Origin of the sequence: Streptomyces sp. NPDC050528 (genome assembly GCF_044457795.1) — a bacterium.
Taxonomy (GTDB): Bacteria; Actinomycetota; Actinomycetes; order Streptomycetales; family Streptomycetaceae; genus Streptomyces.
In genome coordinates this window covers 344526-459868 of record NZ_JBITHH010000006.1, presented here as the reverse complement: position 1 = coordinate 459868, position 115343 = coordinate 344526, and the positions used below count along the sequence as shown (strand labels likewise).

The 115343-nt window shown below is 71.6% G+C and carries 65 protein-coding genes (2 of these 65 cut by a window edge); 36 read left to right on the top strand and 29 right to left on the bottom strand.

What is annotated here, in order from left to right; all coding sequences use genetic code 11:
• On the top strand, positions 1-659 hold the 3' portion of the coding sequence (locus ACIBK4_RS23260; protein ID WP_398997053.1) for a helix-turn-helix transcriptional regulator. The gene continues 217 nt to the left of window position 1, outside the view; the window shows 659 of its 876 coding nt (coding positions 218-876); the start codon falls outside the window, past its left edge; the stop codon is at positions 657-659.
• Here the strand turns inward: ACIBK4_RS23260 and ACIBK4_RS23255 are convergent, their stop codons facing one another.
• Both ACIBK4_RS23255 and nac read right to left on the bottom strand, forming a co-directional pair.
• Positions 660-1652, bottom strand: coding sequence for a 2-hydroxyacid dehydrogenase (locus tag ACIBK4_RS23255; protein ID WP_398997051.1), 993 nt, complete (start codon positions 1650-1652; stop codon positions 660-662).
• 111 nt (positions 1653-1763) lie between these two features.
• Complete coding sequence (gene nac / locus ACIBK4_RS23250; RefSeq protein WP_398997049.1) at positions 1764-2678, bottom strand: nitrogen assimilation transcriptional regulator NAC; 915 nt, start codon at positions 2676-2678, stop codon at positions 1764-1766.
• Between the two features lie 355 nt (positions 2679-3033).
• On the opposite strand from nac, the gene ACIBK4_RS23245 reads away from it, so the two are divergent.
• The 9 genes from ACIBK4_RS23245 (at position 3034) to ACIBK4_RS23205 (ending at position 11308) form a co-directional block, all read left to right on the top strand.
• Complete coding sequence (locus tag ACIBK4_RS23245) at positions 3034-3813, top strand: LamB/YcsF family protein (protein WP_398997047.1); 780 nt, start codon at positions 3034-3036, stop codon at positions 3811-3813.
• 5 nt (positions 3814-3818) lie between these two features.
• Positions 3819-4622, top strand: a complete 804-nt coding sequence (locus tag ACIBK4_RS23240; RefSeq protein ID WP_398997045.1) for an allophanate hydrolase subunit 1 — start codon at positions 3819-3821, stop codon at positions 4620-4622.
• The gene (locus ACIBK4_RS23235; protein WP_398997043.1) at positions 4615-5601 is read left to right on the top strand and encodes a biotin-dependent carboxyltransferase family protein; all 987 of its coding nucleotides are present in this window, start codon (positions 4615-4617) and stop codon (positions 5599-5601) included. Before ACIBK4_RS23240 ends, ACIBK4_RS23235 begins: the two co-directional genes overlap by 8 nt.
• Before the next feature lie 214 nt (positions 5602-5815).
• On the top strand, positions 5816-7126 hold the full coding sequence (locus tag ACIBK4_RS23230) for an MFS transporter (protein WP_398997041.1): 1311 nt from the start codon (positions 5816-5818) through the stop codon (positions 7124-7126).
• Positions 7127-7215: 89 nt separating this feature from the next.
• A complete protein-coding gene (locus tag ACIBK4_RS23225; protein ID WP_398997039.1) occupies positions 7216-7959 on the top strand; it encodes an SDR family oxidoreductase in 744 nt (247 codons plus the stop codon).
• 5 nt (positions 7960-7964) lie between these two features.
• On the top strand, positions 7965-9182 hold the full coding sequence (locus ACIBK4_RS23220; protein WP_398997037.1) for an aspartate transaminase: 1218 nt from the start codon (positions 7965-7967) through the stop codon (positions 9180-9182).
• A 9-nt stretch (positions 9183-9191) separates the two neighbouring features.
• Positions 9192-9866, top strand: a complete 675-nt coding sequence (locus tag ACIBK4_RS23215) for a 4-carboxy-4-hydroxy-2-oxoadipate aldolase/oxaloacetate decarboxylase (RefSeq protein WP_366429241.1) — start codon at positions 9192-9194, stop codon at positions 9864-9866.
• 94 nt (positions 9867-9960) lie between these two features.
• Positions 9961-10584 carry a hypothetical protein gene (locus tag ACIBK4_RS23210; protein WP_398997034.1) on the top strand — a complete coding sequence of 208 codons (624 nt, stop codon included), beginning with the start codon at positions 9961-9963 and terminating at the stop codon, positions 10582-10584.
• A gap of 124 nt (positions 10585-10708) precedes the next feature.
• Complete coding sequence (locus tag ACIBK4_RS23205; RefSeq protein ID WP_398997032.1) at positions 10709-11308, top strand: sigma-70 family RNA polymerase sigma factor; 600 nt, start codon at positions 10709-10711, stop codon at positions 11306-11308.
• A 9-nt stretch (positions 11309-11317) separates the two neighbouring features.
• Here the strand turns inward: ACIBK4_RS23205 and ACIBK4_RS23200 are convergent, their stop codons facing one another.
• The 5 genes from ACIBK4_RS23200 to ACIBK4_RS23180 all read right to left on the bottom strand — a co-directional run bounded on the left by ACIBK4_RS23200 (position 11318) and on the right by ACIBK4_RS23180 (position 18145).
• Positions 11318-13054, bottom strand: coding sequence for an RICIN domain-containing protein (locus ACIBK4_RS23200; protein ID WP_398997030.1), 1737 nt, complete (start codon positions 13052-13054; stop codon positions 11318-11320).
• 70 nt (positions 13055-13124) lie between these two features.
• Positions 13125-13961: a carbohydrate ABC transporter permease gene (locus ACIBK4_RS23195; RefSeq protein WP_398997028.1), complete on the bottom strand. Its 837-nt coding sequence runs from the start codon at positions 13959-13961 to the stop codon at positions 13125-13127.
• The gene (locus ACIBK4_RS23190) at positions 13958-14857 is read right to left on the bottom strand and encodes a carbohydrate ABC transporter permease (RefSeq protein ID WP_398997309.1); all 900 of its coding nucleotides are present in this window, start codon (positions 14855-14857) and stop codon (positions 13958-13960) included. Before ACIBK4_RS23190 ends, ACIBK4_RS23195 begins: the two co-directional genes overlap by 4 nt.
• A gap of 60 nt (positions 14858-14917) precedes the next feature.
• Positions 14918-16174 carry an extracellular solute-binding protein gene (locus ACIBK4_RS23185; RefSeq protein WP_398997026.1) on the bottom strand — a complete coding sequence of 419 codons (1257 nt, stop codon included), beginning with the start codon at positions 16172-16174 and terminating at the stop codon, positions 14918-14920.
• A 48-nt stretch (positions 16175-16222) separates the two neighbouring features.
• Complete coding sequence (locus ACIBK4_RS23180) at positions 16223-18145, bottom strand: glycoside hydrolase family 127 protein (protein ID WP_398997024.1); 1923 nt, start codon at positions 18143-18145, stop codon at positions 16223-16225.
• Positions 18146-18361: 216 nt separating this feature from the next.
• Here ACIBK4_RS23180 and ACIBK4_RS23175 point away from each other — a divergent pair, with 216 nt between their 5' ends.
• Positions 18362-19381: a LacI family DNA-binding transcriptional regulator gene (locus ACIBK4_RS23175; protein WP_398997022.1), complete on the top strand. Its 1020-nt coding sequence runs from the start codon at positions 18362-18364 to the stop codon at positions 19379-19381.
• A 21-nt stretch (positions 19382-19402) separates the two neighbouring features.
• Here the strand turns inward: ACIBK4_RS23175 and ACIBK4_RS23170 are convergent, their stop codons facing one another.
• Entirely contained in the window at positions 19403-19894 is a 492-nt protein-coding gene (locus tag ACIBK4_RS23170; protein WP_398997020.1) for a MarR family winged helix-turn-helix transcriptional regulator, read from the bottom strand.
• Positions 19895-20015: 121 nt separating this feature from the next.
• Between ACIBK4_RS23170 and ACIBK4_RS23165 the strand changes: the two genes are divergently transcribed.
• Complete coding sequence (locus ACIBK4_RS23165) at positions 20016-20531, top strand: YceI family protein (RefSeq protein ID WP_398997018.1); 516 nt, start codon at positions 20016-20018, stop codon at positions 20529-20531.
• 19 nt (positions 20532-20550) lie between these two features.
• Here the strand turns inward: ACIBK4_RS23165 and ACIBK4_RS23160 are convergent, their stop codons facing one another.
• A complete protein-coding gene (locus tag ACIBK4_RS23160; protein ID WP_398997016.1) occupies positions 20551-22227 on the bottom strand; it encodes a hypothetical protein in 1677 nt (558 codons plus the stop codon).
• Between the two features lie 198 nt (positions 22228-22425).
• The gene (locus tag ACIBK4_RS23155) at positions 22426-26472 is read right to left on the bottom strand and encodes a molybdopterin-dependent oxidoreductase (protein WP_398997014.1); all 4047 of its coding nucleotides are present in this window, start codon (positions 26470-26472) and stop codon (positions 22426-22428) included.
• Between the two features lie 198 nt (positions 26473-26670).
• Between ACIBK4_RS23155 and ACIBK4_RS23150 the strand changes: the two genes are divergently transcribed.
• From ACIBK4_RS23150 to ACIBK4_RS23135, 4 genes are all read left to right on the top strand, one after another.
• On the top strand, positions 26671-27066 hold the full coding sequence (locus ACIBK4_RS23150; RefSeq protein WP_398997012.1) for a cell division protein SepF: 396 nt from the start codon (positions 26671-26673) through the stop codon (positions 27064-27066).
• A gap of 98 nt (positions 27067-27164) precedes the next feature.
• Positions 27165-28490, top strand: coding sequence for an AAA family ATPase (locus ACIBK4_RS23145; protein ID WP_398997010.1), 1326 nt, complete (start codon positions 27165-27167; stop codon positions 28488-28490).
• Positions 28487-28813 carry a nucleotide pyrophosphohydrolase gene (locus ACIBK4_RS23140; protein ID WP_398997008.1) on the top strand — a complete coding sequence of 109 codons (327 nt, stop codon included), beginning with the start codon at positions 28487-28489 and terminating at the stop codon, positions 28811-28813. The genes ACIBK4_RS23145 and ACIBK4_RS23140 overlap by 4 nt, the downstream gene beginning before the upstream one ends.
• A gap of 222 nt (positions 28814-29035) precedes the next feature.
• Positions 29036-29509 carry a DUF6099 family protein gene (locus ACIBK4_RS23135; protein WP_398997006.1) on the top strand — a complete coding sequence of 158 codons (474 nt, stop codon included), beginning with the start codon at positions 29036-29038 and terminating at the stop codon, positions 29507-29509.
• Between the two features lie 165 nt (positions 29510-29674).
• Here ACIBK4_RS23135 and ACIBK4_RS23130 read toward each other — a convergent pair whose 3' ends face one another.
• Positions 29675-29842 carry a hypothetical protein gene (locus ACIBK4_RS23130; RefSeq protein ID WP_398997004.1) on the bottom strand — a complete coding sequence of 56 codons (168 nt, stop codon included), beginning with the start codon at positions 29840-29842 and terminating at the stop codon, positions 29675-29677.
• A gap of 211 nt (positions 29843-30053) precedes the next feature.
• Here ACIBK4_RS23130 and ACIBK4_RS23125 point away from each other — a divergent pair, with 211 nt between their 5' ends.
• Positions 30054-30977 (top strand): LLM class F420-dependent oxidoreductase, encoded by a 924-nt coding sequence (locus ACIBK4_RS23125; RefSeq protein ID WP_398997002.1) that lies wholly within the window; start codon positions 30054-30056, stop codon positions 30975-30977.
• A gap of 78 nt (positions 30978-31055) precedes the next feature.
• On the opposite strand, the gene ACIBK4_RS23120 is transcribed toward ACIBK4_RS23125, so the two are convergent.
• Positions 31056-32540, bottom strand: coding sequence for an MFS transporter (locus ACIBK4_RS23120; protein WP_398997307.1), 1485 nt, complete (start codon positions 32538-32540; stop codon positions 31056-31058).
• A 194-nt stretch (positions 32541-32734) separates the two neighbouring features.
• On the opposite strand from ACIBK4_RS23120, the gene ACIBK4_RS23115 reads away from it, so the two are divergent.
• The 3 genes from ACIBK4_RS23115 to ACIBK4_RS23105 all read left to right on the top strand — a co-directional run bounded on the left by ACIBK4_RS23115 (position 32735) and on the right by ACIBK4_RS23105 (position 35398).
• A complete protein-coding gene (locus tag ACIBK4_RS23115; protein ID WP_398997000.1) occupies positions 32735-33400 on the top strand; it encodes a TetR/AcrR family transcriptional regulator in 666 nt (221 codons plus the stop codon).
• 202 nt (positions 33401-33602) lie between these two features.
• Positions 33603-34274, top strand: a complete 672-nt coding sequence (locus ACIBK4_RS23110) for an ABC transporter ATP-binding protein (RefSeq protein WP_398997305.1) — start codon at positions 33603-33605, stop codon at positions 34272-34274.
• Between the two features lie 155 nt (positions 34275-34429).
• Complete coding sequence (locus ACIBK4_RS23105) at positions 34430-35398, top strand: ABC transporter ATP-binding protein (protein WP_398997303.1); 969 nt, start codon at positions 34430-34432, stop codon at positions 35396-35398.
• Positions 35399-35420: 22 nt separating this feature from the next.
• On the opposite strand, the gene ACIBK4_RS23100 is transcribed toward ACIBK4_RS23105, so the two are convergent.
• The 7 genes from ACIBK4_RS23100 to ACIBK4_RS23070 all read right to left on the bottom strand — a co-directional run bounded on the left by ACIBK4_RS23100 (position 35421) and on the right by ACIBK4_RS23070 (position 47398).
• Complete coding sequence (locus ACIBK4_RS23100; protein WP_398996998.1) at positions 35421-38381, bottom strand: hypothetical protein; 2961 nt, start codon at positions 38379-38381, stop codon at positions 35421-35423.
• An 88-nt stretch (positions 38382-38469) separates the two neighbouring features.
• Positions 38470-41709, bottom strand: a complete 3240-nt coding sequence (locus ACIBK4_RS23095; protein WP_398996996.1) for an FtsX-like permease family protein — start codon at positions 41707-41709, stop codon at positions 38470-38472.
• Between the two features lie 198 nt (positions 41710-41907).
• Positions 41908-43611: a carboxylesterase/lipase family protein gene (locus ACIBK4_RS23090; RefSeq protein ID WP_398996994.1), complete on the bottom strand. Its 1704-nt coding sequence runs from the start codon at positions 43609-43611 to the stop codon at positions 41908-41910.
• A gap of 16 nt (positions 43612-43627) precedes the next feature.
• The gene (locus tag ACIBK4_RS23085) at positions 43628-44266 is read right to left on the bottom strand and encodes a GPP34 family phosphoprotein (RefSeq protein WP_398996992.1); all 639 of its coding nucleotides are present in this window, start codon (positions 44264-44266) and stop codon (positions 43628-43630) included.
• A 138-nt stretch (positions 44267-44404) separates the two neighbouring features.
• On the bottom strand, positions 44405-45064 hold the full coding sequence (locus ACIBK4_RS23080; protein WP_398996990.1) for a response regulator: 660 nt from the start codon (positions 45062-45064) through the stop codon (positions 44405-44407).
• Positions 45061-46230, bottom strand: coding sequence for a sensor histidine kinase (locus ACIBK4_RS23075; RefSeq protein ID WP_398996988.1), 1170 nt, complete (start codon positions 46228-46230; stop codon positions 45061-45063). Before ACIBK4_RS23075 ends, ACIBK4_RS23080 begins: the two co-directional genes overlap by 4 nt.
• 94 nt (positions 46231-46324) lie before the next feature.
• The gene (locus tag ACIBK4_RS23070) at positions 46325-47398 is read right to left on the bottom strand and encodes a M28 family peptidase (protein ID WP_398996986.1); all 1074 of its coding nucleotides are present in this window, start codon (positions 47396-47398) and stop codon (positions 46325-46327) included.
• A 310-nt stretch (positions 47399-47708) separates the two neighbouring features.
• Here ACIBK4_RS23070 and ACIBK4_RS23065 point away from each other — a divergent pair, with 310 nt between their 5' ends.
• Both ACIBK4_RS23065 and ACIBK4_RS23060 read left to right on the top strand, forming a co-directional pair.
• Entirely contained in the window at positions 47709-49190 is a 1482-nt protein-coding gene (locus ACIBK4_RS23065) for a 3' terminal RNA ribose 2'-O-methyltransferase Hen1 (RefSeq protein WP_398996984.1), read from the top strand.
• Positions 49187-51751, top strand: a complete 2565-nt coding sequence (locus tag ACIBK4_RS23060; protein WP_398996982.1) for a polynucleotide kinase-phosphatase — start codon at positions 49187-49189, stop codon at positions 51749-51751. The genes ACIBK4_RS23065 and ACIBK4_RS23060 overlap by 4 nt, the downstream gene beginning before the upstream one ends.
• 169 nt (positions 51752-51920) lie before the next feature.
• On the opposite strand, the gene ACIBK4_RS23055 is transcribed toward ACIBK4_RS23060, so the two are convergent.
• Positions 51921-52820, bottom strand: coding sequence for a hypothetical protein (locus tag ACIBK4_RS23055; protein WP_398996980.1), 900 nt, complete (start codon positions 52818-52820; stop codon positions 51921-51923).
• Positions 52817-53869 (bottom strand): SPFH domain-containing protein, encoded by a 1053-nt coding sequence (locus ACIBK4_RS23050; RefSeq protein WP_398996978.1) that lies wholly within the window; start codon positions 53867-53869, stop codon positions 52817-52819. The genes ACIBK4_RS23055 and ACIBK4_RS23050 overlap by 4 nt, the downstream gene beginning before the upstream one ends.
• Positions 53870-54055: 186 nt before the next feature.
• On the opposite strand from ACIBK4_RS23050, the gene ACIBK4_RS23045 reads away from it, so the two are divergent.
• Both ACIBK4_RS23045 and argF read left to right on the top strand, forming a co-directional pair.
• The gene (locus ACIBK4_RS23045; RefSeq protein WP_398996976.1) at positions 54056-55279 is read left to right on the top strand and encodes an arginine deiminase; all 1224 of its coding nucleotides are present in this window, start codon (positions 54056-54058) and stop codon (positions 55277-55279) included.
• 137 nt (positions 55280-55416) lie between these two features.
• A complete protein-coding gene (gene argF, locus ACIBK4_RS23040; RefSeq protein ID WP_398996974.1) occupies positions 55417-56424 on the top strand; it encodes an ornithine carbamoyltransferase in 1008 nt (335 codons plus the stop codon).
• A 23-nt stretch (positions 56425-56447) separates the two neighbouring features.
• Here argF and ACIBK4_RS23035 read toward each other — a convergent pair whose 3' ends face one another.
• From ACIBK4_RS23035 to ACIBK4_RS23010, 6 genes are all read right to left on the bottom strand, one after another.
• Complete coding sequence (locus ACIBK4_RS23035; protein WP_398996972.1) at positions 56448-56903, bottom strand: ATP-binding protein; 456 nt, start codon at positions 56901-56903, stop codon at positions 56448-56450.
• A gap of 286 nt (positions 56904-57189) precedes the next feature.
• Complete coding sequence (locus tag ACIBK4_RS23030; RefSeq protein WP_398996970.1) at positions 57190-58401, bottom strand: sulfate adenylyltransferase subunit 1; 1212 nt, start codon at positions 58399-58401, stop codon at positions 57190-57192.
• Between the two features lie 2 nt (positions 58402-58403).
• Entirely contained in the window at positions 58404-59312 is a 909-nt protein-coding gene (gene cysD / locus ACIBK4_RS23025; RefSeq protein WP_398996968.1) for a sulfate adenylyltransferase subunit CysD, read from the bottom strand.
• A complete protein-coding gene (gene cysC / locus ACIBK4_RS23020; protein ID WP_393754397.1) occupies positions 59309-59860 on the bottom strand; it encodes an adenylyl-sulfate kinase in 552 nt (183 codons plus the stop codon). Before cysC ends, cysD begins: the two co-directional genes overlap by 4 nt.
• A gap of 185 nt (positions 59861-60045) precedes the next feature.
• Positions 60046-60858, bottom strand: a complete 813-nt coding sequence (locus tag ACIBK4_RS23015) for a PaaX family transcriptional regulator C-terminal domain-containing protein (protein ID WP_398996965.1) — start codon at positions 60856-60858, stop codon at positions 60046-60048.
• Between the two features lie 86 nt (positions 60859-60944).
• Positions 60945-61145: a DUF5999 family protein gene (locus ACIBK4_RS23010; protein ID WP_366429269.1), complete on the bottom strand. Its 201-nt coding sequence runs from the start codon at positions 61143-61145 to the stop codon at positions 60945-60947.
• Between the two features lie 283 nt (positions 61146-61428).
• Between ACIBK4_RS23010 and ACIBK4_RS23005 the strand changes: the two genes are divergently transcribed.
• Entirely contained in the window at positions 61429-61860 is a 432-nt protein-coding gene (locus tag ACIBK4_RS23005; RefSeq protein ID WP_398996963.1) for a DUF6299 family protein, read from the top strand.
• 76 nt (positions 61861-61936) lie between these two features.
• Here the strand turns inward: ACIBK4_RS23005 and ACIBK4_RS23000 are convergent, their stop codons facing one another.
• On the bottom strand, positions 61937-63133 hold the full coding sequence (locus ACIBK4_RS23000) for a hypothetical protein (protein ID WP_398996961.1): 1197 nt from the start codon (positions 63131-63133) through the stop codon (positions 61937-61939).
• Between the two features lie 310 nt (positions 63134-63443).
• Between ACIBK4_RS23000 and ACIBK4_RS22995 the strand changes: the two genes are divergently transcribed.
• A complete protein-coding gene (locus ACIBK4_RS22995; RefSeq protein WP_398996959.1) occupies positions 63444-66788 on the top strand; it encodes a right-handed parallel beta-helix repeat-containing protein in 3345 nt (1114 codons plus the stop codon).
• Positions 66785-68059, top strand: coding sequence for a S8 family serine peptidase (locus ACIBK4_RS22990; RefSeq protein ID WP_398996957.1), 1275 nt, complete (start codon positions 66785-66787; stop codon positions 68057-68059). Before ACIBK4_RS22995 ends, ACIBK4_RS22990 begins: the two co-directional genes overlap by 4 nt.
• A 288-nt stretch (positions 68060-68347) precedes the next feature.
• Here the strand turns inward: ACIBK4_RS22990 and eccCa are convergent, their stop codons facing one another.
• Complete coding sequence (eccCa, locus tag ACIBK4_RS22985) at positions 68348-72283, bottom strand: type VII secretion protein EccCa (protein WP_398996955.1); 3936 nt, start codon at positions 72281-72283, stop codon at positions 68348-68350.
• Positions 72284-72612: 329 nt separating this feature from the next.
• On the opposite strand from eccCa, the gene eccD reads away from it, so the two are divergent.
• The 9 genes from eccD to ACIBK4_RS22940 all read left to right on the top strand — a co-directional run.
• On the top strand, positions 72613-74013 hold the full coding sequence (gene eccD / locus ACIBK4_RS22980; RefSeq protein WP_398996953.1) for a type VII secretion integral membrane protein EccD: 1401 nt from the start codon (positions 72613-72615) through the stop codon (positions 74011-74013).
• A gap of 211 nt (positions 74014-74224) precedes the next feature.
• A complete protein-coding gene (eccB, locus tag ACIBK4_RS22975) occupies positions 74225-75799 on the top strand; it encodes a type VII secretion protein EccB (protein ID WP_398996951.1) in 1575 nt (524 codons plus the stop codon).
• A gap of 221 nt (positions 75800-76020) precedes the next feature.
• A complete protein-coding gene (locus tag ACIBK4_RS22970) occupies positions 76021-76359 on the top strand; it encodes a hypothetical protein (protein WP_033285066.1) in 339 nt (112 codons plus the stop codon).
• A gap of 67 nt (positions 76360-76426) precedes the next feature.
• Positions 76427-76750 carry a WXG100 family type VII secretion target gene (locus ACIBK4_RS22965; protein ID WP_366429277.1) on the top strand — a complete coding sequence of 108 codons (324 nt, stop codon included), beginning with the start codon at positions 76427-76429 and terminating at the stop codon, positions 76748-76750.
• 118 nt (positions 76751-76868) lie between these two features.
• Positions 76869-77318, top strand: a complete 450-nt coding sequence (locus tag ACIBK4_RS22960) for a type VII secretion system-associated protein (RefSeq protein WP_398996948.1) — start codon at positions 76869-76871, stop codon at positions 77316-77318.
• A 100-nt stretch (positions 77319-77418) separates the two neighbouring features.
• Positions 77419-80553, top strand: a complete 3135-nt coding sequence (locus ACIBK4_RS22955) for an AAWKG family protein (protein WP_398996946.1) — start codon at positions 77419-77421, stop codon at positions 80551-80553.
• Positions 80550-80999: a YbaB/EbfC family nucleoid-associated protein gene (locus ACIBK4_RS22950; protein WP_366429280.1), complete on the top strand. Its 450-nt coding sequence runs from the start codon at positions 80550-80552 to the stop codon at positions 80997-80999. The genes ACIBK4_RS22955 and ACIBK4_RS22950 overlap by 4 nt, the downstream gene beginning before the upstream one ends.
• 7 nt (positions 81000-81006) lie before the next feature.
• A complete protein-coding gene (locus ACIBK4_RS22945; protein WP_398996943.1) occupies positions 81007-81372 on the top strand; it encodes a hypothetical protein in 366 nt (121 codons plus the stop codon).
• Between the two features lie 18 nt (positions 81373-81390).
• On the top strand, positions 81391-115343 hold the 5' portion of the coding sequence (locus ACIBK4_RS22940; RefSeq protein ID WP_398996941.1) for a hypothetical protein. The gene runs 2470 nt beyond the window's last position; only the first 33953 of its 36423 coding nucleotides appear in the window; the start codon lies at positions 81391-81393; its stop codon lies off the right edge, out of view.

Genomic DNA, 115343 nt, shown 5'->3' with positions numbered 1-115343 from the left:
GTGCCGTCCTGGACGCCCTGGCCGACGCGCTGCACCTCGCCGAGGACGAGCGCACCTACCTCTTCACGCTCGCCGAGGTCGCGCCGGGAGCATCCACCCGGCGCCCCGGCCGCTCCGAAGTCGCCCCTCGGCTACGGCAGTTGCTGGACACCATGCACGACGTCCCCGCGATGGTGCTGCACCGGGGCATGGACGTCCTCGCCTGGAACCGCGCGGCCACGGCGCTGCTGGCCGACTTCGGCGCCGTGCCCCCGGCCGAGCGCAACCTGATCCGGCTCACTTTCCTGGACGCCGACTTCCGGGCGCTGTACGCCGATTGGCCCCGGGCCGCCCGCGAGTGCGTCGCCGTGCTGCGCATGGAGGCGGGACGCACCCCGCACGACCCGGCACTTGACACCCTGATCGCCGAACTCACCGCCCGCGACCCGGACTTCCGCACCTGGTGGGCCGAGCACCAGGTGCGGGGGCCGCGGCAGCTCACCAAGACGTACATCCATCCGGTCGCCGGTGAACTCACCCTGGACGTGCAGCAGTTCACCGTGGACACGCACCCGGACCAGTTCCTCGTCGTGTACACGGCCCCACCGGACTCGGCCTCCCACGAGGCGCTGCGCTTCCTGTTGCAGTGGGCCGGCCTCACCGGCGCCCAAAAGGGGTGATCAGCCGCCGACCGGCGCGCCCGCCACCGCCGAACTGCCGGGCAGCGGCGTACGAGCGGGCCGTTCGGCCAGCACGTCCAGGATGTTGTCCACCGCCAGGTCGACCATCGCGGCCCGGGTCGCCTCGGTCGCCGACCCGATGTGCGGCAGCGTGATCACGTTCGGCTCGGCGACCAGCGGGGACAACTCCGTTCCCATCGGCTCCCGTTCGAAGACATCCAGCCCGGCGGAGTGCAGCCGCCCCTCACGAATGGCGTCCAGCAAGGCCTCTTCATCCACGACCCCGCCGCGCGAGGTGCTGACCAGCGTGGCCGTGGGCTTCATCGCGGCGAGTTCGCGGGCCGAGATCAAGTGGCGGGTCTCGTCGGTGAGCGGCACGTGCAGCGACACGACGTCGGAGTCGGCGAGCAGGGCGGCCAGGCCGACCGAGGTCGACAGGTCGTCGTCGGGCGCGTACGGGTCGTGGTGGATCACGCGCATCCCGAAACCGTGGGCGCGGCGGGCCACCGCGCGGCCGATCTGGCCGTAGCCGACCAGGCCGAGGGTTGCTCCGTGGACGTCCAGGCCGAGATAGTCGTGCATCCGGAACAGTCCCCAGGAGCCCTCCGCGAGGCTCGCTCCGGCCGCGCCGAGGCGCCGGCGGGCGGCGAGGATCAGCGCGAAGGTGAGGTCGGCGGTGGTCTCCGCGAGCACGCGGGGCGTGTGGGTGACGACGATGCCGCGCTCGGCGGCGGCAGCGCGGTCGACGTTGTCGAAGCCCATGCTGGCCAGCGCGATGACGCGGAGCGAGGGGCCCGCCGCGTCCATGAGGGCGGCGTCCACGGGGTCGTTGCCGAGGGCCAGCACACCGCTCACGCCGGGGGCGATGGCGGCGAGGTCGGCGGGATCGGGCTTGCCCGCGCCGGGCCAGGCCACCAACTCGGCGCTCTCGGAGAGGCGTTGCAGACCTTCGCCGGGCAGGTTTTCACGGGTGGCGAGGACACGATTCTTCATGTTCTTCTCCAGTGACGAGCCATGGACAGCCATGCATTACCGGCCGGGCGGATTATTCGGAAAACGCTAGCCGCGGCGGTCACCGGAAACAAATAGCGGATTCGTGTGACGCTATTGGTCGTCCTTATTCTTGTCGGTGTCGATCAGTTCCAGGAACAGATCGTGCACGGCCAGCGCGGGCTCCGAGAGCGGCTGGTTGTCCGAGGTGACCACGGAGAGTTTCACCTGGATGACGGGCTCCACGATCCGGCGCACCGACAGGGCACGGACGTCGAGGATGGCTCGCGCCGCAGACCACGGCAGGACCGTGGCGCCGAGGCCCGCGTCCACGGCGTTGACGAGTGTCAACGCGGACTCCACCTCGCCCACCACGTTCAGCCGCAGCGAGGCCTGCTGGAAGGCGGCGTCCACGACCTGCCGGATCGTGTGGATCCGGCTGGGCAGCAGCAGGGGCAGGCTCGCCAGCTCCTCCAGGTTCACCTCGCCCTTCCCGGACGGCGCGGTGTCGCCGGGCGCGCCGATCAGGTACAGGTCCTCGGTGCGGACGGGCTCGAACTGGACACCCCGGAGCGGCCCGGCGCCGTAGATGAAGGCCATGTCCATGCGGCCCGTCATGATGGCCTCGCTGATCACGCCGCCGAAGTTCTCGTTGATGTGCAGCAGGATGTCCGGGTAGCGCTCGCGGACGCTCTTCAGGAGCGGCAGCGCGAGGGCCGCGCCCAGGCTGTACGGCGCGAGGCCCACCGAGACGCTGCCGGCGGGGGCCCGGCCGGAGACGTCGACGGCGGCCTGCGCGAGGTCCACCTGGCGGAGGATGAGCTGGGCGTGCAGGTACAGGGCGCGGCCCGCCTCGGTCGGGGCGACCCCGCGCTTGCTGCGGATCAGCAGCTGCTGCCCGAACTGCGCCTCCAGCGCGGACAGTTGCTGGCTCAGGGCCGGCTGGGCGATGTGCAGGATGTCGGCCGCGCGCGTGATGCTCCCCGCGTCGATGATCTTGATGAACGAGTAGAGACGCCTGGTGTCCATTGCGCGGGGCCTTCCAGATGGAGCGAAGCCTCATCGTAGGGAGGGTTCACCCCGAAGCACAGCCCCGGTGGGTGGAGGCTGTGAGGGGAGTCATAGCGGTTCGCGATAACGCCAGACCGAACGCATATTGGCGATCACGCGACCGGCGGAATAAGTTGAGCGGAACATCCACACCGGAACGGCCCGACGAAGTCCTCGACGAATCGCCGAGAAACTCATGGTCCGGGTCCGATGTGTGCGGATCATTTTCCGGATGTCACGAAGACGTGATGACTTCGCTTTCCCGGTCACTTCCCGCCCCGGTTCCGCCTTCCCCGGATTTTCCCCTTTCCGGCATTCCCTCCCGGAGGACGTCATGACTCCCATGGTTGATCTCGTCGCCGATCTCGGCGAGGGATTCGGCGCGTACACAATGGGTGACGACGCGGCCCTTCTGGAGTTGCTGACCTCCGCCAACGTGGCCTGCGGGTTCCACGCCGGTGATCCCCGGATCATGGACGCGACCGTGCGGACCTGCGTGGAGAAGCAGGTCGCCGTGGGCGCCCACCCGAGCTTCCCCGACCTGGTCGGCTTCGGCCGCCGCGCGATGGACCTCACGCCGGACGAGGTCCGCACGGACGTGCTCTACCAGATCGGCGCCCTCCAGGCCTTCGCCGTCGCCCACGGCACCCGCGTCCACCACGTCGCCCCGCACGGCCGCCTCGGCAACCTGGTCGCCGTCCGCGCCGACTACGCCCGCGCCGTCGTGGACGCCGTAGCCTCCCTGGACGAGTCGCTGATCGTGCTCGCGCAGGACGGCGAGCTGGCCGACGCGGCCCGCGCCCGCGGCCTGCGCGTGGGCATCGTCGGCATCGCCGACCGCGCCTACCGAGCCGACGGAACCCTCGTCCCGCGCTCCGAACCCGGCGCCGTGATCCACGACCCCGACGAGGTCGCCCGCCGCACCCTGCGCATGGTCACCGAGGGCGTCATCCGCAGCGTCGACGACACGGACATCCAAGTCGCCTGCGACACCGTCCTGTTGCACGGCGACAGCCCCGGCGCGATCGCCCTCGCCGGCCGCATCCGCGAGCAACTCCTCACCGCCGGCGTCGAGATCACCTCCCTCGACAAAGTCCTGAGCGGCAAGGGGTGACCGACATGAACAGCGTGCTTGCGGACGGCCCGGTCGTGAACGACCCAACGGTGAACGGCGGTTGCGCCAACGTGACCATCGCGGACTGCGGCGACTCCGCCCTGGTCGCCAAGGCCGTAGGGCTGGAGGCCGAGCCGGCCTGGCAACTCGTCCACGCCCTCGCCGACGCCCTGAACGAAGTCCGACTGACCGGCGTCCACGACGTGGTGCCCACCTACGACGCCCTGCTCGTCGAGTTCGACTGCGCGATCACCGACCACGACACGGTCCGCCGAGTCCTGGCCCACGAGGCGGCCCGCCTCGGACCCCACCCGGCACCCACCACACCCCCGCGCCGCTTCGTCGTCCCCGTGGTCTACGGCGGCGAGTACGGCCCCGACCTCCCCGAGGTCGCCGCCCAACTCGGCCTGACCGAGGACGAGATCATCGCCCTGCACTCCGGCTCCGACCTCACCGTGCGCTGCCTCGGCGCCCCCGCCGGAGCCCCGATGACGGACGGCCCGCCCTTCCCGAAGCCGGTACCGCGCCTGGCCTCGCCCCGCACCAAGGTCGACCCCGGCTCGGTGGCGGTCGCCGGCCGCCAGGCGGTCATCTGCCCGATGCCGTCCCCCGGCGGCTGGCCCCTCCTCGGCCGTACCCCGGTACGCGTCCTGGACCTGCACAGCGACCCGATCACCGCGTACCGCCCAGGCGACACCTTCCGCTTCCGTCCCATCGAGCCCCAACAGTGGGCCGAATACGCCGACTTGAGCCTCGCGGACTGCACGGACCCGGCGGAGCCGGTCGCCCGGGGAGGCGGCCATGGCTGACACCCTCACCATCCGCACCCCCGGCATCGTCACCGTCCAGGACCTAGGCCGCGTAGGCCGCTCCCGCTACGGTCTGCCCGCCAACGGAGCCGCCGACCAGCACTCGGCGCGCGTGGCCAACGTCCTGTGCGGCAACGACGACCGCGCCCCGCTGCTGGAGATCACCGCGCTCGACTTCGCGTGCGTGTCGTCCGGCGACATCCTCGTCGCGGTGACGGGCGCCCCCGCCGAGGTAACGGTGGACGGAGTCATCCGCCCGCAGTGGGAACCGATCCCGGTCCAGGCCGGCGAGACCATCCGCATCACCGGCATCCACCGGGGCCTGCGCGTCTACCTGGCCGTCCTCGGCTCGTTCGAGGCCGACTACCTCCAGGGCAGCTGCGCCCCCGACACGATCCTCGGCTTCGGCCCCAAGCTGAGCGCCGGCGACGAACTGGTCCTGCGCACGACCTGCCCGCCCATCGACCACCCCTTCTCCCGGATCCCCCTGTTCCGCCTGAAGGCACCGGTCCCGGCCTTCCCCACCACCTGGACCATCGACGTCACCGACGGCCCCGACCGGGCCGAGTTCGGCGACACGGGCCGGCGCCTGTTCGACGCCCCCTTCACGGTCACCCCGCGAAGCAACCACATCGGCCTGCGCCTTCAGGGCGCGGTACCCCGCCGCGTCACCCAGGGCGAGGTCCTCTCCCGAGGCGTCCCCATCGGCGCCGTAGAAGTCCCCGCAGGCGACGAACTCCTCGTCCTCCACCGAGGCCGCGGCGTAACAGCCGGCTACCCCGTCCTGGCGGTGGTCACCGCCACCGGCCTCTCAGCCCTGGCCCAGGTCCGCCCCGGCCAGACCATCACCTTCCGCCACCGCACCCTGGACCAGGCGATCACGTCCCACCGCACACAACGCCAAGCGATAAACGCCCTGAGAACCAGGGTCCACACAGCCTTCGAGGCGCTGCGCATCCGCGCCCCTGCGGAGGTCTGACTCCCGGCACCTCTCCAACACAGGCCGGCTCACGAAGGGGCGCGGGGAACTGCGCGACAAGCCCCCACCGGCCCGCACAAAAACCACAACCGCTCCCCACCCACACCTAACCCACCCGCACCCGCTCACCCCGCTCCCCGCCACCCCGCTGGAAGCACCCGCACGGAGCCGCACAACCCCCTCATCCCACGCCCCTGCCCAGACAGGAGACGCCATGAGTACCGTGGCCGCTCAGCCAGTCCCCAACACGGTCGACCCCAGAACAGCCCGCAAGGTAACCCTCGCCGGCTGCGTAGGAATCTTCGCCGAGCTCTACGACAACGGCATCTTCGGCTTCATGGCCGGATCCCTCGCCGCCGTCTTCTTCCCCGGCTCCGACAACGCCGTCCAGCTCGTCTTCCTCGGCTACGCCGTCTCCTTCTTCTTCCGCCCCCTCGGCGCCGTCATCTGCGGCCACCTCGGCGACCGCATCGGCCGCCAGCGCATGCTGGTCTTCGTCATCCTGCTGATCAGCGCCGCGACCGCGGCCATCGGCGTCCTGCCCAGTTACGCCAGCATCGGCATCGCCGCACCCGCCCTGCTGATCCTGCTCCGCGTGGCCCAGGGCTTCTCCGTCGGCGGCGAGGCCTCCGGCGCGATGAGCTTCCTCGCCGAGCACGCCCCGGAGGGCAAGCGCGGCCTGTACACGAGCTACGCGCAGATCGCCTCCTTCCTCGCGCTGCTCACCGGCACCCTGGTCGCCGCCGCGATGACCAGCGGCCTCGGCTCCGCGCGCATGGAGTCCTGGGGCTGGCGCATCCCGTTCCTGCTCGCCGTACCGCTCGGCATCGCCGGTATCTACATCCGCAAGCGCATCAGCGACACCCCGAACTTCACGCGCCTGAAAGAAGAGGACGGCCTCTCCAAGAACCCGCTCAAGGAGGCCTTCGCCTCCGCCGAGCACCGGCGCGCGATGCTGCTGGCCCTCTTCATCCCGCTGATGAACGGCTCCGGCTACTACGTCCTGTTCAGCTACATGCCCACCTTCATGAGCACCGAGCTGCATTTCGGCAAGGTCCAGGGCCTCCTCGTCACCGCCTCCAGCCTGGTCGCGATCTGTATCGCCATCCCCTACATGGGCCGCCTCTCCGACCGCATCGGCCGCAAGAAGGTCCTCGCCGGATCGGCCATCGCGATGGCCATCGTCGGCATCCCGTGTTACCTGCTGATCGGCACCGGCAACGTGGCCCTCGCGGTCATCGGCGCCTGCGTCATGGCGGTGGTGTTCGCCGGCCACACGGGCGTCATCCACATCCTGCTCGTCGAACTCTTCCCGACCCGCGTCCGCTACTCCGCCTACGGCCTCGGCTACAACGTCTCCTCCGCCCTCTTCGGCGGCACGGCCCCCCTGCTGATGACCTACCTCATCGACCGCACGGGCAACGTCAACATGCCGGCCTTCTACGCCGTCATCACCGCACTCGGCACGCTCATCGCCGTCTCCCGAGTGACGGACCGGGCACACCTGCCCCTGCGCGACGCCTGACACGCGCCCCCGAAAACCCGCACCCCCGAAAAACCCCGCACCCGCACGTCCGTACACCCCCACACCCCGCACAGCAAGGAGCCCTCAGCATGCCCATCTCCGACTACAGGACGGCCCTCGTCACCGGAGCGTCGACCGGCATCGGAGCCGTGGTCGTCGAACGGCTCGCCAAGCGCGGCCTCGAAGTCCACGCCGTGGCCCGCAACGCCGACCGGCTCAACACCCTTGCCGACGAGACCGGTTGCATCCCGCACGCCGTCGACATCACCGACACCGAGGCGCTCACCGCCGTCCTCGAAGGCCTGCAGATCGACGTCCTCGTCAACAACGCGGGCGTCTCCCGCACCGGCAACATCCTCACCGCCGACGAGTTCGCGATCGACGAGCAGATCGCCGTCAACATCCAGGCGGTCCTGCACCTGGTCCGCCTGCTCATGCCCGGCATGGTCGAGCGCGACCTCGGCCACATCGTCAACATCAGCTCCATCGCCGGCGTCTACAACTTCGGCGGCAACACGATCTACCACGCCACCAAGGCCGCCGTGCACACCCTCTCCCGCCAGCTCCGCGTCGACGGCTACGGCCGCCGCGTCCGCGTCAGCGAGATCTGCCCCGGCCGCGTCGAGACCGAGATCTTCGGCCGCCTGCTGGGCGACATGGAGGCCGCCCAGCGCGAGTTCTACGACGGCTACGAGTCCCTGAAGCCCGAGGACATCGCCGACGCCATCGAGTTCGCCGTCGACTCGCCCCGGCACGTCAACATCGGCCACATCGAGATCCTGCCGACCTTCCAGGTGCCCGGCGGCCTCAACTTCGAGCGCAGGGAGGGCTGATCACCGTGAAGACGGCAGCACGGCTCGGCCGTATCAAGCCCTCGCCGAGCACGGCGGCGGCCCAGCGCGTACGGGAGTTGAAGAGCCAGGGGCTCACCATCCTCGACCTGACCGTGGGCGAGCCCGACTTCGACACCCCGGACCACGTCAAGGCCGCCGCGATCAAGGCCATCGAGGCGGGCGAGACCAAGTACACGCCGGTGAACGGCACTTCGGCCCTGCGCGCAGCGATCGCCGGCAAACTCCGCGAGCGCCACGGCCTCGACGTCACCGACGCGAACATCACCGTCGGCGGCGGCGCGAAGCAGGTCATCTTCCTCGCCCTGATGGCGACTTTGGACGAGGGCGACGAGGTCGTCATCCCCGCCCCGTACTGGGTGTCGTACCCGGACATGGTCGGCGCCAACGACGGCACCCCGGTCATCGTCGACTGCCCCGAGGCGGAGGGCTTCAAGCTCACCCCGGAACGCCTCACCGCGGCGATCACCGAACGCACCCGCTGGGTCGTCCTCAACACCCCGGGAAACCCCACCGGATCGGCCTACACCACCGCCGAACTCCACGCCCTCGCCGAGGTGTTGCTGGCGAACCCGCACGTCGGCGTCCTCACCGACGAGATCTACGACGAGATCTGGTACGGCGACGAGAGCGCCGGGTCCCTCGCGGCCGTCGAACCCCGCCTGGCCGACCGGGTGTTCCTCACCAACGGTGTCTCCAAGACGTACGCGATGACGGGCTGGCGTATCGGATACGGGGTCGGTCCTGCCGACCTGGTGACGGCGATCAACACCCTTCAGTCCCAGACCTCTTCGTGCCCGTCCTCCGTGAGCCAGGCCGCCGCGGCCGTCGCGCTCACCGGACCGCAGGACTTCGTGCAGGACACCGTGCGCGTCTACCGCGCCCGCCGCGACGAGACGGTGAAGCTCGTCAACGACGTCCCGCAGCTCAGCTGTACGGTTCCGGACGGCGGCTTCTACCTCCTCGTCAACTGCCGGGAAGCCATAGGGCAGTTCACCCCGGCCGGCACCCGCATCGAGAACGACGAGGACTTCGCCCGCTACCTCCTCGACGACCAGCAGGTGGCGGTGATCCACGGAGCCGCGTACGGCGCCCCGGGCTACTTCCGTATCTCCTTCGCCACCTCGACGGACATCCTCACCGAGGCCTGCGAGCGCATAGCGACGGCCTGCGCCGCACTGACGTCCTCCGCCCCTTCCGTCTGAAAGGTCACCATGATCCGCGTCAGCACCAAGTTCGAGCGTCCGGACGAGGCCCTGGTCAAGCAGTTGAGCGAGTTCTCCTCGGCGACCATCCACGAGGCGCAGGGCCGTCTCGGGGCGCTGGACTCGGCCATCAAGCCGGTCGACCACACCATGTCCCTGTGCGGCCCCGCCTTCACCGTGCAGTGCGCCCCGCGCGACAACCTCATGCTCCAGACCGCCATCGCCTACGCCCGCCCCGGCGACGTCGTGGTCGTCTCGGCCGGCAACTACGAGGAGGCCGGCTCCTTCGGCGACGTCCTCGCCAACGCCTGCCAGTCCAAGGGCCTCGCCGGTCTGATCACCGACACGGGCGTCCGCGACACCGAGGACCTGCGCGCCCTGGGCTTCCCGGTCTTCTCCCGCAGCGTCTGCATCAAGGGCACGGTCAAGGAGACCGTCGGCCCGATGTGCGAGCCGATCACCGTCGGCGGCGTACTCGTCCGCCCCGGCGACGTGATGCGCGCCGACGCCGACGGCGTGGTCGTCGTCCGCCGCGAGGACGCCGCCGAGGCGATCACCCTCTCGCAGGAACGGATCGACGCCGAGGCCGGGTTCATCGCCGCGTACCGCGCGGGCAGGACGGTCGTCGAGATGTGCAACCTCGCGCCGGTGCTCGCGGCGAAGGGCCTCGTGATCGAGGAGTAGGACGGGCCCGAGGCGACCACCACGACTGAGCACCGAGCCCGGAATTACCGTACCCACGGCTGAGACCCAGGTTCGGATGCCAGGATGAGGCGCCATGACGGCAGGGTGGGGTGCGCGCACGGTACGGGCCGCGATGTTCGCGGCCGTCTGTGTGGTGCTCGCCGCCCTGGGCCACGTCCTCATGTCCGGCCGCCACGTCCCCGCCTGGGCGCTGGCCGCCGGACTCGCCGCGACCGCCGTGACGGGCTGGTCCCTGGCGGGCCGTGAACGCGGCCTCCCGCTGATCGTGACCCTTGTCGTCGCCACCCAGGCCGCCCTCCACTCGGCGTTCTCGCTGGCACAGCCGGCGACGGTTCAGCCGGCGTCCATGGACATGGGCTCCATGCGCATGAGCGCCACGGACTCCATGGACATGACTCACATGTCGGCCGGCCCCACCGGCGGCACGTCCTCGCCCGGCATGCTCACCGCCCACCTCCTCGCCGCCCTGCTCTGCGGCCTGTGGCTGGCCCACGGCGAGCGCGCCGCGTTCCGCGTCCTGCGCGCCGTGGCCACCCGACTCGCGGCTCCGCTACGACTGCTGCTCGCACTCCCCGCCCCACCGCACCGCCCACGCCTGCGCCCGAGCCACCCCCGTTCCGACCGGGCGCCGCGGCTGCTCCTTCTCGTCCACGCGATCACCTCGCGGGGTCCGCCGCCGGGGACGGCTGTCGTCTGACGACAGCTGGCACCCCGGGGCAGCGCCTACGCGCCCCGGGCCTCGGCCGTACCCCCGCGCCCCGCCTCTTCCAAGCGCCGCGGGACGGCCGATCCCCTTTCACGGTGACCGAGAAGGACCTCAGGTGATCACTCCTACCCTGCCCGCCTCGCCCGACGTGACGGAGTCGAGCGACGAGTCGCTGACCAACTGGGCGCTCGCCGCCCGCCACGGCGACCCCGCGGCCGTCGACCATCTCGTGCGCGCGCTGCACCGGGACGTCCTGCGCTACGTCTCCCACCTCTGCGCCGACCCGCAGGCGGTCGACGACCTCGCCCAGGACACGTTCCTCCGGGCACTCGGCAGCCTGCACGGCTTCGAGGGCCGTTCCTCCGCCCGCACCTGGCTGCTGTCCATCGCCCGCCGCGCGGTGATCGACAGCTACCGCCGAGCCGCCACCCGCCCCCGCCTCTCCGACGTCCAGGACTGGCAGCTCGCCGTGGAACGCGCCCAGCCCCGCGGCCTCCCCGGCTTCGACGACGGCGTGGCCCTCCTCGACCTGCTCGCCCTCCTCCCGGACGAACGCCGCGAGGCGTTCCTCCTCACCCAACTCCTCGGCCTGCCCTACGCCGAGGCGGCGGAACTCACCAACTGCCCCGTAGGGACGGTCCGTTCGAGGGTCGCCCGAGCCCGGGCGACCCTCGTGGACCTGCTGGCAGAAGGGGGCGCCGTGCGCACCCTCTAGCCGGGGTCGCTAGCGGGCGGTCAGGCTCCACAGATGGTCGGCCGTCCCGTTGTCGTCCCACTGCAGGACCTGCGCACCGGAGGCGGTACTCATGTTCGTCACACCGAGCAGCAGCCCGCTGTTGTAGTTGGCGATCTTGTACGTGCCGTCCCCGGCCGGGATCAGCTGCCACAGGTGGTCGGCGGTGCCGTTGTCGCCCCAGATCAGGGCGGTACCGCCGTCCGCCGTACCGGCGTTGGTGATGCCCAGCAGCAGCCCGCTCGCCTTGTTGGCGATCTTGTAGAGCCCGGACCCGGCGGCGGTCAGCGTCCACGACTGACTGCCGCCGGTGCCCGACGTCGCCTGAACGACCGCCGTCCCCTGGGCAGTTGCGGCCCCCTGCGTGTCCAGCGCCAGCCCGCTGTTCTTGTTCTTGATCTGGTATGTCCCCGCCAGCGAGGCCGAGGTCCCGGTGGGCGTGACGACCAGGTGATAACCGTCGGAGGCGTTCATCGCGACGGGCACGGTGATCGACCCGTTCGACACGGTGTAGGTGGCGTCGGAGATGGTGACCGGCGCCGATACGGCCGTGGTCCGCCCCTTCGAGGGCGTGTACTCCAGCTTGACGTGCACGGTACTGCCGAAGCCGGAGAGCGACCCAAGCCCGTTGACCTGCACGGCAGTTGACCCGACCCCACCCCCGAAGACGACACTGACCTGCTTCCCGTCGCCGGTCAGCGCGGCGGCGCCGTCGATGCCGGTCTGGGCCGGGGGAGTGGTGGTGAGCATGGTGCCCGACATGTCGCCGTACCACTTGTAGAGCCAGTACGACCCGTTGGGCGAGCCGCCCGTGTCGGTCAGGGTGTCGCCGAGGGTGCCGTAGTGGTTCCAGAAGGCGAGCTCGGCGTCATGGATGCCCGCCCGCTCGAACTTGGCGACATAGCCCACCAGTTGGCCGGGCACACCGACCTCGCTCGTCGTGCCGTACTCCTCGATCGAGATCGGGCGCGGGCTGATGCCCAGGCTCGATTCGAGCGACCGGTACGCGGCCACGTGCGCGGCGATACCCGACGACCCCTGCAACTCGTGCCAGCTGACGATGTCGGGGAGCGTGCCGCTCGCCTTGGCGTCGGTGAGGAAGGTACTCATCCAGCTCTGGTTCCACGCCGAGTAACTCGGCCCCTGGACCGCCGTGTTGGCGTCCTTCGCCCGGACCTCCCTGTACGTCGTCGCCCAGCCGGCGTCGAAGGCGCCGGCCGCCGAGGTGTTCCAGGTCCAGTCGGGCTCGTTCCACAGCTCGTAGGCGGCGATGTTGGTGGCGCCGGAGGACTTCACGGACGCGACCTGCTTGTCCACGGCGGACAGCCAGTCGCTCCAACTCACCCACTGGTAGGGGAAGTTCGGATACCAGTCGGGCATCCGCACCACCACCTTGGCCCCGGCGCGGGCAGCCTTGGACGCTACGACGAGCGCGTCACCGGCGGGCTTCGGCTCACCGTTCGGCAACTGGGCGCCGCCCGGCGCCATCTGCACGAAGGTGTTCGGCTTGAGCGGGGTGACCAGGCTGTCGGCGGGGGTGCTCGCGTCGGCCAGGCCGTAGAGGCTGCCGGTCGCCACATGGGTGACCGACCGCAGGGAGGAGGCCGCGTTGACGATCAGGGTGGTCGCGGCGGTGGGGGCGGCCTGGGCGGGGGCGGCACTGCCGAGTGCGGCGGCGGCCGTGAGGATCGTGGCACCGAGGATGGCTCTGAGGGATGTGCGGCTCATGACATGGATCTCCTCAGGAAGGTGGTTGTGCCGGTGGGGAGTTGAAAGTCGAGGTCAGTTGGAGATGTGGTCAGTCCTTCACCGCGCCCGCGGTGACACCCGCGGCCACGTAGCGCTGGGCGAGGACCAGGAGGGCGGCTGCCGGGATCGACGCGACGACGGCGGTGGCCATGATCGCGTTCCACTCCTGGTTGTTGTTGCCGATGTACTTGTAGATGCCGAGGGTGATCGGCCGCCAAGTACCGCCGCCGTCCAGGGTGTTGGCGAAGACGAAGTCGGACCAGGCCCACAGGAAGCCGAACAGCGAGACCGTGACGATCGCGTTGCGGCTCAGCGGGAGAACGACCGACCGGAACGTGCGCCAGGTGCCGGCGCCGTCGATCAGGGCGGCCGAGATCAGCTCGCCGGGGATGCCCGACATGAACGCGGTGAAGATCATGACGCCGAACGGCACGGCGATGGTGGAGTCCGCGACGATCAGTCCCCACCAGGAGTTGAGCAGACCGAGGTCGAGGAAGATGCCGTAGAAGCCCATCGCCATGACGATGCCCGGGATCATCTGGGCGATCAGCAGGGCCAGGCCCAGGGCGCCCCCGGCGCGCGGTCGCAGCTTCGCCAGTGCGTAGCCGGCCGGGGCGGCGATCACGAGCGTCAGGGCGACCGTGCCGATCCCGATCAGCAAACTGGTGCCCAGGTAGGGGAGTTGGTCGTCGAGCACCGCCCGGTAGCCCTCGAACGTGGGGTGCAGCGGGAACAGGTCGGGCGGGGACTTGCGCATGTCCTGCTGCGGGGTGAGGGACACGTTCAGCATCCAGTACACCGGGAACAGCATGAGCGCGGTGAGCAGCAGCCCGACGACGGTGTAACGCCGTTTGCCCGTAAGGGACTTCAGACCTCCCGGCTTCATGTCTCCTGCCTCCTCTGCACGCGGATGTACAGCAGCCCGAAGACGAGCGCGATGAGGATGAGGATGTTGCCGACGGCCGCCCCCGGCCCGAACTTCGGCAGCAGCGTGCCGAATCCGAGCTGATACGACCAGGTGGCGAGCGTGGACGAGGAATCACCCGGCCCACCCTTGGTCATGATCCAGATCAGGTCGAACACCTTGAGCGTGTAGACCAGCCCGAGCAACAGCGTGATCGCGGACACCGGCCGCAACAACGGAAAGGTGATCCGCCGAAACTGCTGCCAGGCACCGGCCCCGTCCAGGGCGGCGGCCTCGTACAACTCCGCCGGAATGTTCTGCAGGCCGCTGTAGAGGATCACCAGATTGAACGGGATCCCGATCCAGATGTTCGCCACGATCACCGACGTCAACGCCCAGTCCGGCGAGGTGAGCCACCCGACCGGTTCGACCCCGACCAGATGAAGCCCGTAATTCACCACCCCCGACTCACTGTTGAACATCCACGACCAGGTCGACGCCGACACGATCAACGGCAACAACCACGGAATCAGAAACAACGCCCGCAACGTGGACGCCAGTCGGAAGTGCCGATTGAAGAAGACAGCGAGCGCGAGCCCGATGACGTACTGAAAGACGATCGACACGAAGGTGAAGACCATGGTGTGCCGCATCGCCGACCAGAACGTCGGATCATGCAGAACGGTCGAGAAGTTACGCCAGCCGGAGAAGGGCGCATCCCCCTGCACAAACGACCGAACGGTGTAGTCGCGCAAGCTCAGATCGAGATTGCGAAAGAGGGGATAGGCGTAGAAGGCAACGAGGTAGACGAGGAGCGGGGCCACGAAGGCAAGGGCGCTCAGGTGGCGCGCCCCAAAGGGGCGCGGGGCTGTATCGATATGCGGCTTCGCCGCGGGGCGCGACCAGCCCCCACCGACCCGCAGATGTACCACGACCCCTCAACCCTTGCCGGCAGCGGACTGAGCCACATCCAACGCAGCCTGCGGACTCTTCCCCCCGGACAACGCCGACTGCACAGCCGTCCACAACGGCTGGGAAATCGTGGGGTACTTGGTACCAAGCCCACCGCTCGTCCGCCCCCGCGCAGCGGCAACGGCCGCTACCCACGGCTTCAACTCCGCGTTCTTGGCCACCTGCTGCGCCTGCACAGCGGCGGTAGGCGCGACATACATCAACGTCGTATCGGTCGCCAACAAACTCGTCGCACTGGTCAGACACGTCACGATCTTCTTGCTCACGTCATACCGAGCCGTATCCTTCTGCACCGGCACGGTGACGAACTCACCCCCGGTCGGCACCGGCGCCGAACCCCCGTTCCGCGCGGGGATGTTGACGATCCCGTACCCGAACCCCGCCTTGTCCGCGTTCCCGAGCTGCCACGTTCCGTTCTCACTGAACGCGTACTCCCCGGTCGCGAACTCCTGCCAGCTCGTGGTCTGGGTGTTGTTGAGCACGTCCTTGGGCGCATACCCGGAATCCACCCACTGCTTCCACAAGCCCAACGCGGCAGCCCCCTCGGGCGAGTTGAGCTTGGTCAGATCCCCACCCGCACCCCAGAACCAGGGCAGGAACTGAAAGCTCCCCTCCTCCGTGTTGATCGCGGAGAACGTGATGCCCTTCTTCCCCGTGGCCTTGACCTTCTTCAGGGCGGCAGTCAGCGAGGCCCAGTCCTTCACGGAGGCCGGATCGACGTGCGCGGCGGCCAGGATCTTCTTGTTGTAGTAGAGGGCAAGGGTGTTGGCCCCCACGGGTATCCCGTACGCGGCGCCGCCCAGCGTGCCCGCGCCGATGATGTTCTTCTGGATCGACGACGTGTCGAGCCCGAGGTCGCTGGTCTTGTTGAGGATGCCCGCCTCGACCAGCGTGGAGACGACGGGGTTGTCCACCAGCATCACGTCCGGCGCGTTGCCCTGCTGGGCGGCGAGCAGCGCCTTGTTGCCCAGGTCCGTCGTGTCGTACGCGGTCCGCTTGATCTTCACCCCGGCCCGCGTACCGCACTGCGCGACCCGCTTGCCCCAGTCGGAGGAGGCGTCGAACTGCGGGTACGGGTCCCAGAAGGCGTACGTCTTGGAGTCGCCGGAGGAGGACGAGGAGGAGCCGGAGCCGCACGCGGCGACGGAGACGAGCGCGCCGGTCGCGGTGAGCGCGATGAGGAGGGTTCTGCGGGTTCGGTGGGTTCGGCGGGTGTTTCGCACGGGAGTGACCTCGTTGTCAGGGTGAACCGGGCTGAAGGACTAGGGAGTTCAGGAGGTCGGCAGCCAGACGCGCATGCTGCCGTCCTGCCGGTTGGCCCACGCGTAGTAGGGGATCGCGGTGAGCTCGACCAGGTCGCCGGCCGGTGCGGTGTCGGGTCCGGCGGCCCGGTACGGCCACCAACTCCCCTCCTCCGCAAGGCGCCTGTGGTACCCGGCCGCGACGACGGTGGTGACCCCGCCGAGCAGATCCGGGCGGTGTTTCACGGCGAGCGGTCGCGTGGGGTCGAGGACGATGTCGTCCAGACCGCCGCCGGGGACGTCCACTTGCTCCAGGCAGTACACGAGCGGCCCGCGCTCGATCGCCGCACAGCCGCGCACGGCGTCCACGCGCGGGTCGGCCGCGGTGAGCCGGGGTTCGAGCACCAGCTCCAGGACGACCGAGTCGCCCGGCGCCCAGGCCCGTTCGAGCCGCAGCCAGCCGTCCTCGACCGGCGCGTCCGTCTGGTCGTACGCCAACTCCCCGACCCGCACCCGGAATTCGCGGCACCACTGCGGGACGCGCAGGGAGAGGGTCCACGGCCGGTTGGGGGTGTCCTCGACGGTGAGGGTGATCGTGCCGTGCCAGGGGTAGTCGGTCTCGGCGCGCACGGACATCTCGCCGTAGGAGTAGTGGCCGGTGGTGAACTGGTGGATCTGCAGGCCCTGTTCGTCGCCGGACGCGAGGTAGTGGTCCAGGGAGGCCAGCAGCCGCATGACGTTCGGCGGGCAGCAGGCGCAGCGGAACCAGCGGGTGCGGCGGGCCGACTGGTCGCCGCCTGGGTCGGTGTGGCCGTCGCGGACCTGGAGCGGGTTGACGTACAGCCAGCGCTCGCCGTCCAGGGAGACTCCGGCCAGGAAGCCGTTGTACAGGGTGCGTTCGATCAGGTCGGAGTAGCGGGCCTCGCCGGTGAGCAGGGCCATGCGCCAGCTCCACTGGACGGAGGCGATGGCGGCGCAGGTCTCGCAGTAGGCGCGCTCGTTGGGCAGTTCGTACGGGTCGCCGAAGTCCTCCTCGTCGTGGTGCGCGCCGAGTCCGCCGGTGAGGTGCGTCTTGGTCGTGGTCATCGCGTGCCACAACCGCTCGGCCGCCGACCGGAGTTCGGGATCCTCGGTCTCGGTGGCCAGGTCGGCGACCGCCGCCAGCAGATACAACTGCCGTACGGCGTGCCCCTCCACGATGGTCGCCTCGCGGACCGGGACGCGGTCCTGGCAGTAGGCCTCGCCGCCGAGGAGGCCGTGGCCGTGCCGGTCGACGAAGTAGCCGGCCAGGTCGAGGTGTTGGCGGTCGCCGGTCTCCCGGTACAGCTCGACCAGGGCGGTCTCGATCTCGGGGTGGCCGTCGATGCCGTCGATCGGTCTGCCGCTGCCGGGCGGTCCGAAGGTCAGGCCGAGGTGGTCGGCGAACCTGCTTGCCACGGCGAGGAGTTCGGGGCGGCCGGTGGTCCGGTGGTGGGCCACCGCCGCCTGGATCAGATGGCCCGCGCAGTACAACTCGTGGCCCCAGCGCAGGTCTTGGTAGCGTGCGCCGCCCTCCCGCACCTGGAACCAGGTGTTGAGGTAGCCGTCCGGCCGCTGGGCGGCGGCGACCAGGGCGATGATCCGGTCGACCTCCGACTGCAGTTCCCCGCCGGGCTGTTGGGCGAGCTGCCAGGAGGCGGCTTCCAGCCACTTGTAGACGTCGGTGTCGACGAACGGGTACGCGCCCTGGTACTCGCCCTCGATCGTGCCTGCCGCCAGGCGCAGGTTGTGCAGATTGCCCGCCGACTCCAGCAGTTCCGGGCCCTGGGGGAGGGAGACCCGGGCGTTGACCTCGCGGCGGGTGTGCCAGAAGCCCGCGTCGACGGCGGCGGTGGCGGGGCGCAGCGCCGCGCGGGCGGCGGGGCCGAGCCGGACCGGGCCGGTGGGGGAGGGGGCGGAAGGGATGCGGGACATGGCTCTCCGGTTCTTCTCAGGTTCAGGAGGGCTTCTCTGGAGCGCGGTGGGACGCGTATGCGCAATCGTTTTCCTGGAGGAGAGTAGAGGGGACGGCGGAGAGTGGGGTCAAGTGGTTGGGCAAAGGTTTTTTCAGCTTGCCCAGGGGCTGCTACTGTCGCCGATGAGGCCGTCGTCGCCGACGTGGAGCGCCGACGTGGAGGAAAAGGATCGCCCGTGACCGCTGCTTCCCGTTCACCCTCCGCGGGCCGGGCCAGACTCACCGATGTCGCCGCGCTCGCGGGCGTCAGCGTGGGCACCGCGTCGAAGGCGTTGAACGGCGGCGGGCGGATGCGGCCCGAGACCCGGCAGCGGGTGCTGGACGCGGTGGAGGCCCTCGGCTTCCGGCCCAACCAGAACGCGCAGAGCCTGCACACCGGCCGGAGTTGGACCGTCGGGCTGATGACCACGGACGGCATCGGACGGTTCTCCACACCGGTGCTGCTGGGCGCCGAGGACGCGCTCGGGGCCGGCAAGATCTCCGTGCTGCTGTGCGACACCCGGGGCGACGCGATCCGCGAACAGCACCATCTGCGCAACCTCATGGACCGCCGCGTCGACGGCATCATCGTCACCGGCCGCCGCACCGACCCGCGCCCGCCGCTGACCGGCGTCGACGAGGTCCCGGTGGTCTACGCGCTGTCCCCGTCCACCGCCCCGGATGACACCTCCGTGGTCTCCGACGACGAGGGCGGCGCCCGCCTGGCCGTAGACCATCTGCTGGCCACCGGACGCACCCGGATCGCGCATGTCACCGGCCCGGCCCACCACGCCGCCGCCCGTGACCGGGCCCGGTTCGCGGGCGATCATCTGAAGGGCGCCGGGCTCGAACTCGCCACCGGACGCGTCCACTTCGGCGAGTGGAGCGAGGCATGGGGCCGCCGTGCCGCAGACGCGGTCCTGCGCACGGCACCCGACACGGACGCCTTCTTCTGCGGCAACGACCAGATCGCGCGCGGTGTGACGGACGCGCTGCGCGAACGCGGGGTGGGCGTCCCCGCCGACATCGCCGTGGTCGGCTACGACAACTGGGACACCATGGCCCTGGCCAGCCGCCCGCCCCTCACGACCATCGACATGAGCCTCGCCGAGATCGGCCGGATCGCGGCCCTGCGGCTCCTGGAGGCGATCGACGCCGACCCCGCGCCGGGGCTGCACACGGTGCCGTGCCGGCTGGTGGTGCGGGAGTCCAGCTGAGGAAGTCGTGGGAGAACGGCGTCAGTTGACGGCGCGATCGGGGAACAGGGCGTTCAGGGCCTCCCGTTGCTCACGTCCCACGAACTGGGTGAGCCCGCGCCTGACCGTCTCGGCGAGTGACTCGGAGGCCTCGCGCAGGAGTTGGGTCGCCTTCTCGGTGAGGGCGACCTCGATGCCGCGCTTGTCGCCGCAGACGGACTTCCGGGTGACCAGACCCGCGTGCTGGAGACACGCGATCTGATAGGTCAGCCGGGTCTTGGGCCGGCCCAGCAGCTCCGCGATCCGGGTCATTCGCAGCCCCTCCTTGGGCTGCTCGGCCAGCAGGCACAGCACCAGGAACTCGTCGTGCGAGACGTCGAGGTTCCCCTTCACGACCGAGCGCAGCTCCTGCTCCACCGCCCCCGTCGCCGCCAGCAGCAGCATCCACGCGCGCAGCTCGGGCGGGAGCAGCCCGTCGCCCCGCAGGGACGGACATTCGGGCTGGTCGGCGGGGCGCTCTACGGGGTCGGCCATGCGACGAGTCTACCTGTTGTCCAATTTTGGAGGAGATGGTTGTCCAGATTTGGATAATGGGCTAGCGTGAGGCCCGCACAGCTCATTCAAATTTGGACTACCGGAACCAGCGGGAGAGATCATGACCGTCGCCGTCGAGACCGGGGTGTGGCAGCTCGACCAGGCCGCCTCCACCGTGGGCATCAGCCACAAGACGATGTGGGGCCTGGTCAACGTGAAGGGCACCTTCGGCACCGTCAACGGCCAGGGCGAGGTCCGGGGCGACGGCTCCGCGATCGGCACGCTGACCCTGGACGCCGCCTCCCTGGACACCAAGAACGCCAAGCGCGACAAGCATCTGCGGTCCGCCGACCTGTTCGACACCGACAAGTTCCCGGAGATCACCTTCGCGGTGCGCAGCGCGGAGCTGCGCGACGGCGACGCCGTGCACGTCGTCGGTCAGCTGACCGTCCACGGCATCAGCCGCCCGCAGACCTTCACGGCCCGCCTCAAGGACGCGACCGGCGAGGCGCTCACGCTGGACGCCGAATTCACCGTGGACCGCGACCAGTTCGGCCTCGGCTGGAACCAACTGGGCATGCTGCGCGGCCTGACCACGGTCACCACCACGCTCCGCTTCCTGCGTACGGCCGCCTGACGGACCGTCAAGCGGCCGGTCAGTCCGTGGGCCGCAGCCGGATGTCCGAGCTGGACAGCGTCTGCGGGGTGGCGGTGAACGCGCGCACCCGGATCCGGACCTTCTTGTGCGGCAGCGTGAACGACCCGTTGGGCGGCCGGAGTTCGACGGTCTCCGTGCTGTGCGCGGGCAGCGTCGCCGGGCCGCCCACCTGGGACCAGTACCTGCTCATGCCCTGGCCCGTGGTGAGCGTGTAGTGGGGCGTCAGCGCGTCGCCGGACGAGTTGGTCACCTTGAGGGTCAGCCGGGTCACGACGGTGGGCAACGCCCGCCGCACACCGGTGAGTCGCATGTCCATCGGCGGTGCCCCCGTCGCCGCCACGGCCGCACTCGCCAGCGCGGGCGTGACCAGCAGCACGGCCGCCGCGACCCGGGCCTGCCGGCGGTGCGGGCCGGACAGCAGCCGGGGGCGCGGCTGCCACGCGTCCCGGAACTCGGCGATCGGCGCGGTCACCGCCGCCGCCAGCCACAACGGCGTCATCAGCAGGTAGTAGCCGTCCTGCGAACGCGTCGCCAGATAGAAGGCGCACCACGGCAGGACGGTCGCCGCCGGCCCCAACCGCCGTACGAACAGCACGAATACGGCCAGCAGGCCCGCCGCCAGCAGCATGCTCGCGTGGGAGTACCAGTCGAGCCGGTCGCTGCCGTTCGTGAAGTACAGCGAGATGTCCACCAGGCCCTGGCCGTGCACCACCGCGCCCTGGGTCAGCGGCAGCGCGATGCCCCTCAGCCAGGTGCTCGGCTCGTGCACGATGAAGTACGTGTTGATCAGCAGCCAGACGGTGACGGCGACCCCGATGACACGCAGGAGTACCAACCCGGCCTGCCGGGCGCCGAGTTCACCGCGCCGCACGGCGTAGATCCCGGCGAGCAGGAACGGCGTGAGGAACCAGGGGAGTTGCTGCGCCGCGCAGGCCGCACCCAGGCACGCGGCCTGGGCGATCCCGGCCGGGCCGAGCCGCCCGCCCCTGCCGATCCGGGGCCAGCGGATCACCACCGGCACCAGCAACGCCAGCGCGAGCACGGCGGGATAGCCCTGACGGCCGTAGGTCGGAAGCAGGCCCAGCCCCAGGCACGCCATGGTGGCCGCCGAGCGCCACTGCGTCGGCAGCAGGCGCCACATCAGGATCGCGGCCGCGATCAGCGCGCCGGTCGCGACGGCCGTCGCGGGGGCGCCGCCGTGCCCGATCCACAGGAGGGGCGCCGTGAGCAGCGTTTCCAGCGGGGGATAGCCGTAGGTGTAGTCGTAGCCGCCGGTCACCGTCGGGGTGAGGGCGACGCCCTGGCTGGGGTGGAAGAGCCAGGGCCAGGGCTGGCCGTAGATCGGGTGTCCGGCGACCAGCTCCTTGGCGGCCTGGGTGGTGAGGACCGCCTCGTCGCCGCCGGAGTGGAACACGGACCACGCGGACAGCGCCAGCAGGACCGCGGTCACCAGCACGACGAGATCGATCCGGGCCAGCGAGCGCGCCCGGCGGACCACCAGGGTCAGCACCCCGCACACCAGGATCGAGGCGTAACAGAGGCAGACGACCGCCGCCACCACGAGCCGGTGACTGGCGGCCTGCGTCCACACCGGCCGGACGCCGATGAACAGACTGATGTCGGCGAGGAGGGTGAGGATGCGGTGCCACTGCGCGGGAGGTTCCGGGGCGGACACCGCCGACTGTGTCCGCCGACCGGGTGTCACCTGTTGTGTTTCTGCCAAGTGCACGAGACGGGACGCTAATCGCGCCCGGTGAGCAGGGTGTCCGGAGTCGAGAAGATTCCGGTGTGAGACCGGTAAGAACCCCTCGCCATGGTCTAAATGGGACAAACTCGAACGGCTTTGTTCAACTGTCCATGGCCATCAGTTCATTCAGTAAACATCGCGCACATACCGCTTCGCCGCCGCCAGTTGCTTCACATACGCACCCGCCTCGGCCTCGTCCATCCCCCCGTGCGCGACCGCGATGTCCCGCAGCGCGCGATCCACGTCCTTCGCCATCCGCGAGGCGTCCCCGCACACATAGAAGTGCGCGCCTTCCCGCAACCAGTGCCACAACTCCGGCCCGTGCTCCCGCATCCGGTCCTGCACATACACCTTCGCGCGCTGGTCCCGGGAGAACGCCGTGTCGAGCCGGGCGAGCGTCCCCTCGTCCGACAACCCCGCCAACTCCTCCTCGTAGTAGAAGTCCGTCGCCCGATGCTGCTCCCCGAAGAACAGCCAGTTCGGCGCGGAATGCCCGAGCGCGCGCCGCTCCTGAAGGAAACCGACGAACGGCGCGACCCCGGTGCCGGGCCCGACCATCACCATCGGCGTCGCGGGATCGGCGGGCGGCCGGAAATGCGGCGACCGCTGCACGAACACCGGAACCTCGGTCCCCGCCTCCGCGTCCGCCAGGAACGGCGAGCAAACCCCGCCGCGCGGACGCCCATTGAGACTCTCGAACCGCACCACCGACACCGTCAGCGACACACTGTGCGGATCGACGAGCGGACTGGACGAGATCGAATACAGCCGCGGCTGAAGCCTCTTGAGCACTCCGGCCCACTCCTCGGCCCCCGCCTCCACCGGATACTCGGCGAGCACATCCACCGCCTGCCGCCCCCAACACCACTGCGCCAGCCGGTCCTTGTTGTCGGGCCGCAACAGCCTCCGCAACTCCCGGTCGTCCCGGGCCCGTTCGGCCACGAACCGCAGCAGATCCGGCGTGATCCGGGTGATGTCCCACTGCCGGTGCAGCGCCTCGCCGAAGGACAGCTCCCCAATTCCGTCCAGTTCTAAGACTGTTGAGGCGTCGGTGCCGGTGGCGGTGAGCCATTCGTCCACCAGGGAGGGCGAGTTGACCGGCCGGACGCCGAGCGCGTCACCGGTCTCGTACGTCAGGTCGGTGCCGCTGGTGTCGAAGGTGAACCGGCGGACCTCCTTGCCCGCGCCGGGGCGGCTGAGCAGGCGGTTGCCGATGAGCCGGGCGGTGGTGGGGGCGGGCTTGGGGGACCGGGCGGGTGACTTGCGGACTGTGGTCTCGGGAGCCGTCCCGGCGCCCAGTGCCGTGAGCACCTGCCCCAGCCACGCGTCCGCCGATGGCTCGAAGTCCGGCTCGCAGTCCGTACGCGGGGTCAGCCGCACCGCGCCCAACTCGTCGAGCCGTGCGTCCAGTCGGCGACCGTGCCCGCAGAAGTCGTCGTACGACGAGTCGCCCAGGGCGAGCACCGCGAACCGCACTCCGTCCAGCCGGGGCGCCTGTTCGCCCGCGAGCGTGTCCCAGAAGCCGGAGCCGTTGTCGGGGGCGTCGCCGTCGCCGAACGTGCTCGTGATGAAGAGGAGATCGGCACCGGCCGGGAGCGTGCCGAGGTCGGCCTGGTCCATGCCGAGCAGGGAGGCCCGGTGCCCGGCCGAGCCCAGCCGTTCTGCGGTGGCCGCCGCCAACTCCTCGGCGTTGCCGGTCTGCGAGGCCCACAGGACGACTATCTGCCGGGTGGGGTGCGGCTGTTGGTGGGGTTGCGGTGGGGGAGAGGTCGCCGATCGCGAGTACATCCCGGCGAGCACGCCGTTGACCCACAGCGCGTGTTCGGCGCTGAAGGGCGCGTCCGGCGGGAGCGTGGGCACACCCGGGGCGCCGGATTCGATGCCCGCGAGGAAGCCGGTCAGGTAGAGGCGTTCCTGGGCCGTGAGGACGGGCGGCGGGGCCGGGTCGAGGCCGAAGGGGTTCGCGCCCGGGATGACGGCGGTCGGGACAACTGCCGTGTCGGCGACCGCTGTTGGAGCCGGTGCCGGTGTGGGCGCCGATGCCACCTTCGTCAACGACACCGCGCACACCTTGAACTCGGGCTGGAACGACACCGGATCCACCGCGTCGCTCGTCACCGCGTTGACGCTCAGATACTCGCCGAAGAGGTCGTTCCAGTGGAACGGTGCGAAACAGTTCCCCGGCCGCACCCGGTCGGTCACCACCGCAGGCAGCACCGCCCGCCCCCGCCGGGACGCGACCTCCACCGAGTCGCCCTCCGCGATCCCCAACTCCCGTGCGTCCTGCGGATGGAGCTCCACGAAGGGCCCGGGGTTCAGCTTGTTGAGCTTGGCGACCTTGCCCGTCTTCGTCAGGGTGTGCCACTGGTGCTGGAGCCGCCCGGTGTTGAGGACGAACGGGTAGTCGTCGTCGGGGAGTTCGGCGGCCGGCATGTGCGGGCGGGCGTGAAAGACGGCTCGTCCACTGGCAGTTGGGAAGCGCGGCTCGCCCCCGCCCACGTACCGGATGGGGTTGCGGTCGGGCCCGCCTTCTGCCGCCGGCCACTGCACCGGCGTGGACCGCAGCCGCTCGTACGTCACCCCGCGCAGATCCCAGCCGGTCACCGGGTTCCAGAACTGCCGTAGCTCCTCGAAGACCTGCTCCGCGCTGTCGTAGGAGAAGCCCTTCTCGTAGCCCATCGCGCAGGCGACGGACGCGATGATCCGCCAGTCGGGCAGTGCCTCGCCGGGTGGGGGGACGACGGGTTGGGCCAGGGTGAGGGTGCGTTCGCTGTTGATCAGGACGCCCTCGGACTCGGTCCACATCGCGCCGGGGAGGACGACGTCGGCGTAGGCGTTGGTCTCGGTGTCGGTGAAGACGTCCTGGGTGACGACGAACTCCGCCGCCTCCAACCCCTCTATGACGGTACGGCGGTTGGCGACCGAGGCGACCGGGTTGGTGCAGATGATCCAGCAGGCCTTGATGTCGCCGTCGGCCATCTTCCGGAACATCTCGACCGTGCCCCGGCCGACCCCGTCCGCGCGGATCGTGTCGGGCGGCAGGCCCCAGATCTCCTCGGTGAACTCCCGTTCCGCGTCGACCAGTACGGATCGCTGGCCCGGCAACCCCGGGCCCATGTAGCCCATTTCGCGGCCGCCCATCGCGTTCGGCTGGCCGGTGAGGGAGAACGGGCCGCTGCCGGGGCGGCAGATCGCGCCCGTAGCGAGGTGGAGGTTGACGAGGGCGTTGGTGTTCCAGGTGCCGTGGGTGGACTGGTTGAGGCCCATCGTCCAGCAGCTCATCCACTCACCCGCCTCGCCGATCAGCCGGGCCGCCGTACGGATGTCGTCCTCGGCGAGACCGGTGAGGGCGGCGACGGCGTCCGGCGCGTAGTCGGCGAGGAAGTCGGGCAGCGCCTCCCAACCCTCGGTGTGCGCGGCGATGAACTCCGGGTCGGTGTGGCCGTTCTCGTGCAGCAGCCTCAACAGGCCGTTGAGCAGGGCGAGATCGGTGCCCGGCGAGATCTGCAGGAAGAGGTCCGCCTTCGCCGCCGTAGCGGTCCGGCGCGGGTCGACGACGATCAACTTGGCGCCCGCCTTGACCCGTTCCATCATCCGCAGGAACAGGATCGGGTGGCAGTCGGCCATGTTGGAGCCGATGACCAGGAACACGTCCGCCCGCTCGAAGTCCTCGTACGACCCCGGCGGCCCGTCAGCGCCCAGCGACGACTTGTAACCGGCGCCTGCACTCGCCATGCACAGCCGGGAGTTGGACTCGATCTGGTTCGTCCGCAGGAACCCCTTGGCCAGCTTGTTCGCCAAGTACTGCGCCTCCAGGCTCATTTGGCCGGAGACATAGAGGGCGACCGCGTCCGGCCCGTGCTCGTCGACGATCTGCCGGAGTCGCCGGGCGGTCTCGGCGATCGCGTCGGCCACAGGTGTCGGCACCGGCTCCTCGCCGCGCTCGTCCCGGACCAGCGCGCCGGTGAGCCGGCCCGGTGCGGCGAGCATCTCGGCCGTGGTCGCGCCCTTGGTGCAGAGCCGCCCGCGATTCGCGGGGTGCGCCTTGTCGCCGGACGCCCTGAGGACCGTAGGGCTGCCGTCGGGGCCCGCACCGACGTCGAGCAGCATGCCGCAGCCCACACCGCAGTACGAGCAGACCGTCCGTACCTGTCGCGTGGGGGGCTTCGTCATGCCGTAGACCGTACGAATTGCCCGTTACGCCGAGGTCACGCGGCCCGATCATGAGGGGTTACGCCCGGTGCACAACCGGCCGGGGGGCACTGTGAGATGCGCCCGATCTTGTCGCGGAGTGTGTCGCAGTTGGGCCGAACGGGTGACAGTGCGCAACAATTGCCGGATGCAGACTGCCAGCGCGACCCAGGACGGAGCATGCCGGTGAACAGCCACGATGTCACCGACGAACAGTGGGAAGGGCTCGCCCAGGTAGTGCCGCTGCGGGGACGGGACGCCTGGCCGTCCGCCGTGGGCCACCGTGCGATACCCGAGGCCGAGACCGAGCCGCGCCGCCGCTTCGTCGTCCTCCGCGTGAATGTGTTCGGGGACGCCCGCGAGGTCGCGGAGACCCTGATGGCGGGCATACCGGTGCTGCTCGACCTCACCGGCGCGGAGACCGAAGTCGCCAAGCGGGTGCTCGACTTCAGCACCGGCGTCGTCTTCGGCCTGTCCAGCGGGATGACCCGCGTCGACCGGAACGTGTTCCTGCTCACACCGCCGGGGACCGAGGTGCAGGGGCTGATGGAGGGGGCGGGGGTTCCGGGGGTGTGAGTCGCTCCGGCGGCGAGGCTGGTGGGGCGGTCCCTCGATCGTAGGAAGGTCCCCGGGGCGGAACGGTTCGCCTGACGGCGGAGGCCTACGGTCCGGTTATGACCGTGTCAGCACAGTCGCCCCAGTCGTCCGGCTCCTCCCGGTTCCCCGCGTCGCCCGCGTCCTCCCGGTCGTCCGAGTCCGTGCCACCGCAGGGGCGCTCACCCGAAGCCTCGTTCCGGACCCGGCCCACGCCGGAGCCGTCGGCCGGCCTCGCCCCGCCGTCGTCGCGGACGCCTACGCCGACGGACCCCGGGCCCGTCGAGGCGTACCCCGACCGCCCGCACCTCACCGAGCTGCGACTGTCGGCGTTCGCCACCCACCGGGGCGCCGGATTCCCGCTCGGCCCGCTCACCCTCTTCACCGGCCCCAGCGGCTGCGGCAAGACGAGCGCGCTGCGGGCGTACGAGGCACTCGCGCGGCTCGGCGCCGGGAGCGCGGTCGGCGAGGTCTTCCCGGACCCGGTCGCCTGCGTCCCGGAACGTGCCCGTCCCGACGCCCAGCGCCGGCGCGGGTTCCGGATCGGCTGTACGGCGGACGGGCCCGAGGGCGCGGTGCGGCTCGACGTCGCCGTGCAGGCCGAGCCCGAACTGCGCATCGTGGGCGAGCGGTTGACGTCGGGCGGCCTTGTCCTGCTGGAGACGGCACTGCGCGACCCGTCCCGCCGTACCGTGCAGGCCGCCTGGCACACGGGGGGTTCGTCGCCGGTCACCCGCGCACCCCTGCCGGACGACCGGCTCGGCACCGCGCTGCTGCCGTTGCGCGTCGCCGGCAAGACGGACGGACAGCGCCACGTCATCGCCGCCGCCGAGCAGATGGTGGTCGCCCTGCGCTCCGTCTTCGCCTGCGATCCGGTACCCGGGCGGATGCGTGACGTCGTCCCGATCGGCGACGGGCGGCTGCTGCGGGACTGCGGCAACCTCGCCGACGTGCTGTGGCGCACCCGGAGCGAGTGCGGGCGACGACATGGGCAGTTCGTCACGGCGGTGCGTACGGGGTGCGCCGGGCCGGTGACGGACGTCCTCGCGGAACCGCTGGCCGACGGCATGGTCCGCGCGGTCCTCGACCGGGGCGACGGCCTGCGCACCGGCTTCGAACGGCTCGGCGACGGCGAACTCCGGTACGCGGCCCTCGCGTTGGTCCTCCTCACCGGCCCCGGCGTCCTGGAGGTCGACCCGCCCGGCGAGGTCCCGGCGGCGATGCAGACCCTCACCGTCCTCGCCGACGGCCTCGACCGGGGAGTGGACGTACGGCAACGGGTCGAACTGCTGCGGCTCGCGGCCCGGATGTGCGAGCGCGGGCACATCCGGCTGGTCGGCGCGGTGAGCGACGCGTCCTGGGCCACACAGGTCGACGGCGTCACAGTGGTACACCTGGACCCGTGACAGAACATCTCGACGTGGCGAAACTGCAGCGCAGACTGGCCGAGTTCGCGGCCGCGCGGAACTGGCAGAAGTACCACACCCCCAAGAACCTCGTCTCCGCGCTCAGCGTGGAAGCCGCCGAACTCGTCGAGATCTTCCAGTGGTTGACCCCCGAGGAGTCGACGCGGGTGATGGACGACCCGGACAGCGCGCACCGGGTGCGGGACGAAGTCGCCGACGTCCTCGCGTACTTGCTCCAACTCTGCGAGGTGCTCGGCGTCGATCCGCTCGCCGCGCTGGACGCGAAGATCGACCGGAACGAGGGCAGGTTCCCGGCGTCGTAGCCGACAACTCCTCGGGCGCGCCGATCAATTGGAGTCCGTTTGGAGGAGTCGGCGCGTCCATTTTCACTCTCCGGAGTCATTCATCTGTCCGCAACCGATTTGTTGTCCACAGATTTCCGCCTTCCTCTGGCTTTTCGTCTCAGGGACTCTCACTCTGGGTAGTGGACAGGGGAGTTCGGGCGGGCGTGCGAACAGCACGTCGGGATATGACAGGGGCAGCGCATGGACGCGATGCGGCTCATCGTGGCGAGCAGACGCGCCCTGGCCGGCAGCGGCGACGTGCCGGAGACCATGACGGAGGTGTGGCAGGCGCAGGCTCTCGCCCAGGCGATAGGCAGCCGCCTCGCGGTCTTCGGTCCACCCGAACTGCGGGGCGAGGCACTGGGGTTGACCGAGCTGGCGGGCCGGGGCTGCGGGGTGCTGGACACCCCGGTCCTCGCGATCGAGGACTTACGCGCGGCCCAGCTCACGGAGTTGGGTGACGCGCGGCTTGCCCTGCTGTGCCTGGGGGGTCTGCTCGGGGAGGTCGGGATCGCCCTCGTGGGCATCGCCTGCGCGGCGGACGACGAGGGGACGTACTGGCAGTGCATGGAGGCGATCGACGCGGCGGACGAGTCCCGGGACCGGGTGCTGGAGATGCTGCGCAGGCTGGCGGACCGGGAAGCTGCGGCGGTACCGGAGCGTGAAGCGGGGTGACCTTGGCGGTCGGGGCGGGGTGAGGGGAGCGCCGTAGTCGTTGCGGTTCGTGGGGTCTGCGCGACGCCGTCGTGGCTGGTCGCGCCCCGCGGCGGAGCCGCATATCGACACAGCCCCGCGCCCCTTTCGGGGCGCTTCACTCGGCCTGTGTCAAAGGCGAAGCGGTCAGCCGGTCTCCTCGGCCGGTGCCGAGCCTGTGCTCGCGGTCGACTGCAAGTCCGCGTCCAGGGCTGACAGGTCCGCGTTCAGGGACGCCATCAGTTCCTCCATCTGCTGCAACAGCCCCTTGGGTTGCGCAGGTCCACCCTGCTGCGGCACGGCTTCTTCGGACATGACGGCCTCCTCGGCCCGCGGCCTCCCCGGCGAGGAGGAGGCGGGAATCCGGGCGGTCCGGCTCCGCCCGAGCCAACGATCATCGACGGGGCCGGTCACTGGCGCGGTCGCCCTCCGTGCGCACGGTTGACGGATTTTCACCCGACCGGGGACGGGAGCGCCCGGCGGGACCGGTGGGGTTGACCGGGACCCCGGCGTGCAGGATGGAGGCATGGATCTGCGTATCTTCACCGAGCCCCAGCAGGGGGCGACCTACGACACCTTGCTCGCCGTGGCCAAGGCCACCGAGGATCTGGGCTTCGACGCCTTTTTCCGCTCCGACCACTATCTCGCCATGGGCTCCGGTGACGGCCTCCCCGGTCCCACCGACGCCTGGATCACCCTGGGCGCCCTCGCCCGCGAGACCAAGCGCATCCGCCTGGGCACGCTGATGACGGCGGCCACCTTCCGCCTTCCCGGCGTCCTCGCCATCCAGGTCGCGCAGGTCGACCAGATGTCCGGCGGCCGGGTCGAACTCGGCCTGGGCGCGGGCTGGTTCGAGCAGGAGCACAAGGCGTACGGCATCCCGTTCCCGAAGGAGAAGTTCGCCCGCCTGGAGGAGCAGCTCGCGATCGTCACCGGGCTGTGGGCGACCAAGCCCGGCGACACCTTCGACTTCCACGGCACGTACTACGACCTCACCGACTCGCCCGCGCTGCCCAAGCCCGCGCAGGCGAAGATCCCGGTACTCATCGGCGGTCACGGCGCGAGCCGCACGCCGAGGCTGACCGCGCAGTACGCCGACGAGTTCAACATGCCGTTCGCCTCCATCGAGGACAGCGAGCGGCAGTTCGGCCGGGTCCGCGCCGCCGCCGAGGCAGCGGGCCGCAAGGCCGACGACCTGACGTACTCCAACGCCCTCGTCGTCTGCGTCGGCAAGGACGACCAGGAAGTCGCCCGCCGTGCCGCCGCCATCGGCCGCGAGGTCGACGAACTCAAGGAGAACGGCCTCGCGGGCACCCCGTCCGAGGTCGTCGACAAGATCGGCCGCTACGCCGAGATCGGCTCCCGGCGCATGTACCTCCAGGTCCTCGACCTCGCCGACCTGGACCACCTGGAGCTGATCTCGGCCCAGGTGCAGACCCAGTTGTCGTAGTCCCGTCGCAGGACCGGCAGTTGTGCTGCGGGCGGGGTGTGTCGACCCCGCCCGCAGCAGGCTCTGGTTCGACAGCCTCTAGCTCGAACTCGGCGCCGCCGCACCGGCGGTGGCCGTCGCCGGTACCTCCGCGAGCGCGGGCGTCCGCCGTCCCGGCAGGAACGCGGCCAGCACCAGGGCCGCCAGGGACGCCGCCGAACCGATGCCCATGATCACGCGGAAGCCGTTGTGCGAGGGGACTGTCAGGGAGCCGAAGGTCGTCGTCATGTGGGCCAGGACGACTCCGGCGACGGCGCTGGAGGCGGACGTACCGATGGACCGCATCAGGCTGTTGAGGCTGTTCGCGGCGGCCGTCTCGGAGAGCGGGACGGCGCCCATGATGAGCGCGGGCATCGCGCCGTAGGCGAAACCGACCCCCGCCGAGATCACGCAGCACACCACCACGACCTGCCAGACCGCGGCCATCATGACGACCCCCAGGCCGTAACCGGCGGCCACGATCAGCGCGCCCAGCATCAGGGTGACCTTGGGGCCCGCCGCCGCCGAGATACGGGCGGAGAGCGGTGCCGTCGCCATCATCACCAGGCCGGAGGGGCCGAGCGCGAGGCCCGCCGCGAGGACGGTCTGGCCGAGGCCGTAGCCGGTGAGGGTGGGGAGTTGGAGCAACTGCGGTACGGCCAGGGACATCGCGAACATGGCGAAGCCGAAGACCACGGACGCGAGGTTGGTCAGCAAGACCTGGCGGCGGACGGTGGTGCGCAGATCGACCAGCGGCCGTACGGTACGCAGTTCCCACCAGCCCCACACCAGCAGCACCACAACCGCCATGGCGAACAGGCCTGTTGTCGTGCCGCTGCCCCAACCCCAGTCCGCGCCCTTGGAGATGGCGAGCAGCAGACACACCAGACCGATCGACATCCCGACGCCGCCGACCACGTCGAACCGGCCGCCGCTGCGCACCGCCGACTCCGGTACGAGCGTCACCACCAGGGCTGTCACTACGGCACCGAGCACCGCCGCCGTCCAGAACAGCACGTGCCAGTCGGCCTTTTCGGCGATGAACGCGGCCGTCGGCAGCCCGAGCGCACCGCCCACGCCCAGCGACGCACTCATCAGCGCGGTCGCCGATCCCAGCCGCTCGGGCGGGAGTTCGTCCCGCATGATGCTGATGCCGAGCGGGATGACGGCCATGGAGACGCCCTGGAAGGTCCGCCCGACGATCATCGGCACGAGGGTGTCGCTGAGCGCGCCGATCACGGACCCGACGATCAGCAGCACCAGGCTGAGCAGCAGCATCCGCCGCTTGCCGTACATGTCCCCGAGCCGTCCCACGACCGGGTTGGCGACGGCACCGGCGAGCAGGGTCGCGGTGATTGCCCAAGTGGCGTCGGACGGCGAGGAGTTCAGCAGCTTGGGGAGTTCCGGCACGATCGGGATGATCAGCGTCTGCATCAGCGAGACGGTGATGCCGCCGAGCGCCAGGACCCAGACGACGGCGCCGGAGCGCGACGGCCCGACCCCCTCGACGGGGACGGGTGGGGAGGGGGAGCTGGACGCGGACATGGCGAAGCCTCCGGCGGGTGCGTGCAGATGCGTGGTGATGCGTGCTGGTGCGTGCGACACGGGGCTGAACGAAATGAGTCTGGCATGTTTTTCGTATGACGTACGCAAAATAAGTGCGGACGGGATCGGGAACTGCCGGAGCGGTAGCCTTCCCCTGTCCGGGCACGGCTGTCGCGGACGGAGAGGCACAGCGGATGACGCAGGTGGTGACGGGTTCCGGCCGCAGGGGCAGGGGGCGCCCGCCCCGGCTGTCGCGGGAGCGGATCGTCGAGGGCGCGGTCGAGGTGCTGCTCGCCGAACCGGCCGTCTCCCTCACCATCAAGCGCGTGGCCGACGTCGTCGGCGCCGCCCCCATGGCCCTCTACCGCTACTTCCCGGACCGCGACGCCCTCCTCCAGGCGACCGCCGACCAGGTCCTGGAAGCCATGGAACGCGCCCCCATCGCCGAGGGCCCCTGGCCGGACCGGCTCCGCGCCTGGATGCGGGCGGGCCGGGCCAACCTCCGCCCCTACCCCCAGCTCATGCCGTACATGACGACCACCCGGCACCCCGCCTGGCTCCCCGGCCTGACCCGGCTGCACGAGATCCTCACCCCGGCCGGCCTCTCCGAGGAGGACCTCGCCCTCGCCGTGACGCTCATCTGCTCCACGATGCTGGGCCACATCGTCTACGACGGCTACCGCAGGCCCGACGAGGAGATGACGGCCCTCCTCGACGACGCCCCCGGCCCCGACCCCGCGACGGACGCCCTCCGCCCTCTCCTCGCCGGTCTGCCGGCAGCCCACGCCCGCCTCTACGACACGATCGTCGACCAGACGGTCACGACGGTGGAGCGGTTGGCGGGCGGGGCGGTGCGGTAGTCGGGGGCGCGGTGTTCAGGGGGTGGGGTGTTCAAGGGGAGCGGGCGGTGAGCCCAACGGCCCCTCGGGAACGGGGACTTGTGCGGTCGGCGTACCGTACGGTGCGGTTGCGGGACTCGGGCGGGGCGGGGGAGGGCGTGTGAGCGAGCGGGTCGGTGGGCGTGGCGCTGTCGCGGAGGCCGGGACGTCGGCGGCCGGTGCGATGGTGGTGGTCGAGGATCTGCGCCGCACGTACGGCAGTGGCGACACCGCTGTTCATGCCCTGCGCGGGGTCTCCTTCAGCGTGCCGCGCGGTGAACTCGTCGCGCTCAGAGGGCGATCCGGCTCCGGGAAGACGACTGTCCTCAACCTGGTGGGCGGGCTCGACACTCCGGACGGCGGCCGAATCACCCTGGACGGTACGGACTTGGCCGGGCTCGGTGACGACGCGTTGCTGGCGCTGCGCCGTGACCGGATCGGCTTCGTCTTCCAGTCCTTCGGGCTCATCCCGATTCTGACGGCCGCCGAGAACGTCGGGGTGCCGTTGCGGCTGCGGAAGGTCCCGGCCCGTGAACGCGAGGCGCGCGTCGACCTGTTGCTGTCCCTGGTCGGTCTCTCCGACCATGCCGACCAGCGTCCGGGTGAGTTGTCCGGCGGTCAGCAGCAGCGGGTCGCGATCGCCCGCGCGCTCGCCAACAACCCGGCCCTGATCATCGCCGACGAACCCACCGGCCAGCTCGACGCGGACACCGGTCTCACCGTGATGGACCTGCTGCGCGCCGTCGTCCGCAGTGAGTCCGTCACGGCCCTCGTCGCCACGCACGACACCCAACTCCTGGCGCTGGCCGACCGGGTGCTGGAACTCCGTGACGGCCGGATCGTCGACGACAGCTGACCGCGGCACCGGTCCTCCGCACTACCCTGGCCGCTGTCCGACATCGTTATCCACGTCCACTCCACATCCACATCTACATCCAACTCCGCATCCGCAGACTTCACCTCTCGGGAGACCGCGTGGCAGTTCACCAACAGCCCACCGGGGCACCGGACTTGGCCGAGCTGCGGCGCCGGGCCGCCGAGGCCGCGGCACCGCGGCGCGAGGAGGGGCTGGTCGTCTGCGAGAACCTGGTGCGGATCTACCAGACCGAGGGCGTCGAGGTGCAGGCCCTCCAGGGGCTCGATCTGGCCGTGGCCGAGGGCGAGATGATCGCGGTGATCGGGGCGTCCGGCTCCGGCAAGTCCACGCTGCTGGGCATCCTCTCCGGCCAGGACGTGCCGACCGCCGGTGCCGCCGAGGTCGCCGGGCACGACCTGCTGGCGATGAAGCGCCGCGAGCGGCTCGACTACCGGCGCGGGACCGTGGGTTTCGTCTGGCAGCAGACCTCCCGCAACCTGTTGCCGTACCTCTCGGCGGCCGAGAACGTCATGCTTCCGATGACGTACACCGGGATCAAGCGGTCCCAACGCCGGGCCAGGGCAGAGGAGTTGCTCGACCTGCTGTCGGTCGGCCACTGCCGGGACCGTACGCCCGACACGCTCTCCGGCGGTGAACAGCAGCGGGTCGCGGTCGCCGTCGCCAACGCCAACGAACCCCGGGTGCTGTTCGCCGACGAACCCACCGGTGAACTCGACACCGCCACCAGCGACGAGGTCTTCGCCGCGTTGCGCCGGGCGAACGAGGAGTTGGGGGTCACCGTGATCGTGGTGACCCACGACGCGTTGGTGTCGGAGCAGGTGCAGCGGACCGTACGGATTCGCAACGGGCGTACGTCCACTGAGGTGTTGCGCCGGGTCGCCACCGACGAGGACGGTGTCGAGGTGCTCACCGCCGAGGAGTACGCGGTGCTGGACGCGAGCGGGCGGTTGCAGTTGCCGGCCGAGTTCACCGAGCGCCTGCACCTGCGGAAGCGGGTGCGGTTGGCGTTGGAGAGCGACCACATCGGTGTGTGGCCCGATGAGGCGGCTCGGCGGGCGAAGTCCGATGCGGAGGGCACCGACGGCACGGAGAGCGAGCAGTAACCGGCGTGCCCCCAAGGGGCGTTCAGGGCAGCCGGAGTACAGCCCCCAGGCGGCGCCTGCGGGCGAGGACCGTCTCCGTCGCCGCTGCGGCCAGGATCAGTGCGGTCACTCCGGCGACGAGGGCGAGGGTGAGTGAGTAGTCGGTGTGCAGGGCCGGTTGGGCCGGGCCGCCGGTGAACTGCCGTAGGTCCAACGTCCCTGCCAGGAGCCGGGGTTCGAGCAGGCCGAGCAGTGTGCCGCCCACCGCCGAGGCCACCGCCAGCGGCAGCAGTTGCAGGAAGTGGATCGCCCCGGCCTCCCTGCTGCCGAGTCCGAGTGTGCGCAGGAACGAGGTCGTGCGGCCGCGTTCGTGGGACGTGAGGGTCAGCTCCAGGGCGAGCGCGAGCAGGCCGGACAGCGCGGCCAGGATCGAACTGGTCGTGTAGATCGTGCCGAGGCCCTGCGTCAGACCGTCCGTGCGCAGGGTGCGCAGCGTCTCGGAGCGGACGTGGATCCGGGCCAGCGGCCCGAGCGCCTTGGCCGCCGCCGACCGCAGTGCCGTGGGGTCGGGGGTGGCGGGACCGTCGCCCTTGAGGAGCAACACCGTGCTGCCGGTGGCCTGTTGGGGCAGGAGGTGTTCGGCGCCGGCCGTGGTGATCAGCATCGGTGTTCCGGCGGGGATCTGTGCCGTGATCGGGCCGAGGAGGGGGTCGCGCAGTTCCGCGGTGGTGAGGGTGCCGACCGGTTCGAGGGTCAGGTTCACCGGGGGCCGGCCCTGGGTCACGATGGTGGTGGTGAAACCGCCGGTGCGCTCGCTCGCCCGCAGGTCGGGGGAGACGAGGGACGGCAGCGGGGTGTTCGCGCCGGTTCGGGTCCCCGGCGGGCTGACCAGCCCGGACAACAGGGCTTTCGCCAGCGGTGACTTGGGGGCGAGGGCGGCGAGTTGGCGGGGGTCGACGGTGATGACGGCGACCTGGGAGATCACCGCGCCGTTCGCTTGCCCCGCGAGGTCGAGGGTGCGCAGGTGCTGGAGGGCGGTGCGTATTCGGGGGATGGGGGCTGCTCCGGCAACTGCCTTGGCCTCAGCGGGAGTTACCGCACCCGACGCACCCGACGCACCCGACGCACCCGACGCCCCCGTTGCCCCTGCCGCCCCCGCCGGCGTCACGATCCCCGCCACCGTCGCGCTCGCGTCCGCCCCGGTGGTCCAAGTCGCCCCCGTGGTCAGCCCGTTGTCGACCGTGCGCTGCACAAGCCCCCCGAACACCGCCGTGCCCAGGGTCAACACCAGGACGAACAGGGCCAGTCCGGTCGCCGGTGCGTCATGCGCGGCGCGGGCCGCACCGACGAAGCCCACTACGCCGCGGCCGCGTCGGGTCTGCCGTAGGACCAGGCGGAGTACGAGCGGGTAGAGGCGCAGGAGGATCAGGACGACGGTCAGTGCCACCAGTACCGGTACCGCGCCCAGGATTCCGTCGGGGCCCTGGGAGCGGAGGGCGAGTACGCCGGCCGCCGTCGCGAGCAGCACCGTCAGTTCCAGAACTACGCGTCGGCCTACGGCGGTTCTGCGGCGGCGGGTGCGGCGCAGTCGGCCGGGTCTGCGGGGTTCGCGGACCGCGAGCCAGGTCATCAAAGGCACCGTCAGCAGTACCGTCGCGGTGACGAGGGCGGCGGGCAGCGGTTGCGGCGAGCCGGAGGTGCCGGTGGGCGCGAGGGCGTTGCCGGTCGCCCAGCCGAGCAGCGCCGCGATCAGCACCACCGGCCAGGCCACGGCGGAGCGCAGCACGACCAGCCGCGCGGTGGACGCGCCCCGCGCCCGCTGCAACCGCAGGTGAGGTTGTCGCCGGCGCAGCAGTAGCCGTACCGCCACGGCCACGGTGGCCAGCGCGACGGCGGCCAGGGCGTCGACGGCGTAGGTCGCCAGGGCTCTGGCCTGGTGGTCCTGAGCGGTGAACGTGGTGAGCAGGGGGGTCAGGGAGTCGGTCACCAGGAGGGACTGGGTGGACTGGCCGCCGATCTGGCAGCTGATGTCGCCGGTGACCCAGTCGCTGCCCTGGCACAGGGCGGCGCTCAGGTCGGCGCTGTAGTGGGACAGCGGTCCGGTCAGCGCGCGGGCCCGGTCGAGTGCCGGTCCGGACAGGTCGGCGCGCAACTGCCAGGTCACGCGCGGGCCGCCGACCCCCGCACCGGCCAACAGGTCGGCGGCGTCGCGGCCGACGAGGCCCCGGACGGCGAGCACGGTGCCGGTGGAGCGTTCCGCCGGGTAGCGCGAGGGCTGGTCCAGGGTCTCGCGGCCGGTCCAGAAGTCGTCGGTCGTGGCCGTGGTGCGGTAGATCCCGGTGACCAGCAACTCCGCGTGGGGCGCCGCGTTTTGAGCACCGGGCGTCTTCGGGAACTCAAGGGACAGCCGGCTGCCGGCCCGGACGCCGAGTGCCCGCGCGGTGGCCTGCGACAGGCCGATCTGGGGTGCGGTGGCCAGCGGTGTGTGATCGGCGGGCGCGTGACCGCTGACGTAGCGGAGATGGGTCCGCGCCAACGGCAGGTAACTGACCGTCAGTTGGGCGCTGGTGTGCGCCGGTCCCGGCGGGCGCGGTGTGAGCAGGGACGCGGGGTCGTAGTCGTAGCTGCCGCCGCCGGTGAAGGACAGGTGCCGCGCGGCGGAGCCGCTGAGCTGGTGGGTGAGGGTGCGGCCGTCGTCGAGCAGAGTGGCCATGTCCAGGGTGGGCGGCGAGGTGTTGAAGATCTCCGGCGTGGTGCTCAGGCTGATCAGGGGCGCCTGGGCCTGCGCGGCATCGACGCGCTGCCGCAGCGCCCGGTCCTCCTGGCGCCCCGCGAGAACGGGGGCCCAGGCACACAGCGCGGTCAGCACCAGGACCAGCACCGCGAGGCAGGCCAGCAACGGCAGATCACCACGGGTCTCCTTCCGGACCAGCCGCCGCGTCACCGCCGCGCTCGGCCTCGGGGGGCGCGTCACCGCCTCGCCCGTGTCCACGGCTCGGGTCACTGTGCGCCCTTTCCGGTCGTTACCAGTCCCAACGCCGTTCGCGTGCTCGGTAGTTGAGGGACCGTCCGTTCCCGTCCCGCCGTACGGCTCACCGGTCTTCCCCCGCCCTCAGCACCCGCACCAGGTCCACCCGGGCCAGCAACCGCGCCAGCCCCAGCACCACCGCGCTGATGGCCAGCGCGGTGGCGACCGCCGTCAGTGTCACCGTGGCCCAGGGGATGATCTGCGGCAGCGGCGGATACGGGGTCCGGCCGCTGTCGTCCACGGTGACCAGGGGCAGTACGGCCGAGGCCAGGGCCATGCCCATCAAGGCCCCCGGGATCACCGCGAACAGGGCCAGGCCCACTTGCTCGGCGCCCAGGAGCGCGGACAGGCCGGCGGCGCGGACACCGATCGCCCGCAGGAGGGCGAACTCCTTGCGGCGTCGGCGGGTGGAGACCACCGCGTGCACGGTGAAGGCGACGACCGCGAAACCGGGGGCCAGGTAGCGGACCAGTTCCAGCACCCGGCGCAGTCCCGCGCGGAACGGGTCGGCGTTCAGGGACGCGGCGGTGCGTGCCGTGGTGGTGACGGCGCCCAGCGCGGGCTGCGCCTCGGCCGCAGTGGCCGTACGCGCGCTGTCGGTGCTCTTCAGCCACCAGAACGCGGGGTCCTGCTGATCGGCCCCCGCCAGCGTGAGCGCGTCGGCGAGTTGGCGCTGGTCGGCGATCAAGTGCCCCTGGCCGCGCCCGAGTCCGGGCGGTGAGTCGACGCGGCCCACGATCTTGGCGGTGATCCGGCCGCCGCCGAGGTCGAGCGTGGTGGTGCTGCCGAGGTGCAGGCGCGCGGCGCTCAGCGTCGAGGCGTCGGCGCGTACCGGAAGCGGCGCGGGCCCGCCCGCCGGGCCCGCCACGAGCCGTACCTTGCTGCCGGGTTGGGTGTCGTAGTCGCTGTCGGACAGGCCGCCGAAGGCGTCCGAGACGGCGGGGGAGGGGCGGATGCCGGTGCTCACGGTCGTCCGGAGCACGGCCGGGCCGCCGGGCGTGATCGCGCACACCCCGGGCATACCAGGGTTGTACGTGTCGGCCAACTTCCCTTTGCAGGCACCCTCGGTGGAGTCGGCGGCATGGTCCGTGCCGTCGAACCAGGCCTGCCCGCCGGGGAGTTGGGAGACCCAGGTGTCCCCGGTGCCGCGCGCGCCGATCCGCATCAGGTCCAGGTCCAGCCGCGCGGGACGCACATGCGGCTGCGGCAGGACGCCGACCGCGGTCACCGTCAGCGGATACGCCCGCGGATGGCCCCCGCTCAGCGCCACGGTCAACGGGACCACGACCGTATGTCTGGCTCCGTCGGCGGCCGGCAGCTGCGCCGACACCACGCTGACCAGTCCGGACGCGTCCTGCACGGTCAACTCCAGGCTCGGCGCCACACGGTTGCCGTCGCTGCGCAGCCGTTCGTCCAGCAGGAGCGCGGTCGGCCGGCCGGGCAGCCGTATGCCGGTGACGACCGGTGACGGGGTCCGGGGCGCGGGCCCGCCGATCGTGCCGACGAGGTCCTCCGTGGCGCCGCCGGGCAGGTTCACCGTCGACCGCGTCACCGGCGTCACGGAGGTCACCCCGGGCAGCGCGCGATAGGCGGCGGCGAGTACGGCGGAGGGGTAGCCGTCGTCCGCCGACGGGTCGATGCGCACATCCGCGCCGACGGTGAACGCGGCCTCCTCGGACGCCAGTCCGCCCAGACAGGCCAGCGCCGTGGTGGCGAAGGCGCTCACCGAAACGGCCAGACACATCAGCACGACCGGCCCCGCGTTGCGCGCCGCCCGTCGGCTCAACTGCCAACCGGCCAGGGCGAGTACGAGCCCCCGGCTACGCCGCCCGAACGCGTCCAGCAACAGCGCCGTCAGCGGCAGCAGCCGTAGCAGCAGCAGTGCGGCGGCGCCGGCCACCAGCGTCGGTACCAGGACCAGCACCGGATCCGCGGACGCGCTGCCGGTGCCCACGTCGGCGATCAGCGAGTGGTGCCGTCGCAACTCCAGATACCCCAGGACGGCCACGGCCAGCAACGCCAGGTCGGCGCCCAGCCGTTGGGCGGCCGCGGCCCGTGCGCCGCGCGCCTGCCGCGCCCGCGCCGACGGCAGCACGGGCAGCAGCACCGCCGCCGCGTGCACCAGCAGAGTCAGTCCTACGGCCGCCCACGCGTCGGCGCCCCGGGTGCCGGGATGCAGCAGCCCGGCCAGGAAGGGCGCGGCCACGGCGGCCGGGACACCGGTGAGCGCCCACTCGGCCGTCGCGCCGCGCAGGAGCCTCAACGTGCCCGCGCCCCGGGCCTGTTGGAGGGCGAGTTCGTCGCGTCGGCGCTCGGTCAGCTGGCGGGCGGCCAGTACGAGGGTGGCCAGGGCGAGGACCGCCAGCAGCAGGCTCGGGACGTACAGCGAGGACCGGGCCGCGACCGTCGGGACGGTCAAGTCGTCGATCGCGCCCGGCAGTCCGGAGGCCACCGTCAGGTCGGCGAGGGACGGTTGCCGCCCGCCGAACACCGACACGGTGCTCTGGCTGCCGGAGAACGCGTGCAGCCGGTCGCGCAGTCCGGCGAGGCTGTCCGCGTCGAGCCGCGAGAGGTCGGGCTGCACACTCCAGTGCGCCGTCAGATGGCCGTTGAGGACGGCGCTGCCGTTGAGCGCCGACGCCGAGACCACCAGCAGATCCTGGTCGGCAGTCTCGCCCTCGGTCAGGTCACCGGCCATCGCGGGCCAGAACCCGACCGCACCGGTCGTTCGGAAGACCCCGGTGATCCGCAGCGTCATCGGGCGACTGAACGCGTCCTGCACCTGAAGGCTCGAACCGGCCCTGAGACCAAGGCGTTTGGCCAGCGCCTCGGGCACCGCCGCCTCGACCGGAGCGGTGGACCCGGTGGCGACCGGCACCTCGGGCAGCGAGGTGAAGGCGCCGGCCGGGGCGTCGGCCGTACCGGCGGGCCACCGCCCGGCGACCAACTGCCCGTACCGGCCCGGGACTTGCACCGCGACCGGATGCAGCCCGCTGCCCCCGGGACCGCGCGGCGGCCCCACGACCCCGTCAATTCCCGTCACCGATACGGGAGATGTGCCGAGCAGCCCCACATACGTCCGCTGCGGCACCTCGGCGAACACCCGGTCGGCGGCGGCCCGTACCGCCCGGTCGGCGGTGGCCATCCCCCCGGCCCGATAAGCCGCGTTGACGTTCACCTGCGCGTTGGGATCAGCGGCCAACCGCCGTACGGCCCCGGCCTGCACCGAACTTCCCGCCAGCGCCGCGAACGCGGCCAGCGCCGTCGCGCACAGCAGCACGGTCACCGAGACGGCGGCCAGCACCAGCCCGTGCTGCGCTGCACGCCGGGCAACTACGGGAAGCCGTCCGCGAGTTGGGCGCGGCGCGTCCGGGGGCCGCCGCGACGAGGACGGTAAGGCCGTGGCGACCACATGAACCCCCGCAGAATCGAACATGTGACGGCGCGACAGCGCGCCACAGTCCTACCAGCCCTCCTGTGGCGCCGCAAGAATCGCTGATCATCACGGCTGCCCGGCGGCGCGGGTGTCGTCCCAGAACGCGCAGTGGTGGCGGGCCCGCGCCGTGCCGGTGGGGACGATGTGGTCCGGTGCCAGGGACAGCACCGTGTGCCGTGACCAGGGCGGCGACGACGGGCCGTTCGGGTCGGCGGTGCGGGCGAAGCGGGTCCAGTAGTCGACCATGGTGTCCGCCAGTCGCCGCTGTGCCGCGGTCAGGTCGCGGGGGCGGCCGCCCAGGTCGAAGAGGTAGGGCAGTTCGCTCGCGTGCGGTGCGCCGAGCGGGAACGGCGGTGTGCCCGAGGTGAGCGGCGGGGCGTGTTCGTCGGCGAACTCGTAGCGCCAGACGGGTACTTGGGCGGCGAGCAGGGTGTCGGTGCGTGCCGTCGGGCAGGCGAAGTCCGCGTCGCCGATGGCCGCGCCGAACACCGGGCCCCCGTCGCCGTCGTGCACCGGGTACTCGCGGACGACGGCCCGCGCCTCGCCCGGGGCGGGGAAGAAGGTGGCCGCGACGTCGGGCCAGGTGTCGGGGGTCACCGGATAGCCGGCCTGGACGATCCCGGCGGCCCAGCCGTTGCCCTCGTCGTGGTTGTTGCCGATGAGCACGGGGACGTGCTGGAAGCGGCCGGCGGCGATCGCGGCCCCGGGGTCGGCGGGCAGCAACGGCGTTGAGCGGGCGGGCTGTTGATCGCGGGCCTGGGCGGCGAGGAGCCTGGAGACCGGCACGTGCCGTAGACAGGCCAGGGCATCGTGCGCGGAGCCGCAGCCCACCTTCGCCGCGAGGTCCGCACCCGTGGCGCGTGCCGTGGACAGGGGGACGGAGGACGGTGCGAACGGCCGGTCGGGGCTGCCGGTGCACGGGCCGCTCTCGATGATCGCCCGGTCGAAGAGCCCCGCTGCGGCGGGCGAGGCGAGCTGGGCGCAGACGCTGTAGCCGCCCGCCGACTCACCGGCCAGCGTCACGTTGTGCGGGTCACCGCCGAAGGCGCCGATCCCTGCGCGGACCCAGCGCAGCGCCGCCTGCTGGTCGGCGAGGCCGAAGGTGCCGGAGCCGGGCAGCCCTGTGTGCGCGAGGAAGCCGAGCGCCCCTAGACGGTAGTCGACCGTGACGACCACGACGTCGCCCCGGGTGGCCATGCGGTGGGCGTCGTAGGAGCTGCCCGCTCCAGTGGTGAAACCGCCGCCGTGCAGCCAGACGATCACCGGCTTCGGGCGCGCCGGGGCCGCGTCGTCGGGTGTCGTGACGTTCAGGTGGAGACAGTCCTCGTCGGTGCTGCCGCCGGGCACCTCGCCGGCCGGCTGCGGGCAGGCGCTCGCGGGCCGGGTCGCGTCGCGCACCCCGGACCAGGGGACGGCGCGGTGGGGCGGCGCCCAGCGGAGCCCGCCGACCGGGGGTGCCGCGTACGGGACGCCCTCGAAGGTGCGGTAGCCGTCGTGGGCGGCGCCCCGCAGGCGGCCGTCGGGGGTGCGGATCGTCGTGGAGGTGGCGGCCGTGGCGGTTGCGGTGGCGGGGCGTGCGGGTTCGGCCGCGCGCGCCGTCGTAGGGACGGCGGCGTCGGCGACGGTCCGCGCGGGCCCGGAGGTCCGTGGTGTCGCGGTGGCCGGAGGCCGGGTGGTCGCGGGCTGAGGTGCCGCCGGGCCGGCCATGGCGAGCGCGGCGGTCAGGGCGCAGCCCAGGACGGTGGTGGTCAGGGCGCGGTGCGTGGTCATCTTTTCCCCCGTGCGGTCAGCTGCCGCCCATACCGCCCTGAGCGGCGATCATGGTCGTCGGCAGCGCTCGTACGGCCTTCTCCAGGCCGGGTGCGAGGGCGCCGAGCCGCGCCGTGCAGGCGTCGACCCGGGCCCGGAAGGTCTTCTGGTCCCGCCGTGACACGACCGAGCGGACGGCACCCGCCGCCGCCAGCGCGACGAGCGCGGCGTCGGCGACGGGGAGCTCGGCCGAGGGCTCGTTCCCGCGCAGCGCGGTGGACACGCGGGCGCGGAGCGCGGCGGGCACGGCGGGGTCCGTCACGGTCGACCTGCGGGCGCCGAAACGGCTGCGGGGCGCCCGCACGGCGAGGAGCCCCGCCGAGACGAGCCGGTCCTCCACCTCCGTGAGGGTGCGCTTCCGGTGCCGGCGCACGAGGTACTTCCAGCCGTGCCCGCCGACGGCGTCCCGCAGCACGCCGTCCAGGACGGGGTCGCCGGTCGGCTCCGCACCGGACACGGTGACCGTGCCGCCCGCCTCGCGCAGCAGACCGCGCGACGCGAGGTCGACCAGGGCCGCGGCCCGGACCAGCAGCCCCGTCCTGGAACGGTCGTAGGGGCCCTCGGCCGCGTCGTCGTGGGCGAGCAGATACATGAGGCAAGCCAGGTCGTCGATCACATCTCGACGCTACGGCCGCACACCCCGGCCCCGGATCGGCCGCGCGGACGGACCGGCACTGGGAGCACAGGAGGAGGGCGGCCCGGTCTCCTCCTTGAGGAGGAGACGCGCACCCCGAGCCGTCACGGCATCAGGGCATCAGGGCCGGCGTGCCTCGACGAGGCCGTGGTCGTAGGCGGCGACCACCGCCTGGACGCGGTCGCGCAGGCCCAACTTCCGCAGCACGGCGGTGACATGGTTCTTGACGGTGGCCTCCGACAGCCGCAGCCGCCCGGCGATCTCAGCGTTCGACAGCGCCTGCCCGATCAGGGTGAGCACCTCACGTTCACGGCCGGAGAGACTCTCCAGGGAGGGCGGGGGCGTCAGGTCGGGCGTGGTGCGCAGGAACCGGTCGAGGACCCGGCTCAGCACCGCCGGTGCCAGCAGCGCGTCACCGCGCGCGGTGAGCCGGATCGCGTCGACGAGTTCGGTGGGACGGATGTCCTTCAGCAGGAAGCCGCTCGCCCCGGCCCGCAGGGCGGCGACCACATGCGCGTCCACGTCCCAGGTGGTCAGCACGAGCACCCGGGCCCCGCCGCCCGACTCCGCGATCCGCCGGGTCGCCTCGATGCCGTCCAGGACGGGCATGCGTACGTCCATCAGCACCACGTCGGGTGCCAGCTCCCGCGTCAGCCGTACCGCCTCTTGGCCGTCGGACGCCTCACCGACCACCTCCAGGTCGTCCCGGGCATCGATGATCATGCGGAATCCGGTACGGACCAGGACCTGGTCGTCGGCCACCACCACACGCAGCGTCACAGCGCACCCTCCACCGGCAGCCGCGCCGCCACCTCGAAACCGCCGCCGGGCAGCGCCCCGGCACGCAGGCTGCCGCCCACCAGCCGTACCCGCTCCTTCATCCCCACCAGCCCGCGTCCCGCTCCCGCGGCGGCCGAACGGCCTTGCTGTGTACGCCCGTTGTCCACCACCGTGACCTCCACGCACTCCGCCGCGACCGTCACGCGCACGCTCACCTCGTCCGCGCCGACCGCGTGGCGCAGGGTGTTGGTGAGGGCCTCCTGGACGATCCGGTACGCCGTCAGGTCCACCGCGGCGGGCAGCCCGTCGAGGGCACCCTCGCGGGACACGTGCACCGCCCGCCCGGTCGCGCGCACCGAGTCGGCCAACTCGTCCAGACGCGCGAGCGAGGGCCCCGGCTCCCGTTGCTCCACGACCTCCTCCTGCTCCGCGTCGGGCCCGAACGCCCGCAGCAGCAGGCGCAGTTCACCGAGCGCCGAGCGGGCGCCCGTCTCGATCGCCCGCAGCGCCTGGTGGGCCTGTTCGGGCCGCGCGGTGAACACGTCGTCGGCCGCGGCCGCCTGAACGACCATCACCGACAGGGTGTGCGCCACGACGTCGTGCACCTCACGCGCGATCCGCGCCCGCTCCTCCACCACGGCCCGGCGCGTCTCCGACCTGATCCGCGCCTGCTGCGCCCTGCGCCACTGCCCCGCCGTCCACGCCAGGACGACCGCCAGCAGATACACCGCCGGCCCCGCGCCGCCGCCCGCCGCGAACGCCAGCGGAGCCGGCAGGCACATCGCCGCGAGCGCCCACACCGAGACCCGCCGAGACCCGGTGGCCGACAGCACGCACAGCGTGACCTGCGCCGCGAGCAGCGCCCCCGTCAAGGACACCGCGGGCAGCAGCGCCCACACCGCGAGCCCCGCCACCGCGTTCACGGCCAGCACGGCGACCGGGGCCCGCACCTGCCACCGCAGCGCGCAGACCTGCACGAGGACCAGGGCCACCGCCACGGGCAGCCGCCGGCCGTGCTCCGCGCCGACGACGAGCACCGGCGGCCCCATGACGACGAGCACCAGACCGGCCGACCCCCACCACAGCGCCCGCGCCGCCCGGCGCGACAGCCCGCCGGACGCTTCCCCGGCGAAGACGGCGCCGGACCGTCCACTGCTGCGATCCACGTCCCGAGCCTAACGGCGGGACAACGGGCCGTTCGGGAACCGCCGCCGAGGTTCCCTACGACGAGTACGGCGACGGCATGGCGCCGCCGTCACATCACGTCACCGCGGGGCCGTCCGTTGGGCGACCCCGGTCATGGCCGGGCCACTGCGCGGCGGTGGCCGCCGTCGCCAGGGTGACCGCGGCGAGCCGTTGGTAGTCCAGCGTTTCGGGGGTGTCGGTGGACCGGTGGTAGTGCGGGTTGCGGAAGTTCGCGGTGCTCGTGAGCATCAGCGCGGGGATCCGCCGGTTCCAGAACGAGGCGTGGTCGCTGCGGCCCAGGTGATTGGCCGGCGGCACCGCCAGGCCGATGAGCATGCCCAGCGGTCCGTCCGGGCGCGGATCGCGCAGCGTGATACTGGCGAGAGCGGGTGACGCCTGCGCGGCGGCGTGCTGCCACAACTTGGCCGCCGTGGCCGAGGAACGGCGGTGCACGACGAGAGTGAAGTCGCCCCGGGATTCGGCCCTGCGGACGGCGTCGGTCGCGTCGCGGAACACGGTGGCGAAGCCGGGCGGGAGCTGCTGGCTGCCGGGCCGGTCGGAGAAGACGCCCACCGACTCCAGGCAGATCATGCCCGCGACCCGACGGGTGCGGCTCAGTTCCCGGGCCACGACCCTGGAGCCGATCAGGCCCAGTTCCTCCATGTCGAACAGCGCCAGGGTGACCGCGGGCGGGTCGGGCAACTGCCCCAACAGCCGTGCCGTCTCCAGCACCACGGCGACCCCGGACGCGTTGTCGTCCGCGCCCGGACTGCCGTCGACGGTGTCGAGATGGGCACCGATCACCACGGTCGGGCGGTCGGACGCCCCGGCACCGGGAAGCTCGGCGACGATGTTGGTACCCCGCAACCGCCGGTGCAGCCGCAGCTTCAGTGGCATCGCCCGGCTGCCGTGCCGGTCGGTGCAACCGACCTGCCACCGCACGTCGAACGGCGCGCTGCCGACCTCCCATCCGGCGTCCCTCAACTCGCCCGTCACGTACTCCTGGGCCCGCCGCATGGCCTCCGGCGCACGCAGACTGCTGCGCGGTGCCGAGGCGAGCGTCTCGACGTCCCGCCGCAGCCGTTCGGCGTCCAGGCCCGCTGCCAGTCGCCGCGTCAGCGCGGCGACGCCCGCACCGGAATCCACCATCGTTCTCCTTGCGTGTGACGCCCCGGGACGCTGCCGACCCGCGAACCGGAGCGGAGGCCACCGCGCCGGTTCCGGACCCTACTAGTCGCTACTGGCCGAAGGTGTAGGGGGACTTGGTACCGGCGCCCCTCCGTACCTCCTCCCGGGCCGTCTTGGTCCAGGGATCGGCGGCGGCCGTCGCCGTGCGGCGGAGGGAAAATGCCGGAGTACGTCAGGGACGTTCGCTGTACGTTGTGCGGACGCCCCGCGTCCTGCGGTGGCGCGCTTCCCCAGTTCAGAGGCTCAGTAGACGTTTCGAGGCAGACCCACCGTGTTCCTGATCATCACCACCACCGGCACCCCCGAACGCCCCGCCACCGACCTCGGTTTCCTGCTGCACAAGCATCCCGACAACGCGCAGGCGTTCTCCACGTCCTACGGCAAGGCCCACGTCCTCTACCCCGAGGCGGATCCCGGGCGCTGCACGGCGGCGCTGTTGCTGGAGGTCGACGCGGTGGCGCTGGTCCGGCGCGGCAAGGGCAAGGGACGCGGCGGCGCACCCGACGCGGCACTCGCGCAGTACGTCAACGACCGCCCGTACGCGGCCTCTTCACTCCTCGCCGTCGCCCTGAGCGCGGTCTTCTCCAGCGCGATGCGCGGCGTGTGCAACGCCCGCCCCGAGCGCGCGGAGCAGCCGCTGCCGCTGCGCATCGAGGTACCCGCACTGCCCGCACGCGGCGGCCCCGACCTCGTACGCAAGCTCTTCGCGCCGCTCGGCTGGACGGTCACCGTCGAACCGGTCGCGCTGGACGCCGAGTTCCCCGAATGGGGCGACTCGCGCTACGTCAGCCTCGTACTGGAAGCGGAGACGCTGACCCTCGCCGAGGCGCTGCGTCACCTGTACGTCCTGCTGCCGGTCCTGGACGACGCCAAGCACTACTGGGTGGCGTCCGACGAGGTCGACAAACTGCTGCGCGCCGGCGAGGGCTGGCTGCCCGCGCACCCCGAGCAGAAACTCATCACCAGCCGCTATCTGTCCCGCCGTTGGTCCCTCACCCGGGAGGCCATGGAGCGCCTGGAACTGGTACGGCTCGCCGAGGCCGACGACAGCGAGGTCGAGGAGATCGACAACGCCGTCGAGGCGGAGACGGAGGCCGAGGAGAAGCCGACGCCCCTCGCGGTGCAGCGCCGGGACGCGATCATCGAGGCGCTCAAGGCGTCCGGCGCCGGCCGCGTGCTCGATCTCGGGTGCGGGCAGGGCCAGTTGGTGCAGGCGCTGCTCAAGGACACCCGGTTCACGGAGATCGTCGGCACCGACGTGTCGATGCGCGCGCTCACCATCGCGAGCCGCCGCCTCAAACTCGACCGCATGGGCGAGCGCCAGGCTTCACGCGTCCAGCTCTTCCAGAGCTCGCTCGCCTACACCGACAACCGCCTCAAGGGCTACGACGCCGCCGTGCTCAGCGAGGTCGTCGAGCACCTGGACCTGCCCCGACTCCCGGCGTTGGAGTACGCGGTGTTCGGCGCCGCCCGCCCGAGGACGGTCCTCGTCACGACCCCGAACGTCGAGTACAACGTCCGCTGGGAGACCCTCCCGGCCGGCCATGTCCGGCACGGCGACCACCGCTTCGAGTGGACGCGCGCCGAGTTCGGCGAGTGGGCGGCGAAGGTGGCCCAACGGCACGGCTACGACGTCGAGTTCGTACCGGTCGGACCCGACGACCCCGAGGTGGGACCGCCCACCCAGATGGCCGTGTTCACCATGACCAGCACAGCCGAGCAGAAGACCGCGAAGGAGGAGAAGGCCGCATGACCGAGAACGAGAACGAGACCCAGCCCCAGACCAAGGGGCGCGTACTGCCCGTCACCGACCTCTCCCTCGTGGTGCTGATCGGCGCCTCCGGCTCCGGCAAGTCCACCTTCGCGCACCGGCACTTCAAGCCGACCGAGATCATCTCCTCCGACTTCTGCCGGGGCCTGGTCTCGGACGACGAGAACGACCAGAGCGCCACCCGGGACGCCTTCGACGTCCTGCACTACATCGCGGGCAAACGCCTCGCCGCCGGCCGCCGCACGGTCGTCGACGCGACCAGCGTCCAGCAGGACAGCCGACGCCAACTGATCGACCTGGCCAAGCAGTTCGACGTGCTGCCCATCGCCATCGTGCTCGACGTACCGGAGGAGGTGTGCGCCCAGCGCAACGCCTCCCGCGTCGACCGGGCCGACATGCCCCGCCGCGTGATCACCCGCCACACCCGCGAACTCCGGCGCTCCCTCCGGGGGTTGGAGCGGGAGGGCTTCCGCAAGGTGCACGTCCTGCGCGGCGTCGAGGAGATCGACCATGCCACGATCGTCACCGAGAAGCGCTACAACGACCTGACCCACCTCACCGGCCCCTTCGACATCATCGGCGACATCCACGGCTGCGCCGCCGAATTGGAGACCCTGCTCGGCAGGTTGGGCTACGACGACGGCGTCCACCCGGCGGGCCGTACGGCCGTCTTCGTCGGCGACCTCGTCGACCGCGGCCCCGACTCGCCGGCCGTGCTGCGCCGCGTGATGTCCATGGTCGGCTCGGGCAACGCGCTGTGCGTACCGGGCAACCACGAGAACAAGTACGGCCGTTACCTCAAGGGCCGCAAGGTCCAGCACACCCACGGCCTCGCCGAGACCATCGAGCAGATGGAGGGGGAGACCGACGAATTCCGCGCCCAGGTACGGCAGTTCATCGACGGACTCGTCAGCCACTACGTCCTCGACGGCGGCAGGCTCGTGGTCTGCCACGCCGGCCTGCCCGAGAAGTACCACGGCCGCACCTCCGGCCGCGTCCGCTCGCACGCGCTCTACGGCGACACCACCGGCGAGACCGACGAGTTCGGCCTGCCGGTGCGCTATCCGTGGGCCGAGGACTACCGGGGCCGCGCGGCCGTCGTCTACGGCCACACCCCGGTCCCCGAGGCCGGCTGGCTCAACAACACCATCTGCCTCGACACGGGCGCCGTGTTCGGCGGCAAGCTGACCGCGCTGCGGTGGCCGGAGCGGGAGTTGGTCGACGTACCGGCCGAGCAGGTCTGGTACGAGCCGACCCGCCCGCTGCTGACCGAGGCACCCGGCGGCCACGACGGCCGCCCGCTCGACCTGGCGGACGTGCACGGCCGCCGCGTGGTGGAGACCCGGCACGCCGGCCGGGTGTCGGTCCGCGAGGAGAACGCGGCGGCGGCCCTGGAGGTCATGAGCCGCTTCGCGGTCGACCCGCGCCTGCTGCCGTACCTCCCGCCGACGATGGCTCCCACGGCGACCTCGCACGTGGACGGCTATCTGGAGCACCCGGCCGAGGCGTTCGCGCAGTACGCCGACGACGGGGTCGCGCGGGTCGTGTGCGAGGAGAAGCACATGGGTTCGCGGGCGGTGGCGCTGGTGTGCCGGGACGCGGAGGCGGCGGCGAAGCGGTTCGGCGTGGACGGCGGCCCGACCGGATCCCTCTACACCCGTACCGGCCGCCCGTTCTTCGACGACGCGACGGTCACGGAGGAGATCCTGGGCCGCCTGCGGACGGCGCTGGACGAGTCGGGCCTGTGGTCCGAACTCGACACGGACTGGCTGCTGTTGGACGCGGAGCTGATGCCGTGGTCGCTGAAGGCGTCCGGGCTGCTGCGCGGTCAGTACGCGGCGGTCGGTGCGGCTGCGGGCGCGGTGTTCCCGGGTGCGCTGGCCGCGCTGGAGGGTGCGGCGGGCCGGGGCGTCGACGTGACCGACCTCCTGTCCCGACAGCGCGAACGTGCCGCCGACGCCTCGGCGTTCACCGACGCGTACCGGCGCTACTGCTGGACCACGTCCGGCCTCGACGGCGTCCGCCTCGCCCCGTTCCAGATCCTCGCGGTCCAGGGCCGCAGCCTCGCCGCACTCCCGCACGACGACCAACTCGCCCTGCTGGACCGCCTGGTGGAACACGACAGCACGGGCCTGCTCCAGACGACCCGCCGTCTGTACGTCGACACCGGCGACCCGGATTCGGTACAGGCCGGCGTCGACTGGTGGCTGGAGATGACCGGCCGGGGCGGCGAGGGCATGGTCGTCAAGCCGGTGGGAGCGGTCGTACGCAGCGAGCAGGGGAGGTTGGTCCAGCCCGGTATCAAGTGCCGTGGCCGTGAGTACCTGCGGATCATCTACGGCCCGGAGTACACCCGGGCCGACAACCTCGCCCGCCTGCGCGGCCGCTTCCTGAACCACAAGCGGTCCCTGGCGATCCGGGAGTACGCGCTGGGTCTTGAGGCGCTGGATCGACTGGCCGAGGGTGAGCCGTTGTGGCGGGTGCACGAGGCGGTGTTCGGGGTGCTGGCGTTGGAGTCGGAGCCGGTGGATCCGCGGTTGTGACCTTGTTGTGCGGGTGGGTGGGGGTGGCTGTCCCTGGGGGCTCTGCCCCCAGACCCCCGGGCCCTATGCCCACCCGCCACCCGTTTACTGGCATTTAAAGGTGAACCTCTAAAACGCCCGAGACGGGTGGGTGGAAAACGGGGGTCTGGGGGCGGAGCCCCCAGGACGTTCAGCCGACCAGCCTCAGCCGCTCCCCGCACACCCCCACCCGAACCCCCTGCCCCCACGTCAACTCCACCGCATCCCCCTCCATCCCGTCCCCGAACACCACCAACCCCTCCGACTCGACGGTGAGTTGAAGCCCCGCCGAACCAACCAGCTCACCCGCGACCAACGACGTCCCCGTCACCGGCGAAGGCCACGCCTCCCGTACGAACCACACCAGCCTGTCCTCCGAGGGGTGTGGCAGGGCGAGGGCACTGCCCCGCTCCTGCCACACCGACCGGAGCCAGCCGGAGGCCCCGGTGCCCGTTCCCACGAGCACCCCGGAGGACGCCTGGGCCTCGACGACACCCCCGTCGCCCTCCAGGCCCAGGCGGTATCGGGCCGTCTGATGACCGACGGCTCCCAGATAGATCTCGTTGAGCGCGACCAGTCGCTGGGTGTCGTCGGCGACGGCCTCGACCATGGTCAGTTCGTCCACACCCGTACCGACCACGTGCACCGACCGCAGCAGCGCGGCCGCCGTCGACGGACGGTGTCGTACCAGGACACCCGGGTTGCGGCCGGGGTCGGTGTCGAACCCCAACACCGGTTGCCCGGCGAGGTACTTGGCGACATTCGCGACCAGCCCGTCCTGCCCCACCACGACCACCACGTCCTCCGGCGCAAACAAGAACCGGTCCAAGTCGCCCCGCTCGACCTGGGTCTGACGCCAGGTCAGCGGAATCGCCGCCGACACCTCGGCCAGCGCCCGCCGGGTCCGGCGGTGCCGTTCGGCGACCTCCTCGATGTCCCGGCCCCGCGAGCGGAGGAAGTACGCGGCCTGCCCGTGCGTCCCGTGCCGGGCCACCAACTCCTCGTACTCCGTGGTCCGATGGACGAGGACGGCCCGCGGCGCGAGACTCACGCCCCCGCCTCGCCGCCACCGGCACCGGCACCGAGCTTCGCCAGCAGCCCCGTCAGTACGTCCGGCGAGATCGTCACGCTGTCGATGTTCGGCAGGTTCTCCGCGAGCCGCGTCCCGGTGAGCGCGTTCAGGGTCGCCACGTCGACGTCCGCGTGCACCCGCAGCCACGCCGCCTGGGCGTGTGCCCGTGCGTCGCCCACCTCGCGCGCACCCTCGGCCTCGGCACGGGCCAGCCGTACGGAACGGGCCGCCTCGGCGTCGGCGAGCCGTACCGTACGGGTCGCCTCCGCCTCGGCCCGGACGCCGTCCGCCGCCGCGTGTTCCTCGGCCTCGCGGCGCGCGTTCGTGCCGCGCTGGTCGACCAACTGCTCCTCGCGGCGGGCGAGTTCGATCTGGCTGTCGAGTTCGTTCTCGGCGATCGCGCGCTCGCGTTCGACGGCCACCGCCCGGCGTTCGTAGGTGGCCTTGTCCGCCTCCTGCTGGATCTGTTCGCGGGCCGGGGTGCGCAGCGCCCGTTCCACCTCGGGCTCGGGGCGGATGGCCATCACGCGGACGGCGACCACCTCGATGCCGGTGGCCGGGAGGCGGGGTTCGGCGCCGAGGCCCTCCGCGATCCGCTCCCGTACCGCCGTCACCCCGTCGACCAGCGCCGAGGCGAGGGGGGTGCGGGCGAGGACCGCCAGCGCGTGCTGCTGGGCCGTCTCCGTGAGCAGGGTGCCGAGCTGCTCCAGGGGCGAGCCCCGCCATACGCCCGTGTCCGGGTCGACCGAGAAGTCGAGGCGGGCGGAGGCCAGGGCCGGGTCGCTGATCCGGTAGGTGACGGTCGCCTGGACCGCCACGTCCTGGAAGTCGGACGTACGGGCATGGAAGGTCATGGCCAACTCCCGGTCGTCGACCGGTACTTCGGAGAGCGCGGCGGTCAACGAGCGGAACCAGAAGCTGAGTCCGGGCCCGTCGTGCAGCAGCTTGCCCGAGCGGTGGTGCCGGATGTGTGCCGTAGGAGCTCCGCGCAGGTGGCGCCAGCCCAGGCGCCGGGTGATGTCGGCCATCAGAGTCCCTCAGATCCCGTCAAGTCCCGTGGGATCCGGTCGGATCCCGCATCGATCTCGTCAGTAAGACGATAATCGCGCGGCCCACTTGTCGTCAAGGGGACGAAAACAAGTGGCGGTACGCGAAGCCGTGGCGGTATGTGAAGTAAGGGGGTGAACTCGGCCCCGGATGGTCAGGATGGAGACATGGCACTCCATGTCGACTCCGAGACCGGGCGGCTCCGCCGCGTCATCCTGCACCGGCCGGATCTGGAGCTCAAAAGGCTCACCCCCGGCAACAAGGACGCCCTCCTCTTCGACGACGTGCTCTGGGTGCGCCGGGCGCGCGCCGAGCACGACGGCTTCGCGGACGTGCTCCGCGATCGAGGCGTCGCCGTCCACCTCTTCGGCGACCTGCTCGCCGACACCCTGGCGATCCCGGCGGCCCGCGCGCTCGTCCTGGATCGCGTCTTCGACGAGAAGGAGTACGGCCCCCTCGCCACCGACCACCTTCGCGCCGCCTTCGAGGCCCTGCCCGCCCCCGAACTGGCCGAGGCGCTCGTCGGCGGCATGACCAAGCGGGAGTTCCTGGAGGCCCACGCGGAGCCGACCTCCGTCCGCTTCCACGTCATGGACCTCGACGACTTCCTCCTCGCCCCCCTCCCCAACCACCTCTTCACCCGCGACACCTCCGCCTGGATCTACGACGGCGTCTCCGTCAACGCCATGCGCTGGCCGGCCCGGCAGCGCGAGACCGTCCACTTCGAGGCGATCTACCGGCACCACCCGCTCTTCCGCGCCGAGAAGTTCCACGTCTGGTCCGAGGGGCAGGCCGACTACCCGTCCACCATCGAGGGCGGCGACGTACTCGTCATCGGCAACGGCGCCGTACTCATCGGCATGAGCGAGCGAACCACCCCGCAGGCCGTCGAGATGCTCGCGCACAAGCTCTTCGCCGAGGGCTCCGCGCGGACGATCGTGGCGCTCGACATCCCCAAGCAGCGCGCCTTCATGCACCTCGACACGGTGATGACGATGGTCGACGGCGACACCTTCACCCAGTACGCGGGGCTCGGCATGCTGCGGTCGTACACCATCGAACCGGGCGTCGGCGACAAGGAGTTGAAGGTCACCGACCACCCGCCGGAGCACATGCACCGCGCGATCGCCGCCGCCCTCGGCCTGGACGGGATCCGTGTCCTGACCGCCACCCAGGACGTGCACGCGGCCGCACGCGAGCAGTGGGACGACGGCTGCAACGTGCTCGCCGTCGAGCCCGGCGTCGTCGTCGCCTACGAGCGCAACGCCACCACCAACACCTATCTGCGCAAGCAGGGCATCGAGGTGATCGAGATCCCCGGCAGCGAACTGGGCCGGGGCCGGGGCGGGCCGCGCTGTATGAGCTGCCCGGTCGAACGGGACGCCGTATAGCGAGACGGCGGACGGGCTGCCGTACGGCGAGACGGCGGCCGGACTGCCGTATAGAAATTCGAGGTATCGTATAGAATTCCAAAAGCATCTGATCCCCGGTGCCCGCATCCCCGCACCCGCATCTCTGGAGCGCCCCCATGGCGACAGTCCCGACCGCCCTCGCCGGCCGCCACTTCCTCAAGGAGCTGGACTTCTCCGAGGAGGAGTTCCGCGGTCTGATCGAGCTGGCCGCCGAGCTGAAGGCCGCCAAGAAAGCCGGGGGCGAGACGCGGTACCTGTCGGGCAAGAACATCGCGCTGATCTTCGAGAAGACCTCGACGCGCACCCGCTGCGCGTTCGAGGTCGCCGCGGCCGACCAGGGCGCCTCGACCACCTACCTCGACCCGTCGGGCTCGCAGATCGGGCACAAGGAGTCCGTGAAGGACACCGCGCGGGTGCTCGGTCGTATGTTCGACGGCATCGAGTACCGCGGGGACAGCCAGGCGGCCGTGGAGGAGCTGGGTGCGTACGCGGGTGTGCCGGTCTACAACGGGCTCACCGACGACTGGCACCCCACCCAGATGCTCGCCGACGTGCTCACCATGACCGAGCACAGCACCAAGCCGCTCAAGGAGATCGCCTTCGCCTATCTGGGCGACGCGCGCTTCAACATGGGCAACTCCTACCTGGTCACCGGCGCGCTGCTCGGCATGGACGTACGGATCGTCGCCCCGAAGTCCTACTGGCCCGCCGAGGAGATCGTCACCGCCGCCCGGACGCTCGCCGAGCGGAGCGGTGCGCGCATCACGCTCACCGAGGGGATCGAGGAGGGGGTCGCGGGCGCCGATTTCGTCGTCACCGACGTCTGGGTCTCCATGGGCGAGCCCAAGCAGGTCTGGGACGAGCGGATCGCGTCCCTCGCGCCCTACGCGGTGACCATGGACGTCCTACGGGCCACCGGCAACCCGGACGTCAAGTTCCTGCACTGCCTGCCGGCCTTCCACGACCTCGGCACCAAGGTCGGCCGCGAGATATACGAGACCCACGGCCTCGACTCGCTGGAGGTCACCGACGAGGTCTTCGAGTCCGCCCACTCGGTCGTCTTCGACCAGGCGGAGAACCGACTGCACACGATCAAGGCCATCCTGGTCGCCACCCTGGCCTGACCAGTGCGTATGTCCTACGGCGGCTATCCCGCCGGGTGCCACTGGGGCGGTACGACGGGCAGCCTGAACCACACCGCCTTGCCCGACTCGGTCGGGCGGTGACCGCAGGACGAGCTGAGGGCGCGGATCAGCAGCAGGCCGCGCCCGTGCTCCTGCCAGGGGTCGGGCTCCTCGGTGACGGGCTTCGTGAGACTGCCGGGCGGCTCCGGGTCGGGGTCGTGCACCTCGACCTGACAGCCGGTGGGCAGCAGCTCGACCACGAGCTCTATGGGCGCGTCACCGGCGGTGTGCTCCACCGCGTTCGCGACCAGCTCCGCCGTCAGCAGCTCCGCGGTGTCGCTGTCGGCCGTGTGCTTCACCTCGGACAGAGCCGTACGGACCAGTGCGCGGGCCACCGGCACGGCCGCTGCGGTGTGCGGCAGTGCGATGCGCCAGGAGGCGGAGGCGGAAGGGCGTTCTTGCAAGGCGGGTCCGTTCATGGAGCAGGCTGTCCTGCTTTCAACTATATGTATGGTACGGCGCCCTTTGTCAGAGTCTCTCGGCGGGCTCCGGACGGGACCTTCGGCCCCGGTACCGAGCGGCATACCCCGTTCAACGGCCACTTCCGCACTGCTGCTCCCGTTGTTACCGCGCTATTGACGACTCGTGACGGATGCGACGGCGACAGGTCATTTCGACACCGCACCATGCCCCCCGAACGCGGACGCCCTGAAGCCCCGGTGGTCAGAACACCGGGGCTTCAGGGCGTACAGGAGGGGCGATCGTCTACGACAGGTCGGCCATCCCGGCGGTGAGAGTCGCGCCGTCCGCCGGGTCGATCACGAGGAACGCGCCCGTGCGGCGGGAGACCGCGTAGTCGTCCAGCGCGAGCGGCTCGGCGGTGCGCAGGGTGATCCGGCCCAGGTCGTTCGCGGTCAGCTCGGCCGCGCCGCTGAGGCCCTTGACGATCGCCTTGACCGTGCGGGTCGTGTGCCGCAGCAGCACCCGGTCGCCCACCCGCAGCGGCCGGTCGGCCAGATGACAGACGGAGGCCCGGACGTCCTGCGTGAGCGCGGGTCCGCCCACCCCGGCGGTGATCATGTCGCCTCGCGACACGTCCCGTTGATCGGCGAGCCGCAGACTGACCGACTGCGGCGCGTACGCCACGTCCGCCTCGGTGCCGAGCACGGAGATCCCGGTGATCTCGGAACTCTCCCCGGAGGGATGCACCGTCACCCGGTCCCCGACACGCAGCGACCCGGACACCAACTGGCCCGCGTACCAACGGACTTCGCCGTCCCGGATGACGTACTGCACCGGGAAACGGGCCGGCGCGTCGGACGGGTCCGCCCCGACCGGCACTTCCTCCAGGAACTCCAGCAGCGCCGGGCCCGCGTACCAGTCCATGTGCGCCGAACGGTCCACCACGTTGTCGCCGACCAGCGCCGACACCGGGATCGGCGTGAAGGAGGGCAGCTCCAACTCGGCCGCGTGGCCCGCGAATTCCTCGACGATCCGCTCGAACACGCCCTGCTCGTACCCGACGAGGTCCATCTTGTTCACGGCCAGGACGACATTCGGCACCCGCAGCAGCGCCGCCACGGCGGCATGCCGCAGGGTCTGCTCGACGACACCGTTGCGCGCGTCGACCAGGATGATCGCCAACTCGGCCGTGGAGGCACCCGTCACCATGTTGCGGGTGTACTGCACATGACCGGGTGTGTCGGCGAGGATGAACCGCCTGCGCGGAGTGGCGAAGTAGCGGTACGCCACGTCGATCGTGATGCCCTGTTCCCGCTCGGCCCGCAGCCCGTCGGTGAGCAGCGCGAGGTCGGGGGAGTCCTGCCCGCGATCGGCCGACACCCGCTCCACGGCCTCCAGTTGGTCGGTCAGCACCGACTTGGAGTCGTGCAACAGCCGTCCTACGAGCGTGGATTTGCCGTCGTCGACCGAACCGGCCGTCGCGAACCGCAGCGTGTCGATGGTGGTCGTGCTCATGGTTAGAAGTACCCCTCGCGCTTACGGTCTTCCATCGCGGCCTCGGACAGCTTGTCGTCGGCACGGGTGGCACCGCGCTCGGTGACCCGGGACGCGGCGATCTCGGTGATGACCTGCTCCAGGGTCACCGCGTCGGAGTCGACGGCCCCGGTGCACGACATGTCACCGACGGTCCGGTACCGCACCTGGCGCTTCTCGACGGTCTCGCCCGGCTTCGGGCCGCCCCACTCACCGGCGGTCAGCCACATGCCGTTGCGGTCGAAGACCTCGCGGTAGTGGGCGAAGTAGATCTGCGGGAGTTCGATGTCCTCGCGGGCGATGTACTGCCAGACGTCCAGCTCGGTCCAGTTGGAGAGCGGGAAGACGCGGACGTGTTCGCCGGGAGCGTGCCGTCCGTTGTACAGATTCCACAGCTCGGGGCGCTGCCGTCGCGGATCCCACTGCGAGAACTCGTCCCGCAGCGAGAACACCCGCTCCTTGGCCCGTGCCTTCTCCTCGTCCCTACGACCCCCACCGAAGACCGCGTCGAAGCGCTCGCTCTGTATTCGCTCGGTCAACGGCACGGTCTGGAGCGGGTTCCGCGTCCCGTCGGGACGTTCGCGCAGCACACCCCGGTCGATGTAGTCCTGTACGGAGGCCACATGCAGACGCAGCCCGTGCTTCTCGACCGTGCGGTCCCGGTACTCCAGCACTTCGGGGAAGTTGTGCCCGGTGTCCACGTGCAGCAGCGTGAACGGCACCGGCGCCGGCGCGAACGCCTTCAGCGCGAGGTGCAGCATGACGATGGAGTCCTTGCCGCCGGAGAAGAGAATCACCGGCCGCTCGAACTCACCCGCCACCTCACGGAAGATGTGCACCGCCTCGGACTCAAGAGCGTCCAGGTGGGACAGCGTGAAGGCTTCCGTGCTCACACCAACCCCCGCTCGGACAGCACCGCGTACACCGCGTCCGCCGACTCCTGCGGGCTCTGCACCTGCGTCGGCAGGGTGAGCGCCGGGTCCGTGGGCGGCTCGTACGGGTCGTCGACGCCGGTCAGGCCGGTGAGGTGACCCGCGGCCTGGCGGGCGTAGAGGCCCTTGACGTCGCGCTCGCTGCACACCTCGACGGGGGTCGCGACATGCACCTCGATGTACGGCGTCCCGCTCGCCTCGTGGCGCTTGCGGACGGCCTCGCGGCTGTCGGCGTAGGGGGCGATGACCGGGACGACGGAGAGGACGCCGTTGCGGGCCAGGACCTCGGAGACGAGGCCGATGCGCTGGACGTTGGTGTTGCGGTCCTCGCGGGAGAAGCCGAGGCCGGCCGAGAGGAAGCGGCGCACCTCGTCGCCGTCGAGGACCTCCACGCGATGTCCCTCGGCTCTCAGCCGCTCCCCGAGGTGTTGGGCGATCGTCGTCTTACCCGCGCTCGGCAGTCCGGTGAGCCAGACGGTGGCTCCCTGAGCCCGTGCCGTGGTGGTCATGCGCAACAGTCCTCTTTCTTACCCGACGAGCGACGTCGTCGAAGATTAGGTAAGAACTCTGAGAGGACCTGCTAAAGAAGCTGAGGTTTAGCTGAGTGACTCGTGGTGCGCAAGAGGTCACGGGCTCCTGCCATGAACTGTTCACAATCAGCCGCTACGACTCCGCTGCTCCGCGGCGCCTGCCGTCACACCCCCGCGAACACCGCCCCCGCGTCCCGCAGCCGCTCGTGCAGCGCCCGGAACACCTCCGCCGAGCGGGCGCCCGGCCAATCCCGGGGGAGGAGGCCCGCGGGCAGTCCGGGGTCGACGTAGGGGAGATGGCGCCAGGAGTCCAGGGCGAGGAGGTAGTCGCGGTAGGCGTCCTCGGGTGGGGTGTCCGGGCGCTGCTCCCAGGCGTGCAGCACGGGCGCGTGGCGGTCGAGGAACGCCTGGTGCTGGGCGGCGATCGCGGGCAGGTCCCACCAGCGGGCCACGGCCTCGGCGGTCGCCGCGAAGCCGAGGTGTTCGCCGCGGAAGAAGTCCACGTACGGGTCGAGGTTCAGTCGCTGGAGGATGTGCCGGGTCTCCTCGTAGAGGCGGGCCGGTGCGATCCACACGCCCGGGGCGGCGGTGCCGAAGCCGAGGGCCGACAGGCGGGAGCGCAGGACGTGCCGCTTCTGGCGTTCCGACTCGGGTACGGAGAACACCGCGAGCACCCAGCCCTCGTCCTCCGGGGGTGTGGTCGCGTAGACGCGTCGGTCGCCGTCGTCGAGCAACTGCCGTGCCTCGGGCGAGAGTTGGTACCCGGCGGCGCCCTCTGCCGTACGGGCGGGCAGGAGCAGCCCGCGCCGTTTGAGGCGGGACACCGACGAGCGCACGGAGGGCGCGTCGACGCCGGCCGCGGCCAGGAGCCGGATCAGTTCCGCGACGGGAACCGGGCCGGGCACGAAGCGGCCGTACGCGCCGTAGAGCGTGACGATGAGAGACCGTGGAGCATGCTGGTCGGACACGTTGATCATCTTAGGCCGACGGCATCGCTGCTGGTCACCTCGGGTGCGTAACCTGAACTTTCACGGTCCGCGGGTCACCCGAGGGGCGGGAACGGTCAGGCGGCGACGGCGAGTTGGTCCGCCGGTACCCGGTGCGGGGCGACGATCCGGCCGTCGGGAAGGACGGCGCCCGTGTCGTCGAAGACGATCGCGCCGTCGCACAGCAGCGTCCAGCCCTGCTCGGGGTGGGCGGAGACGATGTGCGGGGTCTCGGCGACGGTGTCGGTCACGGGGCACGAGGGCTGGTGGGAACACATGGCGTACCTCCACGTCGGATGCGATCTGTTCCGGCGGCTCCGTCACCGCCCGCATCGCATATACAGACCATCCTCCCGGCGCGAACTCATCGGAACAGCCCGCTGTGAAGCGTGACAACACGCGGACAACACTCGGACGGTTCCACGACGCTCGGTGCGGAGCCGCCACCTAAGGGGTGACGATCGAGGCGGTCGGGCGGCTCGCCACCGAAGGAGTGAGGATCACGGGAGTCGGGGCCCGCGCCCGGTACCTGTGGAGGCCCCAACTCCAGGAGGTATCCCCATGTCCCTGCGTTCCGTCCTCGGTACGGCGGCCGGTGCCGCGCTGCTCCTGCTGGCCGCCGCCCCTGCCGCGCCCGCGTCCGCCGACCCGTACGAGACGGTGACGGTCGACCCCACGGGCACGATCGCCCCGGACGGCACCGTCACGCTCTCCGGCACCTACCGCTGTATCGGCAACTCCGGTGCGGTCTTTGTCAGTTCGTCCGTCAGCCAGAAGGACCCCTCGGTCCGGCACGGCATCGGCGGCACCCGCGCGGTCTGCGATGGCATGGAGCACGCCTGGGCGAACTCGGGCAAGCCGTCGTCCGACCCGGTCACCCCCGGCGCGGCCCAGGTCGAGGCCACGGTGATGGAACTCTCCGCCTCCGGCGGCCTGCCGCTGCCGCGCTTCCACGCGGTGCAGCACCAGGACGTCACCCTCACCCAGAGCTGACCTCCATGGCTCCGGCCCGACCCCCAAGTGGGGCCGGGCCGGAGGGAGTTCAGACCGTTCAGGCCGTTCAGGCCGTTCAGTGCTGGGTGTTGCTCGCCCAGATCGCGGTCGAGCCGCCCGAGTAGATCACCATGTTGCCGTCGCCCTGGAGGCGCAGGATCGCGCCGTCGTGGCCCTGGGTCTGGCTGGCCCAGACGGCGCGGTTGTCGGAGGTGTAGACGACGAGGTTGCCGTCCGCCTGGAACACCGCGTGGAAGTTCGAGCCGAAGGTCATGGTGGCCCAACGGGCCTTGTTGTTCTCGTCGTAGAGCACGAAGTTGCCGTCGGTCTGCATGCGCAGCCGGGCCTTGTTCGCGTTGATGGACTGGCCCGCCTTCAGCACCCGGGTGGCCGTGATGAGGACGTCCGACGGATAGCTGGACTTGGTGGTCGACTTGGTGGAACCCGACTTCGTCCCGGACTTGGTCGTCGTGGACTTCTTCGTCGCCTTCGCCGTCGGTTTCTTCGTCTTCTCGACCGTCGTCGGCTCGCTCACCGGCTGCGCGACGGTCTTCTTGCCCGACGAGGTCTTGTGCGGTGCTGCGACCTTCGGCGTGCTGTGTTTGGCGGGGGCGGTCGGGGTGCCCGAGGCGTACGCCCCGGCGCCTTGCGTCGCCGCTCCGTCGCCGAGGATCGTGCCCGCCTGGTCGGCGACGACACGGTTGTGGGTCTCCGGCGTCTTGTCCCGGCTCATCAGCAGTCCCGGTACGGCGATCAGCAGTGCGCCGAGCACCGCCGCGCCGGCCAGCAGCGGGCGGCCCGGGCGGCCGACGGACGCGGCCGCCGTGTCACCGGGGGTCGGTCCGTCGCCCTCGGGCATGCTCGCGGCCAGCGCCCCGGCGGGCGCCTCGGCCTCGGCCTCCTGCCGCGCCGACCGGGCGGCGGCAGCGGATTCCGGGCCGGTCGGCCCCGAAGGTTCCTCTGTCGTACGGCTGTTGGCGAGCGCCTCGGCCTCCGCCGCCGAGGTCGCGGGACGGCTCGGCGCCGCCGCGACCGGCTCCGCCGAGAGGGCCGCCGCGACGGCCTCCGCGGAGAGCGTCCCGGGGGAACCGGCCGCCCCTGAAGGGGACTTGGACGCCTCGCCCGCCGTACTCCCTGCCGTGCCCGCCGTCGCTGATGCACCGGTCGCCGATGTCGCCGCCGTCGCTTCCCCGGCCGTGGCGCCCGTCACAGAGTTCTCTGCCGCGTTCTCTGCCGCCGTTTTCCGCGCGGCCGGTCCGGTTCGGTCTGTCATCCGCCCTGTCCGCTCTCATTCGCCCAGCAGTTCGTCGTACGTCTGTGTGCGCAATCCTATTCACGTCCTTTCACGCGCATGCGCCAACGGCGGTTCCTTTCACCGGAGTTAACAATCGTCACGCACAAGCTCCGGCGCTGGTACGGGTGTTGCGCAACAGCCCATAATTCGCCGTACGGCACTGTTGTGCCGCACCGTGCCCACCCGCTGTGGACGTTCCGCTTTCCGGACCGGAGTGGGAACGCGCGTGCGGGGACGGCATGATGGGGTTGCCGCAACCGACAGGTGCCGACACGAGGAGGTCAGCTGAGTGCGCCAGGTACTGACGGTCTGTCCGGAGGGCACCGGGGACGCCCGGACGATCGGAGAGGCCCTGGCCAGGGCGCGCGGAGGCGCGGTGCTGAGTGTGCGCCCGGGGACGTACGAGGAGAACCTCGTCGTCACCACCCGGGTCACCATCGTCGCCGAACAGGCGCGCGGCACCGTCCGGTTGGCCCCGCGCAAGGGCACCGTGATCTCGCTGCGCGTCGACGCGGTGATGCTGACCGACCTCGTGGTGCAGGGCCAGGACGAGGAACATCCCGCCGTGGACGCCTCGCACGGGCAGGTCGCGATGCAGGGCTGCGATCTCTCCGGCGCCTCGTGGACGACCGTACTGGCGCGCAACTCCGGCTCGTTGGCGATGCGCGAGTGCCGGGTGTCGAACCGCACCGGCGCCGGTGTCGTCGTCACCTCGCCGACCGAGAGCTCGCTGGAGTCCTGCACCCTCGAACACTTCGGCACCAGCGGGGTGGTGATCGGCGAACGCGGCCGGGCCACCCTGCGCGGCTGCACCGTGCGGGACGCGCGCGGCAACGGCGTGCTCGCCAACGGGGATGCGCAGGGTTCCGTGGAGGACTGCGATCTCGCCTCAACGGACAAGCCGTCACTGGCACTTGAGGAGCGCAGCGCGATACGGGTGCTGCGGACCGTGATCCGCGACACCTCGATCGGTGTGCATGTGACCAGCGCCGCCCGCTGCGAGCTGGAGGAGGTGCGGGTCACCGGCTCCAGCGGGCCCGGCATCATCGTCTCGCACGGCAGTGACCCGGTGCTGCGCCGCTGCCGTACCGCTCGTACGACGGGCAACGGCCTTCTGGTGACCGACCGTTCGCGCGGTACGTACGAGGACTGCTGGCTGACCGGCGCCCAGCCGGCCGCGCTGCGGGTGGCCGGGGCCTCCTCGCCCACGCTCACCTCGCTGACCGTCCGCGACGGTGAGTCCGACGGCGTCCTGCTTGAAGAGGACTCGGCGGCCGAGCTGGAGCGCGTGGAGATCATCGACGTCAAGGGCGCCGGTGTGGTGATCCGCGGCAACGCCAACCCGCTGGTGCGGCGCGCCCGCATCACCGGCGCCGGCGGCTGCGGTGTGTCCGTGCGGGACGGCGGGCGCGGCCGGGTGGAGGACTGCACGGTCGAGGCGCCGGGCGGCGCGGGCGCGGAGGTCGCGGCGGGCGGCAACGTCTATCTCGCGGGACTCAAGGTCACCAACCCCGGCGGCGCCGGTCTGGAGATCGGCGGCGAGGGCACGGCCGCGCTCCGTGACGGCGAGCTGGTCTCGGCCGGCGGCTGCGGTGTACTCGTGGACACTGGCGGCGAGTTGACGGCCAACCGGGTACGGACCGCCGCCTCCGCCGAGCACGGTTTCCTGGTCCGCGACGGCGGCCGGGCCTCCCTGAACGGCTGCGAGGCCGCGGGCAACGACCGCGACGGCATCCGCGTCGAGTCGGAGGCACCGGTGTCGGTCGTGGGCTGCACGGTCCGTGACAACAAGGGCGGCGGCCTCGTCCAGGCCAAGGCCGGCGGTCGGCTCGCGGTGGAGAACCTCACCAGCACCGGCAACGAGTCCCGCGACGCCTGGGGCTTCGGCGAGGCCGAGGGCACCGACCCGGCGGGCACCGTCTCCGCCTCCGACGGCCCCGGCCGCCCCGACGGACCGATGGCCGCGCTGGAGAGCCTCATCGGCCTCGACAACGTCAAGGAACAGGTCCGCACCCTCGTCAACCTCACCCAGCTCGCCGCCCGCCGCGCCCAACTCGGCATGTCCGCACCGCCGATGAGCCGTCACCTGGTCTTCGCGGGCCCGCCCGGTACCGGTAAGACGACGGTCGCCCGGCTCTACGGCACGATCCTCGCCGAGCTGGGCGCCCTGCGCTCCGGACACCTCGTCGAGGTCTCCCGCGCCGACCTCGTGGCCCAAGTCATCGGCGGTACGGCCATCAAGACCACCGAGGCCTTCGAACGGGCCCTGGGCGGCGTCCTGTTCGTCGACGAGGCGTACACCCTCACCTCCGACTCCCGTGGTTCCGGGGCCGACTTCGGGCGCGAGGCCGTCGACACGCTGCTGAAGCTGATGGAGGACCACCGCGAGGACGTGGTCGTCGTCGCGGCGGGCTACTCCGACGAGATGCGCAGCTTCCTCGGCTCCAACCCCGGTCTGGCGTCCCGTTTCTCACGGACCGTCGAGTTCGAGAACTACTCGGTGCCGGAGCTGGTCGAGATCATGGAGAGCATGTGCGTACGCCACCAGTACGCACTCGCCGACGAGACCCGGCACGCGCTCGCGGTGCACTTCGAACGCATACCGAAGGACGCCGGATTCGGCAACGGCCGTGCCGCACGGCAGGTGTTCGAGGAGATGGTGGACCGGCAGGCGGTGCGCCTTTCCGCGCTGACCGACGTGACCGAGCAGGACCTTTCCCTCCTGCTGCCGCAGGACATCAGCGAGGAGGCGGCCCGTACCGCCGCCGACGGACCGAACGCCGTCGATCCCGGCGACGACGCGCTGAGCAGGCTGGACGCGCTGGTCGGACTCCACGCGGTGAAGCGGGACGTCACCGACCTCGTCAACCTGGTGTCCACGGCCAAGCAGCGCGAGGCCGCCGGACTCCCGGTGCCGCGCCTCAGCCACCACCTCGTCTTCACCGGCCCGCCGGGCACCGGCAAGACCACGGTCGCCCGGCTCTACGGCGAACTCCTCGCCTCCCTGGGCGTGTTGCCGCGCGGCCAGCTCGTCGAGGTCTCCCGCGCCGATCTCGTCGGCCGATACGTGGGCCACACCGCGCAGTTGACCCGCGAGGTCTTCGAACGGGCCCTGGGCGGTGTGCTGTTCGTCGACGAGGCGTACACCCTCACCCCGCGTGAGGCGTCCGGCTCCGACTTCGGCCGGGAGGCCGTGGACACCCTGCTGAAGCTGATGGAGGACCACCGCGACAAGGTGGTCGTCATCGTCGCCGGGTACACCCAGGAGATGGAGACGTTCCTCGCCTCCAACCCCGGACTGTCCTCCCGCTTCTCGCGCAGAGTCGAGTTCGCCGACTACTCCTCCGACGAGCTGGTCACCATCGTGCGCGAGCACGCCGTACAGCTCGGCTACGAGTGCGCGGCCGGGCTCGGGCCGGTGCTCCGGCAGTACTTCGACTCGCTGCCCCGCGACCGGTCGTTCGGCAACGCGCGCACCGCCCGGCAGATCCTGGAGCGGATGATGACCCGACAGGCGGGCCGGCTCAGCAGACTGGCTGTCCCCAGCCTCGACGACCTGCGGCTGCTGCTCCCGGAGGACCTCGCCGATCCGACGACCACGTCTTCCACCTCCAGTGGGGCGGCCCGGGCATGACGACGACATACGGCAAGGCCGTCGCCGCCGGTCTGGCGCTGCTGTTGACGGGCGCCGCGAGCGCGATCGGCGCCGGGTCCGCGTCGGCGGCGGGCAGTACGGTCCAACTCCCTGTGCTGGCAACGCAGTTGGACGCAGACGCGGACTGCGCGACGGGCTCGGACCGGCGTGCCACCGATGTGCCCTGGGAGCAGGTCTCGCTCCAGCTGAGCCGCACCTGGCCGTTCGCGTCGGGCACCGGGGTGACCGTCGGCGTGGTCGACACCGGGGTCTCGTCCGCCGCGCCCGCGCTGAAGGGGCGGGTCACCGCGGTCGGCGACGCCGGGACCGACTGTGTGGGGCACGGCACCTTTGTGGCCGGGCTGGTCGGTGCGGCCGTAGAGGATGGTGTGCGGTTCGCGGGAGTCGCGCAGCAGGCGCGGATTCTCGCGGTGCGGGGGAGTGACGCGCGGGGGAAGGTCACCGCGGGGCAGGTCGCGGACGGGATCCGGGCCGCCGTGGACGGCGGGGCCAAGGTGGTGACGGTGTCGGCTGCTCTTGCCGGTGACACCGCCGGGCTGCGGTCGGCGGTCGCGTTCGCCGCGAAGAAGGATGTGCTGGTGGTCGCCGCGGCGGTGCCGGACGCGCCGTCCACCGCCGGGTCGTCCACGGAGAGTCCGCCGGCCCGTGACTACTACCCGGCCGCCGAGGACGGTGTGCTGTCCGTCCTTGACGTCGATGTCTCCGGGAAGCGGCCGAGTGGTGCGTACACGACGTCCAGTGCGGCAATTGCCGCCCCTGGAGACGGAGTTGTTGGCATCGGGCCTAAGAAGGCCGGGCACTACATCGGGTCGGGGGCGTCTCTGGCTGCCGGGTTTGTGGCGGGGGCGGCGGCGTTGGTGCGGTCCGTCCATCCGGACCTGACGGCGGCCCAGACCGCGGCGCTGCTTCGTAGCTCCGCCTACCCGGCCGACGTGCCTCGTCTTGACCCGTACGCGGCGGTTACCTCGGTTCTGAGCGGCGCCGCGGTTGCACCGGCTCGGGGTGGCTCCGGTGCCCCGGTCCACCTGCCTGCCGACAAGGCGGCCGGGCCGCTGCGGCGGGCGTTGTGGCCTGCGTCGGCGGGGCTTGCGGTGATTGTTGCGGTGGTGTGGTTGGGGTTGATTTTGCCTCGGGGACGGCGGTTGGGCTGGAAGCCGTCTGGTCGGCCGGGGGGTGCGGGGGGCGTGGTTGCGGCGGAATCGGTGGAACCTGCGGTTCCGGCGAGTGCGGGTACGTCACTGGAGGGCTGAGGCCTTTGGAGGCGCCGGGCCGGTTAGTGGGTGCCTACGGTCGGTGGGTACCTGCGGGTCGGTGGGGGCTGGTCGCGCCCCGCGGCGGAGCCGCTGATCGATACAGCCCCGCGCCCCTGGGGGGTTGGGGCTTGGGGCGGTTTCGAGGCGCGGGCCCAGGTCGAGCACCCTGCCCGGTGTACATGCGCGTGCCCGTGCCGCGGCCCCCGAACTGCCAACCGCCCCACCCCACTTGGCTCCCGGGACGAGTCACCCCGCCCCAGGAGCCGTACCGCAACGGCCAGTTGGCTATTCCTCCGTCGCTTCCGCTGCCAGGGCCGTCTGGATGAGGGACGGTTTGCGGCGGACGATGTGGAGGGCTCGGCCTGGGGGGAGGACTCGGGGTTTTACGTTGCCGAAGACGTAGCCCTCCGAGGGGGAGCAGGACATCAGGATGCCTGGGGTGTTGACCTCGTCCATGCGGCGTAGGAGCTGGTCGTTCAGGCCGCGGCCCGCGCCCGTTGCCGAGCGGGCTACCACCACGTGGAGGCCCAACTCGTGGCCCAGGGCGAGGTGTTCGAAGAGCGGGGCGAACGGGTGGTCCATGACCGTGCCGCCGCCGACCATGTCGTAGTCGTCGACGAGGACGAACAGGCGCGGGCCCGTCCACCAGTCGGCCTGGCGCATGCGGGCCGGGGTGATCTCCTGGCCCGGGACGCGGGTGCGCAGGGCTTTTGCCGAGCCGCCTACCAGTTGTTTCAGGGCCTCCAGGGCTACCGCGTGGCCCAGGCGGTATTCCTCGGGGACCGCGTCCACCAGGCCGCGGCGGTAGTCCACGACCAGGATGCGGGCCTCGGCCGGCGTGTAGCGGGCGACGACCGAGTCCGCCACCAGTCGGAGGAGGTTCGTCTTGCCGCTCTCCGTGTCGCCCACGGCCACCAGGTGCGGGGTGCGGGAGAAGTCGTGCCAGACCGTGCCGAGGGTCTCCTCGTCCTGGCCGAGCGGGATCTTGAGGCTGAGGCCGTCGCCGAGTTCGGGCTCGGGGAGTTCGGCGGCGGGGAGTCGGTGCGGGAGCATCCGGACCTGAGGGGCGCGGGGTCCGTGCCAGGCCGAGGCGATCCTGTCGACCAGGTCCGCTACGCCCTCGGAGAGGGTTTCGGGGTCCGTGGAGCCGTCGCCTCGCGGTAGCGCCGAGAGGAAGTGGAGTTTTGTCTCGACGGTCAGGCCTCGGCCGGGGATCTGGGGAACCGCGCTCGCCTTGCGGATGTCCACGACGGAGTCCATCGTGTCGCCGAGCCGGAGTTCGAGGCGGGTCGCGGACTGGTCGCGGACCGGGGCGGTGAGTTCCAGCCAGCGGGCCGTGGCGACGATCAGGTGGATGCCGTAGTTGAGGCCGCTGGTGGCGATCTGGTTGAACGTCGGGATGAACTGGTCGAAGTTCTGCCGGACCGCCGACCAGCCGTCGATCACCAGGAAGATGTCGCCGTGCGGTTCGTCGGGGAACTCCCCGGCCGCCCGGCGGCGCCGGTACGTGGACATCGAGTCGATGCCGTTGTCCAGGAAGAACTGCTCGCGCTGGGTGAGGACGGCCGTCACTTCGGCGACCGTACGGCTGATCCGCTCGGTGTCGAGGCGGGCCGCGACCCCACCGACGTGCGGCAGGCCGGTGAGCTGGGAGAGCGTGCCGCCGCCGAAGTCCAGGCAGTAGAACTGGACTTCGCGCGGGGTGTGGGTGAGAGCCAAAGCCATGATGAGGCTGCGCAGGACTGTGGACTTGCCGCTCTGTGAGCCGCCCGCGACGGCCACGTGGCCGCCCGCCCCGGCGAGGTCCACCACGAGCGGGTCACGGCGCTGGTCGAAGGGCTTGTCGACCAGGCCGACCGGGACCCGGAGCTTGCCCGCGCCGTTCCAGCGGGCCGCGTTCAGGCCGCGGTCCGGGTCCTCGCTGAGGCCGCCGAGGAGGACGTCGAGCGGGGACGCGGTGTCCAGCGGCGGCAGCCACACCCGGTGCGCGGGCGGCCCGGAGTCGCGCAGCCGGTCCAGCGCCACCGCCAGCAGGCTCTCGGCGTTCTCCTCCGCCTCGGGCTCCGGCACGACCGCGGCCGGCGCGGGAGCGCGCGGCACGATGTAACCGGTCGACCAGGGCACCACCTGTGTCGCGACCCGGGCCTGCGCTACCGCACCGCCGCGCCTGCGGTACGGGCCGGAGACATAGGCGGCGCGGAAGCGGGTGAGGGCCTCGATGCCGGACTTGAGGTAGCCGCTGCCGGGCTGGGACGGGAGTTCGTAGGCGTCGGGGACGCCGAGGACACCCCGGGACTCCATCGCGGAGAACGTGCGCAGACCGACCCGGTACGACAGGTGCGACTCCAACTGGTGCATCCTGCCCTCGTCCAGGCGCTGCGAGGCGAGCAGCAGATGCACGCCGAGGGACCGGCCGAGGCGGCCGATCATCACGAACAGCTCCATGAACTCCCGGTGCGAGGCGAGGAGTTCGCTGAACTCGTCGACGACGACGAACAGGCTGGGCATCGGGGCGAGATCCGCGCCGCCCGCCCGCGCCTTCTCGTACTCCAGGGCCGACGTGTAGTTGCCCGCCGACCTCAACAGCTCCTGGCGGCGGATGAGTTCACCGTGCAGCGCGTCCTGCATGCGCTCCACCAGGGCGGCCTCGTCGGCGAGGTTGGTGATGACGGCGGAGGTGTGCGGGAGCTCGTCCAGGCCGAGGAAGGTCGCGCCGCCCTTGAAGTCCACGAGGACGAAGTTCAGGGTCTCGGAGGAGTTGGTGAGCGCCAGGCCCAGGACCAGGGTGCGCAGCAGCTCCGACTTGCCGGAACCGGTCGCGCCGATCAGCATGCCGTGCGGGCCCATGCCGCCCTGCGCGGACTCCTTGATGTCCAGTTCCACGGGCCGCCCGTCCGCGCCGACCGCGATCGGGACGCGCAGCCGGCCGGAGCCGGTGTGCCGCCGCCACAGCGTGTCGGGGTCGAGCCGGTGCAGGTCCGCGATACCGAGCAGGGTCGTCAACTCGGTGTCGTTCGAGAGCGGTTCGACCGCGTCGGAGGTAAGACTCATCCGGTACGGCGCGATCAGCCGGGCCAGCGCCTCGGCGGCGACGGGACCGACCCGGTCGGGGCGGCCCAGCACGGTGGACTGTTCCTTGCGGCTGCGGTCCGTGCGGACCAGGGCGACCGCGTCCGGGGAGACGTCCAGGCGCAGGGTGGTGCGGCCGGGGCGCCAGGTGAGACTGTCGGAGAGGTCGAGGACGACCGCGTTGCGGTAGCCGGGACCGTCGAAGCGGTGGCCGGCCGGGATGGCCGCGCCGTCCACGATGACGACGACCAGCGGCTCGTCACGGCCGGGCACAGCGTCGGGGTCGAACGCGGGCCGCTCGGAGAACTCGCTGCCGAGCTGGTCCTCCAGATCGGTGAAGGCGGAGGCCACCATGCGCAACGGGCCCGCGCCGTCGGTCTCCTGGGGGTGCTGGTTGTGCGGCAGCCACTTCACCCACTCCCACTCGGCGCGCACCTCGTCACCGGCGCAGACCGCGATCCACAGCTCCTCCGGCGGGTGGAACAGGGCCAGTTGGGACAGCGCGGCGCGCAGCATCCCGCGCGCGGCATCCTGGTCGCCGTGCACCAACACCCGTGACCAGGACCGCAGATACAGGGCGATCGGCTGGCCGGGCACCGTGCTGTAGGCGCGGATGAAACGGCGCAGGGCGTGCGCGCACAGCGGTTCCAGGTCCTCAACGGGCTTGCTGGAGACGGGAGTCAGCCGCATCGCGAGCTGCTGGTCGCCGACGGCTATCCGCACCTCGCCGAAGTCGTCGTCCTTCACCCGGCGCTCCCACAGCCGCGTGGTGCGGACCATGGTGCGCAGCACCCGGGGCTCGGGATGCCGCCAGGCGAGGGCGAGCTGCTGCTCCACCACGGACCGCTGCACGGTACGGCGACTCTGCGCCAAGTAGCGCAGATAGTCCCGGCGTTCACCGCGCAGCCGCTGCTTGCGGTCACCGGCCTTCCGCATGACCTGGCCGATCATCATCGCGCCGGCGGCCATCACCATCATGCCGAGCGCGATGTACATGAAGACACCGCTGGACTGGCCGCCCGACCGCAGGAACAGCATCATCATCGAGACCGACATCATGGCCATCGGCAGATACGTCCACACCGCGGACGTGTCCGGAACGGTCTCCATGAGGGTCGGCGGTTCCTGGAGGACCAACTCGCCTGCGGGCATGTCGGGTCCACGACGGCGGGCAGGACGACGGAACAGGACCACGCTCAACGCTTGGGGCTCCTAACGGACTTCACGCACCGGGGCGGCATGTGGGGGCATGCACCGGAACGGGCCTCGGCACTGGCACGGTGGAGGACGCTGTCAACACCGTTGGTGGGGGCTCCCGTTGACACGCGTCGTAGGGAGTGTCAGTAGTGTGCACCCCGTCAACTCTGTACGTCCATGTCACCCCCCCGCTTCACAGGCACGCTGTTTCCCTCAGTTCCCCCCACCCCCGCACGCCGCGCCGCGTGCCCCCGTTTCGATGTCCAGGAGACGTGAGCCCCGGTATGACCGACACTTCCGTGACCGGCCTGTGCCACCTGACCGTGCGGGCCCCGGCCCGCACCATCGACCTCGCCGTGCCGTCCGACGTGCCGGTCGCCGACCTGCTGCCCACCGTGCTGCGGTACGCCGGTGAGGAGGCCGAGGAGACCGGTCTCGAACACGACGGCTGGATACTCCAGCGCCTCGGCGGCCGCCCGCTCGACGACGAGGCGACCCTCGCCTCGCTCGGGCTGACCGACGGCGAGGCGCTCCATCTCCGGCCGCGCACCGAGGCGTTGCCCGAGGTACGCCTCGACGACCTGGTCGACGGGATCGCCGCGGTCACCCGGGACCGGCTGCACGGCTGGAGCCCCGAGGCGGCCCGCCGCCTGCTGCGCGGCCTGGTCGCGGTGGCCGTACTGGCCGGTCTTGTCCTGCTGGCGCTGCCGGGCGCCCCGGCGTCGCTGCGCGCGGCGACCGCCGTAGGAACCGGGCTGTTGCTGTTGGCCGGGGCCGCGTCGGCGAGTCGGGCGGTCGACGATCCGATGACCGGCACCGTTCTCGGTCTGCTCGCGTCGCCCGCGCTCGCGATCGCGGGGTGGCTGGTGCCGGGTGGTGAGCTGAGCGGTCCGCAGGCCCACCAGGTGCTGGGGGCACGGCTGTTGGGGGCGGCGGCGGCCTGGGCGGGCGGTGCGATCCTCGCCCTCGCGGCCTCCGCGGCCCGCACCCCGCTGTTCCTCGCCTCCGCGCTCGTGGCGTTGGCCACAGCGGTGGGCGGCGTCCTGATGACGGTGTTCGACGTCCGCGTGGCGGGCGCGGCCGGGGTCGTCGCCTCGCTCACGGTGCTGCTCGGCGGTCTGGTGCCGTCGCTGTCGTTCAAGTTCGCAGGGATGCGGATGCCCGCGCTGCCCACCAACGCGGAACAGCTCCAGGAGGGCATCGAGCCCTACCGGGGCAACGACGTCGCCGTCCGCACCGAGCTCGCGGGCGAGTGGATGACCGCGCTCTACGGCGCGACGGGCGTTCTCTCGTCGGCCTGCCTGGTGGCGCTGGCCCGCCGCCCGAGCCTCCCCGCGCTGCTGGTCGCGCTGGTCCTGTCGCTGCTGCTGCTCCTGCACGGCCGGGGCCTGGTGAACACCGCGCAGCGGCTGGTGCTGGTGCTGCCGGGCGCGTGGGGCCTGTTGCTGCTCGCGTTCGGCTGGGGGCTGCGGCTGTCCGGCACCGAGCGGACACTGCTGGTCGCGGGCCTGCTCGCGGTGGCGGCGGCGCTCACGGTCGCGGTGTGGACCGTACCGGGACGCCGCCTGGTCCCGTACTGGGGACGCGCGGCGGAGATCCTGCACTCCCTGCTGGCGATCGCCCTCCTGCCGCTGACCCTGTGGCTGCTGGGCGTCTTCGGCACCCTCCGCGGCATCTTCGGCTGACCGCGTGCCGGCCCTGCGGACAAGGGACGGGTGAACCGGCCGTCGTTCCGGGCCGGTTCGAGAGCCGTCGGTCCGCGAGCACGGGCCGAGGACGTCGAACGAGAGCAGGAACCGGACGCGGTGTCACGGGCCCACCGGCCCGTCGATCCGTGAGCAGGGTCCGGGCACAGCCGAGCGAACAAGAAGCTGAACGACCAGCCGGGAGGAAAGCGTGCGGTCGAAGCGCGACCAGGTGCAAGCGCACACGTTCATGATGGGCCGCCTGACCTCGGGCATGCTGCTCGCCGACCCGGACGCACCGGAGAGCCCGCTGGGCCGTACCAGCCGGGGTGCCCTCGTCGGGCTGATCGTCGGCGTGCTGTTCTGCGCCGGGGCGCTGGTGTTCGGGCTGCTCAGGCCCGGCGGCAACGACGCCTGGCGCAGCGGCGACACCCTGATCGTCAACAAGGACACCGGCGCCCGCTACCTGTACGCCGACGGCAGGCTGCGCCCGGTGCGCAACTACGCCTCGGCCGTGCTGATCGGCGGCGCCGACCTGAAGACCACGTCGGTCGGGTCGAAGTCGCTGGCGGGCACCCCGGTCGGCAGGCCCGTCGGGATCACCGGCGCCCCCGACTCCGTACCGGGCACCGGTGACCTGGAGTCCTCGCCGTGGGAGGTCTGCTCGACTGGCTCCGGCAGCTCGACGACCCTCGTGCCGGGCGCCCCGGTGGCGACCGACCCGGTCGGCGCGAAGTCGGCGCTGGTGGTCAAGGGCCCTGACAAACACACCTACTTGGTGTGGCAGGGCAGCCGCCTTGAGCTGGACGAGGACTCGGGCGCCGCGGAGTCCCTCGGCTACGCGCCCGTGACCCCCCGCCCGGTCTCGGCGGCCTTCCTGGACGCCCTGGTGACCGGCCCCGACCTGGCCACCCCGAAGGTCGAAGGCCGCGGCACGACCGGCCCCGAACTCGGCGGCAAGGCCACCCGGATCGGCCAGGTGTTCCGCGTGGTCGCGGGCTCCGGCAACCAGGAGTACCTCCTCCAGAAGGACGGCCTCCACCCGGTGACGGACACCCAGTCGGCCCTGCTGCTGGGGGATCCGGAGACCCGCAAGGAGGCCTACGACGGAGGGGCCCCGAACGTCGTCACCATCGACGTCTCCGACCTGCGGGCCCACCAGGCACCGGGATCGGCCGGCACCGACCCCTCGGTCGCCGGGCTCCCGGACACCCCGCCGAGCGCGCTGGCCCTGGCGGCCGGCGAGTCGGTGTGCGCCCAGGTCGACCCGGCCGACGGACAGGTACGGGTGACCTCGGTCCGGGTCGCGGAGTCCGCGCTGTCCCCGACGGCCCAGGCCGACCCGACGGCGCTGACCGCGGCCTGCGTGAACGTGGACCAGGTGGTGACCCGGCCCGGACACGGCACGCTGGTACGGGCGTTGGGCGCGGCCGGCGAGACCGTCGGCGACACCACGTTCCTGGTCGGCGACGACGGCGTGAAGTACCGCATCCCGGACGCGAACGCCCTCGCCGCCCTCGGCTACGGCGGGGCCACGCCGGTGAAGGTGCCGTCCACGCTGCTGTCGATGCTGCCGACCGGCCCCGAACTCAGCGCCCGGGCAGCCGCGTCGGACTCCGGCTCGGTCGGCGCAGGTACGGGCGGCGCGGCGGCGCAGTGCGGCACGGCGAACGGAGCCGGTCCCGGCGGACGGTCCGGCATCGAGGCCGGACTTCCCGCCGTACCCGGACAGGCCCCGGCGGCGGGCGGCGGATCCCTCAACTCGGCCTCGGGGACCGCGAACTGACGAATTCACGCCGATGGAGATCGTGTTCACGCCAAAGCGGGTTCAGGCCAGAACCATTGCCCGCGGAAGCGCGTGTTCCGGTCAAGTTGCCTACCGGTAAAAGGCTTTGAACGGAAGCGGTGGGCAACCTCAGATCTTCCTCAGTTCGTTGTCAGCGCAACTTCCGTCAATCTAGGCTCAGTTGCACTCGTACCTCAGATCGACTTACGAAAGGTGGGACGATGGCTGGAGATGGCCAGCAGTCAAGCGAAGGTTCGACCCGGAACGGAATCCAGGCCCTGGAGAGCGCCTTCAGCGGCATCGTGAAGATCCGTCAGGACGTCGACAGCACCCGTTCCACCCTGGGCAGCGGCTACCAGGGCAGCGACGGCGGCCAGTACGGCCAGCTCCTCGCACAGTGGGACGGCCAGTGCAACGTCATCCTCAAGAACCTCGAGGACGTCATCGACCGGCTGAACCAGAGCCTCGTGGAACACAACAAGACCCAGGGTTCCTCGAACGACTCCATCAACCAGGCGTACAACGCGGCGCAGTCGGCCTTCGACCAGCTCGCCGGCTGACCTGCGCCCGCTTCCTCGTGACCACGCGGTCACGTCCGATCCCCCCATCGCGTAAGAGAGGCAAGCTGTGGCAGACAACCTGTCCGACGGTGTCATCTACGTCAGCTACAACCACATGTCGAACGCCGCGGACGACATGGTGGCGCAGACCAAGGCGATCGCCCAGACGCTGTCCAACCTCGAAGCGGAACTCAGCGAGCTCTCCAAGACCTGGTACGGCAACGACGCCGACACCTACCGCCAGAAGCAGGCGGCCTGGGACGGCGCGGTGCAGAACATGGAGACGCTGCTCACCTCGCACTCACAGCTCCTCAACGAGATCTCGAACGGCTACAAGTACAGCGAGAACTCGCTCAGCCAGATGTGGTCCGAGGTCACCATCGGCCGCTGAGCCGGCCGGCTCCACCGCACCGACCGGTCACCTCGCGGTCGGTGCGGTCCAGGCTCCTTCCCGTTCCGTCGCCGCGCCGTACGCCCAGGGTCGGCGCGTTCCGCCCGCGGAGGCACCCATGGCAGATCTGACCCACCTCGACTCGACCGCGCTGAAGAACTTCAAGAACACCGACGTCGCCGACTTCATCACCGACCTGGTGAACATCCGCAAGGACAACGCGGGCGTCCGGTCCCTGAAGAACCTGATCGCCGAGACCGGTGCCGGCTCCGCCCAGGGCCTCGCCAAGATCCTGCGCATCGGCCTGATGAACGGCGGCGACAGCAAGGACCCGGTCGGCGGGGCCACGCTCGTCGAGGCGCTCAAGACACAGGCGACCGCGCTGGACAAGATCCTCACCGACCAGAAGACGCTCTTCGACGACATCGACAGCGCGCTGGACGAGACGATCACCACCCTGCTGAAGACACAGGGCGACAGCCTCGACTCGATCGACGGCGAGAAGCTGCTGGACATCTTCGACACCGTCGACGGCGACATGAGCGGCAGCGACTCGAAGACCTCCTGAGGCCGGTGCGCGGCCCGCCGGCTCCCGCTGAGCCCCGGGCCCCGCACCCCGCTCCCGCCCTGTCCCCGCCCCCACATTCCCAGCAGCGGAGTTCCGCCCCATGGCCGACAGCACCCCGTCCCCCGGGACCCCCACCTACGACGCGGACGACTACTTCGCCCAGGCCGTCACCGACTTCACCGGGTACACGATCCCGACCCGGTCGAGCCTGTTCACCAAGCTCAGCAGCTCGAACAGCGACGACTTCGCCGACCTCAAGCTGTTCCGGATGGACATCCAGGGCATCGACATGAGGTCGGTGACCGCGGCCGACTACTCGGCGATCGGCGGCTGGCAGGTCAACAAGGGCGAGGACTACGACCTGGCCTTCTACGACGCCGGCGGGGACGGCGCGCACGACAGCGTGAGCATGAAGAAGGCGCGGATCGTGATGATCGGCGTCACCGTCGACGAGAACGGCCGCGCCACGCTCTGGAGCGGCGGCGAGGTCACCGGCGGCGGCGCGTTCGAGGGCTCGTACTCGCACACCCAGTGGGACTCGGGGCCCATGGCCCAGTACATCTCGGGCAGCAAGCTGGTCCTCGACCACCTGCTGGCGTCGCCGTACAACACGCAGGGCTTCGAGTACAGCGGGCTGTCGGTCGTCGACGACAACGCCGTCGACATGCTGTCCTTCGAGACCACCGGGCAGTCCTTCGACCGGGTGGTGCAGTTCTTCAAGGACCACTCGGACATCGTCGACAAGTGGATGACCTCGCTCGGCGAGGACCAGGCGGCCTGGAAGGGCAAGGCGGCCAGCCTCTTCTGGCATCTGCTGGACGAGCTGAAGACCAACTACAACGGCTACGTCTCGCAGTTGGGCGGCAGCGACTACACGCCGACCAACAGCACCCTCGGCGGCTACGTCCCGAAGTCGAAGCTGAGCGACGCGCTGGCCGCCGCGCAGACGGCCCTGAAGAACGCGGTCACCGCGCTCCAGGCCGCGTGGACCGACTGGGCGTCGGACGGCCAGCACGACCCGCACTACCACGTGAAGAAGATCCTCGACGAGATCAGTCAGTGGGTCATCAACAACAACATCAACCACGTGCTGTCGTCGACGACGTCCACCTACAGCGAGTACGGAGGCGGCGACTACACCTCCTACTCCACGGACGCCAACTTCAAGCAGAACGTCCCCGAGTACGGCGACCTCACCCAGCACACCACCTGGCAGAAGGTCGCCGACGCCGCCGTCAAAAGCTGGTCGGACCACGCGGACTCCAAGCTCAAGCAGCCGTCCATCGACGCGCTCAGCGCCGTGAAGAACGCCTGGGCCGACGTACAGGACGCCTTCGACGACGAGATCAAGAACAAGAACAACGAGTCGCTCTCCGAGGTCCTCCAGAAGGAGGAGAACGAGATCGCCGAGGACGAGGCGAAAGAGAACAACGACAAGCTCAACGAGAACCTGAACAACCTCGGTGACAACCTCAACAACCTCGGCGACAACTTCAACAATCTCAACGACAACCTGAACGACAACCTCAACAACCTCGGGGACAACCTCAACAATCTCAACGACGGCCTGAACGACAACCTGAACAACCTCGGCGACGGCCTCAACAACCTCGGCACAAACCTCAACACCAATCTGAACGACAGCCTCAACAACATTGGTGACGGCCTGAATTCGAGCCTCAACAACCTGAACGACGATCTCGGCAACAGCCTGAACAACGTCGGCAGCGGGCTCGACGACCTCAACACCAACAGCCTGTTGAACGACAGCGGTCTGAACGGCGACGGTACGAACGGCAACGACCCGACCCAGCTGGCCAGTTCCATCCTCAACGGCGGCCTCAACCCGAATTCGTTCCTGACGAGCAGCGACCCCACCAAGAGCGGCTCGACCACGCTCAACTCCCCGACCGGGGGCACCACTCAGCTCAACGGCGACGGCAGCCTCACCACGACGTTCCCGGACGGCTCGACCCAGACCATCGACCCGTCGACCGGCCTGGTCACCACCACCAACCCGGACGGCACCACCTCGGTCTCCCAGCTCAACCCGGGCACCAGCATCACCAACCCGGACGGCTCGACGACCACGCTCAACGACGACGGAACGCTCACCACCAAGTTCCCGGACGGCACGACCCAGACCCTCAACCCGGACACCGGCCAGGTCAGCACCACGAACCCGGACGGCTCCACCTCGGTCTCCCAGCTCAACCCGACCGACGGCTCCTTCACCACCCCGGACGGCTCGACGGCCCAGCTCAACGCCGACGGCTCACTGACCACGAAGTTCCCGGACGGCTCCACCGAGACCCTCAACCCGGACACCGGCCAGGTCTCCGTCACCGACCCTTCCGGCAACGTCACCACCACGCACCTCAACCCGGGCGACTCCTTCACCAACCCGGACGGCTCGACCACCACGCTGAACGACAACGGCACGCTGACCACCAAGTTCCCGGACGGCTCCACCCAGACCCTCAACCCGGACACCGGCCAGCTCACCACCACCGACCCGTCGGGCCACACCACCACCACCGACATCGACGGCACCGACCTCCCCTCGTCCTCGCTGAACACGAGCGGCCTCAACACCAGCGGTCTCGACACGAGCGGCCTGGACACGAGCGGGCTGAACAACGGCACCAGCCTCGACACCAGCGGCCTCAACACGACGGGCCTCAACAGCGGCGGCCTCAGCGGCGGCGGTCTCAACTCGTCCTCCGGCGGCCTGGATTCGGGCCTCGACAGCGGCTACGACGACTACGACAGCACCCCCTACACCGGCGGCGCGCTGCGCTCCGACTCCCTCGACACCGCCGCTCTCGGCGCCTCCACCGGAGAGCAGAGCGCGTCCAGCGGCACCCCGCTCAACCCGATGGGGATGGGCGGCATGGGAGGCATGGGCGGCGGCGGTATGGGCGGTGGCGGCGGCGGTGGCCAGGGCGGCACCAGCGAGCGCACCCGCGCCGTCCTCACCGACCCGTCCAACGGCAGCACCCGGCGCGGCCGGACCAACCGCGCGGCATCCGTGGACGAGGACGAGGACGTCGTCTACACCCGGCCCACCACGTCCAGCGCCCCGTACCCGGTGGGCGGCCCCGGCGCCAACGGCGCCGGACAGAACGGCCGTTCGACCGAGAGCGGCGACCGCGCCCGGGACGCGTGGCTCACCGAGGACGAGGACGTCTGGGGCACCGACGAGGGCGGTTCGCCGGCGGTGATCGGCCGATGAGCAGCGAGTCGATCGAGCAGCGACTGGCCAAGGCGGTCGCCGAACTGGAGGCCACCGAGGCCGCCGTGGCCCGCGCCGAGAGCGAACTCGCCCACGCCGAGAGCACGGTGCGCTCCGCCGACCGCGCGGTCGAGGTGACCGTCAGCGCCCAGGGCGACCTGCGCGACCTGACCTTCCTGGACGACAAGTACCGCACGATGCCCGCGGGTCAGCTCGCCGCGAGCGTCCTGGAGGCCGTGCAGGAGGCCCGGGCCCGGATGGCCCGGCACGTCATGGCCACCTTCGAGCCCTTCACCAAGGCCAACCCCGAGGCACCCGAGATCACCGGTTTCGACGTGGACTGGAACAAGATCTTCGGGCCCGGCGTCCTGGAGGGCCCCAAGGGCGGCCGACGGCGCGGGGCCGGCCGGCTCCGCGACGAGATCAGCGAAGACCCGGAGGACTGAGAAGACGATGGCTTCGAACGCCTACTCCGCCACCCCGCCCGCGCTCGTCGCCGGCACCCGGCAGATCGAGCAGATCAGCCGGCTGGCCAATGAGATGATCAACGAGTTCATCACGGATGTGTCGTCCACTTCCGGCTGGCCGGGAGACAACGACAGCTACGCCCAGCAGATGCGGCCGCAGGAGAAGCAGCAACGGGAGGGCTCCATCACGACCGGCTCGTCCCTCTCCGAGGCGATCGTCAGCGTCGGCGACGGCACCCTCACCAACCTCAAGAGCGTGCTGGGCACGCAGAACGGCGCGCTCGACGCCATCCACGACTCCAGCATCAACACGGGCGACACCGACGGTGGTTCGCACGGCGGAAAGCACTGACACAGCGGATCGCCCCTGATGACCATCCACGCGTCGCCCCAGCTGAACAACCTCATGTTCGTGCTCATCGGCGAGAAGTTCCTCCAGGCCGACGAGGACATGGCATTCGCCAACGGCAAGCCGTACGAGCGGCTGGGCCGGCGCATGCGTGACCTCTCGGACCTGATCGAGCAGACCGCCGGTGGGGTGGGGCGCGCGCTGCCGCCGCAGGTCGGGAACAACTATGTGCGGGCGATGCACATGTTCCTCGACAGCGGCGGCGTCAACTACCTGAAGGATTTCGCCGACCAGCTCGACAGCATCGGGCAGTCCCGCACCAAGTCCTCCATGGACATCATGGAGTCGAAGTGGCAGATCATCGCCGAACTGGTGCGGCTGCTCATCGAGTTGCTCGTCATCGCGGTGCTGTCCGCCTTCACCGGGGGTTCCGCCTCCAGCCAGGCCGCGGTGGCGAAGGCCCGCAGCCGGGTCGCCATTCTCACGCTGATGGAATGGCTGATGAAGAAGACGCACCTGATGCCCAGCATCACGGAGGCGATCGAAGAGGCGTTCACGACGTTCGCGGTACGGCTGGCCATGATGCTGGGCGCGCCCAAGGGCCGCCGCCCGCACGGGTTCGACTGGTCGCAGATCGTCCAGGACGGTGTCTTCGGCGCGTTCACCGGCCTGTTCCACGGTGTGCTGTCGGACATCGGCAAGAGCCTGAAGAACAACTTCAAGAACATCTTCAACAGCCACAACCCGTTCAAGGACATCACCGACAACGGGAAGAAGTTCAACAACCACAAGTTCGACAACCCCGACGTCAACACGAAGCCGAACCCGAAGCCGACGCCGACCCCGAACCCGAAGACCACGCCCACCCCGACACCGACCCCGCATGTCACGCCGACCCCTACCCCGACGCCCACACCTAAACCGAAGACCTTCGGCGACAAGCTGAAGCACGAACTCGGCGAGGACTTCGAGCACTTCCTCACCGAGGGCGGCGCGGAGACGCTCGGCGAGATCGCCACGGCGTCCATCTACGGCTTCCCCATCGACCCCCTGAACACCTTCCTGGGCGCCGGCCTCAGCTCGATGAGCGAACGCCACCTGGGCCAGGGCGCGGGCGCGATCGGCAACAAGTTCAACTTCACCACCCCGCCGCAGGTGAACACCCTGGGCACGGCGGACATCCCCGACGGCGACACGAACTCCAACTCCAACACCAACTCCGGTTCGGACAGCGACTCTTCGACCTCCTCGACGAACGTCCCGTCGTCCGATTCGTCCACCACGTCGGGCCCCGGCCCCATCAACACGACGTCCGGCAAAGGCAGTTCCTCGACGAACACCCCGCCGACGGAATCCAGCGACGTCGACACGAACATCACCGACCCCCACTTCGACGAGGTGAAGGTCGACGGGGGAGACCTCCAGAGCAACATCCCGCACGGGACGACGAGCACGTCGGGCGGGGGCAGTTCGCAGTCCAACACCCCTACGCCCACGAGCCATACGCCCACGCCGACGCGGGACCAGCCCGACACGAACACCACCGACGAGCCACAGAGCACCGGCCAGCAGAACGACACCTCGGAAACGACCGTCGTGCCGCCGAGTACGAGCACGAGCACGAGCACGAGCACGACCGGGTCCGGCTCGCCCTCGGACACCTCAACTCCGGCCCCCTCGCCGGACGTTCCGGTCGCGAACGGATCCAACACCGGCGTCGTGCCGCCGACTACGACCACGGGGACGGGTCCGGGTACAGGCGCGAGCACGACCGGTTCCGGTGCCCCCGCTTCGAGCGGGGCGGGGACGAACACCGGTAGTCCGACGTCCGGTTCCGGTTCCGGTACGTCCTCGAACGGTGGTGGCAACCCGCGTACTACGACGACGGGGCGCCCGGAGAACACGAGTTCCGACAGCACCGGCACGGACACCACGGACGCCACGAACACCCCGCAGACCACCGGCACGGAGGGCATCGACACCTCCCACTCCGATCCCGGCACGGTCAGCAACACCGGCACCGACACGAACACCGGGACCGACAGCAACACCGGCACCGACACGAGCACGAGCACGGACACTCACACCAACACCGACCTCCCCACCCCCGTCGCCACCACCAGCAACAGCGCGCCCCCTACGACCAGTTCGGCACCGGACACGACCCCCGCGCCCGAGGTGACCCAGCCGTCCCACTCCGGTACTGCCACGCCTGCGCCGACACCGACTCCCGCCCCCGTCCACACCTCCTCGGACCTCTCGTCCAGTACCCCCACCCCCGATCCCGTCGTACTCAGCCCCTCCCCGGCGCCCAACACCACACCGGAGCCCGGGAGTTACGAGGAGGCGCGGGCCGAGGTGACGCCCTCGGAGCGGAGTCACACCTGGGTCGATCCGGTGTCCCGGCCCCTCGGGGCGGACGGTACGCGGACGCAGTACGTCGTGCGGGCCGGTTTCGCCGTGCGGCGGTTCAGCCACGGCGGGGAGCCGGTCACCGATCTCACCGTCACCTACCGGCTCACCGGCAACCCGAGCCTGGGGCCGCAGGTCGACGGCGTTCAGCAGCGGCTGACGGACGGTGTGCAACGGGTGTTCAACGCCCCGGGGCACCGGCTGGGGGACGGGAGCCTGTTGCGTGTCACCGTCGTGCCCGCCGCTCCGGGCGAGACCGCGCACCTCGATGTCACCCTCACCGACCCGACGGACGGGATCCCGGCCACCCACCACTCGTGGCCGGCCGACATCTCGGACTCCGATCTCGCCCACGAGGTCGGTCACCAGCTCGGCCTGCGCGACGAGAGCGGCTTCGACTCGGCGGCCCCGCAGCGCGGCGGCACGAACAGCCTGATGGGCGACCCCACCCGGTTCACGCCCACGCCGGACCCGGACCCGGCGTACGCGTCGGGTGGGCTCAGGCCCCGTCACCTCGCACTGATCGGCACCCTGGTCGGCGACCCCGCGGACGACCACCGGGGTGGTGCCGGACGTCGGGGACCGGTCAAGGGCGCGCCCGGCGCGGACCCGCCCGCACCGCCCACCACCCCCGTCGAGCAGCACCACACCGCGCCGACCCCGGTGGCCACCACGTCCACCGACACGCCGGACACCCATCCGACGCATCCGGTGACCGAGACGGAGACCGAGCCGGAGCCCGAGACCGTTCCCGTCGTCGTTCCCGCGGTCGTGTCGGTCCCCGACATCACCCTGACCTCCCCGGAGGGCGACACCACCGACCCGACCGACCCGACCGACCCGACCGACGTGGTGGCCGGCGGTGGCCGTCCCACCTCCTACCTCGGTGGCTACGGGCGGCGCCACGACGGCCAGTTGGGGCTCGTGCACGTGGAGCCGTTCTCGCCGGACCTGGTCGACGGGCTGCACCGCCAGGTGCTCACCGCGCTCGGCCGGCCCGCCCCGGGACCCAACGACCCCGTGCTCACCCAGCTCCAGGACGTGCTCTCGGCGGAGCAGATGGCGCTGAACATGCCGTATCTGCGCAGCCTCGGCGGGCACCGGATCGTCCTGGACCTCGACGGCGCCGCCCGCGAGGTGGACGTACGGCTGTCGCTCGACGACATGCGGCCGTCCGTGCGGCAGGGCGCGCTCGACGGGAGTGATCCCGACAAGCATGTGGAGCGGCGCGGGCAGGGCACCCGGGAGATCGTCTCCGCGCAGCCGTCCGGCACGTTCTCGACGATCCCGGTGCCGTGGACCGGTTCGGTGCCGGTCGGCGCGGCGGGCCCGGTCCGCGGGGTGGACATCGCGCTGGGCGCGACCATCACGCACAATCAGGCGGACGGTTCGACCACCGTCACCCAGGTCGTGCAGACCACCAGCGCCCAGCGCAGCAACGAGCCCTCCAGCGCCTACGACTTCACCGGCAACTGGCAGGTGCGCGTGGACGCGCCGGCCCCGGGCACGGACGTAGCGCAGACGGACGTGGCGAATGCGGATGCGGCGAATGCGGGGGACGCAACTGACGCAGCGGATACGGCCGTTGTCGTCGCGACCCCCGATCCCGCGCACGACTGGCGGCCGGCCGAGCAGCACGGGCCGGTCACCATCTGGTTCCCGCAGCACCTCGTGGACGCCGAGACGGATCCCGGGCAGGAGTTGCCCGCGCCCGCCGACATCAGGACGCTGCCGATCTACGGCGTGGACTCGGTGCTGAATCCGCGGCGGCTGTACGAGGGGGCCGCGGAGAACTTCCGGGACGACCTGGACGAGACGTCGTCGGCGCAACTCGCGGACTTCCTCAGCGAACCGATTCTGCGGGGCACGTTGCCGATGCAGGTCGAGGGCGGGCTGTACTCGCCGGTGCTCACCGACGCGCGCGGACGCGCGGTCGGCATGATGCGGCTGGACGCGACGGTCCGGGGCACCACCCCGGTGGCCAAGAGCCTCGACAAGAAGATCAACCTCGAAAGCCATGTCGTCAACTCGGTGAAGAACGACCAGAACACGTCGTTCAACAGCGGGGTGACCTTCACCGGCAGTGTCGGCCCGACCTTCACGAGCGACCACGCCCTGGGACACCCGAACGCCTCCCACGGCATCGGCGGCACCGTCAACGGCAAGGGCACCGCGAGCCTCGCGGCGCAGAACGTGTTCGGCACCAGCAACCTCGCGGGCACCATGCACGCGGTGCGCACCAACCGCAGCCATCTGCTGACCGAGGCGGACGTCGAGTACACCCTCACCCTGATCCGGCCCGACGGCTCCATCTCCACCTATGCGCCCGGGACGTGGACCCACGCCCTCGATCTGCGGGTGCTCAGCGCCGAGGACGCGGCGGGGCACGAGCCGAGTGCGGACGAACTCCGCGAGCTGCCGCACGAGTTGGAGAACCTGGAGTCGGTCGGGCAGTCCACCGCGCCGCTCGGCGTGGACGAGGGCGACGCGGATCCGCTGTTCGACGACGCGGAGACCTGGCTGCGGGACCACGGCTTCCTGCCACCGCCGGCGAATGCCCCGCACCGGGGCCGACTGCCCGACGAGACGCTGGTGCAGGCCCAGTTGAACAACCTGCGGCGGCTTCAGGAGCTGCGTTCCCCGCTCGGACTGCGCGCGGCGACGGACTCCATGGTGGACGGCGGCCACTCGCTGTTCCTGGAGGTCCCCTCGGTGACGGGACGGCGCCGGGTACGGCTGGAGCTGGGCGCGCAGCGCGACCCGAACCGGCCGGTGGAGCACCGCACGGTGCTGCCCAACATCCAGGTCATGGGCCTCGCGCAGGCGGCCGGCGGCGGCACCGCCCGGCTCGGCAACACCTACGGCCTGGGCGCCGGGTTCGGCGGCGGCCTCACCGTGCCCACCCCGCACGGCGGCGCGTGGACCCTGAACGCCACCGGCGACTACCAGTACGTAGGCCAGGCCAGCCTCGGCAACACCACGGGCACCACGCTCGGCCACGACCAGTTCTTCATCGGCACCGGGCAGGACACCCACGAGTTCGGGGTACCGGCCCGCCTCACGCTCGACCTGTACGAAGGCTCGGGCCAGGAGCCGGTGGTCCGGTTCGGCGAGGTGGCACCGCCCGACCAACAGGCCCAGCCCGACCCGGAGTTGGGACTTCAGGTCCCCCACGAGCGGGGTGTCGCGGGCACGATCCGGCTGGCCGTGCCGCACGAGCGCACGGTGGACGGGGCCGACGCGCAGCCCGCGCCGGACGGCGAGCCGTTCACCGTACGGCAGGTCACGCAGGAGGACCGGGACCGGCTGGCCCTGACGGACCCGACCACCGGCGATCCGCACCCGGACGTGATCCGGGTCCCGGACGACGCCCTGATCGACGTGGTGCGCGGTTCGGGAGCACTTCAGGACGCCTTCCGGCGGATCGTGACGGGTGCGGGCGTCGACACCGACACCGACTCCGGCACCGGTGACGACAGCAGCACCGACACCAACGCCGAACCGGTCGCCCCTCCCGGCCGTGTCTCCCGGCTGGTGGACAACTTCACCGGGTTCCTGAGCAGTTCACTGGTCGGCAGTCCCTTCGCCGACACCACCACCGTGAGCGCCGAGTCCCGGATCACCGCGCTCTCACCCGGTTCGCTGGTCGGCCGCGGGCACCAGATCTTCAGCGGCACCTATGTGGTCGAGGGGCTGACGCTGCCCGGGCTCGGCGCCGACGGGCAGATAGCGATCGAGATCGAGGCCGTCGCCCACACGCCCCGGCTGACGCAGAGCGTCAACCAGTACCTGGAGACCGGCATCTCCGCCGCCGACTCGGCGCAGCAGCTCAAGGGCCTTGGAAAAACACACCAGTTCGGGGTCGGGGGCTCGGCGACCCAGAACAACCCGCCGACTCCTCCCGCGAGTTCGCTGCCCGCCGGGTCCCCGACACCCACGCCGGCCACGCCGTCCCGCTTCAACCCGTCGGGGCGCTACCAGTACGACCGCAAGAGCGACAAGTCCGACACCCTCACCAGCGGCACCGGCACCAACCGGACCCCCACCCAGTCGGGTCTCCAGCACCGGATCACGGCCGACGTCACCTACCTGATCACCGTACGGTCCGGGCACCGCAACGTGATCGCCAACTCCCTCGGGTTCGGGCCGGGGGAGACCGTCACGCTCGCCGTGGACGTGCCGCGCGGGCTCCAGTTCCTCATGACGGAGAGTCAACTCCGGCGCGACGGACGGTGGATGGGCGCCCTGCCCGAGCGCCCGGCCGACCCGTCGACGACCGGTCTCACGAGCCCGTCCCTGCCCAACCGGTACATCCACGACGGCACCCTCGGCCTGGCCGCGGTCAACTCGGTCACCGAGTTCTCCGACCCGGGCACGGGCCCGACCCCGACCCCGCCGATCGAGCAGCGCTCCCGATTCCACAACGACGTACGGGAGTTGGTGGACCGCTACGCCCCCGGCGCGACCACCCCCGGCCACGCCTCCTACCTGCCCGGTGTCGCCGCGCTGATCGCGGACAACACCGGGGTCGCCGGGAAGCGCGCGCTGATCGGGCGCGGCGGCGGACAGACCCGGTTCAGCTTCCGGCACCACCGGTTCGGCGGCTCGGCCCTGGTCGAGGTGACGTTCTCGGCCCGCCCCACGAGCACCGCCGCGCACCGGGGCACCGTGCGAGGCACCGCCGTTCCGGGCGAGAAGTCCGGTATCGAGCAGTGGGGTGCGCACACGGCGGAGGGCCGTTCGCTCTCCTCCTCGGAGAGCCGGACGCACCGTCTCGCCGGCAACCCGACGGCCCGTTTCAGCCGCCCCGACGCCGACGAACGTACGGACCGGCTCGGCCCCTCCCTCAACGTGGTCGCCACGTCCAGCAAGGTCGACAAGAGCGGACGTACTGCCGAGGACCGGTTCTGGCTGCGCACCGACAGCGCCGCCGACTTCGACGGCCTGGACTACGAGTTGGTCGCCACCGTCCGCACCACCCTGGTCACCGACTGGCCGCCCAACGTGGTGGGCGCGCTGGTGCAGCGCGGGTTCATCGCCTGGGACGACGCCGACCCGCAGACCCGCTCCTGGATCGGCCGCACCCTCTCCGGCGAACTCGGCGGCCAGGTCCGGGTACCGGCCCAGGTCAGCCTGCGCTTCACCGGCAGCGAGACCGACGGCACCCGGCCCCCGCTGCCCGCGCCTCCGCCGCCCTCGGTGTCCCGGGTCGACCCCCGCCAACTCCCCGCAGCACAGCCCGCGTTGCGGGACGCGGACCTGTTCCACCCGACCGGTTCCGTCCCCGTCTACGGCTTCGACGGCTGGAGCCAGCTGTACACCGCCCTCGACCAGGTGGCCCCGGACACCGGGAGCGGCTGGCGATCCGTGCCGGCCTCGACCTCCGACGAGAACGCGTCGGTACGGCTCGGCGAACTCATCCAGGCCGGCACGATCTCGCTGGACACACCCCGGCAGACCGGCGGCATGCTGCCGGCGATGCCGGGCGCGTTCCCGCTGCAGAACGCGCCGGACCAACGGCCCACGCTCACCGTCTCGTTGTACCGGCCGAGGGTGGTCACCGACGGCGGCGACGTGACCCTCGACCGGCTGCGGATCAGCACCCGGAGCAGCAGCACGGTCTCCGGCGCCGACACCATCGGCGGGCTGTCACTGCCGTTCGTCCTGAGCGCCGACGACCCCGACCGCAACCTCCTCGGCGCGACCCCGCCGGTGCTCCAACGGCCCGTGGACGCGAGCAACTTCGGCAGCGGAGTCTCCGGCGGCCGCCGCGACTGGCTCAAGACCGGCAGCACCAGCCTCCCCGCCGACGGCCGCGGCACCCGCAGCTACGAGGTGCGGGCCGACGTCCACATCCAGGTCACCGGCCCCGAAGGCGTCCGCCATGTCACCGGTACGGCCACGATCCGCATCGAGGAACGCGACGCCCTCGGCCACGGCATCACCGAGCCCAACCCGCTGCCCCAGGTCTACGACCTCCCCGCCCTGCTCACCGAAGGCACCGGCACCGCGCCGGAGGACTGGGCCACGACCCGGCTGGGGGACGTCCGCAACAACCTCAACGCGGGCGTCGACCTCACGGACGACGGCTTCCAACTCTGGGTGGCCACCGGCCCCGACCCGGACGGCTCCCGCCTGACCCTGGCCCTCTACGCCGCGTCCCGCGCGGCCCGGGACAACGGGCGCCCGGTGGAACTCGTCACCCGGGGCCCGGAAGGCCTGCGCATCTGGCCCTTCGACCCGGACGGCACACCGACCGGGCCGCACAACCAGGCCTGGGCGGACTTCGAGCGCGAGGCCGCCGCGTTCGACCAGGCCGAGGCCGACCACACGGCGGCGCTCGACGACGAATACGAGCAGCGGGAGCTACGGCCCGACGCGCAGGACGCCCTGAACGAGGCGGCCATCGCGCTGACGAAGGCGGCGGACGAGGCGCACCGGACCGACACGGCCGCGACCACCGCCGAACAGGCCGCGGACCAGGCCGAACAGAAGCTCCAGAACCTCATCACCCGCGAGAAGACCCTGGTCGGCGGGATCTCCGCGGCCCGCCGCACGATCGGCCCGCTCACCGACGCGGTCTCCGACGGCGAACGCCGGGAGCTGCGTCTCCGGTCCGACATCAACACCGCCCGCCGGGAGTTGGCCGACCTCACGGCCCGCGCGGCCGAGGCCGCGACGCCGAGGCCCTCCGGCTCCGGCCCCGCCTCCGGCGACCCGGAGAACGCTCCGGTGCCGGGCCCGTCCGACACGGACGGCGCCACGACGGTCGAGAACGCGACGCCGGACGAGGTCGTGGCACTCGCGCCGGAAACGGTCACGCAGGACTCGGATACGCCGGGCACGGACACGTCGGACACCGTCGCGCCGGACACGGTCGTAGAACCCGCGCCCGCCCCCGCCGTAGAACCTGCCCCCGCCGTAGACCCCCGTCTCACCCAGCAGATCGCCGAAGTCACCGCGAAGATCGGCAAGTTGGACGCCGATCTCGCCGAGGTGCGGGCCGGTCTTGAGCGGGACGGTGCCGCGCTCCGGGATGCTCAGGCCGGTCTGGACCGTGACGTGGCGGCCCTGAACGAGGCGCGGGCGCAGCTTCCCGGCGTCAAGGCCACGGCCGGCACCCGGCGTTCGGAGGCCGAGACCGCGCGCGGGCAGGCCGAGGACGCGGCGCTGGTCCACGAGGACGCACGCGAGAACCACGAGCGGGCGGCGCGGACGCTCGACGAGATCGACACCCGGATCGACAACGCCCTCGGCAGGCGCGACGACGCCACCGCCCGTCGAGCCGCGGCGGAGACCGCGCTGCCCGGCGTCACCGGCCCGGTGCTGGCCGTCGCCCCCTCGACCCTGCCCACCTCGCGCACGACGCTGGCCTCGGTCGCCCCGCGCTGGCCGGGCTCGGGCCGCCCCCGTACGGCGGGCCCCTCCACCGGCAACGCACCGCTCGCGGGCGACGGCGACACCTCAGAGGGCGACGACAACTCGACGACGGAGAACGACGATTCGGGGAGCGAGGCCAGTTCGGACGCGGACACCGAACTGACCACTCCCGACCCGACGTCCCTCGTCCCGCCGAAGGACGGTCCGCCGACCGGCGACGGCGACACCACCGGCGGGGACCAAGGCGGCACGTCCGGCGACCCCGGCACGACCTCCGCCCAGGACAGCGCGTTCGACGCCCTGGTGGGCAACACCCCCATCACGTCCACCGACTCGCACACCACACCGGCGGACCCGGGCACCGACGCAGAGCCGGACCCGGACGCGGCCAAGACCGACGTCAAGGGCAAGGGCAAGGCGCCTGCCCAGGACGACACCAACGGCACGTCACAGGACCCCGGTTCATCCGACTCCACAACCCCGAACCCCAGCGCGCCGCTGCCCGCCGACTACCAAGTGCGGGCGCCGCGAGGCAATGCGGTCCCGACCCGCGGTGACGGCCGATGCATGCTCTACACGTTCATCGGCACCGACCCGGCACGGGTCCGCGAACGGCTGTCCCACCTGCGGACCCAGGCCCCGGAGACCTACGCCTGGCTGGGCGACCCGCGCCAAGTCCGGGCCGGGCTGGCCCAGTTCACCCGGTGGCGGCGGGGCACCCCGATGCCCCCGGCCGGCCGGCACCTGATGCTCGCGGCCGACCAGCTGCGCATCCTCGCCGAGGACCGATTGCTCATCGCGCGCGGTGAACGCCCGTTGCCGCACGAGGTGGTGGGCCAGGTACGGCAGACGCTCACGGGGTGGTTCGAGGGGCGCACGGCGGCCATGGACCGGCCCGAACTCCTGACGACCCTCGGCGAGTACGGCATCACCGGGGTGACCGAGCCCGACCAGCTGGAGGTGGACGAGCTCGACACGCTCTACATCGAGGCGCTGACCGGCAACAACGTGATCGGCCCGGCGGATCCCAGCATCCGGGACCGGTTCGCGTATCTGCGCGACACCGGCCAACTGCCCACGCTGGACCACCTCTCCGACGACCAGCTCCGCAGACTGCTCGGGCACGGCTACACCGAGAGCGCCGCACAGTTCACCGACGCCGAACTGGCCCACGCGCTCGACTCCGTCCAGAACTGGGCGGATGTGTACGACCGCGACGAGGGCGAGTTGTTCCTCCCGCTGCTGGCGGACACCCTGGACGTGGCCGTCGAGGTACTGCGGCCAGACCCGTCGACCGGCCTCGGCACCGTCGCCCGCGTCGGCTCCCACACCGCCACCCGGGTCCTGGAGGTCCACTACACGGGCCTGAACCACTACAGCGCCACCGACGCCGGCCCCCTCACCGTCGACCCGGCCACCATCACCCCGGCGCCGGCACCCCGGGGTCCGGGCGACGCCAACAGCGTTCAGCCGGACGGGCGTTACCGTCCCGCGCCGACCCGCGACGCCGATGACGACCGACCCGCGTCCCCTGTCGTCGACCCGGCGCCCAAGGACACGTGGCACGGCTTGCGTCCGCATGCCCGTCCCGCAGTGCACAGCACCGAGCGGTTCGATCCGCACGCGGACCAGTCCAACTCGCCCCGCCCGGGGGTGCTCAGCGGCGCGACGACGCTCGTCCGTACCACCATCCGTCGTATCCAGGCGCCCAACGGCCAGTGGGTACGGGACTACACGCTCAACCTCCCGGTCACCACCACGAACCCGGACCTCACCCAGCAGCTCAACGACCGCATCACCCGCCTTCTGGACACGCACCTCAACTCCGGCCTTGCGCTGCCCAGTTCAGGCGACCAGCTCCACGTCAACCTGAACCTGATCGCCGACCCGTCCCACCCCGAGGCGATCACTCTCACCAACACCGCCAACCCGGGCCGCGCCGACCAACTCCACCTGGACGCCAACCACTCCGACGAGGACCTCCTCCACGAAGTCCTGCACTACCTCGGCCTGCCCGACGAACAACGCGACAACGACTTCCTCCTCCGCAACCACCCGAACAGCACCACCGTCCACACCACCGGCGTCATGGCCACCACCCAGACCCCGGTCCACATACCCCGCCGCTACCTCCGCACGATCGAGAACGTCACCTCCGCGGGCCCTCAACTCCACGACCACACAGGCCAGAACGAGACGACCCCGCCCCAGAACCCCGACACCACCCCCATCCCCACCGACTCCTCCCTCACCTGGCCCACCTCCAACGCCCCGGCCGCCCAGCCACCCGCGCAGAGCCAACTCCCGTCGAGCTACGTCAACAACTACGGCAGGCTCCCGGACGGGACCGTCGGGCTGGTCTACGCGGAGCCGTTCTCGGAAGAGGTGATCGAGGGGCTGCACGGGCAGGTCTACGAGGCGCTCGGGCTGGACGTCGACAACCCGCCCGAGTCGGTGCGCGAGCAGGTGCGGGACGCGTTGAGCCGGGAGAACCTCGCGCTCCAACTGCCGTATCTGCGCTCGAACGGCGGTCACCGCATCACCGTCCGGGTCGACGGAGACGATCACACCGTCGACGTACAGCTGACGCTTTCCGACGCGCGGGCCTCGTTGCGGCAGGGGCGGTTCGACCTGCGCGACCCGGACAAGCATGTCGAGCGGCGCGGGTTCGGTACGCGGGAGAACTTCTCCAGTCAGCCGTCGGGGACGTACCGCACCGTCCAGATGCCGTGGACCGGTACGCTCCCGTTCGCCGCGGCGACGCCGGTGCGGGCCGGGGACGGGTCGGTGACGCTGTCCGTCACGCACAACCAGGCCAGTGACGCGACGACCGTGACGCAGGTCGTGCAGACCACGTCGGCCCAGCGCTCCAACGAGCCTTCTGATCCAGTGGAGTTCACCACCCACTGGCGCGTGCGCGTCGACGGCCCCGCGGTCACCGCGGCGCCCACCGCGCCCGCCACGGCCCCGGCGACGGCGACGGACGGGTGGCGCGGGCCGGTGTCGCACGGGTCCACGACGATCTGGTTCCCCCGGCACCTCACCACCGCCGACCCGGCGCAGGGTTCGCTGCCCGCGCCCGCCGCGCCGGCCGATCTCCCGCTCTACGGCGTCGACTCCGTGATCGACCCGAGGGCCCTGTACGAGCATGCCCACCAGGCGTTCGACGCCCACCTGGACACCGTTGCCGCCGGTCAGGTCGCGGACTTCCTCTCCGAGCAGGTGCTGCGCGGCACGCTGCCGATGCAGATCCACGGCGGGCTCTACTCGCCGGTGATCACCAACGCCAACGGCGAGGCGGTCGGCATGCTGCGCCTGGTCACCACGCCCGGGACCAGCACCCCGCAACGGCAGAGCACCCCGGGCAAGATCAACCTCGAAAGCCATCTGGTCAACACCGCGAAGGTGGACCTCTCCTCGAAGTACACCAGCGGTCTCGGCCTCAGCGGCACCGCCGCCGTCGGCCTCACCGGCGACCACAGCAAGGGGCATCCGGACGCGTCGAAGGTCATCGGCGGCAGCCTCGGTGTGCGCGGGCAGATCCAGGCGACCGTCACCAACACGTACAGCGCGAGCAGTTCCGCGGGCACGATGCACGCCATCCGCACCAACCAGAGCCATCTACTCGCCCCCACGGCGGTCACCTACCAGGTCACCCTGATCCGGCCGGACGGCACCGAGCTGCACGCGCCGCCGCTCGCCCCGACGCACGGCATGGATCTACGGCTCCTGAGCAAGACGGACGCCACGGGGCACACGCCGACCGCCGCCGAGAGGCGCGAACTCCCGGACTCCCTGGAGCGGTTGGACGGCATCGGGCTGAGTGCCGCCCCGCTCGACGTCACCGGTACGGACCGGCTGTTCGACGAGGCCGAGGCGTGGCTGCGCCGTGAGGGCTTCCTGCCGCCCGCCCCAACGACCCCCGCTCCCACGGGAGTTGGCGGGCGGCTGAAGCAGGCGGCGCGCAACCACGAGCCCGAGCACCAGATCCGGCTGCACGCCCAGCTCAACAACCTGCGCCGGCTGATGGAGGCTCGTTCCCGTACCGGGCTGCGTGCCGCGACCGACTCCATGGTCGACGGCGGGCACTCCCTGCACTTCGAGGTGCCCGACAGCACGGACACGGGCGTCCGCCGGGTCCGGCTGCTGCTCTCCGCCGAACGGGCCACCGGGCAGGCCAGCACCCATGACCTCGTGCTGCCGGGCATCCAGGTCATGGGCCTGGCGCAGATGGCGGGCAGCGACGCCGAGCAGCTCGGTGAGTCGTACAACGGCGCGTTCGGAGGGCTGGGCAGTGTCGGCGGGCCGTTGCGCAGCTGGGGGTCCATCTCGTTCGGGGGTGATTACCAGTACGGCGGCCAGGTCACCCACGGCGACACCGTGGGCGGCGCCACCGGCCACGACCAGTTCTTCATCGCCACCGGCCAGGACAGCCACGCGTTCGACGTGCCGGTGCGCCTGGCTCTGGACCTGTACGCGGACGACGGGGACGAGCCGAGCGAGCGCTTCGGGCGGAACCTGAACCAGGCGGCACTCGCCCAGGCGACCCCGGTCGTCGCCCCGGCCCCAACTGCCGCCGGTGCGGCGCCCGTTGTGCCCGCACCACCCGTCGCGCCGACGGTCGTCGGTTCGCTGCGGCTCGCGGTGCCGAACGGCCGTACCCAGGCGCCCGCGTCGCCCGCGCCGCCCGCACGGGTCGACGGGGCGCCGCGTGACGTGGACGGGAACGACAGGACCGGTCTCGCCGGCGCCCCGGCCCAGGATCTGGTGCGGATACCCGACGACGCGCTGATCGACACCGTGCGCGGTTCCGCGGCCATCGAGTCGGTGTTCCGGCGGGCGGCCCGGGAGATCCGCCACCAGGCCCAGCAGACGGCGCCCGCCACCCCGGCCACCGGCCCGATCCTCCCGGTCACCGCCCCCGGCACGGCACCCGCCCCCGCCGCGCCGCAGCGCGCGAGCCTCTTCCCGCTCGCCGGGCACGGGATGACGGACAACAGGACGCGCGCCGCCGAGACCCGGCACGCGGCGATCACGCCGGGCAGTCTCGTCGCGCACGGGCACGAACTGTTCAAGAATTCCTATGTAGTTGAGGGGCTGAGCCTGCCCGGGACGCTCGCGGACGGCCAGTACTCCCTGGAGATCCAGGCCGTCGCACGCCGGCCCCGGTTGCTGGACACCACCCGGCAGTACCTGGAGACGGGCGTCTCGGCCACCGACAACGCCCAGCAGCTCAAGTCCCTGGGAAAGTCGCAGCAGTTCGGCGGCAGCGGGACGGCCACCCAGAACGCGACCACATCGGTGCCACCGGCCGACACCGGTACCGCGTCGGACGGTTCGGCCGCCACCGGCGAGAGCACCTCCAAGCCGAACAAGGACCAGTTCAACCCGGCGGTACGGCTCAACAAGGTGTCCCGCACCGACACCTCCGACACGCTCTCCGTCAGCACGGGCGTCAACCGCACCCCCACCGAGAGCGGCGACCTGCACCGGGTGGTCGCCGACGTCACCTACGTGGTCACGGTCCGGGCGGGCTCCCGCACCCTGGGCAACGGGATCCTCGACGCCGGCACGATCGACCCCGTCACCTTCGCGGTGGACGTCCCCGACGGGCTCCAGTTCCTCATGACACAGGGCCAACTCGACCGTGACGCACGGTGGATGGGCTCGGTGGCAGGTCTCACCCCGGCACTCGTCCAGGGCCAGGCTCCGCTGCCGGCGGCCTACGTGAGCAACCGGCAACTGGGCCTGGGCGGCGTCCTCTCGGTCACCGAGTACGAGAATGTCCCCGCCCCGGCACCGGCCCCCAGCGGCGCGATCCCGTTGGTGCCGCTCAACACCGAGGTGGAGCGGCGCGGCCAGGTCGGGCGGCGGCTGATGGCCCTGGTCGAGGCCGAGGCACCCGGAGTGTTCACCCCCGGGCACGCCGGTCACCAGCCCGGTGTGCACAGCCGGATCGCCCAGCTGACCTCCACCGCCGGACTGCGCTCCCTGCCCGGACGCGGCCCGGACGGCACCCCGCACCCGGCCACCACCCGCTTCCACTTCCGCCACCACGGGTACGGCGGCGAGCGGCTGGTCGAGGTCACGCTCACGGCACGGCCCCGGCGGACCCAGAACCTCGCCGACGTCCGGGGCATCTCGACACCCGGCTCAGGTCTCGAACAGTGGCAGTCGCACACCGCCGCGGGCCGCACCGCCGCCCGCGCCTCGGTCCGGCAGACGCAGCTCCCGATCACGCCGGCGGTCCGCTATCTCCGTCCGAACCAGGGCCCCGATCCCCTGACGACCGACCGCGCGGCACCGGGGCTCACCCCGCAGTCGGCCAGCAGCGTCTCGGTCCGGCGGGCGACCACGGCCGACAACCGGTTCTGGCTGCGCACGGACAACGGCGCCGACTTCGACGGCCTGCGCTACGAATACGACCTGTCGGTCCGTTCCGCACTGGTCGCCGACTGGCCGCCCAACGTCATCGGCGGTCTCATCCAGAACGGCGTCATCGCGTGGTCCGACGCGGACGGGGACCTGCGCCAGTGGATCGACAGGATGCTGGACGGGGGCAACACGCGCACCGGCACCGTCCCGGTCGCCCTGGCGCTGCGGTTCACCGGCACCGAGACCAACGTGCCCGTACCGACTGCCACGGTGACCGCCCCGTCCGCCGTGTCCGGCACCGACCCCCGCAACACCGTGCGCCCGGCCGGGCCCGCCGCCGGGCCGTATCTCACCGACGCGCAGATGTTCCACCCGGTGGGGCCGACCCCGGCGTTCCACTTCGACGGCTGGGCGCATCTGGAGACGGCGCTGAACAACGTCGCGCCGCGCCGCCTGGGAGGCTGGCACGCGCAGATCACGTCCGTCTCCGTGGAGGGACAGGCCGTCCGGCTCGGCCAGTTGATCCAGGCCGGACGGGTCAGCCTCGACCGCCCCCGCCTGGCCGCCGACCTCACCACCACCATGCCCGGCGCCCACCCCTTCGAAGGGGCACCCGAGCAGGCCCCGTCGATCGCGGTGACGCTGTACAACCCGCGCCGCTCCACCCACGCCGACGACGTCACCCTCGACCAACTCCACAACACCACCGACACGGTGAGCACCGCCGCTGGCGCCGACCACTCCCTGGCGGTCTCGTACACGCAGGTGGTGAGCGGTGGCCGCGAGAACCGCTACCTCGGCGCGCTCAACGGCCCGGTCGCCCAGCGGCAGACCCAGCCCTCCTCCTTCGGCGGCACCACCACCGGCAGCCGCCGCGACTGGCTGAAGTCCGGCAGCACCGCCGCACCCGCCGACGGCGCGCGGGGGACGCGGAGTTACGTCGTCGACGTCGACGCGCATCTCCTCGTCGAGGGACCTCGGGGCACCCGTCACGTCACCGGTACGGTCACCCTCCGCATCGAGGAACGCGACCTCCTCGGCCACGGTCTGCTCACCCCGGACGAGTCCCCGGAGGACGTCCTCGACGTGCCGGCGCTCGTCCCCGACTGGGCCACCGTAGAACCGCACACCCTGCCCGAACGCCTCAACTCCGCGATCCCGCCCGGCAGTCACGGCGTCCAACTCTGGGTCGCCCTCGGCGCCGACCCGCAGGGCGAACACCTGGGCCAGGCGCTCTACGGAGCCTCCCGTACGGCCGTACTCGGGAACCGGCCGCTGGAGCTGATGACCCGTGACCCGCAGGGCATCCGCCGCTGGGAGTTCACCCCCGAGGGCGCGCTCGTCACCGCCGACCCCGACCTGACCACCGCGTGGAACGCCTTCGATGCCCAGGCCGAACTCCTGTACACCGCCACCGAGACGCTCACCGACACCCCGCGGCAGCTGAACCTCCTCACCTTCTCCCGTCGGGCGGCCAACCAGACGTACACGGCCGTCGCCGAAACCCACCGGCAGGCGCAGGACGCGGTCAAGAACGCGAGCGACGCCCACAAGCAGGCGACGAGGGCCGCCGCCGACTCCGCCCGGGCCGTGCGCGACGCCGAGGCGCAGATCGAGCGGCTCACGCGGGAGCTCGCGGCGGCCCAGGAGACCGCCAGGACACTGCCGACGGTCATCGAGAACCACGAACGGGAGGAGAGGGAGGGGCAGCACGACCTGGTGACGGCCCTGGCCGCGCTGACGCGGGCCGAGAACACCGTGCGCGAAGAGCGCATCGCGGCGGCACGCGCAGCCGCCGAACAGGCCGCGAAGAACGGCCGGCCGACTACGGCCCCCACCCCCGCACCGGCCCCCGTCGTACCCGGCGCCCCGCGCCCCCACACCGCCGCGCCCGATGTCGCCGCCGACCCCCGCGTCCAGGCCACGCTCCCGGCGATTACCGCCGCCGACAACGCGATCCGGCAGACCACCGCCGCGCTCACCACAGCTCGGCCGGCGCTGGTGGAGGCGCGGGCGACCGCCGCCAGTCGCCCGGACGAGATCCGCACGGCGCAACAGAACCACCGGAAGGCCGTGGAGAAGGCGCGGGAGGACGCGCAGGCCGAGACCGACGCGGCCGACGACCTCCAGGACGCCACGCGGCACGAGTCCGAGGTCCAGGACCAGGTGAACGGGGCCGCGGCCGAAGTCGCCCGCCACGACACGGCGATCGTCGCCGCCGTCACGGCGCAACTGCAGGCCGCGACCGACCAGATGTCGGCCACCGCCGCGCTGCCGGGGCTGTCCGGCGACGTCCAGGACAACGCCCCGACGCCCGAACAGTCCCTGCGCACCACCTTCGCGACCACCCCGCCCCGCTGGCCCACCCCCGACCGCCCGGCCGCGCCCCTCCCGGCCGGCGGCCAGACCCACACCCCGGCGCCCGCGACCACCACCGCCACCACGGGGACGAACCCGACGACCACGACGACCCCGCCGAAGCCGGCGAAACAGCAGCAGAAGAAGGGCGGGCCGTCCAAGTCCAAGAACACGGGCGGCGACAAGGGCAAGGGCGTCGACAAGGGCAACGGCAAGGCCAAGTCCCCGCTCGCACAGTCGCCCCTGTCGCCCTACGTCGCCCCCACGGGCAGCGCCATCGCGACCCCCGGCGACGGCAACTGCCTCCTGTACGCCGTCATCGGCAGCGCACCGCACCTGGTCCGCGATCGTCTCCGGCAGGCCACTGCCACCGGCACCATCCCGGCCGTCGCCCCGGCCACCGCCGCCTGGCTCGCCCGGACCGACGACGTACGGCGGACCCTCACGACGCTGACGGCCGAGCCGCACACCACCAACCGGGGAACCGGCTATCTGCGGGCCGCGCAGCGGGGGTTGCAGGACCTGGTGCTGGCCCGGCTGGCGGCGGCACGCGACGGCAGCCGCCCGCTCCCGCCGCAGGTGCTCGGCCAGCTCCGGGGCGTCCTCGCCGGCCGGTTCGCGGGGCAGGTGGAGAGCGCGTCCGACGCCGACGTCGACGAGCAGCTGACCGAGTACGAGATCCAGGGCCTGGCCGACAGCGAGGACCTGGACCCGTTCGACCTCCAGACGCGTTACGCACAGACCGTCTCGCAGCCGAACACACCGCCCGCACTGGCCGGCGGCGCACCGAGCAACCGGCGGATGTTCGCCTATCTGCGGTCGGCGAACGCCCTGCCGACGCTCGCCGCCATGACCCCGGACGAGCGCCGGTCGCTGCTGACCGCCGGCTACCGCCGCAGCACCGCCCCCCTCACCGAGTACGAGGCGGACGAACTCGAAACGGCGGTGCGCAACTGGTCGACCCAGTGGGCGAACCCGATCGGCGACACCTTCCTGCCCCTGCTCGCCGACACCCTCGACACTCCGATCCACGTCTTCCAGCCGGTGCCCAACCCGACCGGCGGCCCCCGTGGCATCGTGCTGCGCTACGGCCCGACGACGACCGGCAACACCCGCGCGCTGGAGGTCCGTTACACGGGTCTGAACCACTACAGCGCCACCGACGCGGACCCGGGCATCATCACGTCGCAGGCACCCCGGGGCCCCGAGGACGCCAACAGCGTTCAGCCGGACGGCCGTTACCGCCCCGCGCCCACTCGCAGCATGGACGACGACCGTCCCGCGTCCCATGTCGCCGACCCCGCGCCCAAGGACACGTGGCACGGTCTCCGTCCCCATGCCCGCCCGGCTGTGCACTCCACCGAGCGGTTCGATCCGCACGCGGATCAGTCCAACTCGCCGCGCCCTGGGGCACTCAGCGGCGCCACGACTCTCATCCGCACCCAGGTCCGTCGTATCCAGGCGCCCAACGGCCAGTGGGTACGGGACTACACGCTCAACCTCCCGGTCACCGCGACCGACCCGGCGCTGACCACCCGACTCAACGAGCGCATCACGGGTCTTCTCGACACGCACCTCAACTCCGGCCTGGAGCTGCCCAGTTCAGGCGATCAGCTCCACATCAACCTGAACTTGATCGACGACCCGACCCACCCCGAGGCGATCACTCTCACCAACACGGAGAACCCGGCCCGCGCCGACCAACTCCACCTGGACGCCTACCACTCCGACGAGGACCTGCTCCACGAGGTCCTGCACTACCTGGGCCTGCCGGACGAACAGCGCGACAACGACTTCCTGTTGCGCAACCACCCGAACAGCACCACGGTCCGCACCACCGGCCTGATGGCGACCACCCAGACCCCGGTCCACATCCCGCACCGCTACCTCCGCACCATCGAGAACGTCACCGCGGCCGGCCCCCAACTCCACGACCACGCAGGCCAAGACGAGACGACGCCGGTCCGCGACCCCGACACCGCTCCGATCTCCACGGACACCCCTCTCACCTGGCCCACCTCCAACGCCCCGACCGCCCAGCCGCCCGCGCAGAGCCAACTCCCGTCCAGCTACGTCAACAACTACGGCAGGCTCCCGGACGGGACCGTCGGGCTGGTGTACGCGGAGCCGTTCTCGGACGAGGTGATCGAGGGGTTGCGCGGGCAGGTCTACGAGGCGCTGGGACTCGATGCCGACAACCCGCCCGAGTCGGTGCGTGAGCAGGTGCGGGGCGAGCTGAGCCGGGAGAACCTGGCGCTCCAACTGCCGTATCTGCGCTCGAACGGCGGTCACCGGATCACCGTCCGGGTCGGTGGCCGTGAGCACACCGTCGACGTACAGCTGACGCTTGTCGATGCCCGGGCGTCGTTGCGGCAGGGGCGTTTCGACCCGCGTGATCCGGACAAGCATGTCGAGCGGCGTGGGTTCGGTACGCGGGAGAACTTCTCCAGTCAGCCGTCGGGGACGTACCGGACGGTCCAGGTGCCGTGGACCGGTTCGTGGCCGATCACCGCGCCGACGGCCGTGCGGGCCATCGACGGTTCGCTGACGGCGGCCATCACGCACAACCAGGCCGGCGACGCCACCACCGTCACCCAGGCCGTGCAGACCACGTCCTCCCAGCGCTCCAACGAGCCTTCTGATCCAGTGGAGTTCAGCACCCGGTGGCGGGTCCGCGTCGACGCGCCCGCCGTCACCGCACCCGTCGCCGCGCCCACCACCACGACCGCCCCGGCGGCGGACGGGTTCGGCACGGCGCAGTCCCACGGTCCGACGACGATCTGGTTCCCCCGGCACCTCACCGCCGCCGATCCGGCGCCGGGTTCGCTGCCCGCGCCCGCCGCGATGGGCGATCTTCCGCTCTACGGCGTCGACTCCGTGATCGATCCCCGGGCGCTGTACGAGCACGTCCACCAGACGTTCCACGCCGATCTCGACGACACGGCGGCCGGGCAGGTCTCGGACTTCCTCTCGGAGCAGGTGCTGCGCGGCACGCTGCCGATGCAGGTGGACGGCGGGATCTACTCGCCGGTGATCACCGATGCCGACGGCAACGCGGTCGGCATGCTGCACCTGGTCACCACGCCCGCCGTCGGCACCCCGCTGCGGCAGAGCACCCCCGGCCAGATCAACCTCGAAAGTCACCTGGTCAACACGGCGAAGGTGGACCTCTCCTCGAAGTACACCAGCGGCATCGCCGTCAGCGGGAGTGGTGCCGCCGCTCTCACCGGCGACCACAGCAAGGGGCATCCGGACGCGTCGAGCGTCATCGGCGGCAGCCTCGGCCTGCGCGGGCAGACGCAGGCGACCGTCACCAACACGTACAGCGCGAGCAGTTCCGCCGGCACGATGCACGCCATCCGCACCAACCGCGGCCACCTGCTCACCCCGTCCGGCGTCACGTATCAGGTCACTCTGATCCGGCCGGACGGCACCGAGACGGCGGCCCCGGCGCTCACCCGGACACACGGCATGGACCTACGCGTCCTGAGCAAGACGGACGCCACCGGACACACGCCGACCGCCGCCGAGACGCGTGAACTCCCTGACTCCCTTGAGCGGTTGGACGGCATCGGGCTGAGCGCGGCCCCGCTGGACGTCACCGGCACCGACGGCCTGTTCGACGAGGCCGAGGCGTGGCTGCGCCGCGAGGGCTTCCTGCCGCCCAGCCCAACGGCCCCCGCACCCAGCGGAGTTGGCGCGCGACTGAAGCAGGCCGTACGCAACCACGAGCCCGAGCACCAGATCCGGCTGCACGCGCAGCTCAACAACCTGCGCCGACTGCGCGAGGCGCGCTCCCGCACCGGGCTGCGTGCCGCCACCGACGCGATGGTCGACGGTGGACACTCCCTGCACTTCGAGGTGCCCAACAGCAGTGACACCGGCGTCCGTCGGGTCCGGCTGCTGCTCAGCGCCAACCGTGCCACCGGGCAGGCCAGCACCCACCACCTGGTCCTGCCAGGCATCCAGGTCATGGGCCTGGCCCAGATGGCGGGCAGCGACGCCGAGCAGCGCGGTGAGTCGTACGGCGGTGCGCTCGGGCCGATGGCCAGTGTCAGTGGGCCGCTGGGGAGTTGGGGGTCCATCGGGTTCGGCGCCGACTATCAGTACGGCCATCAGGTCACCCACGGCGACACCGTGGGCGGCGCGACCTCGCACGACCAGTTCTACATCGGCACCGGCCAGGACAGCCACGAGTTCAGGGTGCCGGTGCAGTTGGCCCTGGACCTGTACGCGGACGACAGCGACCAGCCCAGCGAGCAGTTCGGGCGGAACGTGAACCAGGCTCTCGCGCCGGCGCCCGCACCGGCCCCAACTGCCGCCGGAGCGCCGCCCGTTGCCGCCGTGCCGCCCGTCGCGCCGACGGTCACCGGTTCGCTGCGCCTCGCGGTGCCGCACGGCCGTACGCACGCGCCCTCGGCGACCACCGCGCCGCCCGCCGTGCGTACCGACGGGGCGCCGCGCCGGCCCACCGCGGTCGACCGGGCCCGGCTCGACGGCACCGACGCCACCGGTACCCCGCGTCCGGAGTTGGTGCGGATACCGGACGACGCGCTGATCGACACCGTGCGTGGCTCGGCGGCCGTGGAGTCGGCGTTCCAGCGGGCCGCCCGGGAGATCCGCAACCTGGCCCAGCCGACGCCCCCCGCCACCACCGGCACGGGCCCGATCCTCCCGGTCACCGCCCCCGCGACCACCGGCACGGCCCCCGCCCCGGCCGCCCGTGACGGCATCTCGCCGCTCGCCGGGCGCGGGATCTCGGACAGCAGGACGCGCGCCGCCGAGACCCGGCACGCGGCGATCACGCCGGGCAGTCTTGTCGCGCACGGGCACGAACTGTTCAAGAACTCCTATGTGGTTGAGGGCTTGAGCCTGCCGGGGACGCTCGCGGACGGGCAGTACTCGGTGGAGATCCAGGCGGTCGCGCACCGGCCCCGGTTGCTGGACACCACCCGGCAGTACCTGGAGACGGGCGTCTCGGCCACCGACAACGCCCAGCAGCTCAAGTCCCTCGGAAAGTCGCACCAGTTCGGCGGCAGCGGGGTGCTCACGCAGAACCCGCCGACCGTTCCCGCGGCCCCGGCGAACGCGGCCGGACAGGGCAACACCGGCCCGGAGTCGGACGGTTCGGTCTCCACCAGCCAGACCAGCGGCAAGTCGTACAAGGGTCTCTTCAACCCCTCGGCACGGCTCGGGTACGTCACCCGCACCGACACCGCCGACACCCTCTCCGCCAGCACGGGCGTCAACCGCACCCCCACCGAGAGCGGCGACCTGCACCGGGTGGTCGCCGACGTCACCTACCTCGTCACGGTCCGCGCGGGCTCCCGCACCCTGTTCAACGGCGTCGGCGAGCCCGGCACGATCGACCCCGTCACCTTCGCGGTGGACGTCCCGGACGGGCTCCAGTTCCTCATGACCCCGGGCCAACTCGCCCGCGACGCACGGTGGATGGGCTCGGTGCAGGGGCTCACCCCCGCGCCGGCCCCGGCACTGACGGCGGCCCTCCCGGCGCCGTACACCCGCAACCGCGAGCTGGGCCTCGGCGGTGTCCTCTCGGTCATCGAGTACGACCGGCCGGTCGCGGCCCCCGTCCCCACGACCGGGCCCAACGCCGGGCAGGTCCCGCTGGGGCCGGTCAACCCGAGGGAGCGGCGCGGGCAGATCGGGCGCGAGCTGCTGGCGCTGGTGGAGGCCGAGGCGCCCGGAGCGGTCACCCCCGGGCACGCCGGTTACCAGCAAGGTGTGCACAGCCGTGTCGCCCAGCTCACCTCGTCCGCCGGGCTGCGCTCGCTGCCCGGGCGCGGTCCGGACGGCACCCCACGCCGGGCCACCACCCGTTTCCACTTCCGGCATCACGGCCACGGGGGCGAGCGGCTGGTCGAGGTCACGCTCACGGCGCGGCCCCGGCGGACCCAGAACCTCGCCGGGATCCGGGGTTCCTCGACCCCGGGCTCGGGTCTCGAACAGTGGCAGTCGCACACCGCCGCAGGCCGCACCACCACGCGCGCCTCGGTCCGGCAGAAGCAGCTCCCGGTCACCCTGACCACCCGCTACCTCCGCTCGAACCAGGGCCCGGACCCGTCCAAGACGGACCGCGCGGCGCCCGTGTTCACCCCGCAGTCGGCCACCAGCATCTCCGCGCGCCGGGCGACCACCGCCGACAACCGCTTCTGGCTGCGCACCGACAACGGCGCCGACTTCGACGGGCTCCAGTACGACTACGAGCTGTCCGTCCGCTCCGCGCTGGTCGCCGACTGGCCGCCGAACGTCATCGGCGGTCTGATCCAGAACGGCGTCATCGCCTGGTCCGACGCGGACGGCGACGTACGCGAGTGGATCAACCAGCTGATGGCCCGGGGCACCCCGCGCACCAGCACCGTCCCGGTCCGGCTGACCCTGCGCTTCACCGGCACCGAGACCTCCCTGCCCGGCACGGGCGGCCCGGCTCCGGTGACCGCCCCGTCCGTCGTCTCCGGCACCGACCCGCGCAACACCGTGCGGCCGACCGGGCCCGCCGCCGGGCCGTATCTCAGCGACGCGCAGATGTTCCACCCGGTGGGACCGACCCCGGCGTTCCACTTCGACGGCTGGGCACACCTGGAAACCGCCCTCAACGACGTGGCGCCGCGCGGCGGCCGTGGCTGGCACGCGCAGATCACCTCCGTCTCGGTGGAGGGACAGGCCGTCCGGCTCGGCCAGTTGATCCAGGCCGGGCGGGTCTCCCTCGACCGCCCTCGCCTGGCCGCCGACCTCACCCGCAAGATGCCGGGCACCGCGCCCTTCGAAGGGGCGCCGGACCAGCCGCCGTCGATCGCGGTGACGCTCTACAACCCGCGCCGTTCCACCCAGGCCGACGACGTCACGCTCGACCAACTCCACAACACCACCGACACGGTGAGCACCGCGGCCGGCGCCGACCACTCCTTCGCGACCTCGTTCACGGAACTCCTCAGCGGCGACGACGACAACCACGAGATCGCCGGGATCACTGTCCCGCTCGCCCAGCGGCAGACCCAGCCGTCCACTTTCGGCGGGACCACCACCGGCAGCCGTCGTGACTGGCTCAAGTCCGGCAGCACCTCCGCGCCCGCCAACGGCGCGCGAGGGACGCGGAGTTACGTCGTCGACGCCGATGCCCATCTCCTCGTAGAGGGACCGGAAGGCACCCGCCACGTCACCGGTACGGTCACCCTCCGCATCGAGGAACGCGACCTCCTCGGCCACGGGCTGCTCACCCCGGCGGAGACCCCACCGAACCTCCACGACCTGCCCGCGCTCGTCCCCGACTGGGCCACCGCCGAACCGCACACCCTGCCCGAACGCCTCAACTCCGCGATCCCGCCCGGCAGTCACGGCGTCCAGGTCTGGGTGGCCCTCGGCGCCGACCGACAGGGCGAGCACCTGGGCCAGGCGCTCTACGCCGCTTCCCGTACGGCAGTTCTCGGCAACCGCCCGCTGGAGCTGATGACCCGCGACCCGCAGGGCATCCGCCGCTGGGAGTTCACCCCCGACGGCGCGCTCGTCACCGCCGACCCCGACCTCACCACCGCCTGGACGGCGTTCCACGCGCAGGCCGAACTCCTGCACACCGCCACCGACACGCTCACCGACACCCCGCAGCGGCTGAACCGCCTCACCGTCGACCTCCAGCGGGCCAACCGGGCGCACACGGCCGCCGTAGAAGCCCATGGGGAGGCGCGGCTCGCGGTCACGAAGGCGACCGACGCGCACACGCGGGCGCAGCAGGCGGCGGCCGACGCCGCCGAGGCCGCGCGCAAGGCCGGGGAGCTGGTCGCACGGCTGAAGCGGGACCTCGCGGAGGCCCGGAACACCGTCACCACCCTGCCGTCGGAAATCGAGCGGCACGAGCGGGACGAGACCAAGGGTCACCACGACCTCCGGACGGCGCTGGCCGCGCTGACGCGGGCCGAGAACACCGTGCGCGAAGAACGCATAGCGGCGGCACGCGCAGCCGCCGAACAGGCCGCGAAGAACGGCCGGTCGGCTACGGCCCCCACCCCCGCACCAGCCCCCCTCGCGCCGGGCGCCCCGCGTCCCCACACCGCCGCGCCCGACGTCGCCGCCGACCCCCGCGTACAGGCCACGCTCCCGGCGATCGCCGCCGCCGACAACGCGATCCAGCGGGCCACCGACGCGCTCGACGCCGCCCGGCCGGTGCTGGAACGGGCGGAGCACATCGTCGAGGTCGGACCGGACCGCATCAGCGCGGAGGAGGACAACCACGAGGAGGCCGTGGAGGAGGCCGAGGAGGCAGCGGCGGCCGAGGTCGTCGCGGCCAACAGGGTTCAGGCCGCCACACGGCACGAGACCGTCGCCCAGGGCCGGGTGACCGCGGCCGCGACCGAGGCCACCCGCCGCAACGGGCTGGTCGTCGCCGCCGTCACCGCACAGCTGCAGGCCGCCGCCGACCAGACGTCGGCCACCGCCGCGCTGCCGGGCCTGGCCGGTGACGTCCAGGACAGCGCCCCGACGCCCGAACAGTCCCCGCGCACCACCTTCGCGACCACCCCGCCGCGTTGGCCCGCCCCCGACGGCCGCGCCGCGCCGCTCCCGGCGGGCGGCCAGACTCACACCCCGGCACCCGCGACCACCACGTCCGCGCAGACCCCGGTCACGTCCACGACGAAGCAGCAGCCGAAGCAGCAGCCGAAGAAGAGCGGACCGCCCAAGTCCGGTACGAGCAGCGCCAAGACGGGCAAGGGCGACGGCACCGGTACGGGCAAGAAGTCGGCCACCGACAAGAACACGGGCAAGACCACGGGCGCTGACCAGGGCAAGGGCAAGGGCAAGGGCAAGGCCCAAGCGACGACCACGGCAACCCCCGCCGCCGCGCTGTCCCCCTACGTCGACCCCACCGGCAACGCCGTCCAGACCCCCGGCGACGGCAACTGCCTCCTCTACGCCGTCATCGGCAGCGCACCCCACCTGGTCCGCACCCGACTCCAGCAGTCTGCCGCCACCGGCACCACCCAGCCCCTCGCCCCGGCCACCGCAGCCTGGCTCGCCCGGCCCGACGACGTACAACGGGCCCTCAGGACGATGGCGCGGAACCCGCAGGCGGGCGACCGGGGATCCAATCAACTACGGGCCGCACGGCAGGAGTTGCAGAACCTGGTACTGGCCCGGCTCGCGGCGGCCCGCGACGGCAGCCGCCCCCTCCCGCCACAGGTCCTCGGCCAACTCCGGGGCGTCCTCGTCACCCCCTTCACCGCGGCGGTCCGGAACATGACCCCCGCCCAGATCGACAACGAACTCGTCCGCTACGGCATCCAGGGCGTGACCCACGCCGAGGACCTGGACCCGGTCGACCTCCAGACCCGCTATCTGCAGGCCGTCTCGGTGCAGGGCGCACCGCCCGCACTCACCGGCACCGCGCCGAGCAACCGCCGTATGTTCGCCTATCTGCGTGCGGTGAACGGGCTGCCGACGCTCGCCGCCATGACCACGGACGAGCGCCGTTCGCTGCTGGTCGCCGGTTACCACCGGAGCACCGCCGCCCTCAGCGACGACGAGGCGAACATGCTCGGCGGCGCGGTGGGCCACTGGTCGGACGCGTGGGCGAACCCGATCGGCGACACCTTCCTGCCCCTGCTCGCCGACACCCTCGGCGCCCCGATCCACGTCTTCCAGCCGATGCCCGCACCGCTCGCCGGCACCACCGCGACCGGCGGCCCGCGCGGCATCGCGCTGCGCTACGGCCCGACCACCAACACCCCCGCGCTGGAGGTCCACTACACGGGCCTGAACCACTACAGCGCCAGCGACGCGAGCACCGGCACCAACCCGGCGAACATCACCACGTCACAGGCGCCCCGGGGCCCCGAGGACGCCAACAGCATTCAGCCGAACGGCCGTTACCGTCCCGCACCGACCCGTGACGCCGACGACGAGCGTCCCGCGTCCCGTGTCGTGGACCCCGCACCGAAGGACTCCTGGCACGGCTTGCGTCCGCATGCCCGTCCCGCCGTGCACAGCACCGAGCGGTTCGATCCGCACGCGGACCAGTCCAACTCGCCGCGCCCTGGGGCACTTAGCGGCGCCACGACTCTCATCCGCACCCAGGTTCGCCGTATCCAGGCACCCAACGGCCAGTGGGTACGGGACTACACGCTCAACCTCCCGGTCACCACCAACGACCCTTCCCTCACCGGGCAGTTGAAGGACCGCATCACCGCTCTCCTGGACACGCACCTCAACTCCGGCCTGGCGCTGCCCAGTTCAGGCGACCAGCTCCACATCAACCTGAACCTGATCGACGACCCTGCGCACCCGGAGGCGATCACCCTCACCAACACGGGGAACCCGGCCCGCGCCGACCAACTCCACCTGGACGCCAACCACTCCGACGAGGACCTCCTCCACGAAGTCCTGCACTACCTCGGCCTGCCTGACGAACAACGCGACAACGACTTCCTCCTCCGCAACCACCCGAACAGCACCACCGTCCACACCACCGGCCTGATGGCGACCACCCAGACCGCCGTCCACATCCCGCACCGCTACCTCCGCACCATCGAGAACGTCACCGCGGCCGGCCCCCAACTCCACGACCACACAAGCCAAGACGACACCACCCCCGCCCTGGACCCCGACACCACCCCCATCCCCACCGACACCCCTCTCACCTGGCCCGCCTCCAACGCCCCGGTGGCGCCCCCGTCTTCGGAGTTCGTCCTCAACTACGGCTCCCAACGGGACGGCAACGTAGGCCTGGTGCTCCTCGAACCGCTGTCGGCGGAGGTCGTCGGCGGGCTGCATCAGCAGGTGATGACGGCGCTCGGGCTGGGGGACGCGCCGGACACGCACCCGGTGCGGAAGCAGCTGCGGACGGTGGCGAGTGCCGAGACGCTGGTGATCAATCTGCCGTATCTGCGCGGGAGTCTGGGTTTCCGGATCCGGGTGACCGTGGACGGCCGGGACCGGGACGTGGACCTGCGCCTGCGGCTCTCGGACCCGAGGGCGGCGGCCCGGTACGGGCAGGCCGAGGGTGCCGTGCGGGATGTCCGGGTGGAGCGGCGCGGCATCGGTTCGCAGGAGTCCGTGTCGTCGGAGGCGTCCGGCAACATCCGTACGGTGATGCTGCCGTGGACCGCGCTGTTCCCGGTCACCCGGGCGATCCCGGTGCGCGGTGTCGACGCCGCGGTGACCCTCGCGCTGACCCTGAACCAGCTCTCGTCGAGCGCGTCGGTGGCGTCCGTGGTGACATCGACGACGGCACAGCGCAGCAACGAGCCTTCGGAGCCGTACGACTTCACCGGCTCGTGGGAGGTACGGGTCGACACCCCGGCGTTGGCCGCGCCCGTCACCTGGTCGCCGGAGCAGTCGCACGGACCGGTGACCATCTGGTTCCCGCAGCATCTGGCGACGGACGAGGACGGGGAGCTGCCCGACGCGGCGGGGCTGGACGAGCTGCCGATCTGGGGCGTGGACACGGTGGCGGAGCCGGGGCGGCTGCTGGCGGAGACGCTGGAGCGATTCGCCGATCCGCTGCGGGAGTTGGGCACGGACTCGCTGGCGGAGCTGGAGACGTTCCTGTCGGAGCCGTTGTTGCGGGGCACCCTGCCGATGCAGCGGCAGGGCGGCGTCTTCTCGCCGGTGCTGCTCGACGCGTCGGGGCGCGCGCTCGGCATGTTCCAGCTGCTGACCGAGGTGGTGGTGGGCGAGCCGCAGCGGCGGACCGTCGCCGGGAAGATCAACCTGGAGAGCCATCTCACGCAGTCGGTGAAGATCGACGCCCAGTCGAAGTTCAGCAGCGGCGCCTCCCTGTCCGGCAGCGTCGGTCCGGCGCTCACCGGCGACCACAGCCAGGGCCACTCGGAGGCGACGTGGCGGGTCGGCGGCGGTGTGCTGGGCCGGGCCTCCGTCCAGGCGGGGACGAGCGACGCGCTGAACCAGAGCGCGAGCGCGTCGCTGATGCACGAGGTGCGCACCAAGCGCAGTCACCTGCTGGCCCCGGCCTCGGTGGAGCACACGCTGGTGTTCCACAAGGCGGGCGGCGGACGGGTCCGGTTCGAGCCGGGCGCGTGGCGCAACGGCATGCATCTGCGGGTGATGACCGCCGAGGACGCCCGGGGCCATGCCCCGACGGCGGACGAACTGCGGCGCCTCCCGGCGGAGTTGGAGCATCTGCGGTCGGTCGGCGCCAGTGCGACACCGCTGGCCGTGCGGGGCGCCGAGCCCCTCTTCGTGCACGCCGAGAACTGGCTGCGCGCCGAGGGCTTCCTGCCCGGCGACGACACCGCCCGCAACCGGGTGCTGCCCGACGAGGCGCTGGTGCAGGCCCAGTTGAACAACCTGCGCCGCTTCGAGCAGACCCGCTCGGGGATCGGCCAGCGGGCCGCGACGGACGCCATGCTGGACGGCGGCCACTCGCTCTTCCTGGAGATCCCGACGCTGACCGGCTCCCGCCGGGTACGGCTGGTGCTCAGCGCGGAGCGCGGCACGGGCCCGAGCACCCACACCAAGGTGCTGCCGCATGTGGAGGGCGTCGGCCTGGTCTCCCTGTCGACGGTCGCCACCGACCAGAAGGGCACGCAGTACGGGGCGTCGTACGGCGTCGGCGGCTCGTTCGGCATCCCGGTGCGCGACGGCGCGTGGACTCTCGGCGGCACCGCCGACCATGTGCGTTCCCACCAGGTGCAGCACGACAACAGCCTGCAGCTGTCCCTCGGGCACGACCAGCAGTTCCAGGGCACCGGGGAGGGAAACCGCAGCGAGGTGTTCGAGGTGCCGGCCGACTTCGCGCTCGACCTGTACGAAGGGCCGGGGGAGGAGCCCCTGCGGCGGTTCGCGCACGAGACGGTCCAGCATCCGTACGTCCCGCACGGTGCCCCGGCGCCCGGCCCGAACGACCCGCCGCCGCCCCCGCCGCCGAACCGGGTCGCGGGGACACTGCTGCTGTCGGTGCCGACGCTCCGTACGCTGCCCGCCGCCGACGAGCCCGTCCAGCCGGCGCCCCCCGCGCACACCGTGCGGGCCGCCGTCGACGCCGACCGCACGGCGCTCGCCCTCACCCACGACGACGGCACCCCGCTGCCCGACTCGATCCCGCTGCCGGACGACTCGATGGTGGAGGTGTTCCGGGCCTCGGCCGCGCTCGACGACGCGTTCCGCGCGGTGCTCGGCAACACCTACCAGGGGCATCCGGCACGCGGTCTCCTGGACGGCGTACGGGACACGGTCGGGGGCCTGACTCCCGCGCCGGTGGCCCGAGTCGGGCGCGCCGTGAGCGAGAGCCTGGTCGGCGCCGCGGCCACCGACCCGACCACGGTGACGGCGGAGATGCTCAGCGCCGCCCGCAACCCCGCCGCCCTGCTGGCCCGCGGCCACCAGGTGTTCAAGGGCGCCTATGTGATCGAGGGGCTCACCCTGCCCGGGCTCGCCGCCGACGAGGTGCTGTCGGTGGAGATCCGGGGCACCCTGCGCCGGCCGCGCGCGTCGGGCGAGATCACCCAGTACTTCGAGTCCGGGCTCAACGCCGTCGACGGCGCAGGACAGCAGCGCACGGTGGCCTCGGCCGTGCAGTGGGCGGGCGGCTTCACCGCCGTCCGCAACAGCTCCTCGGCCCAGACCCCGAGCTCCGACCAGGCCGCCGGCAACGACGGCGACATCGGCGGCCTCGGCGAGGGCGGCATGCGACGCCGCGCCGACGAACCGGCACAGCAAGGCAGTTCCACGACGGGTTCCGCATCCCGCGCGGCGACCCTCAACCCCTCGGGCCGCTACACCCACACCGTCCGCCGCGAGAAGGGCCGGGCGCTCGCCTCCTCGACGATGGCGCACCGCACGGCCACCGAGAGCGGCGCCCAGCACCGCATCCTCGCCGACGCGCTCCTGCTGGTCACGTTCCGGCGCGGTCACCGCAACGCCGTGGGCAACGCGTTCGGCCAGGGCGAGGGCCGCACCGTGACGGTGGCGGTCGAACTCCCCGACGCCGTACGGTTCTTCGTCTCCCCGGCGCAGATCCTGCGCCACCCCGCCTGGTTCGCGACCGTGCCCGGTCTCACCATGCCCACGCCCCGCCGGCTCTCCGTACCGCTGCCGCGCCGCTTCATCGCCTCGCGCGAGGTGGGCCTCGGCAGCGTCCAGGCGATGGACCAGTACACCGACGCCCTGCGCACCGTCCAACGCCCCGACCTCGTCCGACAGCAACTCCTCGCCCTCGTCGAGAAGGAGGCCCCCGGCACGACCGTCCCGGGCCACGCGTCGTACCTCTCCGGCGTCGACACCCGCATCGCCGACCTCACCTCCACGGCCGGCCTGCGCACCCTCGCCGGCCGCGGCCCCGGCCGCGTGCAACGCTTCCGCTTCCGCCACGTCGGCTACGGCGGCGCCCGCCTCGTCGAGGTCACGCTCGCCGCCGAGCCGGACGGCGACGACCACACGCTGCGCGGGGTGCGCGGCCACGAAGGGGCCACGGGCGCCGGCATGGAGCAGTACCTCGGCCACACCCCGTCCGCGGTGACCGACAAGACCTCCCACAGCACCCGGCACTCCGGGTTCGTCCAGCTCCAGACCCGGCTCCCGAGGCCCACCGGCGGCCCGCGCACCGACCGGGCGGCCGCACTCCTCAGCGCCGACACCGTGCGCGGCAACTCGGCGCGGGTGACCCGGGCCGCCGAGGACCGGCACTGGCTGCGCAGCGACAGCGTCGCCGACTTCGCCGGCGTCCCCTACAAGGTCGTCGCCACCGTACGGTCCTCACCGACCGCCGACTGGATCGTGGACCTGCCGGGCAGCATGCTCCAGCACGGCGTCCTCACCCTCACCGACACGGACACCCCGCTCGCCCGGCGCATCGCCCACCTCTTCCTCGGCAGCCGGGCGCGCACCGTCACCGTGCACACCGCCGCCGCGCTCCGCTTCACCGGCAGCGAGGCCACCGACCCCGACCAGCCCGAGGAGCGGACGGCGCCGAGCACATCGGCGGAAGCCCCGACGCCGGTCGGCGGCCGGTTCAGGCCGGGCGGCCCCGCACCGGTCTTCTCCTTCGACGCCGGCCCCCAACTCGCCGCCGCGCTCGACGAGGTGGCCCCCGCCCTCACCGGCTCCTGGCGCCGGCTCGCCGCCTCCGACTCCGCGGACGCCACCGCCGTACGGGTCGCCGAACTCCTCCAGGCGGGCACGATCGAGCTGGACCATCCGCGCGGCCCGGCCGGCATCACCCCCACGATGCCGGGCGCCTACCCGTTCCAGGGCGAACCCGACACCCCGCCCCGGCTCACCGTGCAGCTGTACCGGCCGCGCCCGCAGACCGACACCGGTGCCGTGACGCTCGACCGGGTCCGGCTCACCACGGTCAGCGCGGGCTCCGCCTCGCACGCGGGCCTCACCGGCAGCCTCTCGGCACAGGGCGCCTTCAGCCTCCAGGACTCCAACCGCCAGCTCCTCGGCTTCACCGCGCCGGTCCTGGCCCGCCCGGCCCA

Bases quoted from the DNA above. Each gene is read 5' to 3' on its own strand.
- ACIBK4_RS23130 (WP_398997004.1), bottom strand. From the start codon at position 29,842: ATGTCCGAAGAAGCCGTGCCGCAGCAGGGTGGACCTGCGCAACCCAAG.
- ACIBK4_RS23125 (WP_398997002.1), top strand. From the start codon at position 30,054: ATGGATCTGCGTATCTTCACCGAGCCCCAGCAGGGGGCGACCTACGAC.
- ACIBK4_RS23115 (WP_398997000.1), top strand. From the start codon at position 32,735: ATGACGCAGGTGGTGACGGGTTCCGGCCGCAGGGGCAGGGGGCGCCCG.
- ACIBK4_RS22990 (WP_398996957.1), top strand. From the start codon at position 66,785: ATGACGACGACATACGGCAAGGCCGTCGCCGCCGGTCTGGCGCTGCTG.
- ACIBK4_RS23230 (WP_398997041.1), top strand. From the start codon at position 5,816: ATGAGTACCGTGGCCGCTCAGCCAGTCCCCAACACGGTCGACCCCAGA.
- ACIBK4_RS23150 (WP_398997012.1), top strand. From the start codon at position 26,671: ATGCCGGTGAACAGCCACGATGTCACCGACGAACAGTGGGAAGGGCTC.
- ACIBK4_RS23235 (WP_398997043.1), top strand. From the start codon at position 4,615: ATGGCTGACACCCTCACCATCCGCACCCCCGGCATCGTCACCGTCCAG.
- ACIBK4_RS23240 (WP_398997045.1), top strand. From the start codon at position 3,819: ATGAACAGCGTGCTTGCGGACGGCCCGGTCGTGAACGACCCAACGGTG.
- ACIBK4_RS22945 (WP_398996943.1), top strand. From the start codon at position 81,007: ATGGCTTCGAACGCCTACTCCGCCACCCCGCCCGCGCTCGTCGCCGGC.
- ACIBK4_RS23200 (WP_398997030.1), bottom strand. From the start codon at position 13,054: ATGAGCCGCACATCCCTCAGAGCCATCCTCGGTGCCACGATCCTCACG.
- ACIBK4_RS22970 (WP_033285066.1), top strand. From the start codon at position 76,021: ATGGCTGGAGATGGCCAGCAGTCAAGCGAAGGTTCGACCCGGAACGGA.
- argF (WP_398996974.1), top strand. From the start codon at position 55,417: ATGGCGACAGTCCCGACCGCCCTCGCCGGCCGCCACTTCCTCAAGGAG.
- ACIBK4_RS23195 (WP_398997028.1), bottom strand. From the start codon at position 13,961: ATGAAGCCGGGAGGTCTGAAGTCCCTTACGGGCAAACGGCGTTACACC.
- ACIBK4_RS22955 (WP_398996946.1), top strand. From the start codon at position 77,419: ATGGCCGACAGCACCCCGTCCCCCGGGACCCCCACCTACGACGCGGAC.
- ACIBK4_RS23045 (WP_398996976.1), top strand. From the start codon at position 54,056: ATGGCACTCCATGTCGACTCCGAGACCGGGCGGCTCCGCCGCGTCATC.
- ACIBK4_RS23050 (WP_398996978.1), bottom strand. From the start codon at position 53,869: ATGGCCGACATCACCCGGCGCCTGGGCTGGCGCCACCTGCGCGGAGCT.
- ACIBK4_RS23015 (WP_398996965.1), bottom strand. From the start codon at position 60,858: ATGATCAACGTGTCCGACCAGCATGCTCCACGGTCTCTCATCGTCACG.
- ACIBK4_RS23035 (WP_398996972.1), bottom strand. From the start codon at position 56,903: ATGAACGGACCCGCCTTGCAAGAACGCCCTTCCGCCTCCGCCTCCTGG.
- nac (WP_398997049.1), bottom strand. From the start codon at position 2,678: ATGGACACCAGGCGTCTCTACTCGTTCATCAAGATCATCGACGCGGGG.
- ACIBK4_RS23135 (WP_398997006.1), top strand. From the start codon at position 29,036: ATGGACGCGATGCGGCTCATCGTGGCGAGCAGACGCGCCCTGGCCGGC.
- ACIBK4_RS23110 (WP_398997305.1), top strand. From the start codon at position 33,603: ATGGTGGTGGTCGAGGATCTGCGCCGCACGTACGGCAGTGGCGACACC.
- ACIBK4_RS23005 (WP_398996963.1), top strand. From the start codon at position 61,429: ATGTCCCTGCGTTCCGTCCTCGGTACGGCGGCCGGTGCCGCGCTGCTC.
- ACIBK4_RS23180 (WP_398997024.1), bottom strand. From the start codon at position 18,145: ATGTCCCGCATCCCTTCCGCCCCCTCCCCCACCGGCCCGGTCCGGCTC.
- ACIBK4_RS23225 (WP_398997039.1), top strand. From the start codon at position 7,216: ATGCCCATCTCCGACTACAGGACGGCCCTCGTCACCGGAGCGTCGACC.
- eccD (WP_398996953.1), top strand. From the start codon at position 72,613: ATGACCGACACTTCCGTGACCGGCCTGTGCCACCTGACCGTGCGGGCC.
- ACIBK4_RS22950 (WP_366429280.1), top strand. From the start codon at position 80,550: ATGAGCAGCGAGTCGATCGAGCAGCGACTGGCCAAGGCGGTCGCCGAA.
- eccCa (WP_398996955.1), bottom strand. From the start codon at position 72,283: ATGCCCGCAGGCGAGTTGGTCCTCCAGGAACCGCCGACCCTCATGGAG.
- ACIBK4_RS23170 (WP_398997020.1), bottom strand. From the start codon at position 19,894: ATGGCCGACCCCGTAGAGCGCCCCGCCGACCAGCCCGAATGTCCGTCC.
- ACIBK4_RS23010 (WP_366429269.1), bottom strand. From the start codon at position 61,145: ATGTGTTCCCACCAGCCCTCGTGCCCCGTGACCGACACCGTCGCCGAG.
- ACIBK4_RS23215 (WP_366429241.1), top strand. From the start codon at position 9,192: ATGATCCGCGTCAGCACCAAGTTCGAGCGTCCGGACGAGGCCCTGGTC.
- ACIBK4_RS23165 (WP_398997018.1), top strand. From the start codon at position 20,016: ATGACCGTCGCCGTCGAGACCGGGGTGTGGCAGCTCGACCAGGCCGCC.
- ACIBK4_RS23070 (WP_398996986.1), bottom strand. From the start codon at position 47,398: ATGGTGGATTCCGGTGCGGGCGTCGCCGCGCTGACGCGGCGACTGGCA.
- ACIBK4_RS23145 (WP_398997010.1), top strand. From the start codon at position 27,165: ATGACCGTGTCAGCACAGTCGCCCCAGTCGTCCGGCTCCTCCCGGTTC.
- ACIBK4_RS23155 (WP_398997014.1), bottom strand. From the start codon at position 26,472: ATGACGAAGCCCCCCACGCGACAGGTACGGACGGTCTGCTCGTACTGC.
- ACIBK4_RS23210 (WP_398997034.1), top strand. From the start codon at position 9,961: ATGACGGCAGGGTGGGGTGCGCGCACGGTACGGGCCGCGATGTTCGCG.
- ACIBK4_RS23255 (WP_398997051.1), bottom strand. From the start codon at position 1,652: ATGAAGAATCGTGTCCTCGCCACCCGTGAAAACCTGCCCGGCGAAGGT.
- ACIBK4_RS22960 (WP_398996948.1), top strand. From the start codon at position 76,869: ATGGCAGATCTGACCCACCTCGACTCGACCGCGCTGAAGAACTTCAAG.
- ACIBK4_RS23120 (WP_398997307.1), bottom strand. From the start codon at position 32,540: ATGTCCGCGTCCAGCTCCCCCTCCCCACCCGTCCCCGTCGAGGGGGTC.
- ACIBK4_RS23090 (WP_398996994.1), bottom strand. From the start codon at position 43,611: ATGACCACGCACCGCGCCCTGACCACCACCGTCCTGGGCTGCGCCCTG.
- cysC (WP_393754397.1), bottom strand. From the start codon at position 59,860: ATGACCACCACGGCACGGGCTCAGGGAGCCACCGTCTGGCTCACCGGA.
- ACIBK4_RS23000 (WP_398996961.1), bottom strand. From the start codon at position 63,133: ATGACAGACCGAACCGGACCGGCCGCGCGGAAAACGGCGGCAGAGAAC.
- ACIBK4_RS23060 (WP_398996982.1), top strand. From the start codon at position 49,187: ATGACCGAGAACGAGAACGAGACCCAGCCCCAGACCAAGGGGCGCGTA.
- ACIBK4_RS23245 (WP_398997047.1), top strand. From the start codon at position 3,034: ATGACTCCCATGGTTGATCTCGTCGCCGATCTCGGCGAGGGATTCGGC.
- ACIBK4_RS23030 (WP_398996970.1), bottom strand. From the start codon at position 58,401: ATGAGCACGACCACCATCGACACGCTGCGGTTCGCGACGGCCGGTTCG.